At 69.3% G+C, this 115,343-nt stretch carries 84 protein-coding genes and 4 pseudogenes; 31 read left to right on the top strand and 57 right to left on the bottom strand.

Going from position 1 to position 115,343, the window contains the following annotated elements:
* Positions 1 to 4: 4 nt before the first annotated feature.
* The 9 genes and pseudogenes from G3I71_RS23400 to G3I71_RS23355 form a co-directional block, all read right to left on the bottom strand.
* Positions 5 to 349: a GNAT family N-acetyltransferase gene (locus G3I71_RS23400; protein ID WP_164316876.1), complete on the bottom strand. Its 345-nt coding sequence runs from the start codon at positions 347 to 349 to the stop codon at positions 5 to 7.
* A gap of 61 nt (positions 350 to 410) precedes the next feature.
* The gene (gene panD, locus G3I71_RS23395; protein ID WP_164316875.1) at positions 411 to 830 is read right to left on the bottom strand and encodes an aspartate 1-decarboxylase; all 420 of its coding nucleotides are present in this window, start codon (positions 828 to 830) and stop codon (positions 411 to 413) included.
* 458 nt (positions 831 to 1,288) lie between these two features.
* Positions 1,289 to 1,366, bottom strand: a pseudogene (locus G3I71_RS52960) (transposase); the annotation flags it as partial.
* A gap of 133 nt (positions 1,367 to 1,499) precedes the next feature.
* The gene (locus G3I71_RS23385; RefSeq protein ID WP_203731104.1) at positions 1,500 to 2,525 is read right to left on the bottom strand and encodes an NmrA family NAD(P)-binding protein; all 1,026 of its coding nucleotides are present in this window, start codon (positions 2,523 to 2,525) and stop codon (positions 1,500 to 1,502) included.
* Between the two features lie 621 nt (positions 2,526 to 3,146).
* Positions 3,147 to 3,848 (bottom strand): SDR family oxidoreductase, encoded by a 702-nt coding sequence (locus tag G3I71_RS23375; RefSeq protein ID WP_164316874.1) that lies wholly within the window; start codon positions 3,846 to 3,848, stop codon positions 3,147 to 3,149.
* Positions 3,849 to 4,570: 722 nt separating this feature from the next.
* A complete protein-coding gene (locus G3I71_RS23370) occupies positions 4,571 to 6,265 on the bottom strand; it encodes a CocE/NonD family hydrolase (RefSeq protein WP_239149323.1) in 1,695 nt (564 codons plus the stop codon).
* Positions 6,266 to 6,378: 113 nt separating this feature from the next.
* Positions 6,379 to 7,257 (bottom strand): alpha/beta fold hydrolase, encoded by an 879-nt coding sequence (locus G3I71_RS23365; RefSeq protein ID WP_164316872.1) that lies wholly within the window; start codon positions 7,255 to 7,257, stop codon positions 6,379 to 6,381.
* A 554-nt stretch (positions 7,258 to 7,811) separates the two neighbouring features.
* On the bottom strand, positions 7,812 to 8,381 hold the full coding sequence (locus G3I71_RS23360) for a TetR/AcrR family transcriptional regulator (protein ID WP_164316871.1): 570 nt from the start codon (positions 8,379 to 8,381) through the stop codon (positions 7,812 to 7,814).
* A 240-nt stretch (positions 8,382 to 8,621) separates the two neighbouring features.
* Positions 8,622 to 9,920, bottom strand: a complete 1,299-nt coding sequence (locus tag G3I71_RS23355) for an SNG1 family protein (RefSeq protein ID WP_164316870.1) — start codon at positions 9,918 to 9,920, stop codon at positions 8,622 to 8,624.
* Between the two features lie 109 nt (positions 9,921 to 10,029).
* Here G3I71_RS23355 and G3I71_RS23350 point away from each other — a divergent pair, with 109 nt between their 5' ends.
* On the top strand, positions 10,030 to 10,872 hold the full coding sequence (locus tag G3I71_RS23350; protein WP_164316868.1) for an IS5 family transposase: 843 nt from the start codon (positions 10,030 to 10,032) through the stop codon (positions 10,870 to 10,872).
* Positions 10,873 to 11,268: 396 nt separating this feature from the next.
* Here the strand turns inward: G3I71_RS23350 and G3I71_RS23345 are convergent, their stop codons facing one another.
* Positions 11,269 to 11,646, bottom strand: a complete 378-nt coding sequence (locus G3I71_RS23345) for a hypothetical protein (RefSeq protein ID WP_164316754.1) — start codon at positions 11,644 to 11,646, stop codon at positions 11,269 to 11,271.
* 12 nt (positions 11,647 to 11,658) lie between these two features.
* On the opposite strand from G3I71_RS23345, the gene G3I71_RS23340 reads away from it, so the two are divergent.
* Positions 11,659 to 12,189, top strand: a complete 531-nt coding sequence (locus G3I71_RS23340; protein ID WP_164316866.1) for an acyl-CoA dehydrogenase family protein — start codon at positions 11,659 to 11,661, stop codon at positions 12,187 to 12,189.
* Positions 12,190 to 12,414: 225 nt separating this feature from the next.
* Here the strand turns inward: G3I71_RS23340 and G3I71_RS23335 are convergent, their stop codons facing one another.
* Positions 12,415 to 13,062, bottom strand: coding sequence for a TetR/AcrR family transcriptional regulator (locus tag G3I71_RS23335; RefSeq protein WP_164316865.1), 648 nt, complete (start codon positions 13,060 to 13,062; stop codon positions 12,415 to 12,417).
* 155 nt (positions 13,063 to 13,217) lie between these two features.
* Between G3I71_RS23335 and G3I71_RS23330 the strand changes: the two genes are divergently transcribed.
* Together G3I71_RS23330 and G3I71_RS23325 are read left to right on the top strand one after the other, a co-directional pair.
* Positions 13,218 to 15,560, top strand: a complete 2,343-nt coding sequence (locus tag G3I71_RS23330) for an MMPL family transporter (RefSeq protein WP_164316863.1) — start codon at positions 13,218 to 13,220, stop codon at positions 15,558 to 15,560.
* Between the two features lie 73 nt (positions 15,561 to 15,633).
* A pseudogene (locus G3I71_RS23325) lies at positions 15,634 to 16,005 on the top strand (PIG-L deacetylase family protein); the annotation flags it as partial.
* 96 nt (positions 16,006 to 16,101) lie between these two features.
* Here the strand turns inward: G3I71_RS23325 and G3I71_RS23320 are convergent.
* The 5 genes from G3I71_RS23320 to G3I71_RS23300 all read right to left on the bottom strand — a co-directional run bounded on the left by G3I71_RS23320 (position 16,102) and on the right by G3I71_RS23300 (position 20,654).
* On the bottom strand, positions 16,102 to 17,253 hold the full coding sequence (locus tag G3I71_RS23320; protein ID WP_164316862.1) for an L-dopachrome tautomerase-related protein: 1,152 nt from the start codon (positions 17,251 to 17,253) through the stop codon (positions 16,102 to 16,104).
* Positions 17,254 to 17,546: 293 nt separating this feature from the next.
* Positions 17,547 to 18,065 carry a nuclear transport factor 2 family protein gene (locus tag G3I71_RS23315; protein WP_164316860.1) on the bottom strand — a complete coding sequence of 173 codons (519 nt, stop codon included), beginning with the start codon at positions 18,063 to 18,065 and terminating at the stop codon, positions 17,547 to 17,549.
* Between the two features lie 81 nt (positions 18,066 to 18,146).
* Positions 18,147 to 18,959, bottom strand: coding sequence for an oxidoreductase (locus G3I71_RS23310; RefSeq protein WP_164317021.1), 813 nt, complete (start codon positions 18,957 to 18,959; stop codon positions 18,147 to 18,149).
* 440 nt (positions 18,960 to 19,399) lie between these two features.
* Complete coding sequence (locus G3I71_RS52310) at positions 19,400 to 19,588, bottom strand: hypothetical protein (RefSeq protein WP_275409256.1); 189 nt, start codon at positions 19,586 to 19,588, stop codon at positions 19,400 to 19,402.
* A 424-nt stretch (positions 19,589 to 20,012) separates the two neighbouring features.
* A complete protein-coding gene (locus tag G3I71_RS23300) occupies positions 20,013 to 20,654 on the bottom strand; it encodes a TetR/AcrR family transcriptional regulator (protein ID WP_164316859.1) in 642 nt (213 codons plus the stop codon).
* A gap of 152 nt (positions 20,655 to 20,806) precedes the next feature.
* On the opposite strand from G3I71_RS23300, the gene G3I71_RS23295 reads away from it, so the two are divergent.
* The 5 genes from G3I71_RS23295 (at position 20,807) to G3I71_RS23275 (ending at position 25,931) form a co-directional block, all read left to right on the top strand.
* Positions 20,807 to 21,718 (top strand): SDR family oxidoreductase, encoded by a 912-nt coding sequence (locus G3I71_RS23295; RefSeq protein ID WP_343243052.1) that lies wholly within the window; start codon positions 20,807 to 20,809, stop codon positions 21,716 to 21,718.
* A 4-nt stretch (positions 21,719 to 21,722) separates the two neighbouring features.
* Positions 21,723 to 22,868, top strand: coding sequence for a hypothetical protein (locus G3I71_RS23290; RefSeq protein WP_164316857.1), 1,146 nt, complete (start codon positions 21,723 to 21,725; stop codon positions 22,866 to 22,868).
* Positions 22,865 to 23,797 (top strand): alpha/beta fold hydrolase, encoded by a 933-nt coding sequence (locus G3I71_RS23285; RefSeq protein ID WP_164316855.1) that lies wholly within the window; start codon positions 22,865 to 22,867, stop codon positions 23,795 to 23,797. The genes G3I71_RS23290 and G3I71_RS23285 overlap by 4 nt, the downstream gene beginning before the upstream one ends.
* Before the next feature lie 74 nt (positions 23,798 to 23,871).
* Positions 23,872 to 24,783, top strand: a complete 912-nt coding sequence (locus tag G3I71_RS23280) for a metal-dependent hydrolase (RefSeq protein ID WP_164316853.1) — start codon at positions 23,872 to 23,874, stop codon at positions 24,781 to 24,783.
* A gap of 23 nt (positions 24,784 to 24,806) precedes the next feature.
* On the top strand, positions 24,807 to 25,931 hold the full coding sequence (locus tag G3I71_RS23275; RefSeq protein WP_164316851.1) for a PDR/VanB family oxidoreductase: 1,125 nt from the start codon (positions 24,807 to 24,809) through the stop codon (positions 25,929 to 25,931).
* Positions 25,932 to 26,179: 248 nt separating this feature from the next.
* On the opposite strand, the gene G3I71_RS23270 is transcribed toward G3I71_RS23275, so the two are convergent.
* The 5 genes from G3I71_RS23270 to G3I71_RS23250 form a co-directional block, all read right to left on the bottom strand.
* Positions 26,180 to 26,920, bottom strand: coding sequence for an NADPH-dependent F420 reductase (locus G3I71_RS23270; RefSeq protein WP_164316849.1), 741 nt, complete (start codon positions 26,918 to 26,920; stop codon positions 26,180 to 26,182).
* A gap of 108 nt (positions 26,921 to 27,028) precedes the next feature.
* On the bottom strand, positions 27,029 to 27,622 hold the full coding sequence (locus G3I71_RS23265; RefSeq protein WP_164316847.1) for a TetR/AcrR family transcriptional regulator: 594 nt from the start codon (positions 27,620 to 27,622) through the stop codon (positions 27,029 to 27,031).
* A 254-nt stretch (positions 27,623 to 27,876) separates the two neighbouring features.
* The gene (locus G3I71_RS23260; protein ID WP_164316845.1) at positions 27,877 to 28,716 is read right to left on the bottom strand and encodes a helix-turn-helix transcriptional regulator; all 840 of its coding nucleotides are present in this window, start codon (positions 28,714 to 28,716) and stop codon (positions 27,877 to 27,879) included.
* A gap of 370 nt (positions 28,717 to 29,086) precedes the next feature.
* Complete coding sequence (locus G3I71_RS23255) at positions 29,087 to 29,836, bottom strand: SDR family oxidoreductase (RefSeq protein WP_164316843.1); 750 nt, start codon at positions 29,834 to 29,836, stop codon at positions 29,087 to 29,089.
* Between the two features lie 435 nt (positions 29,837 to 30,271).
* Positions 30,272 to 30,628 carry a hypothetical protein gene (locus G3I71_RS23250; protein WP_239149313.1) on the bottom strand — a complete coding sequence of 119 codons (357 nt, stop codon included), beginning with the start codon at positions 30,626 to 30,628 and terminating at the stop codon, positions 30,272 to 30,274.
* 133 nt (positions 30,629 to 30,761) lie between these two features.
* Between G3I71_RS23250 and G3I71_RS23245 the strand changes: the two are divergent.
* Together G3I71_RS23245 and G3I71_RS23240 are read left to right on the top strand one after the other, a co-directional pair.
* Positions 30,762 to 30,983 (top strand): annotated as a pseudogene (locus G3I71_RS23245) (class I SAM-dependent methyltransferase); the annotation flags it as partial.
* Positions 30,984 to 31,130: 147 nt separating this feature from the next.
* Positions 31,131 to 32,216, top strand: a complete 1,086-nt coding sequence (locus tag G3I71_RS23240; protein WP_164316841.1) for a MerR family transcriptional regulator — start codon at positions 31,131 to 31,133, stop codon at positions 32,214 to 32,216.
* Between the two features lie 43 nt (positions 32,217 to 32,259).
* Here G3I71_RS23240 and G3I71_RS23235 read toward each other — a convergent pair whose 3' ends face one another.
* The 9 genes from G3I71_RS23235 to drmA all read right to left on the bottom strand — a co-directional run bounded on the left by G3I71_RS23235 (position 32,260) and on the right by drmA (position 48,511).
* Positions 32,260 to 32,607 carry a deoxyxylulose-5-phosphate synthase gene (locus G3I71_RS23235; protein ID WP_164316839.1) on the bottom strand — a complete coding sequence of 116 codons (348 nt, stop codon included), beginning with the start codon at positions 32,605 to 32,607 and terminating at the stop codon, positions 32,260 to 32,262.
* A 161-nt stretch (positions 32,608 to 32,768) separates the two neighbouring features.
* Positions 32,769 to 33,053, bottom strand: a complete 285-nt coding sequence (locus tag G3I71_RS23230) for a hypothetical protein (RefSeq protein ID WP_164316752.1) — start codon at positions 33,051 to 33,053, stop codon at positions 32,769 to 32,771.
* Positions 33,054 to 33,169: 116 nt separating this feature from the next.
* Complete coding sequence (locus G3I71_RS23225; protein WP_164316837.1) at positions 33,170 to 34,468, bottom strand: TIGR02679 family protein; 1,299 nt, start codon at positions 34,466 to 34,468, stop codon at positions 33,170 to 33,172.
* Positions 34,465 to 38,682 carry a TIGR02680 family protein gene (locus G3I71_RS23220; protein ID WP_164316835.1) on the bottom strand — a complete coding sequence of 1,406 codons (4,218 nt, stop codon included), beginning with the start codon at positions 38,680 to 38,682 and terminating at the stop codon, positions 34,465 to 34,467. The genes G3I71_RS23225 and G3I71_RS23220 overlap by 4 nt, the downstream gene beginning before the upstream one ends.
* Entirely contained in the window at positions 38,679 to 40,016 is a 1,338-nt protein-coding gene (locus G3I71_RS23215) for a TIGR02678 family protein (protein WP_164316834.1), read from the bottom strand. Before G3I71_RS23215 ends, G3I71_RS23220 begins: the two co-directional genes overlap by 4 nt.
* Positions 40,016 to 41,620 carry a TIGR02677 family protein gene (locus tag G3I71_RS23210; RefSeq protein ID WP_203731098.1) on the bottom strand — a complete coding sequence of 535 codons (1,605 nt, stop codon included), beginning with the start codon at positions 41,618 to 41,620 and terminating at the stop codon, positions 40,016 to 40,018. Before G3I71_RS23210 ends, G3I71_RS23215 begins: the two co-directional genes overlap by 1 nt.
* A 392-nt stretch (positions 41,621 to 42,012) precedes the next feature.
* Positions 42,013 to 42,792, bottom strand: a complete 780-nt coding sequence (gene drmC / locus G3I71_RS23205) for a DISARM system phospholipase D-like protein DrmC (protein ID WP_164316829.1) — start codon at positions 42,790 to 42,792, stop codon at positions 42,013 to 42,015.
* Positions 42,789 to 44,684 (bottom strand): DUF1998 domain-containing protein, encoded by a 1,896-nt coding sequence (gene drmB / locus G3I71_RS23200; protein ID WP_164316827.1) that lies wholly within the window; start codon positions 44,682 to 44,684, stop codon positions 42,789 to 42,791. Before drmB ends, drmC begins: the two co-directional genes overlap by 4 nt.
* The gene (gene drmA / locus G3I71_RS23195; protein WP_203731096.1) at positions 44,681 to 48,511 is read right to left on the bottom strand and encodes a DISARM system helicase DrmA; all 3,831 of its coding nucleotides are present in this window, start codon (positions 48,509 to 48,511) and stop codon (positions 44,681 to 44,683) included. The genes drmB and drmA overlap by 4 nt, the downstream gene beginning before the upstream one ends.
* Positions 48,512 to 48,702: 191 nt before the next feature.
* Here drmA and G3I71_RS23190 point away from each other — a divergent pair, with 191 nt between their 5' ends.
* Positions 48,703 to 50,874 (top strand): DEAD/DEAH box helicase, encoded by a 2,172-nt coding sequence (locus tag G3I71_RS23190; RefSeq protein ID WP_164316824.1) that lies wholly within the window; start codon positions 48,703 to 48,705, stop codon positions 50,872 to 50,874.
* 80 nt (positions 50,875 to 50,954) lie between these two features.
* Here the strand turns inward: G3I71_RS23190 and G3I71_RS23185 are convergent, their stop codons facing one another.
* A complete protein-coding gene (locus tag G3I71_RS23185) occupies positions 50,955 to 57,068 on the bottom strand; it encodes an AAA domain-containing protein (RefSeq protein ID WP_343243051.1) in 6,114 nt (2,037 codons plus the stop codon).
* Positions 57,069 to 57,649: 581 nt separating this feature from the next.
* On the opposite strand from G3I71_RS23185, the gene G3I71_RS23180 reads away from it, so the two are divergent.
* A complete protein-coding gene (locus tag G3I71_RS23180) occupies positions 57,650 to 58,354 on the top strand; it encodes a hypothetical protein (RefSeq protein WP_164316822.1) in 705 nt (234 codons plus the stop codon).
* A 254-nt stretch (positions 58,355 to 58,608) separates the two neighbouring features.
* Positions 58,609 to 61,155, top strand: a complete 2,547-nt coding sequence (locus G3I71_RS23175) for a DUF262 domain-containing protein (protein WP_164316820.1) — start codon at positions 58,609 to 58,611, stop codon at positions 61,153 to 61,155.
* Between the two features lie 174 nt (positions 61,156 to 61,329).
* Here the strand turns inward: G3I71_RS23175 and G3I71_RS52955 are convergent.
* The 9 genes and pseudogenes from G3I71_RS52955 to G3I71_RS23135 all read right to left on the bottom strand — a co-directional run.
* A pseudogene (locus G3I71_RS52955) lies at positions 61,330 to 61,533 on the bottom strand (hypothetical protein); the annotation flags it as partial.
* Positions 61,497 to 61,883, bottom strand: a complete 387-nt coding sequence (locus G3I71_RS23170) for a hypothetical protein (protein WP_164316818.1) — start codon at positions 61,881 to 61,883, stop codon at positions 61,497 to 61,499. The pseudogene G3I71_RS52955 and the gene G3I71_RS23170, both read right to left, overlap by 37 nt.
* 129 nt (positions 61,884 to 62,012) lie before the next feature.
* Positions 62,013 to 62,669: a hypothetical protein gene (locus G3I71_RS23165; protein ID WP_164316817.1), complete on the bottom strand. Its 657-nt coding sequence runs from the start codon at positions 62,667 to 62,669 to the stop codon at positions 62,013 to 62,015.
* Complete coding sequence (locus tag G3I71_RS23160) at positions 62,666 to 63,343, bottom strand: hypothetical protein (protein WP_203731094.1); 678 nt, start codon at positions 63,341 to 63,343, stop codon at positions 62,666 to 62,668. The genes G3I71_RS23165 and G3I71_RS23160 overlap by 4 nt, the downstream gene beginning before the upstream one ends.
* On the bottom strand, positions 63,336 to 63,683 hold the full coding sequence (locus tag G3I71_RS23155) for a hypothetical protein (RefSeq protein WP_164316815.1): 348 nt from the start codon (positions 63,681 to 63,683) through the stop codon (positions 63,336 to 63,338). Before G3I71_RS23155 ends, G3I71_RS23160 begins: the two co-directional genes overlap by 8 nt.
* 221 nt (positions 63,684 to 63,904) lie before the next feature.
* Positions 63,905 to 65,188, bottom strand: a complete 1,284-nt coding sequence (locus tag G3I71_RS23150) for a hypothetical protein (protein ID WP_203731092.1) — start codon at positions 65,186 to 65,188, stop codon at positions 63,905 to 63,907.
* A 47-nt stretch (positions 65,189 to 65,235) separates the two neighbouring features.
* Positions 65,236 to 65,532, bottom strand: coding sequence for a hypothetical protein (locus G3I71_RS23145; protein ID WP_164316813.1), 297 nt, complete (start codon positions 65,530 to 65,532; stop codon positions 65,236 to 65,238).
* A gap of 26 nt (positions 65,533 to 65,558) precedes the next feature.
* Positions 65,559 to 66,629 (bottom strand): hypothetical protein, encoded by a 1,071-nt coding sequence (locus G3I71_RS23140; protein WP_164316811.1) that lies wholly within the window; start codon positions 66,627 to 66,629, stop codon positions 65,559 to 65,561.
* Positions 66,626 to 67,273, bottom strand: coding sequence for a hypothetical protein (locus G3I71_RS23135; protein ID WP_164316810.1), 648 nt, complete (start codon positions 67,271 to 67,273; stop codon positions 66,626 to 66,628). The genes G3I71_RS23140 and G3I71_RS23135 overlap by 4 nt, the downstream gene beginning before the upstream one ends.
* 923 nt (positions 67,274 to 68,196) lie before the next feature.
* On the opposite strand from G3I71_RS23135, the gene G3I71_RS23125 reads away from it, so the two are divergent.
* Both G3I71_RS23125 and G3I71_RS50385 read left to right on the top strand, forming a co-directional pair.
* Entirely contained in the window at positions 68,197 to 69,501 is a 1,305-nt protein-coding gene (locus tag G3I71_RS23125; RefSeq protein WP_164316808.1) for a hypothetical protein, read from the top strand.
* A 193-nt stretch (positions 69,502 to 69,694) separates the two neighbouring features.
* Positions 69,695 to 72,997 (top strand): type ISP restriction/modification enzyme, encoded by a 3,303-nt coding sequence (locus G3I71_RS50385; RefSeq protein ID WP_203731090.1) that lies wholly within the window; start codon positions 69,695 to 69,697, stop codon positions 72,995 to 72,997.
* On the opposite strand, the gene G3I71_RS23110 is transcribed toward G3I71_RS50385, so the two are convergent.
* From G3I71_RS23110 to G3I71_RS23095, 4 genes are all read right to left on the bottom strand, one after another.
* Complete coding sequence (locus G3I71_RS23110) at positions 72,992 to 73,486, bottom strand: hypothetical protein (protein ID WP_239149312.1); 495 nt, start codon at positions 73,484 to 73,486, stop codon at positions 72,992 to 72,994. The genes G3I71_RS50385 and G3I71_RS23110 overlap by 6 nt on opposite strands.
* A 187-nt stretch (positions 73,487 to 73,673) precedes the next feature.
* Positions 73,674 to 74,021: a deoxyxylulose-5-phosphate synthase gene (locus G3I71_RS23105; protein ID WP_164316807.1), complete on the bottom strand. Its 348-nt coding sequence runs from the start codon at positions 74,019 to 74,021 to the stop codon at positions 73,674 to 73,676.
* Between the two features lie 57 nt (positions 74,022 to 74,078).
* On the bottom strand, positions 74,079 to 75,161 hold the full coding sequence (locus G3I71_RS23100; RefSeq protein WP_164316805.1) for a hypothetical protein: 1,083 nt from the start codon (positions 75,159 to 75,161) through the stop codon (positions 74,079 to 74,081).
* Positions 75,162 to 75,276: 115 nt separating this feature from the next.
* Positions 75,277 to 76,923, bottom strand: a complete 1,647-nt coding sequence (locus G3I71_RS23095; protein ID WP_164316803.1) for a hypothetical protein — start codon at positions 76,921 to 76,923, stop codon at positions 75,277 to 75,279.
* 176 nt (positions 76,924 to 77,099) lie between these two features.
* Between G3I71_RS23095 and G3I71_RS23090 the strand changes: the two genes are divergently transcribed.
* Positions 77,100 to 77,468, top strand: coding sequence for a hypothetical protein (locus G3I71_RS23090; RefSeq protein WP_164316801.1), 369 nt, complete (start codon positions 77,100 to 77,102; stop codon positions 77,466 to 77,468).
* Positions 77,469 to 77,530: 62 nt separating this feature from the next.
* Here G3I71_RS23090 and G3I71_RS23085 read toward each other — a convergent pair whose 3' ends face one another.
* A complete protein-coding gene (locus G3I71_RS23085) occupies positions 77,531 to 77,992 on the bottom strand; it encodes an ATP-binding protein (protein ID WP_343243050.1) in 462 nt (153 codons plus the stop codon).
* A gap of 227 nt (positions 77,993 to 78,219) precedes the next feature.
* On the opposite strand from G3I71_RS23085, the gene G3I71_RS23080 reads away from it, so the two are divergent.
* The gene (locus tag G3I71_RS23080; RefSeq protein WP_343243049.1) at positions 78,220 to 79,086 is read left to right on the top strand and encodes a helix-turn-helix transcriptional regulator; all 867 of its coding nucleotides are present in this window, start codon (positions 78,220 to 78,222) and stop codon (positions 79,084 to 79,086) included.
* Positions 79,083 to 79,289 (top strand): DUF397 domain-containing protein, encoded by a 207-nt coding sequence (locus G3I71_RS23075; protein WP_164316797.1) that lies wholly within the window; start codon positions 79,083 to 79,085, stop codon positions 79,287 to 79,289. Before G3I71_RS23080 ends, G3I71_RS23075 begins: the two co-directional genes overlap by 4 nt.
* An 85-nt stretch (positions 79,290 to 79,374) precedes the next feature.
* Here G3I71_RS23075 and G3I71_RS23070 read toward each other — a convergent pair whose 3' ends face one another.
* The 4 genes from G3I71_RS23070 to G3I71_RS23055 form a co-directional block, all read right to left on the bottom strand.
* On the bottom strand, positions 79,375 to 83,685 hold the full coding sequence (locus tag G3I71_RS23070) for a BREX-1 system adenine-specific DNA-methyltransferase PglX (RefSeq protein ID WP_239149324.1): 4,311 nt from the start codon (positions 83,683 to 83,685) through the stop codon (positions 79,375 to 79,377).
* A gap of 14 nt (positions 83,686 to 83,699) precedes the next feature.
* Entirely contained in the window at positions 83,700 to 86,945 is a 3,246-nt protein-coding gene (gene drmD, locus G3I71_RS23065; protein WP_164316793.1) for a DISARM system SNF2-like helicase DrmD, read from the bottom strand.
* 164 nt (positions 86,946 to 87,109) lie between these two features.
* Positions 87,110 to 88,372 carry a serine/threonine-protein kinase gene (locus G3I71_RS23060; protein ID WP_164316791.1) on the bottom strand — a complete coding sequence of 421 codons (1,263 nt, stop codon included), beginning with the start codon at positions 88,370 to 88,372 and terminating at the stop codon, positions 87,110 to 87,112.
* 181 nt (positions 88,373 to 88,553) lie between these two features.
* Entirely contained in the window at positions 88,554 to 89,495 is a 942-nt protein-coding gene (locus G3I71_RS23055; protein ID WP_164316789.1) for a serine/threonine-protein kinase, read from the bottom strand.
* A gap of 143 nt (positions 89,496 to 89,638) precedes the next feature.
* On the opposite strand from G3I71_RS23055, the gene G3I71_RS23050 reads away from it, so the two are divergent.
* The gene (locus tag G3I71_RS23050) at positions 89,639 to 91,624 is read left to right on the top strand and encodes an N-6 DNA methylase (protein ID WP_164316787.1); all 1,986 of its coding nucleotides are present in this window, start codon (positions 89,639 to 89,641) and stop codon (positions 91,622 to 91,624) included.
* An 827-nt stretch (positions 91,625 to 92,451) separates the two neighbouring features.
* On the opposite strand, the gene G3I71_RS23045 is transcribed toward G3I71_RS23050, so the two are convergent.
* The 3 genes from G3I71_RS23045 to G3I71_RS23035 all read right to left on the bottom strand — a co-directional run bounded on the left by G3I71_RS23045 (position 92,452) and on the right by G3I71_RS23035 (position 95,496).
* Positions 92,452 to 92,934 (bottom strand): SRPBCC family protein, encoded by a 483-nt coding sequence (locus tag G3I71_RS23045; RefSeq protein ID WP_164316785.1) that lies wholly within the window; start codon positions 92,932 to 92,934, stop codon positions 92,452 to 92,454.
* Between the two features lie 26 nt (positions 92,935 to 92,960).
* The gene (locus G3I71_RS23040) at positions 92,961 to 93,422 is read right to left on the bottom strand and encodes a hypothetical protein (protein WP_164316783.1); all 462 of its coding nucleotides are present in this window, start codon (positions 93,420 to 93,422) and stop codon (positions 92,961 to 92,963) included.
* 184 nt (positions 93,423 to 93,606) lie between these two features.
* A complete protein-coding gene (locus tag G3I71_RS23035) occupies positions 93,607 to 95,496 on the bottom strand; it encodes an ABC transporter ATP-binding protein (protein WP_203731124.1) in 1,890 nt (629 codons plus the stop codon).
* A gap of 167 nt (positions 95,497 to 95,663) precedes the next feature.
* On the opposite strand from G3I71_RS23035, the gene G3I71_RS23030 reads away from it, so the two are divergent.
* The 3 genes from G3I71_RS23030 to G3I71_RS23020 all read left to right on the top strand — a co-directional run bounded on the left by G3I71_RS23030 (position 95,664) and on the right by G3I71_RS23020 (position 99,257).
* Positions 95,664 to 96,626 (top strand): lysylphosphatidylglycerol synthase transmembrane domain-containing protein, encoded by a 963-nt coding sequence (locus G3I71_RS23030; RefSeq protein ID WP_164316780.1) that lies wholly within the window; start codon positions 95,664 to 95,666, stop codon positions 96,624 to 96,626.
* Positions 96,627 to 96,696: 70 nt separating this feature from the next.
* On the top strand, positions 96,697 to 97,896 hold the full coding sequence (locus tag G3I71_RS23025; protein ID WP_164316778.1) for a GTP-binding protein: 1,200 nt from the start codon (positions 96,697 to 96,699) through the stop codon (positions 97,894 to 97,896).
* A 209-nt stretch (positions 97,897 to 98,105) separates the two neighbouring features.
* The gene (locus G3I71_RS23020; RefSeq protein ID WP_164316776.1) at positions 98,106 to 99,257 is read left to right on the top strand and encodes a mechanosensitive ion channel family protein; all 1,152 of its coding nucleotides are present in this window, start codon (positions 98,106 to 98,108) and stop codon (positions 99,255 to 99,257) included.
* Positions 99,258 to 99,280: 23 nt separating this feature from the next.
* Here G3I71_RS23020 and G3I71_RS23015 read toward each other — a convergent pair whose 3' ends face one another.
* Positions 99,281 to 100,846 carry a M1 family metallopeptidase gene (locus G3I71_RS23015; protein ID WP_164316774.1) on the bottom strand — a complete coding sequence of 522 codons (1,566 nt, stop codon included), beginning with the start codon at positions 100,844 to 100,846 and terminating at the stop codon, positions 99,281 to 99,283.
* Between the two features lie 274 nt (positions 100,847 to 101,120).
* Here G3I71_RS23015 and G3I71_RS23010 point away from each other — a divergent pair, with 274 nt between their 5' ends.
* Positions 101,121 to 103,340, top strand: a complete 2,220-nt coding sequence (locus G3I71_RS23010; RefSeq protein ID WP_164316772.1) for an NADP-dependent isocitrate dehydrogenase — start codon at positions 101,121 to 101,123, stop codon at positions 103,338 to 103,340.
* A 167-nt stretch (positions 103,341 to 103,507) separates the two neighbouring features.
* Here the strand turns inward: G3I71_RS23010 and G3I71_RS23005 are convergent, their stop codons facing one another.
* The gene (locus tag G3I71_RS23005) at positions 103,508 to 104,278 is read right to left on the bottom strand and encodes an FCD domain-containing protein (protein ID WP_343243048.1); all 771 of its coding nucleotides are present in this window, start codon (positions 104,276 to 104,278) and stop codon (positions 103,508 to 103,510) included.
* Between the two features lie 265 nt (positions 104,279 to 104,543).
* Between G3I71_RS23005 and G3I71_RS23000 the strand changes: the two genes are divergently transcribed.
* The 6 genes from G3I71_RS23000 to G3I71_RS22975 all read left to right on the top strand — a co-directional run bounded on the left by G3I71_RS23000 (position 104,544) and on the right by G3I71_RS22975 (position 111,320).
* Positions 104,544 to 105,440, top strand: a complete 897-nt coding sequence (locus tag G3I71_RS23000; protein ID WP_164316770.1) for a proline iminopeptidase-family hydrolase — start codon at positions 104,544 to 104,546, stop codon at positions 105,438 to 105,440.
* A 96-nt stretch (positions 105,441 to 105,536) separates the two neighbouring features.
* On the top strand, positions 105,537 to 107,264 hold the full coding sequence (locus G3I71_RS22995) for an ABC transporter substrate-binding protein (RefSeq protein WP_164316768.1): 1,728 nt from the start codon (positions 105,537 to 105,539) through the stop codon (positions 107,262 to 107,264).
* Positions 107,261 to 108,292, top strand: coding sequence for an ABC transporter permease (locus G3I71_RS22990; protein ID WP_164316766.1), 1,032 nt, complete (start codon positions 107,261 to 107,263; stop codon positions 108,290 to 108,292). The genes G3I71_RS22995 and G3I71_RS22990 overlap by 4 nt, the downstream gene beginning before the upstream one ends.
* A gap of 4 nt (positions 108,293 to 108,296) precedes the next feature.
* Positions 108,297 to 109,265 carry an ABC transporter permease gene (locus G3I71_RS22985; protein WP_164316764.1) on the top strand — a complete coding sequence of 323 codons (969 nt, stop codon included), beginning with the start codon at positions 108,297 to 108,299 and terminating at the stop codon, positions 109,263 to 109,265.
* The gene (locus G3I71_RS22980) at positions 109,258 to 110,295 is read left to right on the top strand and encodes an ABC transporter ATP-binding protein (protein WP_164316762.1); all 1,038 of its coding nucleotides are present in this window, start codon (positions 109,258 to 109,260) and stop codon (positions 110,293 to 110,295) included. The genes G3I71_RS22985 and G3I71_RS22980 overlap by 8 nt, the downstream gene beginning before the upstream one ends.
* Positions 110,292 to 111,320 (top strand): oligopeptide/dipeptide ABC transporter ATP-binding protein, encoded by a 1,029-nt coding sequence (locus G3I71_RS22975; RefSeq protein WP_343243047.1) that lies wholly within the window; start codon positions 110,292 to 110,294, stop codon positions 111,318 to 111,320. The genes G3I71_RS22980 and G3I71_RS22975 overlap by 4 nt, the downstream gene beginning before the upstream one ends.
* 57 nt (positions 111,321 to 111,377) lie before the next feature.
* On the opposite strand, the gene G3I71_RS22970 is transcribed toward G3I71_RS22975, so the two are convergent.
* The 3 genes from G3I71_RS22970 to G3I71_RS22960 are packed head-to-tail and all read right to left on the bottom strand — an operon-like array spanning position 111,378 to position 114,099.
* Positions 111,378 to 111,974: a hypothetical protein gene (locus tag G3I71_RS22970; RefSeq protein WP_343243046.1), complete on the bottom strand. Its 597-nt coding sequence runs from the start codon at positions 111,972 to 111,974 to the stop codon at positions 111,378 to 111,380.
* Positions 111,971 to 112,615, bottom strand: coding sequence for an RNA polymerase sigma factor (locus G3I71_RS22965; RefSeq protein ID WP_164316760.1), 645 nt, complete (start codon positions 112,613 to 112,615; stop codon positions 111,971 to 111,973). The genes G3I71_RS22970 and G3I71_RS22965 overlap by 4 nt, the downstream gene beginning before the upstream one ends.
* A gap of 41 nt (positions 112,616 to 112,656) precedes the next feature.
* Positions 112,657 to 114,099, bottom strand: coding sequence for a S8/S53 family peptidase (locus G3I71_RS22960; RefSeq protein ID WP_164316758.1), 1,443 nt, complete (start codon positions 114,097 to 114,099; stop codon positions 112,657 to 112,659).
* A gap of 185 nt (positions 114,100 to 114,284) precedes the next feature.
* Here G3I71_RS22960 and G3I71_RS22955 point away from each other — a divergent pair.
* The coding region (locus tag G3I71_RS22955) for a tetratricopeptide repeat protein (RefSeq protein WP_369335573.1) at positions 114,285 to 115,343 on the top strand (1,059 nt) is incomplete at its 3' end.

The raw sequence follows: 115,343 nt of genomic DNA, 5'->3' as shown, positions 1-115,343 counted from the left end.
GACGTCAGAAGCGGTCGGGGTTCGCCACGAGCCACTCCTTGGCGGCACGGAGAAGCTGGGGGTCCGCCGCCGGGGCCTCGGCGGGGTGACGCTCGGCCCACTTCACGACGTACGGGCAGAGGGGGGCCACGACGATGCCCTCGCGGGCGGCCATGAGGTACAGCTCACGGGCCAGTGAGCCCGCGATGCCCTTTCCCTCGTGTGCCGGCTCGACGATCGTGTGGACGGGGACCAGCGCGCGTCCCCGCGCGGCCAGCACGAAGTACGCGATGTGGCCCACAACCTCCCCCGCCGCCACCGCCTCCAGGCGGCCTGCCGTCCGGTCGTCGCGGATCTCGATGTCACTCATGGACACTCCTCGTCGGGTCGTCGCATCATCGGACGCCCCGGCTGGCCGGCTCGCCGGACGGTCAGACCGTGAGCGCCTGCGGGCTGCGCTCCTGGTCCGACCCCGGCACCGGCTCGGCCGGGTCGGCGCCCAGCGCCACGACGCGGTTGCCGTGGTCCACGTGGACCACCTTCGGCCGCAGCGCCCGCGCCTCGGCGTCGGTCACCTGAGCGTAACTGATGATGATCACCAGATCTCCGGGGTGGACGAGATGGGCCGCCGCCCCGTTGATCCCGACGACACCGGACCCCCGCTCGCCCTCGATGACGTATGTCTCCAGCCGGGCGCCGTTGGTGATGTCGACGATGTGCACGAGCTCGCCGGGCAGCAGGTCGGCGGCGTCGAGGAGGTCGGCGTCGATGGTCACGGAGCCGACGTAGTGCAGGTCGGCCTGGGTGACGGTGGCGCGGTGGATCTTGGACTTGAACAGAGTACGCAGCACTTTGGACTCCTGGAAGACGGCTCCCTGCCTGCTTTCTGCAGGTCAAGGGCGTCATTCACTGTACATCGGCATGCCTTGGACTCGAAGACCTTTCATGACATCGTGCGCCGCGCGAGCAGGAGCACGTACAGAAGGCTGTCTCGGACCTCATGCTCATCGGAGGCTGACTTGCGTGATGGATCGTCAGGCAAGCGAGGGCCTCCAGTTACTGGGACTGCTTGTGCAGCGAGCGCCGCGCGAGGAGCATCCTCTCGGCCCGGGATTCCACTGAGAACTTTTCCCGAAGCCGGTAACGGCGCGGTCGCAGTAACTGCAGATGCCCACGCACTCTTCACCGCAGGTCAGGCACAGAAGGACGGCGGTTTGTTCGCCATCGACAGTCCTTCCGCCGGGCACGCTCGTGACGGCGCCACCGGAACAGAGGAACTCGTTGTGCTCGTGCACCGGTGCCGGTCCATCCACGCCGTGATCACCGGCTCGATCAACGACCACTGCTCGTCCGACAGGTCACTCGGATACGGCTTGCGTTCACCCACCCGAACACATCACCAGATCAACAACCGCGGACCGGCAGACTCCGCCTCGCTGCCACACCGTCAGGCGACAGTAGACCCCCTTAAGGACTCACGAACCGCCCCCTCAGAAGGTGCTTTCGGCCACCTCCACGCGTCAAAGTGCGGGATCCGACGAATTGGAGAGGTGGGCCGGATCGCTCAGCGGTTCAGCAGACGCCAGCTTCCGGATGCGCGGGTGGTTCTCCAGCGCCCACCGCACGGTCTTCGGCGGGCGTCCGAGCAGGGTTTCCAGTTGGTCGGTGGTGCCGCGGTAGCCGCCGCCACCCTTCAGCCGGGTCAGGGTCTTGAGGTGCTCCGCGGTGTGCGGGAGCGCGGACAGGGCGGTGTCGACGTAGGTCTCGTTCCAGGTTTCGATGTCTTCGGGAACGTACGTGACCTCGCGTCCCAGAACGGCCGCGTAGTCCTCCGCGAACCCGTGCATGTCCTTCAGCTCCGGGCCGTTGAGGTCGTAGGACTTCGAGATGTGCGGCTCCGGGTCGGCCAGGATCTTCACGCAAACCTCCGCCACGTCGTAGCCCGCGATGGGCGCGAGCCGGTGGTCACCGAAGGGCAGGCGCAGTTCGCCCCTGCTCAGCGGCTCCAGTGCCAGCCAGGTCATCAGGGGGTTCTCGATGAACATGGCCGCCCGGATGTTGACGGTCGGGAGGCCGGACCAGTCCAGCACCTGCTCGGCGACCCAGTGGGCGCGTTGCTGCGGCGACCAGTTGGCGACGAGTCCGCCGAGCCACGCACGCCGCTCTTCCTCCGGCGCGGTCATCTTGTCGAACGTCATGAACGACTGCTCGTACTCGGAGATGTTGACGAACACCTCGATGTCGCCCTGGGCCCGTGCCGCGGCGGCCATCAGGCTGACGGCGTCGGTGCAGTACGGCGACAGGCTCATGCTGAAGTAGATGCGGCGGACACCCTTCAGCGCGGCGCTCACGTCGGCGATGGTGAGCAGGTCACCGACGAAGACCTCGGCCCCGGCCTGGCGGAGCACATCCGCGCGTTCGTCGTCCTGGCGCACGAACGCGCGCACCGGGTGCCCTTGTTCGAGCAGCATGTCGACCATCGTCCGGCTCACACCACCGACTTCGCCGGCGGCACCGGTGATCAGGATGGGGTTGCGCTCTGGCATCAATGTGTCCTCTGTCTGGTGGTGGGGGGATTCAGTTGTTGAGAAAGCCACATGACGGATGCCGCGTAGCGTCATCGGGACGCGGGGTCGTCGATGCGGGTGAGGGAAGTCGAGGAGTGCGGCATTGGCCTTGGCGGGACGCTCCTGCTGTGTCCAGTGCCCGCAACCCGGCTGCACCGAAGGCAGTGCAGTTGAGGCGCGGCAACGGTCAGCGGTCAGCGGTTGTCCGACCCGCCCTGGCCACGGAAGATCTCGCCCAGCGAGCTGCCCCCGCCGGGGGACGCAGCGCGGTGACCATGTCGCGGTCTCCCACCACGCCCGCTCGCCGTGCAGGACGAAGTCCTCCGCGTACGCCCGAATGTCGTCCTCCGTCGGCCATGCCGGGAGAGCGGGTGAGTCCCGGCGTAGCCGCGCTGGTCGGGAGCGACGAACGGGTACCGGGCCGACCCCAGCGACCCGAACCGGTGACGCCAGGAGCACCAGCTCTCCGGCCGGCCGTGCAGCAGCAGGACCAGCGGCCCTGCCCCTGTTCGGCGATGTGCAGCCGGAACCCCCTCACATCGGCGAAGCGGTGGGTGGGCGAGCTGTCCACACGGGGCTGCCTGGAAAACGCGGGTGGTGTCAGTTCTTCAGCTGGGCGTACATGGCTTCCAGGTCGGAGGACAGCTGGGACTTGACCCAGCGGGTGGTGTCGTCGGCCAGCACCTCGTGTGCTCCCGCCTCGATGCCGTCGAGTGCGGCCACGGCGATGTCGCGGGGGTCGGCCTTGGGCGCGTCGAGACCCGAGGTCATTTCCGTGTCCACGTAGGCCATGTGGAGCCCGGTCACCGCGATGCCGCGCGGCTGCAGCTCCAGGCGCAGGGAGTTGGTCTGCGACCACAGGGCGGCCTTGGAGGCGCCGTAGGGCGTGCCGTCGGCCAGCCAGGACAGGGCGGAGTGGGCGTTGAGGATGTGGCCCCCGCCGTTGCGCTCGATGACCGGCACGAAGGCCCGGGTGACCAGCAGCGGCCCGTAGAAGTTGGTCTCCAGATCCCGGCGCACGTCCTCCATCGGGGAGTTGAGGTACGAAGCGCGGACGGAGGCCCCGGCGTTGTTGATCAGGATGGTGACGTCCTGAGCCTGCTCGGCTGCGGCTGCCACGGATGCCGGATCGGTGGCCTCGAGCGCCAGCGGAACGGCATCGGGGTGGGTCACCGTGCGCGGGTCACGGGCCGTGGCGTAGACCTTGCCGGCGCCGCGCGCGTAGAGCTCCTCGACCAGCATCCTGCCGATGCCACGGCTGCCTCCGGTGACGAAGACGCTGGCGCCCTTGATTGCTGTCATTACTACCTCCATAAAGATGAAACCGATCGGTTTCACCAACCGTAAACCGTTCGGTTTCATCATGCAAGTCGGGTTGAGCTGAGCACCGGGTGACTACGGCACGCGGGGTCGGGGTGGAGCCGGGCGGAGCTCAGGCTTCAGGGGCCGGCTGGCCTCGTGTCCATCGACGAAGTCCGTACTCGCCGGGCGCAGGCCGGTGAAAGCCGCGAGTCCGCCAACAGTGATCGACTGGGCCTGGCTGGGCCTAAGGCGGAGTTCAGCGGAGTGACGTGAGGAGTGGCGTGCCGTACGGCTCGGTGTCGCCGACGTGCTCGGCCGGCGCGCCCTTGTGGGCCGGCCTGGGGTCGGCGACCAAGGGCGGTCGGCTGCCGACGGCGCAAGGACAGCTCGAGTACGGCGTGCAGGTCGGCGAGGCGCGCGACGCCAGGAAAGACAGGCCCGACGACCCCGACGACGTTTATGGCGACGCGACCTCGCGACGAGAGGCCCAGTCCGCGGGGGCCGGCGCGTGGCCCCGTACAGACGGGTCACGCACCCGGCGTGAGCTGGAGCCCACGTACCAGAGTCGCGGGATGATCCGGCCTCCGTTGGGAGGGAAACGGATGAGGCCGGTGGGTGGCGATCAATCCCAGCACTGTGGTGGCTCGACGGACGTAGTTCTGAGGAGCACCCTGTGCGAGATGGCGTCCCTCATGTCCGCCGCATCGTCCTGCCGGTGCTTCCTATGGGACCGGAACCACCGGCAGGACGATGCGGGAGGGCCGGGCGGGGTCGTGGAAGACGCGCTGGCGGGCCACTCGGGCCGTGGTCGCGCTCTCCTCGGGCTCGCCCGTGTTGAGGTTGCGGTCCCAGCGGGGGAAGTTGCTGGAGGTGACCTGGACCCGTATCCGGTGCCCCGCCCGGAAGACGATGCTGGTCGACCACAGGTCCACGACATGCTCGGCCGCCTCCCCCGGCGTCGCCGCGCGGACGCGCACGATGCCGTCGGCCACATTGCGGGAGACACCTGTCTCATCGACGTCGCACAGGCGTGCTACCCAGTCGGTCGAGGGTCCGTCCGTGGCGGCGAAGAGCACCGCCCGGACCCTGCCGGTCACCTCGACGTCCTCGGTGAGCGGTTCGGTGGTGAAGACCAGGACGTCCTCGCGCGCCTCGACAGCCGCCTGGTCGAGCGGTCCGGGACGGAACTCGTCGGCGGTCAGGAGCCCGCCGCCCATGAGGAGCGCTCCGCCGGTGGTCGGCACCGGGTCCATGGGGTCGTAGGTGAACTCCTCGGCCTGCTCGGCGGTGGACGGCGGCTCAGGGGTCAGGCGTCCGTCCACGCGCAGGTGGAAGTCCGTGTCCACGGCCCGCGACAGGGGCCATTCGGTCTCCTCGCGCCACTGGTTGACGCCCATGACGAACAGCAGCACCGTGCCCGTGTCCGGCTCCGCAGCTCCACCATCGCCGCCTTCGCCGAGAGTCCGGTGGAACCAGTCGAACTGCATGTCGTGCAGGCGTCCGCGCATGCCCATGTAGTCGGAGTGCGCGCCGAACCCGAAGTTGACGTCACCGACCACGTGCCGCCAGTTGGTGTGGGTCCACGGGCCCATGACCAGCGTGGCGGACCGGCCGGCGCGGCGCATGGCGGTGAAGTTGTCGAGCGTGCCCTGGCCGAAGATGTCGAACCAGCCGCCGACCTGGAAGGTGGGCAGATCGACCTCGCCGTGCCGGCCCGCGACAGTGCAGGACGCCGCCCACTCGGGCTCGCGCCGGGACCGCTCGTAGCCCAGCTCGGGCAGGTCGTGCCGGGCGAACGCGGGAAACCGCCCGGCGGGCAGCTCCCCGTAACCGCCGCTCGCCAGGCCGTCGAAATCCTGCACGAGCCCGGTGATGCCGTTCACGAGCCCGTCGAGGTCGGTGGAGTGTCGGCGCATCAGGGTGTCGGCACCCTGCAGGAGCGACCAGGGCACGCTGAGGCCGAGCTCGATCGCACCGCCCCGCGTCCACAGCCCGTCGTCCGGGTCGGACCAGGTGATCATCGGCGCGATGGCCTTCAGCTCTGGTGGCTTCGACAGCGCCGCCATCCACTGGGTGTTGCCGAAGTAGCTGCCGCCGATCATGCCGACGGAGCCGTTCGAGCCGGTCAGCGCGGCGGCCCACCGTACGGTGTCGTAACCGTCGCTCTCCTCATACGTGAACGGCTCCCACTCCCCCTCGGAGGCGAACCGGCCACGGGCGTCCTGAAGGACCACCAGGAAACCGTGCCTGGCCGCCGCCAGCGGATCGAGTACGGCGCCCATCATGGGCGTCTGCTTGCCGTACGGCAGCCGGCTCAGCAGCACCGGCCACGGCCCCGTACCGCCGGGCCGGTAGACATCCGCGCGCAGCACCGTGCCGTCACGCATCTCCGCCGGAACGTCGAACTCGATCTGCATCTCCGCCACGCGCTGCTCCTTTGCATGCCACGACGCCGTCAGGCACATGGACGAACTCGGTCCCCGTCCCGCACTACACCCGAACGGGGGTGACCACGGCGCTCTCGGGGCCGTCACGCCACCGCGTTCAGCAGGTCGGCCAGCAGGTCGGGCCGTTCCAGGGCGATGAAGTGGCCTGCTCCCGGCACCTGCGTGAAATCGGCGGCCGACAGCAGCTCCTTGTCGGCCTGCCGGTCCGAGGGCCGCGACCAGTCCTTCTCCCCGTAGACGAGGTGGACGGGTGCCTTGACCTCGGCGTAGCGCGAGCGGGCGGCGATGAGGCTGGGCAGGCTCTGGTACACGGCTCGGGCGACGGTCGAGTAGCCGGGGCGGCCGCCCACCTGGAGGAGTTCGTCGAGGTAGTCCTCCCGCAGCGCGGTCTTGTCGACCAGCCCGCCCTGCAGGATCCGGCGGATGGCGGCCTTGGGCTCCACCCCGGCGACCACCGGGCCCACCCCCGGAGTGAGGACACCGCTGACCACCACACGGGCGAGAAGACTGGAGCGGGCGATCCCGCCGGGGAAGTCGTAGGTGTTCACCGCGACGACGCGCCGGACCCGCTCGGGCAGGTCGGCCGCGGTGGTCAGGGCGAGCACCGCTCCCATGGACTCCCCGACCAGGGTCACGTCATGGAGGTCGAGTTCGGTCAGGAGCCGCTCGACGCCCGCGCGCATGGCCGGCTCGTCGTACGACGCGCCGGGCACGATCTCGGAGTAGCCCATCCCCGGCAGGTCCAGGGCATACACGGTGTACTGGTCCGCGATCAGCGGGATGAGGGAGCGGAAGTGCTCGGCCTGGGTGCGCACGGTGTGCAGCAGGACCACGGGAGCGCCGGTGCCCGCTCTGAGGTAGCGCAGGGTCCCCTCGTCGCTGCGGTGTCCTGCGCGCGGGGCGATGGTGTGGCTGGTGGTTCCCGGGATGTGAATCGTGGGACGTGGCTCTGAGCTGGGCATCTCGCTGGCTTCCCTTTGTGTGAACTGCTGCGGACGGGTGATTCGGACAGGGCCCGCCCAAAGGGGGCGTGACCACGGACCAGCCCTTGGATTCATTGAGAAACCGACCGGTTTCCATCATCGTAAACCGATCGGTTTCCAAGCGCAAGGCGGCTGAGGCCGCCACCCGCAGCGACAGGGTCAGCGCACAGGGGGGACGCGAGAGTGTCACCCGCACCGCGGTCGCCGATTCCGCACTCAAGGACTACTGCGGCACGTCCAAACGCTCCAGCCAGGGGTGTAGGGCTACGCCGCCGAGGCCAAGGGTGACGAGGCCAAGGGCGACGGGGCCAAGGGCGACGGGGCCAATCGGTCCGGGCCGACCGGACGAGGCCCCAGGAACCGCGTACCTGCTGTTGGGCGCTGATGTCGACAAGACGACGGCCTTCCTGGCGCGCGGCACGCCCGTCAACACCCTTACGGCCACCGGACTCCCCTCGATTGCGGGGAATCAGGGGCGGGAGCAACCGACCTGGGGAGGGCACGGTCACGACGCCTGCTCGAAAGGGGATGCGTCAGTGCATGCCTGCCGCATCGAGCAGGGTGGTCAAAGTGGGCGCGATGAGTCCGGTCAGATTGTCGGCGCCGATCCCCGCGCGGGCGCTGGCGCCGTCGAAGACCAGGATGAGTTGCCGGGCCAGCAGGTCGGGGTCGCTCGCCCCGCCCCGTTCGGCCTCGGAACGGAAAAAGCCCGTCAGGTCTGCTTTGATCTGGTGGGCCACCTGGCTCGCGGGGTGGGCCTGATCCTTGAGCTCGATCTGCACAGCCAGGTACCGGCAGCCTTGGAAGTCGGGCGCACCCGCCTGCGACTCCACCCGCTCGAAGACGTACAGGATGCGCTCGCGGGGTGAACGGTCGTCGTCCGTCGGTGGCAGGGCCCTCGCCACGAAGGCAGCGGAACGCTCCTTCAGGCTCGCCGCCAGCAGTTCGTCCTTGCTCTCGAACAGCTGGTACATGGAGCGCTTCGACACCCCCGCCGCCTTGCACAGCGCCTCGACGCCGATGCCGACGCCGTCGCGGTAGGTAAGCGTGGCCGCGGCCTCCAGCAGCCGCTCCCGGGGACTTTGCTTCACTTCGGTAGTCATACCGCGAGGTTAACTCGAATCGGACGAAATAGAAACCGATCGGTTTCCGTGGGGTGTCGGGGGACACACCCGCCGCCGGTCGGACGCTCGCAGGCTGTTCAGAGGCTCAGGCTCGGCGACGGTCTTGGGGGAGAGACCGTCGCCGAGCCCTGATGGTGCGCGCGCCTCCCGTCCCCACGAGGGCGACGCACACCGAGGCCACTCCGAGCAATGGCCCCGTCCTGGGTGAGCCGCCTTCCGCTATGCCGGGGCAGCGGCCTTCTCGGGCTCCGCCTCGGCGGGGATGCGGTGGAGCCCCTTGCGGTCGTACCAGTTGGTCATGCCGAAACCGAAGAGAGCGGCTGCCGCGAGGCCGACGGCCATCATGATCCAGCCCCGGGTCAGGCCGGCGTCGGCCTGGGCGTCGTAGTAGATGATCGAGCGGATGCCGCCGGTGATCTGCCGCAGCGGCTCGAACTCCGCCAGAAAGCGGTAGAAGCCGGGCAGCGCCTGCAGCGGCGTGGTGGCGTTGGCCGTCGGCACCGCCATCCCGATGAAGACCAGCGTGACCACCAGCATGCCGGGCGTCCCGAAGACGGCGAGCAGGGCGAGCGCACCGATCCCGGAGACCGCGATGGCGCACACCGAGAACAGCCACAGCAGCGGCAGATGGGCGGCGTGCATCCCCATGATGCCGACCGCGGCCACCATGACCAGGCTCCCCATCAGCAGCGACAGCCCGGCCATGAGAGTGCTGCTGATCGCGAGGCTCTGCACCCGGGTCGCCCGGATCAACGGGCGGTGCAGGCGCAGCGGGCCCATGTCGTTGTGCGTGTAGCCGAGGGCGTGGTCCACCTGGCCGCTGATGACGTTGGCGGAGAGCATGCCGCAGACCACCAGGACGAGCGCGTAGTAGAACGCCGTCAGGCCCAGACCGCTGTGCGAGTCGAGCGGATGGCCGTCCCGGACCGTGACGGCCGCCGGGTCGGCCAGGAGGACGCGTGCCGCGACGGGCAGTTTCGCCTGCCCGGTTCCACCCTGGGACGTGAGTTCCTTGCCCACCTGGAGCGAGGCGCTTTCGGCCGCACGCGTCGTCACAGTCCGGGCCAGACTGGAGCCCACGCCGCCGGCGGACTGGTTGGTCAGCACCGTCAGCGTCGGACGGGTCGGGACCCCGGTGGTCGCGGCGCCGGTGAGTGCGGTGGTGGCGGAGGTGAAGTCGGCGGGGACGACGAGCGCGCCGTACAGCTTGCCCTTGCCGAGTTCCTCCTTCATCTCCTTCTCGTCCATCACCTTCCAGTCGATCTTGCCCCCGCTCGCGGTGGACTTCTTGATCGACTCGGTGATCCGAGCCCCCAGGTTGACCTGCTCGCCGCCGACAGCGGCTCCCTTGTCGGCGTTGACCAGGCCGACGGGCAGATTCTTCATGTGATCGACGGGATCGATGTTGGCCCCGACGTAGAACACGGTGAACAGCAGCGCGAGGACGCCCGTGATGACGCCGTTGGCGATCCACAGGGGTTTGGCACGCAGGACGCGGAACGGGTGAATCCCACTCATGACTTAGAGGTCGCGCGGATAGGCGCGGTGGTGGAACCCCCGGCAGCAAGACAGGCACAGGTCTTGGCGATCATGGAGTTGCGACGCTCTGTGATCACCGGGGAGACCTGTGCCTGTACTGCCATCATGGCTGACCGAACCGCTCTGGGGCCAATTCGCCGCCCTGCTGCCCGAGCGGCCCGGGTATCACCCGGGTCATCCACTGGGCTGCCACCGCCCGCGGATCAGCGATCGGATCGTCTTCGACAAGCTGCTGCAGCTCCTGCGCTTCGGCTGCTCGTACCAGGCGATCGCCGACACGACCTGTTCGGCCACCACGATCCGCAACCGCCGTGACGAGTGGATCCGACTCGGCGTCTTCGCCCGGCTCAAACAGATCGCGCTGGAGTCCTACGACCGCATTGTCGGCCTCGTCCTGGACCACATCGCCGTCGACGGCTCCATCACCAAAGCCCCCGGCGGCGGCGAGGCCGCCGGGCGCTCACCGGTCGACCGGGGCAAACAGGGCCTGAAACGCTCCGGCATGACGGACGGTTACGGCATTCCACTGGGCCGCGTGCTGGCCGGAGCGAACCGTCACGACTCCCCGCTGCTCGCCCCGACCCTGGACCGCCTGGACGACCTGGGACCGCTGCCGGACATCGTCACCGTGCGCCTGGACGCCGGCTACGACTCGGACAAGACCCGCGCTGTTCTCGGCGAACGCGGCCTGCACGGCCGGATCGCGCACAAGGGCGAGAAGGCACCGATCCAGGCAAGCCGGCGCTGGCATGTCGAACGGACCCACGCCTGGCAGAACGCCTTCCACCGCATCGCCCGCTGCTACGAGCGCCGGACCACAGTCATCGACGCCTTCTTCGACCTCGCCGACACCATCATCACCGTGCGCAGCCTGATCCGTCAGTCATGGACGACCCACCGCTGGGACGAACGCCCCAACCGCCGCCCATGACCACACACCTATCCGCGCGACCTCTTACTCCGGTCTCGGGCTACACACTCATATCCGGAGAAGGGCGGACAGCTTCTTTGCGGTCCGGTGACCCTCGGAACGTTCAATCTCGGCACACACGGCCGTCGACGCGGAACCGGGGACGCAGCACCCCACCGGGACTCCGACTGATGAAACCGGTCGGTTTCAGAGCCATCGTAAACCGATCAGTTTACAAATTCCAAGTCGAGGCGCCGGCCCATATCCCAGCAACGCCAGGAAGCCGCGTGCCCGCGCCACCCCTGTCGTCAGGTCGCTTCGAGCCGCGAGTGGAGCGGTTCGCTTCAGGTCGCGCAAGCGGTCCAGGTCCGTCGCGTCCAACACGGCCATCGGAGCCGCCCCGCCCAGCAGTCGCCGTTACCGGCTCCCGGTGACCTGCCGGCTCCAGAGATGGCCTCGAAACTGGGCGTCGGCCACCGCGCAAGCGCCTGCCCCGGCCCAGGAGGGTGCGCGCGTTGGCGCCAGTTCGGCCGATACGGCGTCGGCTGCAGCGTCCCTCACCTGTTCCTCCGTGGGCGTGGGCAAGCCGAGTTCGGCAGCGAGTTGAGCCAACGAGGTCATCCGGACACCGGGCAGGGCGCAAGCCGTGAACGTGGTGCAGAGGTCGAGGTCCGGGTCGACGTTGAGCGCGAATCCGATGGACTGCAGCCCGGTCGCCACGGCTTCCGTGCTGTCGCCCTGCCGGTCGCACCGCTCCCGCATCCGGGACACCAGGAACACACGGTTCTGCTGCACCGCACTCCGGCCATGCCGATCGCCTCCGGCCCTGGGCACGCCGTGATCCGGTCACGCCTGGCACTGCTGCGGTCGGCCGCCGTGACCGGCGTGGCGCGCGGGGCGTACCGGCTGACGAAGGCCTACGTCTCCGAGCGCCACCAGTTCGGCGCCCCCTTCCTGCGGATTCCGGCGGTCTCCTCGGGGCCGGCACTGATGAAGGTCCAACTGCTCCAGGCCGAGGCGGCCCTGGCACTGGCTCGGCACGCTGTGACGACTGATGCCGACCCTGCTGGCATCCAGGCCGCAACCGGCACCAACTCCGCCGGACCGTGTGAAACGAGCGCGGCCGTGGCCGTGGCCCGCATCACCACCGCCCAGGCGGCAACCGAAGTCGCGCCCCCGGCACACCAGTTGCAGGGTGCCAGGGGCATCACCCAGGAGTACCCACTGCACCACGTCACCCGGCGGCTGTGGGCGTGGCGCGACGCCGTGGCCGGCGAACGCGACTGGAGCGACGAACTCGGCAGACGGGCAGCGGACCTCGGCGAGACGGGCGTCTGAACCCAACTGACCCCCGCCGGCTCGCAAGACGGTCCGTGACCCGCGGATTCCACCGACAGACGCCGACCGGGGCAGTCCCCCGCTGGTCCGGCACCGCCGGGCACCTGGCTGGCCGGACCCTCATCCCGCACCCACCCGACCTCCGGCAGCCCGGGCTCTGCCATGGAGAGGCTCCTCGGCCTCGCGGCGATCAGGCTCCCTTGGGGTCAGCTTCGGCTCCGGGAGTCAGTCCCGGACGACGCCGCTGATCGCGGCGCGGAGGTCGCCATCTTCCGCTTCCTCGCGTGCCGGTGGGAGAGGGGACGCGCCGACGGGGTTGAGCGAGTCGAAGAGCAGGGCCATGAAGCGTGCGCGCATGGACGGTGCGGTGCCCGGGAGCGCGAGGCCTGCGATGCCCATGACGAGGAAGTGCGGAATGTCGTCCGCAGTGAGGTCGGTACGGATCTCACCCTGCTCCTGTGCGTGCTCGAGGAGGGGGCGGAGGGACTCGCTGAACCGCTGGAGGGCGTCCACGGCGACGTCGGCGAAGTTGGCGGCGAAGGTGACCAGTCCCCGCTCCTCGGTGATCAGGTCGAGTAGCCGGGTGGCGATGTCCAGGAGGGTCTGGCGCGGGTGTCGGGAGGCCGTGGCGTCGTTGATCAGTGGGAGGAGGTCGGTCTCGAGGATGTCGTCGAGGACGGCCCGGACGATGGCCTCCCGGTTGGGGAAGTGCCGGTAGAGCGTGGCGATGCCCACGCCCGCCTCTGCGGCGATCTGCTCCAAGGAGCCCTCACCCGCGCCGAGGACATCACGTCCGGCCGCGATGATGCGCTCCACGCTGGAGCGGGCGTCGACCCTGCGGAGCCGACGTGTGCGCGGTGCGCCGTTCGGCATCTCCGATCCTCCCGTTCCGCACCGCAAAACTACTCGTTCACCTGCGCGATGATAGCACCCTATCGCTTTGATAGTTCACTATCGTTTTGGTAGTACCCTCTCACTTCGTTCGGATGTGCGTGCCCAGCAGGGTGCGCCGGAGAAGGGAGAAGGCTGTGTCTGTGCTGCTGTACCGGCTGGGGCATTTCGCCTACGCCAGGCCCTGGTATGTGATCGCCGGCTGGCTGGCGGTGGTGGCCGCCGTGGTGGCGCTGCTCGCGGTCAACCCCGTCAAGCTGAGCAACGAGGTACGTATCGACGGCACCTCCGCCCAGGAGGTCATCGACGATCTGGCGAAGTCCCTTCCCGAGGCGTCCGGCGGGCAGGGCATGCTGGTGTTCCGCGCGCAGAACGGGACGCGGGTCGACAGCGAGGAAGGCCGCGCCGCCCTCATCGCCTCGGTGGACGCGGTCTATCTCCACGACCACGTCATCGACGCCCGCAAGGTCCTCGCGGACGAGCTGTCCAAGGGGGAGAAGAGTCCGCTGCTGCGGGCCCAGGCGGCGGTGGCCGAAGCCGCCGGGCAGCCGACGGGGGACAAGGTGCCGACCCCGCTGCTGCAGGACGGCCGACCGGTGCCCGGGGTCATCGTCTCGGCCGACGGCTCCACCGCCCTGATGCAGTTCCAGTTCGACGAGCAGACCTATGAGCTGCCCTCCGGCACGATCGACAGCACCGTCGAGGCCGCAGAGCAGCAGGCCGAACGAGCCCACCTCGACGTCCTGCCGTCGGCGGCCATGCTGGAGATACCCGAGATCGTGGGCGCCGGTGAGATCGTCGGCGTCGTGGTGGCGGCCATCGTCCTGCTGGTCACCCTGGGATCGGTCGTTGCTGCGGGCCTGCCCCTGATCATCGCGTTGATCGGTGTCACGGTGGGCGTCGGCGGCGCCTTCACTCTCTCCACCGTCTTCGAGATCCACTCGCTCACCGCCGTACTGGCCCTGATGCTGGGGCTCGCCGTCGGCATCGACTACGCCCTGTTCATCGTCAACCGGCAACGGCGGCTCATCCTGGACACCGGCCTGGAGGCGCACGAGGCGACCGGCCGCGCCATCGGCACCGCCGGCAGCGCGGTCTTCTTCGCCGGCAGCACCGTCATCATCGCCCTGGCAGGACTGCTGGTCGTCGGTATCACGCTGCTCAGCACCATGGCCATCGCCGCCGCGGCCACGATCGCCATCACCGTCCTGCTCGCCCTGACCCTGCTGCCGGCGCTCCTGGGCCTGGTCAAGGAGCGCATCTGCTCGGCCGGAACCCGACGCACGGCGCAGCAGCGGGCCTCCGCCGCCGCACGGACACGGGCCACCCGCTGGGGATCACGCCTGGTCCGCCACAAGTACCCCGCTCTCGCGGCGGCGTTCCTGATTCCCCTGGTTCTGGCGCTGCCCGCCCTCGACATGAGGATGGGCCTGCCGTCCGGCGCCAGTTACAACCCCGACACCGCACAGCGCCAGAGCTATGAGGAGGTCAGCGACACCTTCGGCCCCGGCTACAACGGACCCCTCATGCTCGTCGCCCGCTCCTCCGACAGCGGGCGGCCGCTCACCCCCACGGCCCTCGCCGCGGTCGTCTCCGAGCTGAAGGACACCGAGGGCGCCACTTCGATCTCTCTGGCAGGTGTGAACACCACCGGCACCGTGGTCGTCCTCAGCCTCGTTCCCGGCGACGGTCCGAACGACGACGGCACCAAGGACCTCGTCACCTCCATTCGGGACAAGAGCCGGGAGATCCGCGAAACCCATGGCGTCACCATCGGCATCACCGGCTTCACCGCCCTCGCGATCGACGTGTCGGACCGCCTCGGGGACGTCCTGCCCCTCTACGTGGCCACCGTTCTCGGACTCTCACTGATCGTCCTGCTCCTGGTCTTCCGCTCGGTCGTCGTCCCGGTGATGGCCACTCTCGGCTTCCTGCTCAGCATCGCCGCCACCTTCGGCGTCACCACGGCCGTCTTCCAATGGGGCTGGCTGCAGGCGCTGTTCGGACTCGACGCGAGCGCACCTGTGGTGAGCCTGCTGCCCATCATCGTCACCGGCGTGCTCTATGGACTGGCCATGGACTACCAGGTGTTCCTGGTCACCTCGATGCGCGAGGCCCGCATGCACGGTGCCGACCCGCTCGACGCGACCGTCTCCGGCTTCGTCCGGGCGAGCGCTGTCGTGGTCGCCGCGGCCACGATCATGGTCTCGGTCTTCGCCGGATTCATCTTCAACGCGCAGCCCATGATCAAACAGGCGGGATTCGCGCTGGCGGTGGGCATCCTCATCGACGCGTTCGTCATCCGCATGACGTTCATCCCGGCCACCATGACACTCGCGCGGGAGAAGGCCTGGTGGATTCCCGTGTGGCTGGACCGGCTCCTACCCGACCTGGACGTCGAAGGCGAGAAACTCGCGCAGAAGATCCCGCTCCCCCATCCTGCCGCTCCCCGGCAGCACGCCACAGCGCAGCAGACCTGACACTCCGCCGGCGAACGCGTGCCTGCCGGCAACGCCGAGCCCGCGGTCGCCGGCCGCGGTGCCGGTGCCACCCTCGCCGGGCATCCGCACGGCGCTTGTCACGTGTACCGACGGTGGCTGCGATGACGGTCCGGGGAGGGCGAAGCCGGGCGACCCCGGGCATGATCCGGCTGCCGTTGCCGCGATGCGTCGAGGCGAGCTCGAAGCGAGCTGTGACGTCCTGGGGGTCGGTCATCTTGAGCTGCTCGGGTACGCCGACTCCGGGATGATGGGCCGGCCGGCCGACACTGCGCTCGGATCGTTCTGGAGTGCGCCCGTGGATGAGGCAGCTGCTCGGCCGGCCGAACGGATGCCGCGTCACCAGCCTGATGTCGTCGTGACCTACGACGAGAACGGGTTCTACGGCCGCCCCGATCACATACTTCGCCGGCCTACGCTGAGCTCCGGGCGGCGGCCGTCCCTGGCCCGGGGCCGTCCGCTGCACCGCGGGGGTACGCACCGGGACAGTCGCCAGGCGGACGCCTGACGCGGGCCGGAGAGGTCAAACGAGCCTGACCGGCCCGGCGTCGATCGGCAGGCGGACCAGGAGATAGGGCTTACGGCTCAGGTCCTTGCCCTCGTGGAAGGGCGACAGCCGGTTGAGCTGGCTGGCGATGGCGTACAGGTGCCGGTCCGAGGCGACGGACAGGGTGTCGGCCCAGAGCAGATCGCGTCCCTGGGCGAGGGTCCGGTAGGTGCCGTTCGGACTCCTGCGCCAGATCACGTTGTGTTCCAGGTCGCCGCCGTAGACCCGCCCCTTGTCGTCGCTCTCCAGGCCATCGGCCATCGGCTTGAACCCGAGGTCCTCGACCGTCGCCGCCACCTCGGCATCCGTGGCGTCCGGGTCGGCGAGGGCGTCGGTGGACACGCTGTGCAGTCGGCGGCTGGAGAGCGGGCAGTAGTAGAGACGCGTGCCGTCGGCGCTGAGAGCGATGCCGTCGGAGCCGGTCTCGTAGTACGTCGGCGCGGCGTCCGCAGGGCGGACCATGAAGGGCTCGCCCGCGATGACCGGAGGGAACCGCTCGTCCGGGAACGCCGAGGGATGCCCGGCCAGTCGCCGCCGGGAGCGGCCCGTGGCGAGGTCGACCACGATCACCCCGTTGGAGCCGCCCGAGTCGGTGATGAAGGCCATGCCCTCGGCGCCGCGCCGCAGGTCGAAGCGCACGTCGTCGGGGCAGCTGTTCGCCGGCGCCACCTCGGGCGGGAAGAGGATTTTCCGTACGATCCGGTCGGTGCGCAGGTCGACCGCCACGAGCTTGGGACCGCCGTAGGAGGACCCGGCGAACAGCGGGCTTCCGGTGTCGAGGATCCACAGCCGGTCGACCGGGTCGACGACGACGCTCTGCACCGACTGGAAGTGTCCGGCCAGGTCGGAGGAGTCCTCGCGGTTCACCTCGGCGTCGGGGTAGGCCACCGGCTTCCCTCCGCGCAGTTCGGCGACGGTGAACGGGACGTCGTCGCCCCAGCGGGGAAAGTTGACGAAGACCCGGCCTCGGCGCGAGACGGTGACACCCGTCGGCATCGGGCCCCAGAAGCGGGCAACGGCCTCGTAGTGGCCGACTGTCGAACCGGAAGGGGAGGCGGAGGCGGGTCCGGCGAGTTGGGTGGCGGCCGGCGACGCGGTGGTCGCCGTAAGGTGCGTACGTCGTGTCACGGAGGCGTCTCCTGTGGGATCAAGCTGCTGGAAGACGCGGCGAGTTGCCTCATCGCCTCGGCGCGTGGGGGGATTGGCCGGACGTTGCCGTGGCCTGTGGGGGACGGTGCCTCCAGCAGCCGCTCTCGGGGAGTCGGCTTCGCCCGTGTGGTCAGGGCGAGCCGGAGCCCACCTGGACGGCAGGTACCTCGTACGTTCCTGTGACCAGAAGCTGTCCGCCGGGGACATCGTCTGCGGCTGCCGCCAACTCCTGGGAGGGGAACGGGGCCAAGCGGCCGGCGGATCCGGTGCTCTCAGGTCTGCCGGGCTGCCGGCCGGGTCTTGGCGACCATGCCGCGGTCCCCGAGGGTGACCATCGCGTGCACGGGTATGGTGCTGGCGCGCATGAGCGCGCCGAGGCCCCGGCGGCCCTGTTGGCGGGCGAGCTTGGGCCCCAGGGTGGTCATCAGGGCGGTGAGGGCCGGCATCGGACGCCCGAAGAGCGTGATCTCGTTGATCTTTGCCTCGTCGTCGAGCCGCAGCAACTGCACCTCCTCGAACGACTGGGACGCCACCCGCGCCCGGTAGACCAGCGCGTACGTGTCGCCCTCGCCGGTCTGGGTGTGGTAACGGACGTCCTTGACCGCTGTGAACGCCGAGGTCAGGAAGTCACGCAGCTGGTCAGATCCCTCGTAGCGGAACTGCTCGGTGAGCGGCGAGCTGAGCACGACGTCCCGGCTCAGACACGCGACCGCGGCGTCGACGTCACCGCGTTCCTCTGCGGAGCGCCAGTTCGCGACGGTGGCGGCGGCGGAATTCAGGGGCTCGGACATGGATCTCTCCCGGGATCAGCGGCGCGATGGGATGTGCGGGTGCCGGCGTGCTTGGTGGACGGGGTGTGCGGGTGGCGGCTGTCAGCCGGTGAGCTTGTTCATCGTGCGGATCTGCTTGTCCAGGACCCAGGCGGGAACGAAGCGGAGCATGCGTGCGCGTCCGGCCATGGGGCCGGCGGCGTAGCGCAGTTTCGGCTTGGTGTCGGTGGCGGCTGTGACGATCGCCTTGGCGACCACGGCGGGGTCGTCACCGCTCTTGATCGCCTCCGTCATCAGGCGGTCGAAGACGCGCCGCTGGCCGGCGTAGGTCTGCAGGGGGGTGTCGGGCTTGGCGCTGTTGGCCTCGAATCCGGTGTTGGTGTAGGCGGGTTCGACGAGGAGCGAGCGGACGCCGTACTGGCGGACCTCGTGGTCCAGGGACTGGGAGTAGCCCTCGATCGCGTGCTTGGACGCGCCGTAGACGGCCATGTAGGGGGCGGGGATGAAGCCCTGTACGGACGAGAGGTTGATGATGCGCCCGCGTCCCTGGGAACGCATGTGCGGCAGGACCTCCTTCACCATGCGCATGACCCCGAAGACGTTGATGTCGAAGACGCCCTGGGCCTGCGTGAGTGAGGTTTCCTCCGCCGCACCGATCGAGCCGATGCCTGCGTTGTTGACCAGGACGTCGATCCGCCCGAACCAGTCGATCACCTGCTGGACCACGGCGGTGACCGACTTGTCACTGACCACGTCGAGGTCGAAGAACGTCACACCCTGGAGCGGGGTGACGCGTGAGGTGTCGCGGCCCGTGCCGGCCACCTCGAAACCCGCCGCGACCAACGCGAGGGCGGTCTGCTTGCCGATGCCGGAGGACGCGCCCGTCACGAGGGCCACCGGCCGATTTGTCGTCATCATGCACTCCCGAAACCACCTGGGAAACCGGTCAGTTTCCTCTTGGCCTCACTGTAAACCGATCGGTTTCCAATGCGCAAGCTCAAGCACGGAACTGATCCCGGGCCACGTCGCCGGCCGGCTTCAGGTTGGGCTGACCGGCGCCCGCCGGCATGGCGGCGCGCGCCGGATGCGCAGGCAGGAGAGGCGCGACAGCGCCATCCGCGCGCCGCGATCGCGAGTTCGCGCTCAAGGGCTGCTACGGCACCTCCGCCAAGCGATTGGCAGCGTGTCGGTGTCACGCAGCCGCGCATCTTCCGACTCTTCCCGGGCGAGAAGGCGATCGGCGCCGCCTGGCTGCGGAGCAGGGAAGACGCCCGCCCGGCGTTCGAGAGCGTGGCCAAGGACGAGGGGCACGAGCGGGCCTCCCGTGCCATGAACAGCAGCTCAATGGCGATCAGTTACACGCGGCCGATCTCGGCACACCCCGAAACGCTCCAGATACAGATACAGATGCAGGGATACGCCGTCGCGGCAGACACCAGGCGGTAGAAGCCCTCGGTGGCGTCCGGTGAGTCGGGCACGAGCCCGATGTCGCCGACGATGATCACTGGCGGGGCGCAGTACTCGATACCGGCGAATGCGTCCACCGTGCGAATACGGACAGTGACCGCGGTCGAGAGACGCAAGCACTTAGCGGGCCTGGGCATTTGCGGGCACCCGGCGATAGCGGCAGGGCCGGTCCCGCGCGGACTGGACCCCAGGGCAGGCGAGCCAGCGGGGGCGCCGGCGGCGGGTGATCCCCCGCCGTTCAGCAGCTCCCCCGACGCGACGGGCCCGTCATGGTTCGCGGCCGCTCAGCCCGATCACATCGCGTCGCTTCCGGATGGATGATCTATACGCAACCCGTCCGACAGTCGATGGCCGGCAGGTGCGCCGCGCTTGCGTTCATCGCGCACTGCTTCTCGCCGCCCCCTGATCGAAACAGGGCCGCCGAGTGCGCCGGGCCGGTGAGCAGGGGGCGTGGAGTGCCGTCCGGCGCGGAAGGCTCCCGAGGAATCCGGGCCTGCGCGATCAGGGCTGATCGCTGATGGCTCGGTAGGCCGCGATGAACAGGGTGCAGCACAGGTCGATCAGTTCTTCGACGGTGGCGTTCTGGTGACCGAGGGTCCAGTCCACGAGGAGTTCGTTGACTCCGCCGACCAGACTCATCGCGGTCATGGTGAGCCGGCTGGAGGAGGCTTCCGGGTCAGGGAGCGGTCCGACGACGGCGGCGACCATCGCGGCGAATTCGTGGAGCACCTCACGGCGCCGTACTTCGAGGCGGGGGCTGGCGCCCACGACCTCGATGAGCACCAGGCGGGCCATGCGGGCGTCGCCGGCCAGTGTGCGGATGAACACTTCGAGGCCGGCGCGCAGTTGGGCGTCGACATCAGGTGCGGCAGCGGCTGCGGCCTGCGCGGTTTCGGCGCTGATCGTTGCGATCAGCTCGTTGTAGACCCCGGCGAGAAGGTCTTCGCGGTCGCGGAACGACTCGTAGAAGTAGCGCTCGGTCAGTCCGGCACGGGAGCACACCTGCTTGACGGAGGCTGACGCGTATCCGGCCGTGCCGAACAGGTCGAGGCCCGCCTGGACGAGGCGGGTGCGGCGCTCCTGCTGTCGTTGCGCCGCATCGCGTCCGCCGTAGCGCCGCCCGGCGGTCTGTGTGCCGGTCATTTCTCCCCTTCGCAGAGGTGTTGACACCGGTGTACTCCGAACTGACACTCTAGCTTGTCAGTTCATCTGACATGGCACCGTGTCAGACATGCGCGGGGGCCGCTTGCCGCTCGGCGTTCCGCTCATGCTCAGGGCAGGAAAGGGGCTCGACCGTGGCAGCACCGCGCAAATACCCGTACACGTCCAGCCGAAGAGACCGCGACAAGCTCCCCCGCACACAACCGCTGACCGGCCGAGTGATCGCGGTCACCGGGGCGGGCCGCGGAATCGGGCGTGCCGTCGCGGCCCGGCTCGCCGCGGCCGGAGCGGCCGTGGCGATCGGCGATCTCGACGCGGAGCTCGCCATGGAGGCGGCTGGTGCCATAGGCGCACATCCCGGTGGCCGGCTGCTCGGGCTCTCTCTCGACGTCACCGACACGCCTTCCTTCGAAGACTTCCTGCGCACCGTCGAGACCCGGCTGGGGCCGATCGACGTACTGGTCAACAACGCCGGAATCATGTGGGTGGGCCCCTTCGCGGAGGAATCGGAGGAAGCCGCCCTGCGCCAGTTCGACGTCAACGTCCACGGCGTACTGCGGGGGATGAAACTCGTGCTCCCGGGGATGCGGAAACGCGGTCGCGGCCACGTGGTGAACATCGCCTCCGCCGCCAGCAAGGTCGCCCCGGCCGGCGAGGCGACCTACGCGGCGACGAAGCACGCCGTCCACGGCTACAGCACAGCCGTACGCGCCGAACTGCGCGGCACCGGCGTGCACGTGTCCCTGGTGATGCCCGGCGTCGTGGACACCGAGCTGGCCGTGGGTACCGCGACCGGACCCACCCGACGCCTGACGACGGATCAGGTGGCCGACGCGGTGCTCGACGTCGTGCTGCGCCCTCGGTTCGAGGTCTTCGTTCCCCGCCAGGTGGCCGCCCTGACCCGGTTGGCCGCGGTGCTGCCGGGCCGTGCCCGCGACGCCCTGCATCACCTCCTCGTCCCCGACCAGCTCGCCGCCCTGTCCGACCGGTCGGTCCGCGCTGCCTACGAGCAGCGCACCCGGACCGCCCGCCATCCCGAAAGTTGAGCCCGTGACCACCACACCCAAGCCGGCGCCCAGCACGCAGAAGGTCAAGAAGGCCCAGGACGCCGCCGCTCCGCGTCCCATCCCCGAATTCGAGGGCGTCCACGACGTATGGCCCCGCGGTGACCGGCTGCGCGCCGTTCGCAGTGCCGCGGCCACCTACCGTGAGCGGTTCGTCCAGCAGGGCCGCATCCACGCCGTCCGCAGTTTCGACATCGCCGCCGCCCCGTACCCGACCCGGTTCGGTTTCCACGGCGCCGCGCTCGCCGTCAACCCGTTCGTGAGCATCGTCAACCGGATGCTCGTCGTACAGTTCGACGGCTTCGACGGTGAGCCGAAAACACTGGTGTGGGAGCCGACCGTCGCCGCCGGAACGGCTCAAGCACCGTTCTACGCCCAGCTCAAGCGGCTGGCGGGGGACTTTCTCACCGAGCACGTCTTCGCCCGCTTCTACCAGGACCCGAACACCGTCCTGCCCTCCTGCGGTCTGCGACCCGAGGACGTGGACTTCGTCAGCTTCGACCACCTGCACGTCCAGGACGTGCGCATGATCATGGGAAGTACCAGCACGATTCCCGGCGAACGGGCACCCCGCGAAGCGCTGTTCCCGCGCGCCCGGTTGTTGGTGCACCGCAGGGAGCTCGGCACCTTCGAAGCGATGCATCCGATGCAGTGGGCCTGGTACGTCGACGGAGGCATGGACGGGGTACCGCCCGAGCGCGTCACCGCCTTCGACGGCGATGTCGAACTCGGTGTCGGCGTCAGCCTGTTGTGGACTCCCGGCCATACGGACGGCAACCACTCCCTGGTACTGAACACCCCCGACGGGGTGTGGGTCTCCTCCGAGAACGGCATCTCGGCCGACAACTGGCAGCCCGAGCTCTCCCGCATCCCCGGGGTGCGCCGACACGCCGCGTTCTACGGCCATGAGGTGGTGCCCAACGCCAACACGCTGGAGGACTCCCTCGACCAGTACGACTCCATGGTCAAGGAGAAGACCCTCGCCGACCCCAGCCGGCGCGATCCGCGCTGGCTGCAGATCCTGCCCTCCTCGGAGCTGGCCCCCTTCAAGCGGCACTGGCCGGTGGTGCCCAGCTTCCTCCACGGCGGTCTGAACTACGGCGAGTTGGCCCCTGCCGGTGGTGGCCGGTGACCGGCCCGACCGCCCGCCGGATCGCCGTGGACGGCGCGGACGGCGTGGAGTTGGCCGCCTACCAATGGGGAGCGTCCACGGCTCCTCCGGTGGTGCTGGTCCACGGCTATCCGGACACCAGTGCCGTGTGGCGACCGGTCGCCGAGCGCCTGGCCGACCACTTCCACATCACCGCCTTCGACGTGCGGGGAGCCGGTGCCTCCCATCGGCCCAGGGGTCTGCGCGCCTACCGGATGTCCCGACTGGAAGCCGACCTGGAGGCGGTCCTCGACGCCGTGAGCCCCGACCGCCCGGTGCACCTGGTCGGACACGACTGGGGATCGATCCACTCCTGGGAGTCGGTCACCGGCACCCGCCTGGCCGGGCGGATCGCCTCGTTCACCTCCATCTCCGGACCCTGCCTGGACCACGTCGGCCACCTGATCCGGGCCCGCCTCCGGCCGCGGCATCCGGATCTGCCGAAGATGCTGCGGCAGGCCGCACGGTCCTGGTACATCGCCTACTTCCATTTCCCGCTCCTGCCCACCCTGACCTGGAGAGCACTGGGACACCGCTGGCGCGCCTTCCTCACCGGCTCCCAAGGTGTGCCCACGCACACCCCCTACCCCGCGCCGACGCTGGCCCGCGACGCCGTGTCCGGCACCGCGCTGTACCGCGCCAACATGCTGCCCCGCCTGCTGCGTCCGCGGGACCGGCCGACCACCGTCCCGGTCCAACTCATCATCCCCACGCGCGACTTCTGCGTCACCCCGGTGCTCTCGTACGGAGTGGAACACTGGACGCGCCAGATACAACGGCGCCCGATCGACGCCGGACACTGGGTACAGCTCAGCCACCCCGAGGAGGTCGCGTCCCGGATCGCGGAATTCGCCCACCGCATCGAAGACGGCTCCCGCCGCACTCCGGACCACGCCGCACACCCGATCTGACGGACCAGCAGTAACAGACCGGCAGTACTCGCCCCTTCCGCACACACCGATCGCCGACGGATGAGGAACCTGTCATGTTCCGAGCCGCACATGCCCACCCGGAGAGTCCCTCCGAGCCCATCGACCACCACGACCTGGTGCTGCAACCCCGGGACGTCACCTTCGACTGGGGCGCCACCCCGCTGCACTGGCTGCCGGGTGAGCCCTTCGCGACCCACACCTTCGATGTGCTCCACCTCATGCTCCCCGAGCTCGAACGCTGGTTCGTGCGCACCTTCGAGCAGGCACTGCCACTGATCACCGACGACCGGCTGCGCGAGGACGTACGCGGCTTCATCGGCCAGGAAGCGATGCACGCCGAGGCGCACCAGAGGGTCCTGGAGCACCTGCTCGCCAAGGGGCTGGACCCGGCTCCGTACACCGTGCAGTCCGAATGGATCTTCCGAAGGGTGCTCGGAGACCGGCCGGAGCTGACGCCGGCCGCCGCACACGCGCATCTCCTCCAACGGCTCGCCCTCATAGCGGCCTTCGAGCACTTCACCGCGTACCTGGGTGACTGGATTCTCAGCAACGGGCACCTGGACCAGGCCGGCGCGGACCCCGCGATGCTCGATCTGTTCCGCTGGCACGGCGCGGAGGAGGTCGAACACCGCTCGGTCGCGTTCGACCTGCTGGTGCACCTCGATCCCCGGTACCGGCGCCGAGTGACCGGCATGCTCGTCACCGCTCCGGTGCTGACCCGACTGTGGATCCGCGGAGTCCGCTTCCTGATGAGCGCCGACCCCGAACTCGACGACCGGGTCAAGGTCCGCTTCCGCGACTACCTGGCCGCCGCCCGCAAGGACCTGTTGCCGCCACCGGGCGCGTTCGCCCGCTCGGTGCTGCGCTACTTCCGCCCCGGCTACCACCCGACCCACGAGGGCTCGACCCAGCAGGCGGTCGCCTACCTGGCGGCGTCACCCGCTGCCCGAGCGGCCGCCCGATGACCCGGCAACCAGCAAGGTCTCCCATGGACACCAGCACACCCCTCACCCAGCCGCCGGACCTGTACGGCAGACCGCGCAGCGACTCCTTCATGCGGAAACTGGCGGCTTTCAGCGACAACGCGGTCACTCGCCTCGCGCGGCGCGGCACTTCTCCTGGGCGCCCGCCGGCCACCGAGATGCCCGTGACCCGGGAACTGGTCGTCGCCACCAGGCACCAAGAGGCCGAGGACGTCGTCTCCCTGCGGCTGGCAGCACCCGACGGGGGAACACTCCCGCCCTGGCAACCCGGCGCCCACATCGAACTGCACCTGCCCTCCGGCCGCAAGCGGCGGTACTCCCTGTGCGGCGACCCTGCCGACCGGTACCGGTACCGCATCGCGGTGCGCCGCATCGCCAACGGCGGAGGCGGTTCGGCCGAGGTGCACGACTTCCTCGGAGACGGTGTGCGGGTCGCCGTCACCGGGCGGCCCCGAAACGCCTTCCCCTTCGCCGCCGAAGCAGCCGTCCTGCTCATCGCGGGCGGCATCGGAATCACCCCGATCCTGCCGATGGCCCGGGAAGCCGCCCGACGCGGGCTGGACTGGAGGCTCGTGCATACCGGCCGCAGCCGCGGCTCCATGCCCTTCGCGGCAGAGCTGGCCGACCTCGCGGCCACAGCCCCCGGCCGGGTCTCCATCCGTCCTGACGACGAATCCGGCGCGCCCGAAGCGGCCGATCTGTTGAGCTTGAGCCCGGCGACGGGCGCGGTGTACTGCTGCGGGCCCGCGCCCATGATCGACGGCGTTCGGCGCGCGTTCGGTGGCAGCCGCGCGTCAGCCCTGCACTTCGAGCGCTTCGCCCCGCCCCCGATCACGGACGGCCGTCCCTTCGAACTTCAGCTGGGCGACACCGGAAGAGTTCTGCCAGTGCCGTACGACCGCTCCGCCCTGGATGTTCTCCACGAGGCCCTGCCCGACCTGCCGTTCTCCTGCCGCCAGGGGTTCTGCGGCACCTGCCAGGTACGGGTGGCCCATGGCCACGTCGATCATCGCGACCGTCGGCTCACGGCTACCGAACGTGCGGAGGGCGCCATGCTGCCCTGCGTCTCGCGTGCACCGGAAGGAGAGCGGTTGGTGCTGGAGGTGGGAGCGCTGGCCGAGCGCCCGTAGAGCGCGGCTGGCTATGACGGTGAGTAAAAAAGGGCCCCACTCTGACGGCTTACTGCAAATCATCGACGCTACAACGACCGATTGAGTCCAAGTTCGCTGCCGCGGTCCGTGTGAAAGATGACGCCGCGCACGTTTCCGCCACGGGTCGTCGCGGCCATGTACAGGGCAGCGACGGCCAGTTCGGCATCGTGGCGTGCCGGCGCTGCCGCCCTCGTGCCGTTGCGTGCACGAGAGCCGCGTCGGGTGACTCAGCGGTGGGCGGCGCGGTTCATCTCGACGACGTCGTCGACGGTGGGGTTGGCACCGAGGGTGGCGAAGCGTTCCGGGAGGCTGTCGCGGATGGCCGCGTCCTTGACGCGGTCGGCCGCGGCCAGGGCCGCCGGCAGCTCGTCGAGGGTCAGCTCGGTGCAGTAGGCGGGGCTGTTCGGCTGCTGGCGCCAGGAGTCGGCCAGTGTGCCGGTGTCGTAGGGGTCGAAGCCGGTGTCGTCCACCAAGCTCATGGCCACCTTCCGCGCCTCCTCGGAGTCGCCGGCGACGGGGATGGCGAGGCGGCCGGGCGTTCCGGCCGGGACGCCCTTGGTCCGCTGGGTTTCGGCCAGCGCGGCGTTCCACGCCTTGACCACGGGGCGGCCGAGCAGCTCGGCGGTGTACACGCTCTCCACCTGGCCGTTGTCCACCGCCTCGATCGGCTCGCTGAGCATGCCGGGGTAGTAGTTCGCGGTGTCGATGACCACCGTCTCGTCGGGCACCGACGCGAACAGGTCCGCCAGCCGGCCCGCCACCCCGAACGGGATCGACAGGACGATGACGTCCCGGCCCTGGACGGCGGCGTCGGAGAGGTCCGCCGCACGGGCCCCGGACTCCAGCACCTCCGCCCGGACGGCCTCGGGGCCGCGGGCGTCGGCCACCTGGACGTCGTGACCGGCCGTGCTGAGCTTGGCAGCGAGGTTCCCGCCGATGGCGCCAGCGCCTATGACAGTAATTTTCATGATTTGTTCCTTAGGAGGTTGTGCCGCCCCCGGGGGCAGCACGATGTGATGGATGGATGGACGGTGGTGCCGCCTGGCGTTGGGGGGCGGAGCGGGGTTCCTGACGATTTACGCCTGGGTGTCCCGCTCGCGGTAGCCGCTCGCGATGAGCGTGCGGAGGCGGTCGAGCGATTCCTCTTCGGTACCGGTGCCCTTGATCCAGGCAATGGAACAGGCCGCGAGGAACAGGTCGTGCCCCCGCACCGACGCGCGCACGCGCCCCACGAGCTGCGCGGCTCGCACGTACTGATCGGTGGCGGAGATGAGGATGTCGCAGGGGATCGTGAGCGGGTTGTCCGGCTCCTGCGCCCGGGCTGCGGCCATGAGCGGGTCGGGCAGCCCGCTGAAGGCGCTGAAGTACTCCTCCATCGCGCGCAGCCACTGTTCCAGCGCCTCGGCGGCGTCGTCGAGTTGCTCGATGTCCGCCTGGCGGGCCACCAGTTCCTCGGAGCGCGTCTGCAGCACGGCCGCCAGCAGTGCCTCCCTGGTGGGGAAGTGCCGGTACAGGGTGCCGGGCCCGACGCCCGCCTCCTTGGCCACCGCCTCGAGGGAGGTGCCGACCCCGTGCTGCAGGAAGTGACGCTGCGCGGTCTCCAGAAGGGCAGCGCGGTTGCGCTGAACGTCCGCGCGGGGCTTGCGTCCCCGCTGTTCACCGGCGCTCATGCGCCCTCCTGCCTGCCGTGATCCTGCGGCCGCATCAAAACGGATGCTGCCTCCGTACTTGGTCGAGAGTAAAACGGAGGCAGCGTCCGGTCAAATCGGCAGCCTGAGCGCGGAGCCCGGACATCGCAGGGGGCCGACATGTTCGGCCGTGGAGCGCGGGGCGAAAGCCGTGCGGGCTGCACCATGCCAGGGTGCCCATGTCCGGCCCCTCCCCCGCCGAGCCCAGCCCGGTCCTCGGTCCCCGGTCCAGGACGTCAGGAAGTGAGCTGCTGGCGCCCTATGACGGAGAGCAGTTCGAGTTTGCTGTCGCTCTCCGTGCCGGGGCGCGTGGTCAGCACCACCAGGGTCTGGGCGCGGTTCTCGGTGAACAGGAGCTGGGCGTCGACCTCGATGCGGCCGAGTTCGGGATGGAGGATGGTCTTGCAGTCGTCGTAGCTTTGGGCGACTTCCTGAAGTTCCCACATGCGGACGAACTCGGTGCTGTGTTCCTGGAGTTCGGCGAGGATCCGGGCGGCTCGGGGGGTGTCGCTGCCGGCTGTCAGCGCGGCCCGCAGGCGCGCCGCATGGGCGCGGCCGTGGTGTTCGCGGACCTCCTCCGGATACGCCAGCCGCTCGGCCGGGTCCATGAACCAGCGGTAGTAGCCGCTACTGGCCAGACCGCTGTGGCGGGTCTGGTCGCCGAGCAGCGCGATGGCCAGCGGGTTCATCGCGAGGGTGTCGAGCAGGTCGGTCTGCACCAAAGCCGGGGAGTCGTCCAGGCGGTCCAGGACCCGCATCAGCGTCGGGCTGACATGCTCCGAGCGGTGGAAGCGGGCCGGGGCGTTGTGGCCGATGAGGACGAAGAGATGGTCGCGTTCGTCCAGGGTCAGCCGCAGCGCCCGGGCGAGGGCGGTGGTGATCTGGACGGAGGGCTGCGGGGCACGCTGCTGTTCCAGCCGGGCGTAGTAGTCGGTGGACATGCCTGCGAGCTGGGCGACCTCCTCGCGGCGCAGCCCTTGTGTACGCCTGCGCGTCCCCTCGACCAGCCCGACGTCGCGGGGCCGCAGCGCCTCACGTCGGTGGCGCAGGAATTCCGCCAGTTCCTTCTTGTCCATGCCGTCCATACTCGCCGCATCCCGCCCGGCTATCCAGAGACCGCCGATCCATGGCTGAACCCTCCCCCACCCTCCCACCCGCGCGACGCCGCTCACTCGGCCGACGCGAGGGCGCGCGCAGCGAGACGACCCAGCCGGTCACCTGCCCCCGCGTGACCCGCCGGGAAATTCACCTGCTATCGGCGGTACGCCGCAGGCCTCGGCGTGGAGGGCGGCCTGCGGCGACGGTCTCCGTCGAGAACGCCTGACGCTTTGGACGGGCCCCGGGCCCCGGGCGACGAGCCCCGTCGCCCGGCCTGGCCGATACGACGAGGTTCGTCGTGTGACGGCGCTCGCGTGCTGTTGTTTCCCGTCGGGAACAACAGCTCGGTCAGCTGCCGGCGATCATGGCGAGGACGTCGTCGTAGGAGCCGTTGGCCTGCGCGTCGCGGATGAACCTGGCGCGCTCGACGACAACCTCCTTCGCGTCGGGCTTCTCACGCAGCAGGCCGACAGCCTCGGTGAGGAAGTCGTCCAGCGGCATGGCGTGTTCGCTGTCCTGCTGGCCCAGCAGGGTCGTGCGCACGCCCGGCGGGACCACCTCGATCACCTGGACGCCGGCGTCAGCACCGGCGAGCTGGATGCGGAGGCTCTCGGAGAAGGAGTGCAGCGCGGCCTTGGTCGCGCTGTAGGTCGGGGTGCTCTGATACGGGACGAACGCCAGCGCCGAGGTGACGTTCATGACGACCGCGTCGTCCTTGCCCACCAGCAGCGGCAGGAAAGCGTACGTCATCCGGATCGTGCCGAGCAGGTTGACGGTGACGTGGTCCTCGGCGACCGGGAGTTCGGCCGGGTCGAGGAGGTTCTCCCGGAGCATGATGCCGGCGTTGTTGATCAGGACGTTCAGCTCTGGGTGGCTCGCCGCCACGGTCTCCCGGGCCCGGGCGATCGAGTCGGGGTCCGCGACGTCGAGGACGAGCGCGTCGATACCCGGGTGCTCGACGGTGATCTCGTCGAGGAGTTCCTTGCGCCGGCCGGCGACGATCACCTTGTTGCCGGCCTCGTGCAGACGCAGGGCCAGACCGAGGCCGATGCCCGAGGTGCCGCCGGTGATCAGGATCGTGTTGCCGGTGATCTTCATGGGGGTCCTGCTCCTTCGGTACGGCGGGCCGGTGAGCGCCCGCAGCCCCGACCGTAGAGGCGCCCGCGCAGGGGCGGGAGAGGACGGTTCATCCATGGATCGGCGGTCTCTGCCTGGTGGAGTGGCCCCATCCAGCGGATCCGGTGTCGCTTCGGCGTCGCGGCATCCGGGGCCGGCCCTGGACGCGCCCACACCGGCTTCCCCTTCCGACACAGGGAACTGAACGGTCCAGCCGCTCCGGGGCCCAAGCCCGTCGGACAACCCGCACAGGCGCACATCCGCCAGGCCGATCCTGGTCGGACGTCGGTACGTCGCGTTGCCTGCTCACATGACATGGCGGAGGGCTTCGCACCATGTCTGACCAGCGGGCGCCTTCGGGGGGGGTGGGGGGTGCCTGGTCAGGGACGATCCGCGAGGCGCGCCCCTTCCCCGGCGTTACCTCGGCGCCGAGACCTGGCCCCCTGGCGAACGCACAGCCATGGAAGGAGGCTCAGATGTGCCCTGCCCCGCACTGAGCCCATCCAGCAGGAGGTCGCCGAGCTCGGAGAAGGCGTCGCCGGCGGTCAGGCCGGTCCTCTCCAGGAGGATCCCCGACTGGACCGCGTCGATGGTGACCGCTACGACATGGGCGGCGAAATGGCCGTTGAGCGCGCGGAAAGCGCCGGTCTGCACGCCCTCCTCGATCAGTTCGTGGACCCGACGCGCCGCGGCGGCGGAGTTCGTGCGGTAGATCTGTGCGGTCGGTTCGTAACCGACAATGTCGTCGTAGAAGGCGTGGGAATGCCGGCGCATGGCCGTGCCGACACCGGTGAGAGAGACCCGGATGCGCTGCCGGGGGTCGGGCTCGGCCTGGACAGTCTGTTCGATCTCGGCTGTCGCGTCCCGGAAGAAGGCGCGGGTGACCGCCAGGACCAGCTGTTCCTTCGACTCGGACCCGTACCGCGAACGCGAGTTGCAGGGCGGCCTCGCCTCCACACCCGAATCGCTGGGCTGGATCTTCTCCGACCTGGTAGAGGTCGAACTGCGCCGCATGCGTGAAGAACCGCCCGAGTCGGCACTGTTCGGCGTGACGTACCTGTGGACAGCCCTGTTCCGGCGGGATGCGACGGCATCGGACGACGTTCGCCCTGTTCACGCCCGCGCGTAGGCGCTCGTCCTGGGCATGCGTGTCCCGCGGATGGTGTGGCGACGGGTCGCGCTTCCCCCTGTCCGGCCTGAGTGACGGATCCGGACCATGGCCGGGTTTGACCCTCGACCTTGTCGAGGGCTCAGAGTTCCTGGTGTGGAGAACGAGATGCGCAGCATCGGGGAGATGGCCCGGGACAGCGGACTGAGCGTGAGTGCGCTGCGGTTCTACGACCGTGCCGGTGTGCTGGTACCCGCCCGGGTGGACCCGATCAGCGGCTACCGCTGGTACGGACCCGAGCAGTTGGACGAGGCCGGGCTGCTGGCCCGACTACGCCGGGCGGGCATGCCGTTGGCCGACATCCGGCTCGTCCTGGCCGGCTGGGCGGGGACGGACACGGATCTGGTGCGCGGTCTCCTTCAGGCGCATCTGCGCCGCCTCGAGCTGGGGTTGTCCGATGCCCGCAGCGAGTTCTCCACGCTCCGAGTCCTACTCGACCACAGGGAGACAGACCCCATGACCTCGCTCCACACCGCCACCGTCCGGTTCTCCGTGCCCGCGCCGGAGGTGGCTGCCGCGCTGGACGCGGTCCGTTTCGCCGCAGGTACCGACGCGGAGCTGCCGATGCTCGGTGGGATCCTGTTCGACGTCGAGGGAGAGCAACTCCGCCTCGTGGCCACCGACCGCTACCGGATGGCGGTCGCGGGGGCACGCGCGACCGGGCACGACGGGCCTCGGACGCAGGTGGTCGTGCCTCTTCCGCTCGCCGACGCGATGCGGTCGCTGCTGACCGGCGAGGAGCCCGCCCAGCTCACGATGGACAGTGACCGCGTGACGCTGGAGACCGGCGACCGGCAGACATCCGGCCAGAGTCTCGGCCATGAGTTCCCCGACTACCGTCGCCTCGTTCAGCTCCCGACCGGTCACCGGGCCCACGTTGACACGGCGGCCTTCTGCCAGGCTCTGGAAACCGGTCCGGTCCGCGCGAGCGAGTCGCGGGAGCACAACAGCGAGCCTCACGACCTCAGTGTGCTCAGGGTGACGGAGAACGGATCCGTGACCGTGTGCGACGACGGTGACGGCGACCAGAACAACGTGGCCGTCAACCGCGAGTTCCTGCTGCACGCCCTCACCGCCGGAGCCCGGGACGAGCTGATCCTGGAACTGGGCGCGCCCACGGCACCGCTCGCGATCCGCCGACCCGACGATGAGGGCACCTTCTCATTCCTGATGCCGGTCCGCTTGGAGGACTAGCCTCCGTGCGCACCGGATTGGCCCTTGTCCGCGACCGCCCGTCTCAACCGAGCGGTGGGGAAAAGGGCACGGCGTACCGTACGAGTGACTTCGCGAAGGGCTCTCCGCTGCGCCGGGCGTACGTCATCCGTTCGCGGACCTCCCTCAGGGTCCGGGGGCGGTAACCGGGCCCGCCGCAGCAGCTCTTGTTGAAGCGGACGCCCGCGTGCAGCAGCACGGTCAGTGTCCGCCAGGCCGCGGTGTCCCGGCGGCGGGGTGCGGCGAAGGCTGAGCCCACGTGGATCAGCGACTGCGTGCAGCGGGGGCAGATCCGCTCCCTGTCCCTGTCGTAGGGCTGCTTGTAGGACGCCCGGTAAGGCAGGCAGACGTAGGAAGTCTTTCCGTGGGCCATGTCGTCAGGGTAGGCGGCGCGGGTGGAGATCGCGAGGGGATTGCGGGGCGCCGGGTGTCAGCAGGTCAAGGCATCTGCCGCGCCAGGGATCCGCCGCCCTGAGACGCACGCTCCGTACCGCGCCATGAGTCTCGGCGATCCATGCGCTCAGTTCACAAGGGTCAAGTGACCACTTCGAGCGATCGAGTTACGGTCGGGGCCGATGGCACAGGTTCGGCCGTCGTCGGATTCCGAGGTCGGGAGGGCACATGCAGAAGAGCACGCTGGAGTACGAGCAGGCTCTGGACGCCGTGATCGAGATTCTGCGTGCACGCCGGGTCGGCGGTGACGAGGGCGACGGCACGGGCCGGGTCGGGACGGCTTGGGTCGGAGTCGTACGGCAGGTCCGTCCACTCGGTGAACTGCTGGACGGCGAGTTGGCGGGCGAGGAGATCATCGGCCAGCACACGGATGCGCGGCTCGGTCGGCAGAAGCTACTGACGCGAGTACCGCTCGCAGAGAGCTTGCACCCGTTCGCACTCACCTCCCACGTCCCGAACCAGGCCGCCGTGCCCTCGTACCTTCACCCGAGGTCCTCCAGAAGCAGATCCAGCGCGGCCTCCTCGTGCAGGGCGATCCCCAGGGCGTCCATGGCGGGGGCCAGCTCCGCGTCCCACACCGCCTCGGCCGGCGTTCCGACGAGGGGCACCTGCGGTGTGCCCTGCACCTGTGTGCGCGTCGCGAGGTACTCGTAATCGGCCGCTCGCATACGCCACGACGTGGCTCCGTACCGATGCATGATCCGGTTGGCCAGCGCGATGCCGGGCCAGTCGAAGTCACCGTGATAGGCGAAGGCGCAACCGGACGCCGCGAGCGCGTCCAGGAGGGTCAGAACGACCGTCGTGGCGCTCCCCGAGGTGCAGACCAGGGGAGCCGTACAGCCGGTGTCGGCCGCGGCCTCGACCACGCGTGGGTTCTCGCAGACGTGGACGTGGGTGCCGGGCGGCAACTCCAGGCTCAGTGTGCGTAGTTCGCGCAAGGTCAGGTGAGTCTCCATGTGGTGGTCGGCACGCTCGGACAGGGCCGCCTCCCGCCAAGTGCCGCCGGTGGGGCGGAGGCCGTACGTGAGCACCGTGCTGGACACCTCGTCCGGAGTGACCGAGGCCATGCGCCACAGGGCCCGGCGCGCGGGCGCATCCGCGGGGAGCTCGACACCGTGTGCCAGCGCGATGCCGCGGAGGGCCAGCCGGGACAGCAGCGTGCCGTCGTCCAGGCCGTGGGCCGAGCCGGTGGCGAGGGTGGCCAGTTCGCCGCGGCCCCACGTGGTCGGGGCGGAGCGTGGGGTCGTGCCGGGGAAGAGCATCGCCAGGATCTGGACGGCCTGGGTGATGACGGTCGCCGCGGTCTTCGGATCCTGGCGGGCGAGAGTGCCGCCGCGTCGGATCTCCTCCAGCCACGGTGCTGTCCAGGGCTGGGCCGACAGCGACGTGGCTTCCACCTCGGACCGAGCCGCTGACCACAGGCGGGCTCGTTCGGCCGCCGCCGCGTCGCGGACCGCCCGGCGGTCGGTCAGGGACGGCCCCAGTTCCTCCAGTGTCGAGGCCAGGCCCCGTCCGACCGCGCTGGTGCGCAGGCGGGTGTCCAGGTCCGGCAGGCGGATCGTGGTGGTGGGGCCGGTGACCGGTCGAGCCAACAGGAGGGACAGTGCCTCGCGCTCCTGCGCGTCCAGATGCTCGAGCCTGACGGTTCCGGTCGGTTGGAGGCCGTTGCGTTCGAGCCGGGTCCGTGCCGCCGTCCAGAGACGGGTGAGGCCCGGCCGGGTGAGAAACACGAGGGCTTCGGCGGTCGGAGGATGTTCGTCGGCTCTTTCACGTCCTGTCATACCGACATCAGCCTCCGCTGCCGACCGTTCCACCTGTAGTGGAGCGTGGCCACGCCCCGCACATGCGGGTCCCGCAGACACTCGTAGATGTGCAGGGACGGTACGTCGGGCCAGTTGCCGATCAGCCGCTCGCTGGTGAGGACGAAGTCGAGGTCGAGGTCGACCAGGATGCGGCCGAGGCGGGCGTGCGTGGGCTCGTCCACCTTGGCGAACGCGTCGTCGAGGAGGATCAGGCGGGGTGTGTGCGGGGCGGTGTCGGCCAGGCTGGTGAAGTGCGCCGCCGCCGCGGCGAAGAGGACCAGGTAGGAGAGGACCCGCTGTTCACCTTGGCTCAGGCCCGTGCGGCCGGAGAGCTTACGGCGGCTGCCTGGTGCCGCGTCGTTGACCACCCAGGGGGTGAAGGCGAACCAGCCGCGATAGTCCAGGGCGGTGCGCAGGTGGGCCGCGTAGCCGGCGGCCGGGTCGGCGCGGCGGGCGTCCTCGATACGGCGCTGGAGGACGTCGCGGAGTTGTTCGGACTGCTCACGGGTGCGTAGCCCGGAGGGGCTGCGCAGGAGGTCGACGGCCGCCTTGACGTCGGCTTCGACACCGTCCGCCAGCTTCCAGTCCAGGGTGACGCCCAGGCCGTGCGAGGTACGAACCGTGGCGAGGGTGCTGTTGAGGGCGGCGATCAGGGCGCCTGCGGCCAGCACCTGCGAGGACAGGTGGTCACCCAGTTCTCCCGTCAGGAAGCGCTGGAAGACCTCGCGTTCGCGCTCCGTCAGCCGGTCACGTGCCTCTGCGGCCTCGGCCGCGATGCGCTCGCCGACCACGGCGATGTCGTGCGGGCCGTGGTCGTCGACGAGCCGGCACAGCTTGATGCCGCTGTGCTCCTCGATCGTCGCGTCGTAGCCGCCGGAGAGCTGGTCGCGCAGGTCCGTGTGGCGGTTGAGGAGGGTGGTGTCCGAGACGTCGTGGCGCTCGGCGGCCAGTCCGCGCCGCACGGCGTCTCCCAGCAGGCGCAGCGCTGCGACGCGTTCCCGCGTGTCGTGGTGAACGGGGTCCGGGGACTTCAGGGCTCCGTCGTCCGCGTCGGGGTCGAGACCCGCTCCTCTCAGCACGCCCGGCAGCGAGAGGGCCGTACGCAGTCTCCTGCCGCAGGCCAGCGCCTCGGCTTCCTGGCCGGCGAGTGCCTCGCGCCGCACCCTCTCATCCTCTTCCGCCCTTACGCGCAGGTCGTGTACCTCGGCCAGGTCCCTTCGCGTGTGCGGGAGTTGGCGTCCCAACGCTTCCAGACGGCGCGTCGCCGCGGCTTCCCGGGCGAGGATCTCCTGCTCTGTGGCTCCGAGGGCCTCTTCCATGGCCTGGACGGTTCGGCGAGCGGTCTCCAGGCGGCCGAGCGGCTCGGCATAGTCCGACTCGGCCTCCCGGCGGGCAGACTCGGCGCGCTCGTAGTCCGTCCGGCCGCCCCGGTGGCCGTCGGCCGCGGACAGGACCGTGCGCACGCGCCGACGAAGCCGCTGCGTACCCTGCCCGAGGCGATCCAGGGCCAGACGGACCGTTTCCAGTGCGGCCGGGTCCGCCGGAAGGTCCTGGGCACTCGCCGTCGCCTCGGTCTCGCGCCGGGCGGAGACCGCGCGGGCACGCGCCTGCTCCGCTTCGCGGGCTGCCGCGGACGCCTGCGAGGCGAGGGATTCGGCGGTGCGCTCGGCCTCGGTCGTACGAGCCCACGCATCCGTCAGCCCACGTGCCGAGGGCGGCCGGCGCAGCGTGTCGGCGATCCGGTCGCGGTGCTCGGTGAGGATCCGCAGGCCCTGCCGGCGTTCCGTCAACTCGTCTTCCAGGTCGGCCAGTCCTCGGTCGAGTTCCGCCAGCGCCCGGCGGCGTGTCTCCGCACGCACCTCCGCACCGACGTACTCGGCGGCCTCCTTGGTGTGGCGTCCGTGGGCGACACCGAGCCTCCAGGAGCCATCGGTACCGATCACGGTGTGCGGCCCCGCCTCCGCCGCCTCGTCCACCGGACCGGCATCGCCGAAGCCGACCCCGGCCCCGGCCCCGGCCAGAGCCACCGCCCCGAGCACGCGCTCGACCTGCTCCGCCGTCACTCCACTGTCGGGGGCGGCAACCGCCCGCAACACCCGGGCCAGCGTCGGCCCGGCCACAGGGACTCCCGGGATCAGGAGGGTGTCATGGGTGGTCGGGTCGAGGACCGCGCCGTCCGCACGCACCCAGGCGTCGAGCAGACCGCTCGCTTCCAGCGCGGCCTCCAGGCCTGCCCGCGCGTCCGGCGCCAGCTCGTGGGCGAAGTCCACCAGGCGGTACAGGGGCGCTCCGGTGCCGGATGTGCGGGGAGCCGTGCGGTGGGACGGAGGCGGAGGCTCGGGATCGGTGCGGCGTTCCCATTCCTCGCGCCGCCGCCGGAGGCGGACCTGTTCGGCCTCCAGTTCACGGACGGCCAGGGCGACGTCGTCGCGCTCCGCACCCAGCCCCGCCAGCCACGGGTCGACGGCCGACCTCGCTGCCTCGGCCACCTCTTCGGGGGTCTGCGCGGGCAGCGGACCGTCGGCGAGGTCATGCGCGACAAGGGCCAGCACGGCGTCGAGGGACACCCCGGTGGATGTTCGCAGCCGCTCGCTCCAGTCTCTGGCCTCGATGGCGTACGCCATCGACTCACGCGCGGTTTCCTGTCGGCGACCGTCGGCCCGGGTCCGCGCGTCGTCCGCCTGTTCCTCCAGACGTTCACGGGCGGTGTCGGCCTCGCCCGCCTGCCTCTGAGCCTCACTGGACCGCTCGATGAGAGCGGCCAGTTCCGTGACGAACCTGACGCGGTTCCTGATCACCGGCTGCGCGGCGTCGAGTCGGGTGTCCCAGGCCTGCAGCGCGGTCGTGCAGGCCTCTGTGTCGACCGCCAGCACCTCGCTCTGTCGTACCAGGTGGAAGTCGCCCTCGGGTGCGGTCAGTTCGGCTGTGGTGGCGGGCGTGACCGGTGCGACGGGCGTCGCCACGGGCTCCCCCAGGTGCACGGGGTCGATCCTGGACCGCTCGGCCTCCCGTACCAACTCGCCGTGCGAGGTGCTCAGTTCGACCAGATCTTCACCGAGTCGTCGAGCCTCGGCGGTCAGACGCCGCCCCGCCTCCTCCTGGTTGCCGTGCGCCTGGCGGACTGCCTTGAAGGCGGTGGCCGCCGCACTGTGCAGGGCGGTGACCGTGGTGCGTCTCTCCCCGAGTTCCTGCAGGCTGCGGTAGCCGCCACTGGCGCGCAGAGCGGCCAGGTCCGTCTCAGCGGCACCCGACTCGCTCGTGAGGGTTTCGACGCGGGCGTCGAGTTCCTGCTCGCGCTCGCGGAGCCCCTCCGCCCTGCGCGCCGCGTCACCCGCGGACCTGCGGTGCTCCATCAGTTGCTCCAGCTCACCGGTCACCTGGTCCGTGCGGCGGCGCAGCGCGCCGTGCAGGTAGCCGCGGTAGTCGGTGAGGAAGGTGCGCAGCGCCCGGTCGGTGCGTTCGAGGCGTCCGAGGTAGGCCCGCACGGAGTCCAGGTCGTCCAGACTGCGGGCCACCTTCTCCACGACCTCGTCGTCGAGGGCGGGCAGGGTTTCGGCGAGGACCGAGACCAGTCCGCCGGAGTCGATGCGGTCTCCGATGGTGGGGCGGCGCAGTCGGTGCAGCAGGTGGAGCAGGTTGCGGTAGCGCGCCGGGTCGGTGAGGCCGAACAGTTCGCGGGCGACCCCGGCCCGATGCTCGACGGCGCGGTCGGTGACGTTCTCCGGGCCGACGAGCGACTTGAGCTGGTCGATGGGGAGGAGGTGCCCGGCGGGGGCCAGGTCGAGATCCTCACCGACTCGCAGTCGAGTGGTGAAGAAGAAGGGCTTCGCCATCTTGGTCGACCGGGACGCGCGGATGGCCGCGCCGATGGTCAGATGCCGGTCGTTCCCGTGCTCGTCCGTCCGCGCGAACTCCAGCCACAGATAGCCCAGCCGGTTGGTCTGCTCGAAGCCGTCGAGCATCAGCCAGGCCAGCGTGGTGCGTCCGGTTCCCGTGGCGTCCAGCGCACGGGCGTCGCCGTCGAGGAGGTAGGGAAGCAGCATCTCCAGTGCCTTGGACTTGCCGGCACCGTTCTTGCCGCGCAGCAGCAGGCGGCCCTCGCCGAAGACGAACTCCTGCTCGTCGTACTGCCAGACGTTCCGGATGCCCGCGCGGTGCAGTCGGTAGCGGTGCGGGGTCGGTGGGCGGTTCATCGGGGCGGCTCCTCGAAGACGTCGTCCGCCGGGGACCGGTCGATACGGGGCCTGACCGCCACCGTGGTGGCGTACCGGGCGGCTGCGGCAAGCAGGATCCAGCCTCCGTCCACCCGGTCCTGGCCCCGCGCCTGAGAGACATCGGTGACGGAGCGCCCCTCTGTCACCGTCTGCCCGTATCCCTCGGGCAGGCCGTGGCCGTCCGCGCGCACGGGCCCGGCGGAAGCCATCAGACGCATCCGGCCGAGGAGGTCGAGTACGGCCGCGAGGAATCCGTCCCGGTCCTCCAGGTGGCCGCGCTGCCAGTTGGCGCGCCTGCCGTACTCCTCGATCAGGTCGTCGAGCAATCCGGGGAGCAGGCCGTCCGGGACGGGCACACCGATGACCAGCTGTCCGCCGATCGCCGGGTGGCCGGGGTCTTCGGGACGCAGCCGGTCGACCAGCCGCTCCACGAGGAGCAGCGCGGCCTGGGCGACAGTCCCTGTTCCCGGCAGGCGCAGGTCGGTGAGTTCGTCGTCCGTGTCGATCAGAGCGACGCCCTCGGCGCGGATCTCGGCTTCCAGGCCGAGCAGTTCGGAGAACGCCTGCGCCTCGCGTCGCTGCCGGGTGCGCAGCCATTCACGCTCGGCGTCCGTAAGGTCGTCGAGGTGGACGACAGGAGTTTCGACAAGACGCCTGCGCACGTATGTACGTGGCCCGCCGAATCCGGGGTCGGCCGCCCGGCGCACGAGGTCCGCGCCGTCGCGGCTGCGCGCGAGCGGGCCGGCGACGACGGCTCGCGCGATCTCGCGGTCCACGGTCAGCAACGCCTCACCGGACCGCTCCTCGGCGACGGCCCCGACGTGGCCCTCGGTCTCGACCAGGACGCCCCAGTCGACGAGTTGCCGCAGGGCGGCCGCGAGGGTCCGCCGCTCGGCCTGGCGCCCGGTGTCGGCGATCTCGACGCCGGCGTCGACGGCCGCGGCCCGCAGGTCGGCGACGAGTTGGGAGAGCAGGAGCTGCTCCGGTGCGGTGACGAGGACCGACAGGGCGAGGGCCAGGTAGGCGTAGGTCCTCGGGCTGAACGGCGTTCCGGTCGACGGTCGTTCCAGACGGTGACCCGAGCCCGGGCCGAGGCCCGCCTTGAACAGCCGGGCGTAGGAGGCCTCCACCAGCAGGCGGTATCCGAACACCTGCTGGAAGCGCTGGGCCAGCCAGTCGGCGTGGCGCCGGATCAGTGGAAAAGTGTCGCTGTGCGGTCCGGAGCTGGTGACCAGGGGATGGGCCAGCAGGAGCCGGGCGGCGGCGCGGCGCTCGGCCGCGAGAGCGACATCGTGGGCGGAGGGCAGGGGCATCAGGCGCTCGCCTCCCCCATGGCCGGTGCGGATGCGCTCCCGACGGCAAGGCTCTCGACGGCCAGCGAGAGATCGTCCGCCGTCAGGTCGCCGTCCACCGACCGCAGGACGGTGGACCGACCGGGGGTGCGCCACGCGGTCAGCCTGATGTCGAGGTCCACGTCGTCCGCCTGCGCGCCGTCGAGCGAGAAGTCGCGGGCGTCCTTACTCAGTCGGGCGTTGCCGAGCGCGGTCGCCAGGAGCTCCAGGAGCAGTCGCATGGCCGGGGCACCGAGGCGCACAGAATCGAACCTGCCCGAGGCGCTGCGCAGTTCGTCGGCGGCCGCCTGCCTGGCCTCGGCCTGCTGCCGCGCCTGCTCCATGAGGTGGCGCTTCTGCTCGGAGTGGTCCTCGGCGGCCGCGGCCCGTCCGCGCTGAGCTCTGCTGCCGCGCTCGCGCAGCGCCACCGGCACGTCCACCACGGGTCCCGTCCACCAGCTCACGTACGCCGGCACGGACCGGTCCGGGTCCGGTGCCACCCCCAGGTGGCGCGCGCCGTAGAGCCCGAAGGCGGCGACCGCCAGGTCGTGGGCCTCTTCCGGTTCCGCCGCGTCGAACCAGGCCGCGAGCCGCAGCAGGTCCTTGCGACGGGACATCTCACCGGACGCCGAACGCAGCATCCGCTTGGCGTTGGCGAGCAGCGACTGCAGGGCCCGCAGGGTGGCGTCCCGGAGCTGGTCCACCTGGCTGGAGTGCCCTCCGGTGTCGGTGAACCACTCTCGCAGCCCCTCCCAGTCCGCGATGTCCCGTCCGCGGCTGCGCTGCACCCGCGTCTCGGTCAGCCCGTCGGCGAGTGCTCCCATGCCCGCCGCGTGTGCGTCGATCCGGGCGAGGAGCCCGGGCAGGTGGGGCCGGACGGCGTCCAGGTGGGCCGCGATGCGCGGGGCCCGGAAGGAGACGTCCTCGGTAATGGCCTCCACGTAGTCGAGCAGCAGTTCCTTGAACCCCTGGTACTCGGCCGAGTCGAGGTCGTAGCGCGCCAGTACCTGGCCCAGATAGGCGTAGAAGTCCCGGACGGACTCGGCGAATTCGGCGAACTGCACGAAGAGCGTACTGATCCGCTCCAGTGCCTGCTGCGGATCGGCACCACCCGGCGCCGCGGCCATGGCGGCTATCTCGCGCAGTCCCCGGTCGACGAGGACCAGCAACTCGCTGCTCACCTCGCGTGCCGCGTCCGCCCCGACCAGTACCTCGTCCGCGCCCCGTTGCACGCGCTCCCCCAGCTTCGACAGCTGGTAGCGCGACCGCGAGCGCTGGTACTCGGTGATGCTGGTCGCTTTGACGGTGTGCGTGCTGCGCAGCAGATTGCCCCAGCGTACGAGCTCTTCGAGCCTGCGGGTGAGCGTTTCCGCGTCCAGCGCCACACGCGGGACGTCCTTCTCGGCCAGCTTGGCGAGGAGGTCGGGTACGGACAGATCGGCGAGCAGTGTGCCGCAGAACACCCGCATCACCGCGACGTACTCCAGGCGCTCGGGCGCGCTGAGGTACGCGTACGCGCTCAACCGCTGCCAGGCCTCGGCGTCGGCTTCCTCACCGTGCGGGACTTTCCGCTCGTTCCCCTCCATGCCGTCGAGGGTACGGACCTCCACTGACACTCCGAAGGAGTGTTGCGGAAAACCGGCCGTTCACGTATCGGATCCCCTGCACCGTCGCGTCGGCGAAGCGCACGGCTCCCGGGGACTGGGGAGCCCACCGCTCCGATGCCACCCACCAATTGCCGACCGAATAGCGACTGTCACACGTCTGATTGGGCAGACAGTCAAGAAGTAGATCTTGGACTCGAACATGGTGCGCAGCATGGAAATACTCCTGGATTGTCTGCTCCCTGCCCGCTTTTCTCAGGTCAAGGGCGACGTTCGGAGCGTACAGCGATTCGCGAGTTCGGTCAGCTGTCGCCAAGAGTTCCAGGGCTCACACCGACCCGTTGCTGATTTCCCTCGCGAGCAAGGTTCCGTGGTCAATCAGAAGTTCGGTGCGGCGGGAAAGGCCTGAGTATTCCGAGGCGCTGCAGTTCGACGATGTGCTCTGCCGTGCGCCGCGGTGCTTCGCCCCCGGTCACCAGCACACCCGCCTCGATGTTGCGCCGAGCAGCGGACTCGGTCAGGTTGGCACTGCCGAGCAGAAGGGTGCGTCGGTCGGCGACCGCCAGCTTGGCGTGCTGGCGTGAGCGGCCCTGTTCGGCCGGGTCCCGTGACCAGACCCACAGCAGCAGGCCGGGCACGGACGCGAACGCGTCGGCCGGTTCCTTCCCCGATAGCAGGCCGCCCGCGCCGGCCAGGGTTTCGACCACGACGTGCGTCTGGACACCTCTGGCTGCAGCCGCGGTCAGGGCCTTCGTCAGGGCGGGATAGGGGCGAGCCGCGTACGTCATTGCCAGCAGTTCATGCTGTGCCTCGTTGATGACCTCGACCAGCACCTGGGCTGTGGCACGCACCGGTACGGCCGGTGTCGAAGGGCCGCTCCACACGGTGCGGACCCGGACCCTTTCCCGGGCACGCCGCCGGGCGGCGACGTAGCCGCGCACGTAGGCAGCCGCCTCGGAGGCGGGCACCGACTCCGACGCCATGGCGTCGTGGAGCGCCGCGACAGCCGCGCTGACTCCTGGTGTCGCCAATTCGGTCAGTATCCGTTCCCTGGTACGTCCCTGGGCGAGCAGGCTGGCGAGGTCCTTGCTGCGCGAGAGGCCGAGGGCCAAGACGGCGGCCTCGGCAGCGCCCTCGAAGGCGGGTCGGCTCACGGCAGCAGGCCGACCGGGGTCAGCACCGGATCCTTGTCCCCGGTCAGCGGAACGAGGAACCGACGGTCCAGGAACCGGTTGCCGCGTTCGCACGTGGTTTCCGACACGAACAGACAGACATGGCACGCGGCTCCGTGCAGGAAGTCGGCCGGGTCCTGTGGCAGGCGCTCGGCGCAGAGTGGGTCAGCCGAACAGCGGCGGGCGTCGGTCAGGGCTCGGCGCACGATCCGGTCGAACTCCCGCTCCTCGGCGAGGGACACCAGTCCTCCCAAGGTGCCCTCGGAGTCCGGCACGGCGGTGTAGATGAGGATGCCCGTCCTCGGATTCTGTTCGTCCCCCGCGTAGATCCGCTCGGCGAGCGAGGCCGAGTTGTAGCCGCACTCCAGGGCGATGGTGCGGATCAGCAGGTGGGAGAGGGTGTGCAGGGCCAGGTACCGCGCTCCGGGCCAACCGTAGTAGGGGTCGAAGTCGCTGGTCTTGCGGTCCGACTTCCGGTTGGCGCGGAACCGTGCGTACGCCTGTCTGTGCGCCTCCATCTGCGGTGACTTCTCCATACGACCGGTCCACTCGGCCATCAGACCGTCCTGCACGCGCAGGAAGATTCCCTCGCCACGCACTTCGCTGGCCGGTACCCAGTTCCGGATTCCGCGGGACAGCTCGACACGCGTGGCGATCTCCGGCGATTCGGGGTCGGGCGCGTCGAGCCGGGTGAACCCGATCAGCGCCCGTGCTTCACGCAGCCGCTCGACCTGCCTGATGTCGGCGAAAAACTCGCTCAGACGGGCCGGCACGGGCATCTGCCGAAGGGCGAAATCGTCGCTGGGGGTGGGAACAGGACCGGAGAGCGCGTCCCATTCGGGTCCGAAGAGGTCGGCCTGGACGTCGGGGGCGGACAGAGCCGTCCCGGCGTTTCCCTGCTTTCGGGCCGTGATCGCCACAACCACCGCGTCGGCGTCGAACTCCTTCAGGAAGGTGAACTTGGGCATGCGCGCCATGAAGTCGAACTGCCCCCGGTCCTCGATCAGTTCGAGGTCGGGCCAGTGGTCGTCGAGGAGCTTGCCGACGTCTCCACCCTGTGCCTTGGGCAGTGCCAGGGCGCTGAGGGTGAGCGGGAACCACTGGTTGGACGCGCCCGCCACCATGAGAACCGGCTCTTGCTCACAGCCGTCCGTCTCGTAGGTGCCGAGGTGCGGATGCCGTCCACGGCACCCCGGCAGATTGCGGCGGCCTCGCTCGCCCATGGCTTCACGGATGTTGCGTTTCACGCCGCAGGCGACGCATTCGATGGTGACGTTGGCGGCCTGGTTTCCGCCGTGGTCCTTCATACGCAGTTTCGGGCGCGGTGTCTGGCCGCAGGCCTGCCCGCGGTGCACGTACGTGGTGTACGGGAACTCGTCGAGATGGCCGGCAGTGCACACGAGGGTGAAACGGGCCGCTACCGCGAGCGGCTTCCCCCGCTTGCAGTCGTGCACGAACTTCGCCTCGTGCGGCGTCCGTGGGTTGGCGTTGACGAAGGCGAACTCGCCTGAGTCGATCGCGGCCAGTACATTGCACGCGGTGCAGCGCAGCCACTGCGGGAACGGCGTGACGGGCACGCCGATCCCCTGTGCCGCCCAGCTCTTCGGGTCCGTGTCGGCGCCCTCCAGCCAGGGAGCGGCACGCAACTGCTCGACCTGGCCGCGTCCATAGCGCTGGAGCGACCGGTTGACGGCGGCGCGCAGCCGGGGTTCGTCGATGTCGTAGTCGGTGACACCGGAGTGACTCCAGAAGTCGATTCCCCGGATCAGGACGGAGAAGTTGGGCAGGTCGACGAGGGCGCCGACGCCAGCGGTGAACATGAGGTGACTGGGCCGTACGGCGCCGACCCTGCGGTTGCTGCCCTGACTGCTCATCGCTGTGTCTTCCTGACCGTGCCGGCCGTGACGGGCCCGTACTCGTCGCTGTCCACGGTGCTCGCCGTGTCCGGGTCGGTGTCGGAGTCGGCCTCGGAGGCACCGAACGTCCAATCGGGGCCGTCGCCCGAGGGTTCTTCCAGGAAGGCGCCACCGCCGGGGAGGAGCAGGTTGATCTCGTTCTCCGTCTCGCGCATCGACATGCCGACGGTCAGTTCGGTCCACCGGGATCCGTCCGCCCGTCGCAGCAAGCCGTTCACGACAGTCGTCTTGTGCTTCTCCTTGCGGTAGGCGAGGGCCGAACTGCTCTCGTCGCGTTTGCGGCGCCATTCGTCCTTGAGCCGGTCCAGGCGTTCGCTCAGGTACTCACGGGCGCGGTCGCCTCCCACCCGTTCGGCGCGTTCGAGAAACCGCCCTTCGACCTTCTGGGCGAGCGGCCCGTCGAGGTCGACATGGTGGGCGTCGAGGTTGCGGGAGGAGTCGTAGGTTGCGTGGCGCAGTGCGGCGACGTAGGTGGCAGCGACACCGCGGTCGAGTGCGCGGCGCGTGTACGGGGTGACTGACAGAGCTTCCACCTGACGGTAGAACGTCGCGTGATAGTGCTCGAAGTCCTCGTAGTGGGCCAGGTCACGGGGGCGCGACCAGTTGTAGAGCGTCACCACCAGGCCCGGTCGGGCGGCGTCGCGGCCGACCCGTGAGGACGCCTGGATGTACTCGGCGGTGTTCTTGGGTTGGCCCACGACAAGCATCAGGCCGAAGCGGGAGACGTCGACACCGACCTGCAGCATGGAGGTCGCGAGGACAACGTCGGCGGCCTGTCGAAGGAACGGCGTCATGGACGCGCGGGGTTCTCGCTTGTTTTTCATGGCGGCGGCGTACTCGCTCAGGAAAGCCCGTCTGCGCACCGAGGTGTCCCGCTCGGGATCGAACTCGATCTCCAGCCGCTTCAGGGCCGCGCCGATGTCCGACGAGGAGATGCGTGAGGTCAGCTCCTGGATGCTGAGCATCCCGGCTCTGCTGACGATGCGGTCCGACAGCGTGTCCTGGCCTTTGCGACTACCGTTGGATCGCACACGGGTGGTGATGTCGTCGTCCATGTACCGCCGCATGCCGGCAAGCTCACGGGTCGCGTTGAAGTAGCCGACGAGGGTCATGTACGGGTCAGCCGGCCTGCCGTAGTCGTCGAAGAGCTGCTGCGCCGCGAGCAGCAGGATCTCCGCGACGCGGATCTCGGCGGCCTTGAGGCGGGTGCCGTGCGCACATACGCCGAGATAGCGGCGGCCGGGATTCTCCCGGCTCAGTTCCACCTGCCGGGAGAAGAAGGTGTCGCCGACGTCCAGCACCTGGGGAGGGAAGACGGCGACCTTGCGGCCGAAGACACCCAGCACCTGGTCGGCGGCCCGCTTGGTGGTCGCGGTGGAGGCGACGATCTTGGGGCCGACTTCGTGACGTCCTCCGTGAGCGTCGGTGAAGCTCCACGTGCACAACTGGTCGACAGCCGCCTCGAAAAGGCCCACGGTGGTGCCGAGGGCCCCGGAGATCAGGTGAAGCTCGTCCTGGATGATCAGGTCTGGAGGCCGCAGGCGAGTGACGGGCTGGGCGGTGACGCCGGGCAGGTCGCCCCTGGCGTTGTGGCGGCCACCGCAGCCGATCTTGGCGTCCAGGTCGTCGTGACGATAGCCGTGGCGTGGGCACAGCTCGGTGACCCTGCCGAACAGCAGGCCGGAGTAGCCGTTCCATGGGAGCTGGGCGAACTTGTCGACCGTGGCGATCACCATCGAGGGCGCCAACCGGTAGATCTCCTCGTCGACGGTGAGTACGGGGATGCCTTCGCCGAGCGCTTCGCGACGGGAGAAAGGGCACCGCTCCTCCCCCTCGGCGCGAGGACAGTACAGCAGGACCCTGCGGCGGCCTTCGTCGTACTCCATGTTCGAGCGGGCGGTCAGCTCGCTGCCGCACCAGGGGCAGGTCAGGACCTGCAGGACCCGGGCGTGCTTGTCGCTGGCGTTCTCCTTGGCTTCGGCAATCTGTTCCTTGGCCTCGTCGAACCAGTTCGGTGAGACGGCTGTGCCCACCCACAGCCCGATCCGGAACGGGGTGGGTCCCCAGCGCCGGTCTTCTGCGAACTCCTCACGGCGCAGGACTTCGCAGGCACTCACCAGGGCGGCGGCGCGCTGGAACTGCTGAGCGGTCAGCAGCCGCAGGGTGTAGCGCATGAGCACGCCCACACCCGCCTCACCGCTACGGGCTTCCGAACCGGAGCCCATGGTGCCCTGTAGGCGCCTGAGCGCGAAGGTGTAGGCGGCGAGTCCGAGATATGCCTCGGTCTTGCCACCACCGGTCGGGAAGAACAGCAGGTCGACGAGGGCTTCACGGCCGGTACCACGGTGCGGGTGTCCTGGCTGGGTGAGGGAGTCGAAGTTCAGCAGGACGAACGCGAGTTGGAAGGGACGCCAGCTTGCTGCCGCCTTGCCTTCGCCATGTACCTCGTCGTAGGCCTCCCGGTAGGAGCGGGAATCGTTCTCGCGGCCGGCGCGGGCTGCCGCGATGGCCGTGTTGCGGCGCTGATGGGCCATCGCTCTGTTGGCGAACCGGAAAGCCAGCAGGGCCGTTTCGTCGGCCACGAGCCGGTCGATGCCGAGGGTGATGCGGTCGCAGACCTCCAGCGCCTGCTCGATCGCCGTCTCGGCCGCTTCTCTCAGGTCCTCGGGGAGTGAAGCGGCACTTCGACGCTGCTGCTCCAGCCACAAGCCGTACCCGTCGGCCAACGGGGCGAGAGCGGCGCTGAGTTCGGACCGGCGGTCGGGCACCGAGAGTGCCGCGAGCTCGTCCATGCCCAGCTCCAGCCCCTGGAGGAGGTCCTGCTCCTCGAGTGCCGGTGCCGTGGTCGCCCTGACGTCGTACTCGGGAAGCCAGACGGTGGTCAGGCGATGGGCGTTGCGCTCTCCGTCGCGGACGTGCGCGTGAACGGCGACGTTGCGGCCCTTGGCGTGACCGAGACTGTCCCGGTAGAGGAGGCGCAGTCGCCGCTCCTCGGCATCCTCGGGCGCGTTGTCGTGGCTCGCCGGGTCGAGGGGGTCGTCGACCGGCAGGAAAACGGCCGCCTGGGCGTTGGGAAAGGCGAAGACGTCGATCTCCGTCTGGAAGAGCCAGTGCGCGTCGCGGGCGTCCGCGCTGTCCGGTTGCCGGTTCACCAGGGCCAGCTCGACCACGCGCAGGTCCTCGGCACCCGTGCGGCCTGTGTGCCGGCGTACCCGCACGTCGAGGACGACGGTGTCCCCGTCGAGTGGAACGACGCGGTCCGCCCCGTCGGTCACGTCGATGTCCACCAGGTGCTCGACGGGTTCACGTGACCAGACCCTGCGCGTCGTCCCCCGCTCGGTGGCCTCCGCCGACTGGGTGTAGCGACCCCAGCGGACGGTGGCGCTGAGTGTGCCGACTGAGGCCGGAGCGGTGAAGGACAGCCCCATGGAGGATGCCCAGATGTGCCCAGCGGCCTGCGGACTCAACCGGTCCTGAAGGTCGCTGTCGTCACCTTCCTGCTCGTCACCGGACTCACCGTCCGCGCCCTGGGCGGCCACCCGGGCGATCCGGTCCGCGGTCACGGCCTGGGAGCGCGGACCGAGCATGCCGACCAGATACCGGTCACGGGGACCGGAGGAGGCGCTCGGCAGCGCCTCCGTCTCACCGTCCCAGGGACCCAGCAGATCCCGGCGGATGTAGTGCACGAGTGCGTCCCGCACCGCGTAGGAGTCCCCGGCACGGAAGGTCTGGGGAACTTCGTCGAGCGGATGCGGAACAGCGGCCTGGGCAGGCTGGGCCGGCATGCGGTGGGTCCTTTCGGACAGGGCCGTTGGAGCACGGATGTGCGCCGATGGTGAGACAGCATCAGAAATATAGACCCGTTGACTCAGTTCACACAACGAATACGGTGGGTCCGTCGCTCTGTATTCCGTCAGTCTCTAGGCTGGCACCGCTCACCGCGCGCCCACCGCCCGCCCGCGACCCGAGGACTCCCATGCCCCGCCTCGCCCTGTCCGACGACTTCGTCGCGGATCTGATCTCCCTGCAGAGACCTGTCCAGAAGGAAGTCAGCGACACGATCCAGATGTTCCGGAGCTTGACGGTGCCTCAGCTCCACGCCAGCAAGGGAATGCATCTGGAGAAGCTGGAGCGGGCGCGCGACCCCCGGATCCGTACGATCCGGGTCACCAGGTTCTACCGGGCCGTACTCCTCGCCCCGGACGACGGCAGCGAGCTGTTCACTCTCCTCCGGGTGGCACCCCACGACGAGGCGATCAACTGGGCCTGCAAACGCGCCTATTCGGTCAACGGTGCCACCGGCGGCCTGGAGGTTCGCAATGTCGAGGCACTCGAACAGATGGAGACCTACTTCGAGACGAAGGCGGTCCAGACCCCGGCCCGGCTCTTCGCGCACCACTCCGACACCGTGCTCCGTGACCTCGGCATCGACGACCAGGTGATGCGGCTGGCGCGTGTGTGTGTCACCGCCGACGATCTGACGGTCATGGCGCCCCCCATGATGCCTGCCGATCAGTACGAGGTACTGGAGTTCCTGGCGGCCGACTACTCACCCCAGGACGTCTGGGAGCAGCTGATCGCCTCGCGCGGGCAGACGGTGCGCACGGCGCAGGACCGGCCTGCCGTCACCCTCAGCGAGGCGATCCTCAATACGCCCGACCGCATGGTGGAGGTCACCGGCCCCGGTGAGCTGGAGCGGATCCTCACGGAGGACTTCACCCGCTGGCGCGTCTTTCTGCACCCCACTCAACGCCGGTACGCCTACCACCCGGGATTCAACGGACCGGCTCAGGTGACGGGCGGTCCCGGCACCGGCAAGACGGTCGTAGCGCTGCACCGGGTACGGCACCTGCTGCGCACCGGACGTGAGGACGACCGTATCCTCCTCACCACCTTCACCAACGCCATGGCAGCCGCCCTGCGGGACAGCCTGGCCCTCCTGCTCGGCGACGCGGACGCGCGTCTGCTCGACCGTGTCGACGTCACGACGGTGGACTCGCTGGCCGCCCGGGTCGTCCGGGAGGCCAGGGGCGGCTCGCCGAAACCGCTGTCGGCCGCGGCGGAGAAGAGCGCGTGGACCCGTGCCGCCGCGCGCGAGGACCTCCCCTGGTCGGAGCGCTTCCTGTCCCAGGAGTTCCGCAACGTCGTCCTGGCGCAGGGACTGCGCACGCCGGAGGAGTACCTGCGATGTGTGCGCAGGGGACGCGGCACACAGGTGGGACGAGTCCAACGGGCCCGGCTGTGGCGGGTCATGGAGCGGTTCACGGGAGACCTGAGCTCCCGCGACTGCGCGACGTACACCATGGTGTGCGACCAGGCCGCCCGGATTCTGGCCGAGCAGGGGCCGCGCTACCGCCACGTCGTGGTGGACGAGGCGCAGGACCTGCACCCGGCCCAGTGGCGGGTGCTGCGTGCCTGCGTGGCCGAGCAGGCCGATGACATGTTCCTCGTCGGTGATCCCCATCAGCGCATCTACGACTCCCGGGTCTCGCTGCGGTCCCTGGGCGTCAGCGTGCGCGGGCGGACGTCCCGGCTGCGCCTCAACTACCGCAGCACGGAGGAGATTCTGCGCTGGTCCGTGTCCCTCCTGGACGGTCAGCCGGTGGGCCGACTCGGTGAGGACGACGAGGACGACGGCGGCCGGGACTCTCTGCGGGGCTACCGTTCCGAGCTGCACGGCCGCCTACCGGTGGCTCGCGGCCATGGCAGCCAGGACGACGAACTGCGCGCGCTCGTGGAGCAGATCCGCACCTGGATCGACCAGGACGGTGTGAAGCCGTCCGAAGTAGCGGTGTGCGCCCGGTTCAACACCCTGGTCGACGCGGTCATCGCGCGCCTGCGTCGGGAAGGCGTCCCCGCCGTCGCGGTCAAGGACGATCCGGGGCCGAAGGTGTCGGGTGTGCGTGTGGCGACGATGCACGCCATGAAAGGGCTGGAGTTCCGCTGTGTGGCCGTCGTCGGCGTGACGTCCAACGTGCTGCCGTTCGCCCCGCAGGTGACTCCGGCCGACGAGGACGCAGTGCAGCACCGTTCGGATCTTCTGGCCGAACACTGTCTGCTCTTCGTGGCCTGTACGCGGGCACGCGACGCTCTGGCGATCTCCTGGAGCGGTGAGCGGAGCCGCATGCTCGACCCGGTCACCGACTGAGCCGCGCCGGGCCCTGTCCCGCGGACCGCAAGGCTGCTTCTCGGGACAGGGCCCGTCCTCTCACGGCGCCATGGCCTCGATCAGACGCGGATCTCCCGCACTACGACCGCGCGCGACCTGCCCTGGGACGCGTCGTACGAGATCTCGCGTCCTGTCGGCTGCCAGGCCAGCGCGCAACCGAGAGGGGAGGACGGAGAAACGATGTCCGCCTCCTCGGTGGGCAGTTCGGCGATCGTGTACAGGGTGTCCTCGTCCACCTGACCGTCGAACTCCAGGCGGAGCAGCGCGCCCGGAATCACCACGTCGGGAACAGCTCCTTCCCGCCCGACGCCGACGGAGTCGAGGAAGGTCCGCAGGAAGGCGAGACGCCTGGTGCGCCGGTCCCGCTGGTCGGCCTGGGTCCTCCTGAGGAAGACCAGTTGGGCCGCGTCCGCTCCTTCGGGGGTCTCGTAGGGAGCGTCGGCTGCCACCTGCAACTGCTGCACTTCGCGCACCAGTCGCTGGAAGGCCGCGGCGGGAATCTCCCGGACCGGCAGAGAACCCGGCGCGGTCGGGTTGGGCATCGCCGACCGCATCGAGCCCTCGGAAGGTACGACGTGCCCTGCCGAGCGGGCCGGGCCCGTAGTCTCCCGAGCGGTGGCTGCTGCCTCAGGGGGCGTCACCCCAGCTGCCCGCGTAGGAACGGCCTCGCTGTCCGCGGTCATGGCACGTAGCCAGGTCGGAGCAGGCGTCGCCTGTCGGGCCGGATCACTCAGGGACTCGCGCGGGTCCGTGGCTCTGGGCACGGGCACAGCCCCCAGAGCAGCCGCAGTTGCGGTCGGCGCTTGCGCTCGCGCCGTGCCTCGGCTCCCCTCCTCATGGCCCGATGCGGCCCGCGACTCGAACGGCCCGCGATCATCGGCCACGGCAGCGTCACCTGCCCCTGCCCAGGCCACATCGCCGGTCTCGGTCACGTGCCCCGTCACGACTGCATCGCCGTCGGCCGCCACCTCAGCGCTGGTCGCCGCCCGACCGTTCGGCTCCGCGCCGTCGACGGCAGCACCGTCGGCGGCACCGGAGTCCTCCGGCTCCGGCCCGACCGGTTCGATGCCCAGCCGTTCCAGCTCGGCCCACAGCGGGGCCAGCGCCTGCTCGCGGTCCAGGTGGAAGCGACTTCCCCGGATCCGGACGAACGTCCAGTCGACGCGTTCCAGGTCACGCTGTCTGGCGGCCGCGGTGGAGGCATCCTCGCCCTCGGCGAAAGCGTCACCGTCGCAGGCGACCGCGAGTCTGCGCGTTCCGCCCTCCACGACGAGGTCGATCGTGTGGCGGCCCACCTTGTATCCCGGACGGACCCGGTGGCCCCGTGCCGTCAGTTGCAGGTACACCTGCTGCTGGAACAGGCTGTCGAACACTTCGTGCCGGACGTCGGGCAGAACCTCGCCCTGGACCGCGACGACATCCTCCTCCGCGGGACGGGTGAGGTGATCGAGCCACCGCCGACGCAGGTCGTTCTCGTGGAACTGTTCGGCCCGCGCGCTGTGGAACACCCACACCTGGTCCTGGGCACGTGAGGCCGCCACATTGATGCGCTGCTCGTAGGTCTTGCCGTTGAAGCCGCCCGGTACCGCTCCGGCGGCCGTGGTCGCCGAGTTGACGAACGAGATGAACATGATGTGCCGCTCGTCGCCCTGGAAGTCCTCGGCGTCCCCGACCCGGATACGCCGCTCCTCGCGCTGCTCGTAGTCGAGGCGCTCGGCGAGCAGGTTCTCCAGCTCCGTCAGGTGTCCCTTGCTCGCCCGGAGGCTGACGACCCCCATGGTCTTCCCGTCATAGGCAGGGTCGGCACAGCAGCGCACGATCGTCTCGACGAGGGCCTCGGCCTCGGCGGCGTTGGTCAGCCGGGTGTTGGCTCCGACGGCTTCGCCGGTCTCGACGTACACCGTGCGGACCGGGGGCAGCCGGTCGGCGCCGTACTGTCGCAGGGGCAGCAGAGCACGGTTGTAGCAGAGGTCGTTGGAGAAGGAGATGATCTCCGGCATGCACCGGAAGTGCTCCTTGAGCATGAGTGTTCCGCGGCCCGCCGAGAGCGCTTCCGTGAGGTCGAAGAAGCTGGACTCTGGGCCGAACAGGCTGCGGACGTCCGGTTCGAGCGAGGTGAGCAGACGATCCCTGAGGTGAAAGTACTCGTCCTGCTTGAGGCCGACGTTGGACGGACTGACCTGCTTGCTGTCGCCGACGACGACCATCCGGTCGGCGAGCCAGCTCAGCAGCATGGCCTCGAGGCCGGATTGGCTGGCCTCGTCGACGATGACGACGTCGAACAGACCCGGTCGGTCCATGGGTACGGTCTCGGCGACCTGGTGGAGGGGCATGATCCAGGCCGGCACCGCCGTCTGCGCCTTGCGCAGGGCGGCCTGTGCGTCGCGTCGGTAGCGGTGCTGGTACTTCCCCTTGATGCGGCGTGCGGCCTGCTGGTAGGCGCTGAGTGCCCGGGACTGATCGCCGGTGAGCAGGCCGAGGCAGCGGTGCCAGGCGCGGGCGGCGGCGAGTCGAGCGAGCATGATGCGGGCCTCGTCGTCGGCCTCCGTCAGCCGTCGGCGCAAGGCACGCTCGGCCTCGGGGTCGGTCAGCCGCTCCATGCGGTCGCGCCACGCGGACCAGGCCCAGGCCTCGGCGAGCGAGGGCAGCCGAGTGCCCCAGGCGCTGTCCTCATGTGTGGCGGTGATCCGGTCGGCCAAGGCCGGGAACTCCTCGCGGACGCGAGCGAGCGCCGCGTCCTGTTCGGCCCGCAGCCGGGCGGCCTCGCGCACCTCGGTCATCTCGTCGCTGAACACGCGGTAGCCGACAGGGTCACGGTCGCGGACGGTACCGAGTGCGCGCACCACGGCGGGCGACACACCGGGCCGGTCGCCCCAGGTCCGCAGCAGTTCTTCGGCGTCCGCGATGACCTTTCGCGACTGTTCGGCCGCGCGCAGGGTGGTCGACGCGCGCACCAGGGTACGCACGGCGTTCTCTACGGACGGATCGTGCCAGGGCGCGACCGCGAGGGCCGGGGAAGTGGCCGCGGCGGTCAGGACGTCGGTGCGGGCGCCGACGACAGCGAGCAGCGCGTCCAGCACCTCCGCGTCCTGTCGCAGCCGCGCGAGGCGCGGTCCGTGTCCCTGCCAGGCGACGAGGGACGTGCCCCACTCGGACTCCACCTGGGCCAGGCGCAGTTCCAGCTGAACGCGGGCCAGAACGACGGCTGACGTCGGAACGTCCTCCGGCGCCCGGCCGTCGACCCGTACGTTCTCCGCGAACGCGCCGACCGTCTTCGCCAGTTTGGAGCGCATACCGAGGGCGCCGCGCAGCTTCTGTCCCTGACCGAGACCGTCGTGCAGTGCGGTGACCTGCGCGAGCGCCGTAGCCGGGTCGTACTGCTCCAGGCCGCTGACCATGGCGGTGCCCAGGACGGCGAGCGAGCTGTCGACGGCCGCCAGGGTCTCGGCGACGGCGGCCCGCCGGCTGCGTGCCTGCCAGTCCTGTCCCTCGGTCACCTGTCTCAGGAGCGTTGCGGCCCAGTCACCGGCCGCGGCGGCGAGAGCCCCGGCACGGGCGCGGGTGGTGGAGAAGGCGTCGAGCGCCGAGGACAGCCGCTGCTGTTCACCTTCACCGAGGCTCCTCACCGCCGTGTCGTACTCCGCGCACAGCGGGTCCTGGCGCGCGGCCACGTGCGCCTCCTCGGCCGACCGTACGATCCGTATGGCCTCCTCGAAGTCGCCGGGGCCCGGCAGTTCGGAGGGGCCCGGCACCTCGGCCGCGAGGGCCTGGTGGTGCGGGGTGTACGCGCGGGTGGTGTGCAGCAGGCGCAGTGCCTCGTCCGCGCTCAGGGCGGGCTGTTCCTGTGGGACCGGGCCCAGCCAGTCGTACCGTCCCGCCTCCGCGGTGAGGCGCTCGGCGATCTCCTGCAGGCTGCCGCGGTAGTCGCCGATCTCCGCCTCGAAGCGGTGGGTCTCCTGTTCGCGCAGTAAGGCGAGGTCGCGCAGCATGGCCTGCTGAGCGGTACGGGCCTGCGCGAGGCGCGTCTGAAGGGTTCTGATGCCCGTGCGGGAGGCCTTCTCGTCGTAGCCCGCGTACTCGCCGAGAATCCGCTGCACGGACGCCTCCAGCTCCCGCTGGGCGGCCGCACCGTCCTCGGTGCGGCTCACGCACAGGTCGCGGATGGACTCCGGCAGCTTGTCCCGCAGCACGCGCAGGGCGCGCGGAGTGTGGCTGGTGATGAGGACTCGCTTGCCCTGGGCGAGCAGGTCGGTGACCAGGTTGGCGATGGTGTGCGTCTTGCCGGTACCGGGCGGTCCCTGGACGACGACGAGCCGGTTGGCGCGCAGGCGTTCGGCGATCGTGCGCTGCTCCTCGTTGGCGGGCAGTGCGAAGTACATCTCGTCACCGCCCTGCGCGGTTCCGTCGTCCTCCGCCGCCGCGAGGTCCGCCGCGGTCAGCGCGCCGTCACGGCCCGCGATGTAGCCGAGCAGTGCGGTGGGCGGCGTGCCCGCGTCGATCTGGCGTGCGATGGCCTTGAGCGCGTCCATGGTGGAGCGGCGGCTGCGCTCACGCAGGACGAGTGCTGGGGTGAGTCCCACCTGCGGGACCTCGAGGCTGCGCGGCTTGGCGCGCTCGACGGTCGGCGCGTAACTTCCGGCGCTGTGGGCGGCGTTGACCCAGCTGCGCAGGGCGGTGTGAACGGCGCCGAGGTGTTCGGGGTCGGTCACGTCCAAGGCGCCTTCCAGTACCTCGACGATCGTCTCGCGCACGGCGCCCGGCACATGCTGAGCCCCTTCGAGCATGCCCTCTTCGAGTTCCAGGCCCACGCCGGTGGGGTCGGGGGCAGCGGTGAGCGTGCCGGTGGACGGGTCGAGCTGGATGGTGGCGCGGTGCGTGACGAGGTGCCGCTCAACCCGCTGCCCGGAGGTCGTCTGCCAGGTGAGCCGGCCCAGCCCGAGCACGAGTTCGTACGCCTCACCGAGGCCCGCGGCGTCCTCGTGCATCTTGTGCAGCCGGTCGTACAACCTGACCAGTGGGTCGATCGCGCGGCGCCGCTCCGCCCAGGCGAGCCATTCCTGCTCCCAGGCGGCGTACAGCTTCTCGATCCTCTCCCGCTGAGGGTGTTCGTCCAGCTCGTGATAGGTCTTGTCGAGCGGGATACCCCGGGACCAGTCGGGGAAATCGGGTTCGATACGCCGGCGCAGGTGCGGGGCGCGAGGCTCCTTGAAGTCACGGATACGGGTCTCGTCCACCCAGGGCGCGAGCAGAGCCTTGGGGTGTGGCGCGTCCTCACGTTCGGGGCGGGCGACGGTCAGCCACGCCGGGTCGTCCCCCGCGAGAGCGCCGTCGATCATCACCTCCACGCCGTCGTCGTCCGGTAACTCGTCGAACCACACCGCGCCGGCCGCCCCGTCCAGCGTGCGCACCGGGCGCGTCTTCGACTCCTCGGCCTCGGCGAGAAACCGGAAGATCTGCCGGACGCGAGCGGCATCCAAACCGTTGGCGGAGACCTCCGCGACCAGTGATCGGGTGGTCCGAGGCGCGGGGCCGGTCGGCTGGGCCGGGACGACATCGAGCCCGGCCGGTGCGGTGGCGCGCCGGTCACCCCTGGTCGGGGCCGGGCGCACGGCCCTGGTCACGGGCTCCGAGGCGTCATCCGGCTCCGCGAACAACGACTGCTGCCGCTCACCGAACAGTACGGACTGGTCGAACGCCATCGGTACAGGGCGCTCGCCGACCACCGTGGCGGCTGCGGGCGCCGTGCTGAACGTGACGCTCCCCCGGTCACGCGCCGGGAAGCGGACCTCGATGTCCAGGTCACCGGCGGTACCGGCGGGAATGCTGTAGGCCCACGTGACGGAGACCCTGCGCCCCGCACGCAGGGTGCCCTCAAGCTCATCGTCGAGCAAGTCGCCGCGGTGGTCCCGCACCTGACGGGCCGTCTTGCCGTACAGCCCTCCCCGGACCAGCAGGGTGACACCGCCGAGGTCGAGTGGCCGCCCGGTGCCGTTGCTCAGGGACAGGGTGCACCGCACCATGTCGTCACCCTGCCGGTAACCGTGACTGCCCTCGGTGTCTGTCAGCGCGTACGGCACGACGTCGCCCACCCGCACATACAGGCCGTCGTCGTACTGATAGACGAAACCGACCGGCCGCAGACCACCGCTCAGCCCACGCTCATCCTGACTCACACGCCCACCCCACCACTGCTCCTGAGGGCCATCCGGTGACCCGTCCGGTCATCTCGCCCCGACCACAACGAGCCCGATAGCAAGGCGCCCCCCGGCGCACGGACTTTAGTGTGAACTGAGCACACATCACGAGCGTATCAGCAAACTTGGACACCCAACCGGCCATTGGCGTTCATCCGGCACAGATCACCACCAACGAGTGATCACCGACGACGCCGACGACACCGGTAACACCTTCGAGGCACCCCCCCTCCCGCAACATTGACTTAGTTCACATTGCACGCCAAGGTGTACTCGATGCTGGCCGAGAGGCAAGCGAAGGCGCCATGCACATGCAAGTGGTCGACGTTTCAACCCGGTTGACGGCTCAGCGACGCACCCACAACACCAGTAACCGGCCGCTCGACAAGAGCGCGGTGCAGCCACTGATGGATCCTCACGCTGCCCCATCGCCTGGTCGAGGAGGCGGCGGATTCTTATTCCAAGATCGACTCACCCACCCGCACCGTCAAAGCAACACCAGACTTGGCCATATCCCAACGCCCTCGATGCACCCGCTATCCGAGAGGACCAGAACCCCGATGAGCAAGGCCGATGACGCTAAGAACGTGATCCAGCAGGGTCTCGAGAAGGCGTTGGTCGCCCAGCAGCCGCTGGCGAGGAAGAACGTCGAGCGCCTGCGGCGAGTCCACCCCGAGGACACTCCACAGGAGCTGATCCGGCGGCTGGATCGTTACTTCCTCACCGGCATCACCGCATCCGGAGGAGCATCCGGTGCGGCAGGGATCGTGCCCGGCGCGGGGATCCCGACGGCTCTGGCTGACGTCATGCTCTTCACGGAAGCGTCAGTGCTCTACACGCTGTCGCTGGCCGAGGTTCATGGCCTGCATCCTGAGGACATCGAGCGACGCAAGCTCCTTGTCCTGACCGTCCTCCTCGGCGACGGAGCGGTGAAGGCTCTGGACAAAGCCGTCGGGCGCACTGGCCCCTATTGGGCACGGCGCATCGTCAGTGCGATCCCCATGGCGGCGATCAACCGGGCCAACAAGGTGCTGGGTCCGCGGTTCATCACCAAGTACGGGACCAAGCAAGGGGTCCTGGTGCTGAGCAAACAGGTGCCGCTTGGTATCGGTGCCGCGTTCGGCGCCGGCGGCAACCATGTCTTCGGGCGACTGACGATCAAATCCGCACGGAACATCTTCGGAGAGCCCCCGCCGAGCTGGGCCGGCGATGAGGGTGGGGACGAGATGCCCCTCGGCCCTGACTCCGGGGATTCGACTCCGTAACGTCGGTTTTCGGATGGATGGTTCAGGACGACTCCAGATGCGCCGCGCCGAATGAACTGTCAGCTCTTTCCTCGGCACGTCTGTGCTGCACATGTCGTCCTCTCCATCTCAAGCCGTTCGTCCTTGGCATCGGCGGACAGCAACGTCTGAAAAGGCATAGATTCAGCGGGCAACTGCCCCTGGGCCGCGAGGCATCGGACCTGAACGGGCTCGGCCTATGCACCCGTCACGGATGCCGTAGGGAAAGGAAGCGCATGCGCGCCCAGGAGATCACCTTCCTCAAGCTCGTCCAAGGGGAGAAGCAGTTCCAGGTGCCGCTCTATCAGCGTACTTACAGCTGGGGCGGGGACCAGCTTCGGCGACTGTGGGAGGACATAGGGGAACTTGTCGACCAGCACCTGGCCGGCGAGCCGACCTCGCCGCACTTCCTCGGGTCCGTGGTGCTCGCACCCGGTCAGATCCAGGCCGGCGGGGTGCAGAAATGGCTGGTGGTCGACGGGCAGCAGCGGTTGACCACGCTGATGCTGGCCTTCACTGCCCTGCGCGACCACCTGAAAGAGACGGGTGACGCGCGCGGGGTGGACCGCGTGCACCGCCAGATACTGGTCAACGAGTTCCACGAAGGCGCGGACCACTATCGGTTGCTGCCCACGCAGGCGGACCGAAACGCGTACACCGCCTGTGTGCAGTCCCGGGCGGACGCCGGGGGAAGCGACAACATCGGGGCTGCCTACCGGTTCTTCCGCGGTGCGCTCGCCCAGCGCCACGAGGCGGGCGACGAAAAGTGGGCCGCCACGGTCGAGACCGTACTCAAGGACCTGCTCTCCATCGTGGAGATCACCGCCGAGCCGGGCGACAACGTGTACCGGATCTTCGAGTCGATCAACAACACAGGTGTCGGGCTCAGCCAGAGCGACCTGTTGCGCAACTACTTGTTCATGCTGCTGCCCAAACGAGGCGAGCGGATCTACCAGGAACTGTGGCTGCCCATGCAGCAGAGTCTCGGTCCGAAGAACCTCGAACTCCTGGTCTGGCTCGACCTGGTGGTACGCGGCCACTACAAGACCAAGCAGAGTGAGATCTACCGCGAGCAGCAGAAGCGGCTCCATTCGCTGGCCGGCGACGAGGACGCGCTGCAGCGCGAGATCGAGCAACTCGCCCAGCGAGCCAGCCGATTCCTGCGGATCATCGACCCCGCGCGTGAGTCGTCCCCCGCCCTTCGAACGGTCCTGGAACGTCTGACCGCCTGGGGTGGCCAGACCCACTACCCGCTCACGCTGCACCTGCTGGACCTTCTCGACACTGGCAGGACGACGCCGGACGACGCGGCCCAGGCACTGGGTTACGTCGAGTCCTATCTGGTGCGACGCCTGATCTGTCAGACACCGACCACCAACCTCAACCGTATCTTCATGGAAGCGCCGAAGGAGCTCGAGACAGACCGATCTGCCGCCGAGGCGGTGAGGCGGTTTCTGTCCGGCCGACGCCGGCGTTGGCCGAGCGACGAAGAACTGCGCGAGGCGGTCCGCACCAAACCGTTCTACTGGTCCGGGCGCCCCCCACAGCGCAGTTACATCCTGCGCCGCCTGGAGGAGAGCTACCGCGCCTCCGAGCCTGTGGACTTCGCCAAGGCGTCGCTCAGCGTGGAGCACGTCCTGCCGCAACGCCCCGCTCCCGCGTGGTTCGACCTGCTCGCCGAGGAGACGGAGCCGAACCAGACTCCGCAGGAGCTGCACGACCTGCTGGTGCACACGCTCGGCAACCTGACGCTGACCGGCGACAACGCCAAGCTTTCCAATCACCCCTTCGAGCGCAAACAGCAGATCCTCGACTCCAGCGCCCTGCGCATGAACCTCGAGATCTCCTCGGCACAGCGCTGGGGCAAGGCACAGATCCTGGAACGCGCCGACCGCCTGGCCGACCGCGCCGTGGAACTGTGGCCCTGTCCGATCGGCGGGGTCAAGCCGGCCGGTGAGGAATCGCCGGGCTGGGTCGAGCTGCGTGCCGCCCTGGTGGCAATGCCGAGCGGCACCTGGACGACGTACGGCGATGTCGCCGAACTGATCGGCAGCCACCCGGTGCCTGTCGGGGCTTACCTGAGCGCCAACACGAGCGTGATCGGCGCTTACCGGGTGCTCACCGTGGAGGGCAGGATCTCCCCGCAGTTCCGCTGGGCGGACGGCAGTGACCGGCCGCCGCCGCAGGAGCTGCTGACGAGCGAGGGAGTGCGCTTCGACTCCCTCGGGCGGGCCCACCCTCCCCAGCGCCTGTCCGCCGCCGAGCTGGCCACCCTGCTGGGCAGAGACGTGGCACAGCCCGCCGTGCACGACCTGCTCCCCCAGAGGGAGGATGCAGAGGCGGCCGAGCGGTTCCGTGCGCAGCTGCAGGAGAACTGGCCTGACGCGTACTCCGGAGTCGTGGCGGTCCTCGATTTCTGGCGCCGCCAGGGCGGCCACGTGACATACGGCCGGTACGAGGAGACGAGTTGCTTCCCCACGCTGGACCTCGGGGCCAGCCGTCGGCCGCATCTGATGTGGCCGGTCGGGATCTACCCCGTCAGCGGAACGGTCGAGGTGGTCTTCCAGTACCTGAAGACCCGCAGTCCCTTCGACGACACGGAGCAGCGCCGGGAACTCCTGAACCGCCTGAACAAGATCGACGGCATCGATCTGCCCGAGGCGAAGCTGGAGCTGCGCCCGTCCTTCCCGGTCACGGTCTTCGCGGAGCACAGTGACGAGATCTGCGAAGTGCTGGACTGGTTCGTCGGGGTGGCGGCGCTGGATCTGGCACGGCGGGACTGAACGCGTGTCGCGTTCTGCTCCACATCGACTGGCTGTCGCAGGACGACAACCGAGAGAGACAGTACCTGTGCCGGGTCGACCCTGCCAACGAAGCAGTTTGGAGGAAGGACCATGACGGAAGCGACGCCCGACGAGCTGGGCATCCCGGGTCGAACTGCGGACCGCGATCACGTCATCGTTTCGCGTCTCCGGAGCGTCGAGGGGCAGAAGGGCCTGATACGCGGTGGCTGCCGGAAGCACGGCAACCGAACCGTCCAGCGGGGCTGTGATCGCGGGCTGTCCGAGGGGCGCGATGGCACCGGGCCCCGCCCATGCGAGAGCGCTGTCCACCTCGGCAGCCTTCAGCTCGCCCGTGTCCTCGTCGAGCACATCGTCCATACGTCCACCAGCGTCCCGCCACGGGCGCACTCCGCCAACTGCCGCAGCACTGCGGCCGTCCCACCACCCGGTACATTCTCCAGGTCCGCCCGCGTGAGCGCGGCACGCTCCACCTCCAGCGGGTCCAACGCGTCGAGGAACGCGGCAACAGCCGCGCCCGGCTCGGCGGGCACACCGACCTCCACCCGTGCCAGCACGTCCAGTTCAGTCGGCCAGGTCCCAGGCGGCCAGAGGTGCAGCACGACGCGTGGCAGTTCATGCGGGTCGGCACGCACATCGACGGCGGCGACCTGGTCACTCACATCTCGTCCGTCCACGGCGACGGCGTAGGCCCAGCCGTCGAAGGTCATCTCAAAACGGTTCGGTGTCGACACCGGCGGAGCCCAACCCAGCCATGCCCATGTCGACTGAATTCATCGCTGGAGCGCGGGCGAGCTGCTCCCTCTCCACGGAAGCCCGAGAGAGCTCCACGGGTGCCTCTACGACTTCGTATCCGGCGATTCCTCGTCGTCCGGTTCGAGGTTCCAGACCGCCACGCTCACTTTGTGCGCCAGCTCTTCGATGTCCTGGGCGGCCCGGATGACCCGTGCGGTGTCGTCGGTGGCGGTCCACAGGACCACGTCGGCGCCGACTTCCTCGTCGCGCCAGGCGTAGCGGAGTGCGGCGATCACTTCGGGGGTGTCGTCCTGCCTGAGATAGCGGAATGTCCGCAGCCCCTCCCCGAGTTCTGTGTGGAAGGACTCGACGACCGGGGGCTCGACAGCGTCTAGGTCCTCGGCTCCGACGAGGAAGCGCAGCGTCTCCTCGCGGTCACCTTGCGCGGGCTTGACCATGCTGAAGACCTGGAGAGGCATGGTCGCCGGTTCCCACATGCGCAGCAGTACCCGCGTATCGAAGGGCTCCGGCGCGAAGGCTTCCGCGAAGCGCCGCAGCACACCCGCGAGGAAGGAGATACCTGACTCGCCTGGATCCTGCCCGTACGACCGCCAGAGCAGCTCGGCGCACGTACGCGCCCAGGCGTCGATGTCCTGCCACTCCTCGGTGTCCCAGCGCGGAGGAAGCTCCAGCCACCGACTCGGGTCGTAGTCGATGTCGAGGCTGAACTCGTGCTCCAGCTCGACCAGGGGCTCAGTCATGTCCAGCTCCACCGGAAGGTCGTCATCAGCGCGTCGAACCACTCGACCATCGCATCAGCCAGGTCGTCTCGGGGGTTCCCGGCGCCGATCGTGGAGAAAGCGGCCACGAGCCACTGGCCGGGGTCACCGGGTATCGCCACGAGATACTCCACCCTTCGGCTGCCAAGCTCCGCACCGCGCTCCGGGGCCGCAGGCACGACACGCTCTCGGCGAACCGCAAGGGCTCCGTCGACCTCGCCGCTGCTCAGGTCCATCTCCGAGGCACTCCCCGTGCCGTCGGCGGAGAGCAGTTGCACGGCGATCTCCGCAGGGTCGGACACCTCACTCGAAGCTCCGTCAGGCCCGGAGCGCGTGGGAAGACGCGCGTTGGAGACGGTGAACGACGCCCCGAGGTTCACGGCGCCCGTCAGCTTCACCGGCAGATACATCTCCAGCGCATCGGCCCTGCGCGCCTCGGCAACGGCGGCCCGCAGTCTGCGCTCCAGCTCCAGCCGCAGAGGCGTCAGCTTGTCGCGCGGCACGTCCGCCGGCACGCGTGCAAAGGCGGAGGCGACGAGGGAACGTACGGCGACCTCCGCGTCTGCCTGCCGGAGTGGGATCTGCACCCAGTCCTCGGGCAGGAGAAACCCGTAGCCAGTAGGTGGCGAGGCAGGTTCGGTCACGGGATCAGCCATGACTGCGTGTCCGCCTGTTCGTGTACCAGATGCCCACGTGCACCGCGGCGCTGATCGCGACCCCGGGCCACAGCTGCCAGTATCCGCCGAGTGCGGCTCCTAGGAGAGCCATGAGGAAGTAGAGACCGCTGATGACCCGCAGGTCGAATTCCAGGGTGTCGCTCTTCCTCCTGGTCTCCGGGCTCCGGAACTGGATCAGCACCAGCAGAGGGCTGAGCGCGGCGATGTCCAACGCCCAGGTGGGCATGGGCAGTTCCAGTCCCCATGTCCTGTGGTTCTGCATCGCGACGATGAACCACAGCAGCATGACGAGGGCGATGGCGAGCAGCACGTAGCGCACTTGGGCCGCCCACTTGAGGAACCTCTCGTCTCCTGGCCCGGACGCAGGTGTTCCGGAGCCGACGGCATCGGTTCCGGCATGGTCTCCCGCTGGACGAGGAGTCCGCGCGGACGCGTGAAGGTCCTGATCCGCTGCGGCACGGACGCGCTCCTGAGCCTGGCGAGCCTGCCGGGTTCGAGCACTCTCCGTGAGGCCGGTTCTCCGCTTCTCCGGTTCGGGCCTCACCATTGCGACCCGAACCCTGCTGTTGGCGCTGTCATGTCTCCCTTGGCATTCACATAGGTAGGGGACCATGCGTCTCCGGCCCGTCCGCCGAGGTCGAGTACTGTACTCGTCCCCCAGTAGGCTTGGGATACGCCCTTCTGACGGGCTGCTTCCGAGGCGATTTCACTCAGTCGCAGACTGTCCGGATACCTGCCGCTCATGCGCTCGACGTCCTTCACCTGCTCCGCCATGCGCTTGTCCCCGAGGGCCTTGTAGGTCTCCTTCCGCGTCGCCGCCGGCATTGCCTCGTCCCGGGTCTTCACGCCCGCCGCTCGACCCTGCTGGTTGTCCGCGGTTCTGCGGAGTCGGCCCAGGCGTCCACTGCCGCCTCGTCCGCCGGCGGCACGGTTCATTCTGGCCACTCGCTTCGCCTGCTGCTCCGCGAGGTCCTTCGAGATGCCTCGCCCTTCCTTCTGCAGTGCCTTGACCGCCTTGGCCGCCTTGACGCCGTTCTTGGCCATCTTGAATGCCGCGATGTCGGTGACCACATCGAACCACGAGCCGTTGCCGGTCAGGGCCATGAGGAGGTGGATACCGAAGACGATTCCGGTGAGGATTGCGGCCAGCACGCCGAGGGCGGGGAAGAAGATCGCAGCGAAGGTGAGCAGGGTGGTGATGTTGCTCAGGACTTCGGCCAGTGTCCCCAACCAGTCAGCGTCGCCCACCCACGCCTTGAAGTCGTTCCACCAGCTGTCCTCCATGTCGTCGTCGATCGACGACCGGATCTTGCCGGCGTAGTGGTCCGCGCGCTCACCGTAGAAGGTGACAGCCGACTGCAGCTTCGTGCGGGCGGCCTCAAGATCTTCCCGGGCCCGCTTCACTGCGGGGTCCTCGTCCGGCTTGTCCTTGCCGGTGTCCTTGTCCGAGCCCTTACTGGCACTGTCCGGCTTGTGCTGGTCGATGGTCCGCTGGGCGTCCTTGGCATCGTCGAGGGCATGGCCCGCCCTCTTCTGGGCGTCCTCCATGTCGTCTGCCCAGCCGTTGAGGTGCCCCTTCACCTTGCGGTAGCGGTCCTCAGCAAGGTCCAGCCTCCGGCCGAGCCCGCGCGCGTTGTCGCCCAGCTTGTCGGCGTACTCGCCCTTCAGACCGTCGCACTCGGCGATCGCCTGCATGGCGGCGGCCTGCGTACGCAGCTTCTCGGCGATCCTCTTCATGTGCGTGACCTCGCGCCGGATCCCGTCCGGATCCCCCGGAACGGGGTCGGTCTCTGTGAGCGGCGCCCAGTCAGCCGGCCGAGCCATGGATGTTCCCCCTGCGAAGAGCCGTCGGTCCGTCTGCGCCCAAGGCGCTACTTCTTCCCCTTGTTGGCGTTGGCCAGCTGGTCGTCGAGTCCCTTGAAGGCGTCGCTGGTCGTCTTGACCTGCTTCCCAACCTCCTCGATCTCCTTGACCAGGCGCCCCCGGTTCTTGTCCCAGTTGTCCACGAAGTCGCCCATGGCGGCCTGGACACGGCTGTCGCCGAGCAGCGACTCGATGTCCTGCTTCCAGTCCTCCAAGCCCTTGAACTCGCGGCGGATCTGGGCGAGTTGCCTGGCACTCGTCGACAGCAGGTCGTAGTCGACCTGGAGATCGGATCCCTTCGACATGTCTCTGGCCCTTCACGTGTCGACTGTCAGCGGTTGACGGACTGGATCTCCTGAACGGTCATGTCCTGGGTGGTCTCGAAGGTGCCGTCCGGCAGGTCGCCCTGCGCACCGCCGGAGCCCTCCCACGAGATCGCCCAGGTGATCGACGCCTTCAGCTCATACGGCTGACCGCTGCTCGCGCGTAGATACGTGATGCCGCAGGGCGGCGGGGTCTTGCTCGCGTCGCCTTCGGTGTACGGGGTGCCGATCGAGCCGTCGTCGTTGATCTCGCAGTCGCCGGAGGCCGGGTAAGTCTCGGCGTCTACCGTGCCGGGCTCCAGGTGCAGGGCCACCGGTTTGGCCGTCGTCTCCGCCCACAGACCGGTGTTCGGCAGCGTGGCGCGGACCTTGACCTCATTGAAGGTGCCCTTGTCCAGCCACACCCAAGTGGGCAGATTCACCGTGGAGTTGGCCGCAGGCTTCACCTCGATCTCGGTCTGCGGGACCTCGATCCTGTCGTAGGCGTACGCGGCCAGGACTTTCGGTGTGGGCGCGTTGGGATCGTCAGGGACGGTGCCGGCACCCTGCCAGAACATGATCTCGCTGCAGTCCCACGCGGCGAGGTCGTCCTCGTGCCCGGCACGGACCACGTCGCGCCAGAACATCCCGTCCTTGCCGAGGTTGTAGTCCTTGTAGCCGCCCTCCTGGCCCTTGTCGTAGTAGTTGACGAGCAGCTCGTGGGCCCAGAAGAGGTGCGAATTGACGGGGGCGAGCATGTCGGTGCCCTCCAACTCCTCCACTCCGGCCTTGAGTTGCGCAGGCGTCAGAACGGGCTCGTACCAGCAGGCCGGAGGCTCCCAGTTGGGGTCGACGGAGGCGAGGGTCCCGGCGGAGGACTTCGCGGTTCCACTTCCGCCCGACCGCGTGATGACAATGCTGGACTGGCTGACCTTGGCCGTGAGCTGCCGACCGGAGGTGCCCCCACCCTGGGAGCCGCTCGGCTTGGACGGGTTCCAGCCGTCGTCCCCGCCGATCGCCAGGGCCGAAGAGGGAGTGAGAACGGTGACGACCAACGCTGCTGCCGTCAGTCCGAGAACGGAGCGAGCACCTGTTCTCACTTGCAGCCGCCCTGCGTAGTGCTGACCGAGGTGGTCTGCCACACACCGTCGTCGTTCTTGCTGAGCTTGGTCTGATACAGGACCTGAGCCGTGTCGGCCGGGGTTTCGGTGATCTCACCGGTCTTGCGGTTCTTCGTGGAAGCCGTGCTCTCGTCCACGCAGTAGAAAAGGGTTCCTGAGCCGTCCGCGCTGATGCGTGTCTGCGGGTTGTACGCCCGGGTCTTGCCGACCAGGGTGATGTCCTTCGTCACGAACCCGTTGACCCATTCCTTGCCAGTGGTCAGGGCGGTGCCCGTGTTGTAGAAGGTCATGGCGTCCGATTCCGGATCGGCTTCGATGATCGCGGAGTAGGAACCGAGGAGCTGCTGCTTGCCGTCGTCCAGGATCGTCTGGAGCTTCACGTCGCTGTTCGTCCAGCTCTCGAAGTTCGCCTGGAACTCACTGGGAAGCGTGATCTCGGGGCGCTTGACTCCGTCCTGCGAGGCCGACGCGGAGGGGCTCGCCGACGCATTCCCAGCGCCGACGTCCGCCCCATTGATCTTGTCCGAGGACGCATCGTCGCCCCCTCCGGAGCCGCAGGCGGTCAGCAGCAGAGCCGCGGATGCGGTGAGCACGGCTGTCACCAGCCGGGCGGGGCGGTTCACTCTGGACTCCTGGTGAGGTGGGGGTAACTCAAGCGAACCAACGCTATCTGTAGGGCACGTGAGGACACCAATGGGGTTTCCGCCAAGCAGGAAGGGCTCCAAGTCCAGTTCGTTCGAAAATATGCGACAGCGTCCGTCACTTTACGTAATAATCTGTCGCGGATCTGGCGACCATGAAGTCCCGAGCAGGAAGTCGTCAGCCCTTCAACGCGAATCGCTCGTTTGCCAACGCGCGCTTCAGCGCCGAGGCAGGCTCCGGACGCCGTGATCGAGAATTCTGCGTGCACGGGCATGCCAGGGCGCGGCGCCCATTCAGTACGGCGATCTGAGCAGCGAACTGGCACTGCTCGGTCATCACGTCCCCGCCCACGAGGGCCCCATGCCCTACCTGTTGGAAGACGCCTCGGTCCGAGAAAACCCGGACGGATCACTACCCCTGCTGTCGGCACTCGTAGTGCTGAAGGACAGCGGCCGGCCGTCCGGCGGCTTCTTCAAACAGGCCCGGCGCACACCGTACAAGCGGCCGGGCGACAACATTCAGCTGCGAACCCGCTGCTGCCTGTCCCTGTCGTAGGGCTGCTTGTACGAGGCCCGGCAGGGCAGGCAGACGTACGACGTCTTCGCGGGTGCCATGTCGCCAGGGTAGGCGTCGCCCGGGCGGAGTTCGAAGGGGTTCCGGGTCGGGTGCGGACGACACCCCCTGTAGGCCGGCGTATCCGTTCAGCGCCATCCGCGTGGGACACGCGTGCGCGTGCCCAACGAGGTGCTTCTCGTCAGCCCAGACCATGAGCCACCGGTCCCACTCACTACCCTTCGTCTTCCGGACGCTCCCGTTTCGTGACGTTCTTGATCTAGTCATGCCGTTCTTGTCGTACGTCGGCCATAGGCTGCCGTGTTGGAGAGCAAGGGGAGACGGGGAGACGATGATTGACTACCGCAAGACAACCGTTCCGGTGTGGACGCTGGCGACCGGTGACGTCCGGGTGCCCGCACTTGGCGGAGACGAGCCGATGACGGCTGAGCGCCTGGCTGAACTGCGCGGTGTGCTGGCCTGCCTGGCCGACGCACCGATCGCCACACTTGAGGTACATCCGCTACCCGACGAGCTCGACCGCAGCCGAGGTATCCCGCTCGATGCCGTGAGTCCCCTGGCACAGCACCTGTCGCAGCTCATCACGCAGTCAGCGCGAAGTTCCCCTGTGGCGGCTACGGCGACCGCTGCCGGTGAAGGCCTGTATCGCATGGTGGTTCCGGCGAAGGTCGCCGCCCAGTTCGGTCAGGGCATCGTTCGCCCGATGGCGGCGAAGGGGGCGGGCGGTGGCATTTACGGTGCGCTCGTGAACTCAAGGGGCATCACCGCCCAGGCGAAGTTCGTGCCGGTCGGTAAAGCGGCAGCAGCAGGCGGAGCCGGTGCGACAGCCAGCGTCGCGGTCGCCGGCAGCGCGGCGCTCACCGTGGCCGCGCCGCTCGTGCTCATGGCCGTCGCGGTGGGGGTGAGCGCGAACGCCGACTCCAAGCGCCAGCAGGCCATCGAACACATCACAGAACTGCTGGAGCAACTGCACGAACAGAAGCTCGATGACGAGCACAGCGAACTCGACGGTTGCCGCGATGCCATCGACAAAGCCACCGCCATTCTGCTCGACCAGGGCAAGCTCGGGTTTTCGCTGGGACTGGACTCGGCAGTACATGCCATCAACACGGCGCTGGGCGCCGCTGACCGCCGCCTTGCCCGGTGGCAGAGCGCACTCGACAAGCTGCCCGACGACAAGGCGGTCGAGATCGACACGCTGACCAAGGCGTTCCCCGGCGTCGACGACCACGGCGGCAGGTTCCGCGCCCACCTCGAACTCGCCGCCCTGGCCCTTGCGTTGAAGCGGCGGGTCGTCGTCCTGCAGGCCGTCGAGCATGCCCAGAGCGACCCTGACAACCTGTTCGAGAACTTCGCCCGCGCGCTCAAGTCCGACCAGCAGCGCCTCGACAAACTGGAGTCGGGCATCGCCGGTGTCCTGGTGCGCCTGTCGGTGCTGGAGCTGGCACGCCCGAACGGTTTGCGGCCCGTCTTCACGACCGGTGAAGTCGATCGCCTGATGCGCGTGGCACACCGGATTCACAGGCTGGGTGACGGCGTCATGGTCAACAACCCTGCGACAGACGTGGCGATTGAGATTGCCCGCGACAAGGACGGCTCGGTGGTCGTGTTCCCCGCACTGCCCGCACAGGCATAGGCGCGCTCGCACTCGTTCGTCCCACCGCTCGCGGGCAGAGGCGGACCCGCTACGTCCCGTAAGTCTGCGAGGCGTACCGTCACCTCATCTGAACTCCCGACGCCCTCTGCCAATTTGACCCAAGTAGTTGCATACTCCACCAGAGGGACCGGTCCTGTATCCCCATCAGGACCGAGGGGGTGGGGGACGATCCATGGCTGACGCACGTCTTCAGTGGCTCCAGGAAGCTGTTTCCGTCTTCGGCGCCGAATGCAAGCGGAACCTGTTGGGCCCAGGTGACCGCGAGGCGTCCATCCGCAGCCCTCTGGAGCAACTGTTCCGCACGATCGCCGCGCACCATTCCCGCCCCGACATCGGCTGGTACCCGGAGACCCGTATCCCGCACCTGGGAGTACGACCGGACTACGCCGTACGCGTCGACAAGGACGTGACCGGCTACATCGAGGTGAAGCGGCCCGGCAAGAGCATCGATCCGGACTCCTTCACCGGTCACGACAAGAAACAATGGGAACGCCTGCGCGACCTCCCCAACCTGCTCTACACCAACGGCAACCACTGGCGTGTCTTCCAGTACGGCGTGCAGATCGGTGAGGAGGTAGTGCTGTCGGGGGCATTGAAGAGCGCCGGGGAGAAGCTGGCTGCCGTCGACCTCGGCGCCTTCGACGCACTGGCGCAGGCCGTGCTCTGCTGGAAGCCGCCGGAGATCCGTCGGGTCTCGGTACTCGTCCAGCACATCGCTCCACTGTGCCGCCTGCTTCGCGAGGCCGTACGGGAACAACTCCGCGCCGAGGCCGGGCTGGACGCAGTCGACTCACCCGCCGACCGCCCGTTCACCGGCCTCAGAAGCGACTGGCGCCGGTACCTCTTCCCCACCGCCGACGACGCGACCTTCGCCGACGGTTACGCCCAGACCGTCACCTTCGCGCTGCTCCTCGCCCGCACTGAAGGCATTCCGGTCACCGACACGAGCTTCCACGAGATCGGCCGCCGCCTCCACGCGGGCCACGCTCTAATGGGCAAAGCCCTCCAACTGCTCACCGACAACGTCAACGAGCGGTTCGAAGTGACGTTGAACCTCCTCGCACGTACCGTCGCGGCCGTCGACTGGGAGACCATCCGGCAGGGCAACCGGGACGCCTACCTCCACCTCTATGAGTCGTTCCTCTCCGTCTACGACGACCGCCTCCGCCAGCGCAGCGGCTCGTACTACACCCCTCACCAGGTCGTCGAGGAGATGGTCCGGCTCGCCGAGGAGGTGCTGCGCACCCGCCTGGGCAAGCCGCGCGGCTACGGCGACGAGAGCGTGCACATCGTCGACCCCGCGATGGGCACCGGAACTTACCTGCACACCGTCATCGAGCGGGTGGCGCGCCAGGCGGCCGAGCGGCACGGCGACGCCATGGCACCCGACGCGATCGGCCGGCTGGCCAAGCGGCTGTACGGCTTCGAGCTCCAGATGGGCCCGTTCGCCGTCGCGGAACTCCGCGCGGCCGACCTGCTGAAGAAGCACGGCGCCCCACTCCCTCCGGGCGGACTCAACCTCCACGTCACAGACACCCTGGACGACCCCTACGTCCAGGAGGAGCAGCTCGCCTCGACGTACGCGGCCCTATCCGTGTCACGCGCCCGCGCCAACCATGTCAAGGCCAACGTCCCCGTCACCGTGGTCATCTCCAATCCGCCGTACGACGACAAGGCGGAGAACCGCGGCGGTTGGATCGAGAAGCGGGTGAAAGGTCAGGGCCGTCCTCCCCTGGACGACTTCCGGTATCCGGGCAACGGCCGTTACGAGCACGCGCTGAAGAACCTGTACGTCTACTTCTGGCGCTGGGCCACGTGGAAGGTCTTCGACGCCCACGGGGACGACCGGCACGGCGTCGTCTGCTTCATCACCCCGTCGGCGTTCGCCACCGGTCCCGCCGGGCGGGGCATGCGCGACTATCTGCGCAGGACGTGCGACGAGGGGTGGATCATCAATCTGTCGCCGGAGGGGCAGCGGTCGGACGTGGCCACCCGTGTGTTCCCCCATGTCGCCCAGCCGTTGTCGATCTGCGTGTTCGTGCGGCGGGCGGATCACGACCCGGCCCGCCCGGCGCGCGTCCACTACCGGGCTCTTCAGGGAAGGCGGGCGGAGAAGTTCACCCAACTCCGGGCAGTGAGTCTGGATGACGGGGGCTGGCGGGACGCGCATGCGCGAGGGGCGCGGCCGTTCACTCCGGTTTCGTCATCGGGTTGGGAAGAATACCCAGCGCTGGACGCGCTCTTCCCATGGGGCAGCCCCGGCAGCAAGGCAAACCGATCATGGGTTGTCTCGCCCTCGGCAACAGTTCTCGCTCGTCGCTGGACGCGTGTCAGCGCAGAGGCGGATCCCGAGGTCAAATCCGTCCTGTTCAAGGAGACACGAGACCGCCAGCTCAGCACACGGCCGGCAGTTCTACCAGGCTTCCCCCACCCCGACCGAAGCATGGAAGAGGAGAAAAGCACGCAGCCACGTCTCCTGCGCATCGCCATGCGCAGTTTCGACCGTCAGTGGCTCATCGCCGACAACCGGGCACTCGACTTCCCTCGGCCCGACCTGTGGGAGTCGTTACAGCCGGGGCAGGTGTTCCTCAATCAGCAGAGCAGCCATGAGATTGGCAGCGGTCCCGCGCTGGTGGCGACCGCGCTGTTACCGGACACCCATCACTTCAACGGCCGGGGCGGGCGGGTGCACCCCGTTCTCCATCCCGACGGCAGCGCCAATGTACCCACCGGACTGCTCCGGTACCTGGCCGGTGCCCTCGGCCTGGCCGAGCTGACCGTGCACGACCTCAGTGCCTACGCCGTGGCCGTCGCCGGACACAGTGCCTTCACGGAACACTTCGCCGAGGAACTGCTCACCCCTGGCGTCCGGTTACCTCTCACCCGTGACCCGGTTCTGTGGAGCGAGGCGGTCCGTGTCGGCCGTGAGTTCCTTTGGGCGGCGGCCTACGGCGACGCCGGCGCCCCTCCGGCCGGGCAGGAGCCGGGCCAACCGAGTGTCACCTTCCCGGCGGGAGACCCACGGCAGGTGAGATACAAGACCGGGATCGGCACCACCGTGCCCGACACGCTCGACTACGACGCGGAGACCGGAACCCTGAGTGTGGGTCCGGGGGCCTTCACCGGTGTCCCGCCCGAGGTCTGGAACTACGAAGTCGGCGGGATGAACGTCGTCAAGAAATGGTTCGGTTACCGGAAGGCCTCCCCCACCAGCCGGAAGACCAGCCCGCTCGACGACCTCCACGTCACGTCCTGGCCGAGCAAGTGGACGGAGGAGCTGATCGACCTGCTGTCCGTCCTGCGGCGGCTTGTCGAACTCGCACCCGCACAGCAGGCGCTCACCACGAAGATCGTGGGTTCGCCGGTCGTCACCGTCACCGACCTCACATCGGCGGGCGTACTCCCGCCGCAGCCGGGGGCAACTCGCGCACGGCGCCGCGTCGTCCTGGACTTCGGCCAGTCGGACGAGTCATGAGCGGTCGGCGCCCGTCTCACCCGTGCGAACGTAGGACTTCGCCTGTTCCAGGGTCCATGTCCCGTCCGCCAGTCGCCTCAGGGCAAGCCCGGCGGGGCGGGGCGCCGCGCCCATGGCCACGGTGTCGGCGAACGACGCCACCGCGCTCAGGCGAGTCGCCAACTCGTCGCACTCCGCCGCACGCAGGGTCGCCGCTCCGAGCGGGGTGAGTGCGAGGCTGCCCAGGTCGCCATCGCACCGCTCCACCAGTCCGGCCCACAACAGGGTGGGCAAGGCGTCCCGGATCTCGTCCGTGTCGAGGTCACGAGCCAGGTAGGACTCCGGTGCCCGTTCGGGAGCCGGAAGGTCACACAGATCCAGTTCCTGCAACAGGTGTTGTTGGAGCGGCGAGAGCTGACCGCTGGGAACGAGCATGCCTCCAGTATGACCCGTGCCGTGCGCGACGACTGTGCCGACGGTGAAGGCGGCCAGAACAACGCGACTGTCCATCGACAGGTCCTGCTGTACGCGCCAGTCGCCGGAGCCCGGGACGAGCTGACCCTTGAGTTGGGCGTGCCCACGGCGCCGCTCGCGATCCGCCGGCCCAACGAGGAGGGCGCCTTCTCGCTCTCGATGCCGATCCGGTTGGGGAACTGGCCTCCGTATGGGCCGGGTTGGCCCTCGTCTGCGGCCCGCCTCAACTGCGCGGTGGGGAAAAGGGCACCGCATACCGTACGAGTGACTTGGCGAAGGGCTCGCCGCTGCGCCGGGCGTACGTCATCCGTTCGCGGACCTCCCTCAGGGTCCGGGGGCGGTAACCGGGCCCACCGCAGCAGCTCTTGTTGAAGCGGATGCCGGCGTGCAGCAGCACGGTCAGCGTCCGCCAAGCTGCGGTGTCCCGGCGGCGGGGTGCGGCGAAGGCTGAGCCCACGTGGATCAGCGGCTGCGTGCAGCGGGGGCAGATCCGCTCCCTGTCCCTGTCGTAGGGCTGCTTGTACGAAGCCCGGCAAGGCAGGCAGACGTAGGAAGTCTTTCCATGGGCCATGTCGTCAGGGTAGGGGGCGCGGGTGGAGATCGCGAGGGGATTGCGAGGCGCCGGGTGTCAGCAGGTCAAGTCACCTGTCACGCCGGGTTCGTTGGCGCCCGTGGAGAGCGAGATCTGCTTGACCTCGCCGGTGTAGTCACCCATGGCTCCGTCCTCGGTCGCTCTGTCGGAGTAGTAGAGGGCGGACGCCGAGGGCTCGGCGTCCTTCTCCAGCCCGTCCATCAGTCCTTCCATCGTCGCCGTACTGAAGTTGGTGTTCAGGCAGCCGCCTTCCATGTACGACCAGTCGGGATTGGTGCCCTCCGTCGGCTCCGTCGCCGACGCGTCGGACGGCAGCAGGGCGAGCGCCGCCTTCCGCGCCCGGTCCTCGTCGACCAGGGACGAGAAGACGACGTCCACGCTGATGAGGTGTTCCTCCAGGGATGTGGCGGACGGGACGGTGGCGCAGGCGACCTCGTCCTTCGCCAGGCGGTAGGCCACGGGGTCGCCGATGGGCATTCCCGTCTGTGCCGCGCACGCCTTGGACCACGAGACACGCGGATAGCGTGCGTCCCACCAGGTCAGCGGCGAGGCGAGGCCCCGGCCGCCGAGGTCGTCCTCAGACGGTCCGCCGAGGGTCTGCTCGGGAAGAGGGGCTCCCTTCAACGGTGCGATATGCGGGCAGAACTCCGTCCGCAGGAAGTCGGCCATCGCGGCGGCCTGGTCCTCGGTCGCACCGTTCGCCTCGTCCGAATACTGAACGCCTTCCCATGTCCGGTATCCGACCGTCACGTTGCGGCAGGTTGTGACCTGAACGGTCGCGAGTCCACGGCGGTCCTCCAGGCTGGTTTCGATGCCCTCGCCGAGGCCGTAGTTGTTGGCGTCACCGATCTCGCCGAGCTGGTTGACCAGCGTGTCGTCGATACCGGCGGCGGCGAGGAAGTCCTCGATCGAGGTGTCGTCCCCGGTCGCCGCCTCCGCCGGCTCGGGGTGCGTGTCCGCCTCGTCGGCCGGTGCGGTCGACTCCATCCCGGTCACGTCCTCCGGGACGGTGGAGGTGGTGTCCGCGGCGGAGGGTTCGGTGTCACTCCCGCAGCCGCCGGCGGCGAGAGCGGCGGCGACGAGCAGGGCGGTGCCGACGGCGCGGCGGAATCGGGACATGGGGCAACTCCATACACGATGAACAGGCTTGGCTGGTTGCTTGGTTACTCGAAGTGGCACCGCACTCCGCGTGCACGGACGCGGAGGACTGCACTCGTGGCGGCGGGAACAACGCTCACTTCGGCCTCTTCGTCGGTTGAGTGTCGCCGACTCCGGGCAGGGGGCGCGCACCGTCCAACGGATTCTTCGCCTTCTTCCCCTGCTTCGTCTTCTTCGCTCGCGCCGACTGCTTCGCGGACGCGGTCTGCTGCGCGTCCGCCGCCCTCTTGGCGCGTCGGCTCTGCCTCGGCGTCCGCCCCGGTGTGTCCGGTCGGCTGTCCAGCCAGCGGCGGGTGGTCGCCATCTCCGCGACCAGCTCGGTTCGTTGCGGCTCCGGCAACCTCGTCAGTGCCTCCTCCGCCCGCGTCATGAGAGCCGCGGCATACCTGGGCCTGGGTCCGCGTCTCTGCCGTGCGCTGCGCAGAGAGTGCCGAATCTCCGTGTCACGGAGCAGAGGAACACCGGCGAGGCCCTCCGGGTTCGGCTTCGGCCGCGTCGCGGACTGTCGAACCAGGCCACCCTTGACGTGGACGATGGTCTCGCGCTGAGCAGGCTCCGCACTCTGCTGGGCGTCGATCTGACCATCCACGGTGAGCGGCAGCCGCGGCGGAGCCGTGCGGGACTGCACTCCGTGCACGGCGAACGCCCGGTCCGCCTCGCGCTGACACCATCGCTTGAGTACCGCCGCCGTCGCGGGAGCCCCACAACCGACAGCGGTGACCACACTCCCCACGTAAGAGGGCGGGTCGCCCTCCCCGGTCCTGATCAGCGCCGACAGCAGCGGGCTCCCCTCACCGCCACCGCTCTGCTCCACGGCGAGCAACAAACCGAAACGGTTTGGGACGGACAGCCCGAGCAGGTCGTCTCCGGCGGTTCGCGCCAACGCCTCCCAGGTGGGCCGGGTCCGGAACCTCGCGGCGCTCACCAGCGCCTCCCTCAACGCGAGCACCTGCTCCTCACGGGACCTCCGCACCGGCGCTGCCCCGCGCCCGGCTCCCGCCTCGGCGGCCGGGCCGGTGCCCGAACGCCGGCGCGGCTCCACTCCCGGGACCCGGAGCCCGGCCGGGGTCATCGCGCAGTCGTCGAGGGGCACCCAGTCGGTGCTGCGTCGGGGGTCCTCAGCCCTGAGACGGATACGCCGTACCGCACCGTGCGTCTCGAAGCGGAAGCGCAACAGGTATCCGTACTCGTCGTACAGCTCCTCCATGGTCTCCGGCTGGGCCGCGCCCGGACCGAAGACCCAGTCGAGGGTGGCCGATTCACCGGAGAGCCTCTGGCGGGCCTGGTGCCATTCGGCGTGCGCGAGCCTGCTGAACTGGAAACGCACATGCTGTCTGGCCGCGCCCACCCGGAAGTCGACGGCGTCTCCGGGGCCGGATCCGAGGTCGCGTGAAGTGGCCCGCCCCTTCAGCCTGTTGCGTCCGGCCCATGCGGCGAGGTCCTCCTTGATGAAGAGGTGGTCCGCGCTGGTCGCGCCGGTGGCCGTGCGATGGCAGGAGGTGTGGGCTCGGTGAGCGAAGTGGCAGACCTTGTCGCGGTACAGACGGTCCGACAACTCGTTGCCGCAACCGCCGAGCTGGGTGCCGCACCAGTAGGTGTAGGCGGGGTGGCGCCGTCGCCAACGGGTCAGTTCGTCCGCGTCCGTCGGCAGGATGATCGCCCGTCCGGAGTTCCGGCTCCCGATCACCGCGGTCTGCACGAGTCTGCCGTCCGCACCGTTCATGAATTCCCCCCGACCACGCACCTGCCGGGAGGGCGGGCAACGGTTGATCGCCATCAGTATGTAATCCATGTACTCAGTTCACAAGAGGTGCGCGACCACTTCGAGCATTCGCGCCACGGTCGGGTGGCCGGTGGCATAGGTTCAGCCGTCGTCGGATTTCGAGGCCGGGAGGGCACATGCAGAAGGGCACGCTGGAGTACGAGCAGGCTCTGGACGCCTTGATCGAGATTCTGCGTTCACGGGCACGCCAGGGCGCGGCGCCTATTCAGTACGGCGATCTGAGCAGCGAACTGGCACGGCTCGGTCATCACGTTCCCGCCCACGAAGGCCCCATGCCCTACCTGTTGGAAGACGCCTCGGTCCGGGAAAGCCCGGACGGATCACTGCCCCTGCTGTCGGCACTCGTGGTGCTGAAGGACAGCGGCTGGCCGTCCGGCGGCTTCTTCAAGCTGGCCCGGCGCGCACCGTACAAGCGGCCGGGGGACAACATTCTGCTGTGGACCCGGGAGATCGAGAAGCTGGCGGAGTACTACGCCGATCACTGACCGTCTCCTTCGTCGGCGTTGCGGCGACTTCCAACAGGCTTGGACCTGACGAGGGTTGAGCGTCACGCGCCCGTGGTGCGCAGCGGCACCTCCGCCCAGACCGTCTTCGTGTACGCGTCACGGCCCGTGCATCCCCAACGGTCGGCATAGGCCTGGACGAGGAGCAGTCCGCGGCCCGAGGTCTCGTCGGCGGGCTGTGGCGTCACGGGCGGTGGGAGGCGTTCGGGGCGGGTGTCGGTCACGTCTACGCGGAATCGGTCGGGCAGGAGGAGCAACCTCAGCCGGAAGTCCCTGCCGGGGAGGCTGCCGTGGCGGAACGCGTTCGACGCCAGCTCGGCGGTGACGAGGGCGACGGCTCGGGCGGGGTCGGAGTCGTACGGGATGCCTGTCCACTCGGTGAACTGCTGGACGGCGAGTTGGCGGGCGAGGCGCGCGCCGCGTCTCGTACTGCTGAAGCGCAGGGTGAGTTGGCGGACGGGAGTGAGAGGCGGCTTCGCCTCGTCGGTGAGCTGATGGTGGGTCACGGTGTCAGCGTGGCGGGGTGCATGGCCCACTGACCAGGTACGACGGCCGTACGTCGCCCTCGTCGTACGGGGTGGGCGACCGGCTGTGGGCTTGATTGTACGGGGCTTGTACGGGCGTTGTACGGGTCCGGCGCGTGTCCCGGTTCCCGCACGTCGCGTTGGACATGAACCGGTGGCGAGCGCGGCCGAGTGCGGGGCGTGGAGCGCGATGGGAAGGGCGTGGGGCTGTGAGGACGGTACGGGACGTACGGGACACGAGGACGGGTCGGGGCGCGAAGACCAAGGACGAGGGGCCCGATCTGCCGGGCGTGTGGTCGGCGTACGGGGTGCTGTTGCAGTACCTGCGCAAGCGGGCCGGGTTGAACCAGCAGCAGTTCGGGGACGCGATCGGCTACTCACTGGAGCAGGTCGCCTCGGTCGAGCAGGGCCGACGGCCGGCGAAGGCGGCGTTCACGGTGGCGGCGGAACGGGTGTTGGAGGCGGGCGGGGTTCTGGAGGCGTTGCAGGGGGAGGTGGATCGGGCGAAGTTGCCGAGGTTCTTCCGGAACTTCGCGCTGATCGAGGCGGAGGTCGTGAGCCGGTTCTCGTACGATCCGCTGCTGGTGCCGGGGCTGTTGCAGACGGAGGGGTATGCCCGGGCAGTGTTCGCCGGGCACTGTCCGCCACTGAGCGAGGAAATCATCGACCAGCACACGGAAGCGCGGCTGAGTCGGCAGAGGCTACTGACGCGCGTGCCGCTCGTCGAGTTGTCCTTCATCATCAGCGAGGAGGCGTTGCGCGATCCGGTGGCTGGCCTGGAGGTGATGCGCGCACAGTGGCAACGACTGCTGGAAGTAAGCGCGTTGCGTAACGTGGAGGTCCAGATCATGCCCGCTCGACGGGGCTTCCACCCGGGCAAGAACGGTCCGTTCGTGGTGGTGGAGACACAGGAGCACAATCAACTCGGGTACTTCGAGTCCCAAGGCGTCGGGTGCGTCGTCTCAGAGCCCACCGACGTCAGTGCCTTCGCCTTGCGATATGGCAAGCTGCGATCGCAGGCCTTGAACGTCGAAGAGTCTTCACGGCTCATCGAACGGATGGTTGGAGAGACATGAGCGTGGAGCAGGTATCCGAGAACGTGAGCGAGCTGCGCTGGTTCAAGAGCAGCTATAGCGGATCGGACGGCGGCGACTGTGTAGAGGTGGCCGTCGGCCTGGACGCCATGTACGTGCGGGACTCGAAGGCCGTGGATGGCGGGCCGGCACTGCGGGTCGACCGGGGCGAGTGGGCGGCGTTCGTGGCGCTCACGGTGGAGTAGAGCCGAGCGAGGCTTCTGAGCGTAACAACGGGCTCGCTCACGTCACTTGGAATGACGTGAGCGAGCCCGTTGTCATGCTGTTGGCTCAGAACAGGGCGCCCTCAGCGCCCTCACCGAAATCCGACCCACCTCGCGCGGCAAGCTGCTCCTTGCGCTTCCGGATGGCCTCGGGCGACGGCGCGGGCAGGTCGGGGTGCTTATCCCTCGCTTTCTTCTCCGTCACACCCTTGTGCAGACCGAGGTGAACCTCGTCAGCGTATGCCTGGTGATTCAGCTGACGGAGGCGGTCAATAATCTCGGTTCGGGCGAGGAGGCCGATGGTGTAGCGGGTGCCTAGGTCAGTCTCGTGGAAGCCGTAATCGAGTCGAAAGGCTTCATGATCCAGATCGGATGACTCGATATGCGCACCCTCTCCCAACAGGTCACGCCACCCATACATCTCGATGAACGACCGATCAATTCCTTCCTGGAGATGACGCAGGGAAATAATATCTGCCGACTGGCAAGATTCGTCATGAATCAGACCGTAAACGTCGGACAGTCCGATATTCCGCGCCTTCATCACATTACTGCGCGCAGCATCGAGCTTGGCGCCAAGTTCCGCATGTACGACAGAAACGGACGGGCGGACAAGGCTTTCAAAAATGTCCGTGGGGCTATAGTTAGGGACCTTGGGCTGCGCCAGCCCATGATCAATCGCCCACCAATAGTGAATACCGCTACACAACAGGGCGAGCAACCCGTAGTCACCGGACGGGAATACCACGGTCTTTTCTGAATACACCTGACCGGTAGGAACCATGGCGGCCATTGCCAGATCACTAGAGCGGGAAAGGACGACACACGTTTCCTTGCCTGCAAGAGCTGCATTCAATTCACCCCGCGGACGCCAGTAGATCCACCATCGATCCATCAGGCCGGGATAGGATTTCGGATCCTTATTCGCCCTCTCCGGGAGAACTTCACTGCGAATCCTGTCATATGCCTTGGGGTAACTCATGGCCATCTTCTCCGACCATTCATGGAAATTAATTACCCAGCGCCCGGAGGTAAAAGTCGGGCTCGAATTGACATCCTTTCCATTTAGATAGGGGAAAAGAACTTCAGAGTACCTGGGGTCATCCGAGATCCATTCCATCGCTTCCTCTTGCGACAGCGTGAATCCCATCCCAAGGACGTATGCCCCGCTGTACGAGCGATCTCTATTGCCTGAGAGCGACTCGGTCCAACGGCCTACTCTGGAGATCGGGTCAAGGGACGAGGAGATACCCAAGGGCACCTGGCGATCATCAATGAAATGCGCCGCATTGGCAGCGACCGGCGCATTAGTGAACCAGGTGGCACAATACTTCAGGGATGCAGATTTCGTAGGCCAGTACTTGTTCTTCTTGGCCCTCCGGATCTCGACGCCCTCGTGAACAAGTCGATCGAACCCAATCTCACGCGTATCTCCCTGCGCAAGCGTGTTTGTGCCGATAACCCCCGCCTGTCCGCCAACGTTGAGAAGATTCGAGGTCCGCAGTACAAAATACGCTACGAGGTCAGCCCTGTCGCCTGGCTTTGCTGCTAGATATTCACCGAGATACTGTTGATATGTCTTACCCAAGGAGCCGCTAATCTTGGTTCCCCCCAGGAACGGCGGATTGCCAATAATGGCGTCGAACCCACCGCCCAGCGTGGACACCTCAGGGAAGACGAGTGGCCAATGCACCGGCCGCCGTTCCAACGCCCCCTCCGGCAGCTCCGCCCCCAGCCACTCCTCCGCCGTAGCCCGAGCCTCCCGCACCACCTCGGAGTCATCCTCGACCCCGTCCTCCATGATCCGCTGCACGATCCACGCAGCCCGAGGGAACAGATCCCGAACCCGATCCCCGCCCTCCTCCTCGTACCAAGGCACCCGCCCCGAAGCACAAGTGGCAATCGCCGCCCCCGCGATCAGGTCCCCCACCAGCCGCAGTCGCCGCGAATGGCGGTTGACCTCCTCCAGCCGCTCCCGCTTCTCCTGGAGCGCGGGCAGGTCAACCCCCTTGATGGCCGTGATGGCCAACCGCTCCCGCGTCAGCTGGTCCACCAACTCCCGTGCCTGCTCGGCCAGGACGTCGGCCTGCTGCCCCGGCTTCATGTGGACGGACTGAATCTGCTCCATGTTGTGCACGCCCAGCAGCGAGTCCCCCGCCACCAACCTGTCGTCCAGGAACGTGAACGGCCGCCCGGGGTCCATGGAGACCAACCACAGCGACAGCTTGGCCATCTCCACGGCCATCGGGTTGATGTCGACGCCGTACAGGCAGTGCTCGATGATCTGGCGTCGCGCCTCGACGACCACCGGATCCTGCTCCGCGTCCACCGCCGTCACCGCGTCCACGGCACGGCCCGCCCGGTACGCCATCGCGTCCGCGCGGCCCTCGGACTCCCAGGCCTCGATGAGGCGGTCGCCCAGGTAACGGCAGGCCGCGACCAGGAACGCCGCCGAGCCCATCGCGATGTCCGCGACCTTGAGGTCGAGGATCTGGTCCGCCGACTTCAGGCGCCACTCCCCCGTGTCCGCTGTCTGGAGCGGGCCGGGCTCGTACACCAGCGGCTCCAACGCGTGCAGTACGACCTCCTCCGCGAGGAAGCGGGGCGTGTAGTGCGTGCCCGTGTTCTTCCTCAGGGACGACTCCGTGACGTACAGCGCGCCGTTCGGGATGACCGTCGGCAGGCCGCGCAGGTCGTCGCGGAGGATGCCGACGAAGGGCAGCAGCCGCTCCGTCAGGGCCGGGTCCTTTGTGACCGCGTTCAGCCGGCGGCGTGCCTCCGTCGCGTCCTCTGTGCCGAGCGGAGCGAGCTTCTTTTCCAACTGGCCTGTCGTTGCCGGGGGCTTGGGGTCCTTCCACTTCTCGTGGATGGATGCGGCGAGCGTCTTCAGGGAGCCGCCGGCCTTCGCCGCCAGCGTCTCCAACTCCCGTAGGCCGACCTCGTGTTCCAGGCCCTCGGGGCCGATCAGGCCAGCCATGTGCTCAGTTGCCCTGCGCCCGTCGAATGACAGCAGGCCCTCGTACACGTAACCGATCTGCTCGACGTCCAGCGCGCGGAAACTGAGCGTGCGGACCTCGCGGTCCTTGCCCCTGCCGACGCGGACCTCCTGGACCGCCTGGAGCATGTGCAGGACCGTGCGGTCGTCGATGGGCAGGAGCGGGGTGGTGCGCTCCAGCCACGGGTACTTGTCGGGGTCGAAGATCGAGCCGTCGTACGCGGGGAGGTGGAAGCCCGAGCCCGGGTGGTCCACTCCCCCGTGCACGGCGTGGAAGAGGGCGATGAGGCGGTGCCACGCGGACGTCGTGTGCTCCAGTGACGTCTCGCCCTCCTCGTCGGCCCGAGCCTTCAACTCGTCGCGCAGGAAGCGGGCGGAGTAGGAGCGGGCGTACACCTCGTTGTCCGCCGGGAGCAGGCCCCGTTCCTCCGCGAACAGCAGGAAGACGACTCGCATCATGACCGCGACCGCGCCGCGGTAGACCTCGCCCGCGCTCACGCCCGACGCGTGCAGGCCGGGTGCCCCGCGCTCGACCGCCCGTACGTCCGCGCGCCCGATGGCGTCCACGAGGAGTTCGACGGCCTGGCGGACCTGGACGCCCAGTGCCTCGGTGACGTCCTCGCCCGCCGCGAGGCTCGCCTTCAGCAGGCCGACCAGCGTCTCGGCGTCGTCGTACTCGAAGAAGCGGCGGCGGCGCAGGAGCGATACGAACGCGCGGACTACGTTGCGTTCGGCCCGTTCGTTCCAGCCGATGGAGTCGACGACGGCTGTCGTCGTGACGCCGCCGAGTGGGGCCCAGACCAGGCACCACCAGCGGCCGTCGGTGACCAGGCCGAGCGGTACGCCGTGGTGGCGCAGGAGGCGGGCCAGACGGTCGGCGGGCGCTGCGGACCAGTCGCCGCCACCGCCTACGCGGGAAGTGGGCGCCGTACCGGCCGGGACCGTCATTCCGAGCAGGCGTACGCGCTTGGTGGCGGACTCCGCGTCCGGTTCGACCGCGAGGTCCGTGCCCGGTTCGATGAGCGCGAAGTCGGGGCGCACCTCGGTGTTGTGCTCCGCGACGCGCAGGGTGAGGCGGTCCAGACCGTGGTGCTCGGAGTCGCCCTGGCGGAACGTCAACGCGTCGTCCCAGCCGAGGAGGCGGCCGAGGACGTAGGCCACCCACTCGTCGCGGCCCGCCGTGGTGTCCGTCTGCCAGTCGGCGTGGCGGGCGCGGAGGCGGGCGCGCTCGTCCTTCTCCAGGGCGTCGAGCTGGGGCCAGGCGCGCAGCAGGACGGGCATGGTCAGGAAGGGGCCGGAGACCTCGGTGAGGTCGAGCCACTCCTGGTGCTGCCGACGGCCGTCGACGGCCTGGGCCTTGGCGGCGGCTACTCCGGCGCTCATGGGGCGGCGGGGGCTCATCGGCGGGCTTCCTTTGCGGGGATCACGAAGACGACTGCGGCGGGGAAGAGGTGGGAGCGGGGCTCGCGGTAGCGGGCGGCGATGGCGGCGAGTTCTCGCATCCGTTCGGCGGGGAGGCCTTCGAGGCGTTCCTGCCAGCGGCGGCGGTCGTCCTCGAACTGGCGGCGCTCGTGGCCGGTCAGTTCATGGGTGGACAGGAGCGCGAGCTGTTCGCCCTCTCCCTCGCCCTCCTCCTTGAGCTTGGCCCGCAGTATGGCCTCGAAGCGGTCGAGGGTCCCGGTGATGCGGCGCTCCTCCTCCGCCCGGCGGTCGGCGAGCCTGCTCTCCAGCTGGCGGCCGAGTTCGCCGGCGCGGGCCTTCACGGACTGGTAGAGGGGGTCGCGGAGCCTCGGCCAGGCCTCAGTGAGTTCCCTGCGCAGGTGCGGGGCCGCCTCGATGCCCTCGGTGAGTGCCCCGGAGAGGACCCTGCCCTGTTCGTTGACCGACTCCCAGCGGCGGAAGCGGCCGGTTTCGCCGAACCAGCCGCCCGCGTACAGCACTTCCTCGTGCAGGCGGGTGCCGTCGGCGCCGACGAGGACGTATCGCGCGTACGCGGAGACGAGGGTCGCTGTCACGGCCGGGTCGTCGGTGACGACGGCGGTGACGCGGTTGAGGTCGATCACGTCGGCGTTCCAGACGGCCGCGGTCAGCAGGCGTGTGGAGAGCGCGACGAGCGGGTGCTTGAGGTGGGCGAGGACCACGTCGTCCCTGCCCTGCGCGGCCACCGCCGGGGAGAAGGTGAGCGGGCGCTGCTCGCCCTCGCGGAGCTTGTGGGCGAGGCCGCGGGTGGCCCGCTCCCAACTGCCGGACAGGGGCTGCACGTCGAAGAGGTCGCCCGGCTCGAAGTCCTCCGCCCGCAGTGTGGACGGCAGCAGCGGGGGCTGGTTGTCGAGTGCCAGCGCGGTGTCGACGACGCGCTTGACGTTGCCCGGGGTGAGGCCGAGCGCGCTGACCGTCTCGTCGTACTGGTCGGCGAGCCGCTTCGTCTGCGCGGTGACGTTCTGCTCCGGGGCGACCTCGCCGCCCGTACGGCGGCCCTTGATCGGCCTGGGCTTGGCGTTCTCGATGTCGACCGGCGCCGTGTCGCCGGTCATCCGGCGCTGTACGGCGTCGGCCAGGACGGCGTTGACGGAGCCGAGGTCGTGTTCCATGCGCGCGACCTTCTTGGCGACCCGGGAGAGGAACTCCAGGTCGGCCTCGTAGGAGCCGGCCTGGGCCTGCTGCCAGCCGGAGCCGATGAAGTGGGTGATCTCCGGGTCGTGCTTCTGGCCCCAGCGGTCGATACGGCCGATGCGCTGTTCGAGCTTGTTGGGGTTGAAGGGGATGTCGTAGTTGATCAGGCGGTGACAGTGGTTCTGGAGGTCGATGCCCTCGCCGGCGGCGTCGGTGGCCAGGAGGATGCGGACCCTGCCCTCCGCGCGGGACGGCTCGGTCTGGAAGCCGAGACGGATGCGCTCGCGCTCCTCGGCCGTCAGGCCGCCGTGCAGGCGCTCGACGCGGCCCCCGTCGGTGAGTTCCTCCTGCTGGAGGAGGTCGTGGAGCCACTTCTGGGTGTCGCGGTACTCGGTGAAGACCACGACCCGTTCGTTGGTCCACTTCTTGCCGTCGGGGCGGCAGACGGCCTTGAGTTGGGCGATCAGCGCCTCGGCCTTGGAGTCGGGCGCGGCCTCGTGGGTGAGGGCCCAGCGTTCCATCTCCTGGAGCAGGTCCAGTTCCTGGCCGTCCTCCGCCGGGGTGAGCGAGGTGGAGCGGGTCAGGGCGTCGTCCTCGGCGTCGACCAGACCCGTGTCGTCGAGATCGGCGACAAGGTCGGCGAACTCCTCAAGCCACTCGGGGACTTCGGCGGCGGCCGTACGGCCGCGCGCGGGGCCGGTGTCCTCCAGATGGGAGAGATAGACCTGGACGGTGTGGAGGAAGGCCGCCGGGGAGGAGAACAGCCGCTTCTTCAGCAACAGGGTCACCAGGTCGGCGGCGCGACGGCCGCCCCGGGCCTTCGGGGTCAGCTTCCCCCGCCGCAACTCGGCGAAAGAGCCGAGCAGTTGGTGGATCTCGCGTTCCTGCGGGGTGTAGTCGACGGAGAGTTCGAGGGTCTTCCGGGTGCGGAAGCGGGGCGTGCCGTCCGTGTTGGTGATCGTCGACTTCAGGCGTCGTACGACGGTGTCCTTGAGGGCTTCCTTGTCAGGACCCTGAGGCCCGCGAATGAAGCGTTGGGGGTCGAGGAGTTCCAGGAGCGCCGTGTACGACTCGGGGTAGCCGTTGTGCGGGGTGGCGGAGAGGAACAGGCGGTGCTCGAAGTGCGGGACCATGCGCCGGATCAGCTTGGTCTGCTGGGAGTCGACGGCGTACACCTGCTTGGGCGCGGCGGGGGCGACGTGGTGCGCCTCGTCGAGGACGAGCAGGTCGAAGAAGCGCTTGTGCTCGCCGTCGGAGCTCTCCTCGGGGGCGCCGATGACCTCGTCGAGGAGGCGCTGGGCCTTGTGGCCGCGAAGCCAGGGCAGGGAGACGATGGTCAGCGGGTGAACGCGGAAGGGGTTGGCGGCAGTGCCGTGGGTGCGGCGCAGGCGGGCGCAGTGCTCGGAGTCGACGATGGTGAACTCCAGGCCGAACTTCTCGGCCATCTCGTCACGCCACTTGAGGGTGAGGCCTGCCGGGCAGACGACCATGGTGCGGCGGGCCCGGCCACGCAGCATGAGTTCCTGCACGACAAGGCCGGCCTCGATGGTCTTGCCGAGGCCGACGTCGTCGGCGAGGAGGAGGTTGACGCGGGGCGCGCCGACCGCCCGGGAGACCGGCTCCAGTTGGTACGGCTCGACGGCGACGCCGGAGCGGAACGGGGCCTGGAGGGTTTTGCCGTCGGCGGAGGCGACGGCGGACCAGCGGACGGCGTCGAGGAACGCGGCGAGGCGGTTCGGGGAGTCGTAGGAGCCCGTGGAGGCGTCGGGCAGGGATCCGGCGGGCAGGACGCGGCGGGCGGGCTCGACCTCCCAAATCACGGAGAGGGTGTCGCCGAAGCGGCCGTCGGCGACGGACTGGAGGTGGACCAGGGTCGCGGGGCGCCGGTTCTCCTCGCCGTCGGACGCGGCCGGAGACGGCTCGACGCGGGCGACCACCCATGACTGGCCGCGTACCTCGACCAGATTCCCCTCTTCGGGGAGCGGCTGCGCCCCCGTCCGCTCGGTCTCGCGCTGAGCTGCTGGCGTCATGGGCGCTGTTCCCCTCGGTGTTCACCTGCCGTCGTCCGTAGACAGTGTCCCGTGTCCTGTCTCCCCTCCGGAACGACGTGACGGCAGGTTAGCACGGGCGATTGCCTGTGAACAGAGATTACAAACCAGCGGTCGGCGGTTCGGGTTCGGATCACCGGTGGTCCTCAGCCCATGCGGCGCAGCCGTTCCAGCAGCTTCCGGCTTCGCCCGTACTCGGCGTCCGACTCGGGCAGAACCGTGTCCTCCTCGTCCGCGAGGCGGCGCAGCAACTCCTCGGCGGCATGCCGCTCCCCGGTGCGGATCAGCAGGACGGCTATCTCGTAGCGGGTGTCCAGCACGGCGGGGTGGCCCGGCCCGAGCAGGCTGCGCTGTTCGGCGAGGACGGACTTCAGCTCGTCCAGGGCTTCGCGGGTGCGGCCGAGCGTCCCCGCGCACAGGGCGGCTCCCGCTCGGGCGGCAAGCATGCCTGCGCGGTCGAGGCCGGGAGCGGCCATCAGCTCGTGGTACTCCTCCAGGGCATGGGCCGGCCGCCCCGCCCGGCGCAGGGCTGCCAGCTCGGCCAGACGCGGGTGAGCGGGCGTGGTCCCGGTGGCGGGAGCCGGTCGGGGCGCCCAGGCGCCGAGCAGGGCGGCCACCTCATCGGCGGAGGCCGGCCGGTCCTCGGGCTTTTTCTCCAGCAGTCGCTCGACCAGCGCGCGCAGGCCGTCCGGTACGCCGGGGCGGCGGTCCGCGAGCGGCGGGACGGGGTCGTTGGCGTGCCGGTGGTACAGCATGAACGGGCTGGGGTCCGTGAACGGAGGCGCGCCGGTGAGCAGTTCGTACAGGACGCAGCCCAGCGAATAGAGGTCGCTCGCGGGCACGGTCCGGCCGACTGCCTGTTCGGGCGCCATATAGACCACCGTGCCAGGAGTGGCGTTGGCAGCGGTGAAACGGGTTTCCCCCGGCTGGGGCTCCAGAGCCGCGGCCACACCGAAGTCCAGGACCTTGACCTCCCCGGCGGGGGTCAGCATCAGGTTGGACGGCTTCAGGTCGCGATGCACGACCCCCTGGCCGTGGGCGTAGGAGAGCACCTCGGACACGCGGCGGGCCACGTCCGCCGCCTGCTCGACGCCCAGCGGGCCGTCGTTCTTGAGGACGGCGTCCAGGGCGCGGCCCGGGACGAGATCCATGACCAGATACAGCTCGCCCTCATGGTTGCCGTGATCGTGGACGGCGGGGACGCCCGGGTGCCGCAGACGGCCGGTCAGGCGGATCTCGCGCAGGAACCGGCGCTCCAGCATGCTGAGATCGACACCGTGTCCGCGCGTCGCGAGGAGCTTGACGGCGACCTCGCGACCATGGTCGGGGTCGTGGGCCGCCCAGACGACGCCCATCCCGCCCCGGCCCAGCTCGTGCGTCAGCTCGTACCGTCCAAGGCTCCGCCGCATCGCGCCCCGCCCTCAGTCCCGGCGCCTGCCGCGCCTGCCGCCTCCCGCGAACGGGAGCGTCACGGCTCCCGGCCGACGGAAACATTCTGTCAGTGGTCGCGACACTCCCGTGCCGTGTGTGGCCGGGAAAGCGCGGGCCACCACGATCGGAGCCCTCCCCGGAACGCTGTCCCCCTGGCGTTCACAGGGGCATCGGGCCCTGGGGAACCAGGAAAGGGCGGCGCGGATCCTCGGGCGGAGTCCGTCTGACGGCCAGAACGGGGTCCGGCGCCGGCAGGTGGGGCGCAAGGCCGGCGTAGACCTCGGCCGCCGACGCGGGACGGTCGTCCGGCCGCTTGGCCAGAAGTGCCGTGATCAGGTCCTGGAGATCCCCGGGGACCCGTATCCCCGCGTCGGCGACGAGGGGCGCGGGCGAGGCGAGATGGTGGGAGGCCAGGAGCGCCGGCTGATCCGTGGGGAAGGGCGTCTGCCCGGTGAGCATGTGGTGCAGGAGGCAGCCCACGGCGTACAGGTCGCTGCGGCCGTCGAGCCGGTCCCGGCCGGCCAGCAGTTCGGGAGAGGCGCAGACGAGATTGCCGACCCCCTCGCCGGTCCTCGTCAGCCGCGGGTCGGTGTCGCCAAGCAGCTTGACCAGGCCGAAGTCGAGGATCTTCACGACGCCGTCGCGGCGGACCATGACGTTCTGCGTCTTGAGGTCGCGATGTACCAGGTCGGCCGCGTGGACCGCGGACAGCCCCGCGCACAGCTGGGCGGCGACGGCGACCGCGACGCGGACGTCGAACCGACCGTCCTCCTGCTGGTCGAAGAGGTACTCGAGCGTGGTGCCGTCGATCAGTTCCATCACCAGACAGCACGTGTCGTCCGTCATCGACGCGTCGAAGACCGTGGCGACGTTCGCATGGTCGAGGCGCGCGGCCGCCCGCGTCTCCCTGCCGAACCGTGCGAGTGCGGCGTCGCGGCTACTCGCCACGGCAAGCAGTTCCGTGGCGACGGTCTTCACCGCGACGGGCCGGTCAAGAGGCAGGTCGCGACCCTGCCACACCTGCCCCATCACTCCGCGGCCCAGCACGGACTCCAGCCGATAGCGGTCATGGATCACCGTTCCCGGCGACAGACTCCACATGTTTACCGACCTCCGCATTCCCCGCACAGCAAGATGGAACGTACATGCTGTGAACAAAGTCAATGAGGGTAGTAGCCTTCCATCCTGAACGACCGCTGGGAACGCCGACCGGCCCAGCCGCCAAGTACCTCGGAGACTGAACCATGAGTGCCCATGACGCCGTCCCCGTCAGCCTGGCCGAGATCGCCCGGATCGCCGGTGTCGGGCGAGCGGCTGTGAGCAACTGGCGCCGCCGCCACGACTCCTTTCCCACCCGGATCGGGGGCACCGACGTCAGTCCGCAGTTCTCGCTGGCGGAGGTCGAGCAGTGGCTACGGGACAACGGCAAGCTTGGGGACATCGGCGGCAGGGAACTCCTCTGGCCGCGCTTCGAGACACTCGGCAGCCGGAACGAGTCGGGGCTGGCCATCGCCGAGGCGGCCCGCCGGATGCGTTCCTCCAAGGCACGGATCGCCCGTCCCGAGCTCTCCGCGCAAGCCCGTGACCTGGTGGCCCAGGCGGCGAAGGTGGGACGGGAAGAGGGGCCGCGCGAGACTTTCGAGTTCCTGCTGCAACGGTGGCTGGAAACCCATGTCCGGCAGCTCAGTACCACGCCGCCGCAACTCGCCGCGCTGATGGCCCGGATCGCCGACGCCGTCCGCCTCGGTCCGGCGCAGGATGGACTGACCTTCCTCGATCCGGCCTGCGGGACCGGGCACCTGGCCGCCGCCGCCGTACAGGAGTACGACAGCCCGGGGCTTGAGGTACTCGCGTGTGAAAGGGACCCGGCGCTGGCCGCGCTGGCGGCCGGCCGGCTCGAGTTCCTCGGGGAGGGCCGCGACATCCGGACGCGCATCGCCACCGCCGACACACTACGAGACGACCCCTTTGCCGGAGCGAAAGCTGACATCGCACTCTGCAACCCCCCCTTCAACGAACGCGACTGGGGCTACGAGGAGCTCGCCACTGATCAGCGGTGGACACACGGCCTGCCTCCTCGCACCGAGCCCGAACTGGCCTGGGTACAGCACCTGCTCTCCCACCTCAAGCCGGGTGGGGCCGCCGTGATCGTTCTTCCACCGGCCGTCGCGTCACGCAAGGCGGGCCGCCGGATCCGCGGCTCGCTGCTGCGCACCGGAGCGCTCCGCGCGGTCGTCTCCCTGCCCCCTGGCAGCGCACAACCGCACAGCGTGTCACTGCAGTTGTGGATCCTCCGCGCGGCGTCGGACGATCCTGCGGCCGCTCCCCCGAGCCAGAACGCCCTCTTGGTGGACGCCACACGTTTCGCGAGGCCGGGAACGCGCGAGCCGAGCCCCGACTGGGACAGCCTCGGTTCGTTCGTCCTCACCGCGATGTCGACCCTCGACCAGGTGGACCAGGAGCCGCCACAGGGCTCCGTCCACGTCCCCCTGCTCGACCTTCTCGACGACGAGGTGGACGTCACTCCGGGGCGCTACACCGCGGCGACGGCCGAACCGTCCCGTAAGGAACTCGCCGGCAAGTGGGACGAGTTCGGGTCGTTGCTGACCGACCTGGCCGATCATGCGCGGCAGCTGTCCGCACTCGACTTCGAAGCCGGGACGCCACAGACCACGACGACGGTAGGAGACCTCGCCAAAGCCGGGGCACTGACACTGCGCGCCGGCCAGCAGCCGCCGGAGTCGGCCGCAACGGCTCGCGGAGCCATCGTTCCGCTCCTCAGCATCGCCGACCTTCTGCACGACGGTGTCCCCAGTGGGGCTGTCCATACCGGCTCGGCCCCGGCCGTCGCCGAGGAGGGCGACATCGTGGTCGCCGGAGTGGCTCGAGCCTTCAAGGCGTGGGTACACGAAGGCCCGCCGATGGCCGTGGGTCCTCAGCTGTACATCCTGCGGGTGGACGCGGAGAAGCTGGACGCCCACTTCCTCGCCGGTTGCCTTTACGCGCCGGCCAACGGGCGCCAGGCAGGCACCCACGCCTCCAGTTCGTCGAGGGTCGACATCCGGCGTCTCCAGGTGCTCCAGCTTCCCCTGGAGAAGCAGACGGCGTATGCCGAGACGTTCCGTCGTCTTCGGGCCTTCGAAGAACTACTCAGCGCGGCTGGCACTTCGGGCAAAGGGTTGGTGAGCGACATGAGTGACCGGATCGCGGCAGGCGGGCTGACCACCTGACCTCCTGAAGTCATGGTCGTTGCCTCTGTGGTACGGCCCGTGGCCCGGAGAGCGAGCGCGAGAACGCCCATCGTCTCCGCCAGCTCGGCCATGTGCGTTCCGGGGACATTGGCAACCATGCAGCGCACGACACCAAAGACCCCGGTGAGCTGGCCTTCTTCCAACGCCTGGTACGCCGCTCCTTGACGGCGCAGGCAGCCAAAGCGGAGCCCCTGCGCGGGTCGGGTCGTGTCCCGCGTCATGTTGTAGGGGGTCAAGCGTTACGCGTTCCGGTACGAGACCCCTGACGATCTCCGGAAAGGCCGCAGTCAACGAGGCGCCCTGCTGAGGCGAGTTGAGCACTCGGTCTGGCGGAGTCACCGTCCCCGACCTGGGGACTACGGCGCCTTGATCGGCTACACCACACGGCGGGACGCCATCTGGCGGTTCGGCTGTCCCCATCCACCGGGGGAGTCGGGACGTTCCTCTCTCCCACGTAGGGTCCGCACAGTTCGGGGATGCCCACGACTTCAACGGAGATCTCGCGCCTCTCACTTGCGGCGGCCCGGAGTGACGAGTGGCCAGCCAGGTGTCCGCGGCCCAGCAATCGGTGGTCCTGCGCCACGGCTGCGTACATGTTGACCTCGCCGCGTACCAGGTGTTCTGTCTCGGGAGGTTGTGGACGGGTGAGCACCCGGTAATGACGGGGCACGCGGTGGCGGCTGCCGTAGTGCGAACGCTGGGGCGTCTGCCCGCAAAGCGACGAAGGGGTAGACCAGTTCGCCGCAGATCGCCTCCGGCGGGGAACTGGCCTGCCCCTTCACCTTTGCCCTCCACTTTTTACATCCTCACTGCTCCAGCGCCGCCTTCAAGCGCCCCAGGGTCGCCCGCATCCCCGCGGTGTTCGCCTTGTGCCGTACCGCCGGCTTGGTGCCCGTGAAGAATCCGAGCAGTTCGGCCGGCCGGCCCTTGCGTCCCGTACGCAGGTCCTCCCAGTACTCGGTGACCCGGGTGCCGTCCTCCTCGGCCGCGAAGCGGTATCCCCAGAGCGCGATCGGCAGGCCGAAGCTGGTGACGCGGAAGGCGAAGTCGCGGCCCTCCTCGGCGCGGACGACACGGCAGTCGGTGAACCAGAGCCAGAGGCCCTTGCGGTTGAAGCCGGTGAACCTGGTGCCCCGGGTGACCGGACCACGGCCGTGCACCCAGACCCCGATGCACTCCGGGGAGAACGTGGCCATCTTCCGTACATCGCTGATCGTGCGGTAGGTCCACTCGGGAGTGGCGTGCACCAGCACGCTCTCCTCGACCTGCCATCTGCGTTCCTCGGACACGTCCCACGACTCCCGTTCGCTCGCTGTCAGGCCTTGCTGAACACGAGTACGGCGTTCTGGCCGCCGAACCCGAAGGAGTCGCTGACCGCGACCTCGACCGGCAGCTCGCGGCCCGCCTTGGCCACCACGTCCAGGTCGGCCTCCGGATCGAGGTTCTCCGGTTTCGCGGTGGGCGGGACGAAACCGTTCTCGATCGTGAGCACCGTGGCCACGGCCTCGATCACGCCTGCGGCGCCGAGCGCGTGACCGACCACCCCCTTGCTGGATGTTACCGCCGGGTGCTGTCCGACGACCCTGCGGATCATGCGCGCCTCGGACACGTCGTTGAGCGGCGTGGAGGTGCGGTGCGCGTTGACGTGAGTGACGTCCGTGCCGGCGACTCCGGCGTCCGACAGAGCGCTGCGGACGGCGAGTTCGGCACCGGCGCTCAGTGGGTCGGGCGCCGTGGCGTGGTGGGCGGCGGCCGAGGCTCCGTATCCGCTGACCATGGCCCGTTTCCGGGCGCCGGAGGGGATCACGAAGAGAGCCGGTTCAGGGTTACCTGCCAAGGCTGTCCCGGGGAGGGCCTCCCCGTCGTCGTCCCCCTGGTGGCGATCCGCCCTACCGAAACGGGAGGAGCACCTACAGGAACCGCAGTATGTCCGTGCCGTTTTCGCGGGCCGTCCCCCATGTCTAAACGGCCTCCGTCACCTCTGCCCGCTCGCCGGGCCGGTGCGCGAACTGCGTCCGGTACAGCTCCGCGTACCGCCCGTCCAGGGCCAGCAGTTCGTCGTGCGTGCCGCGTTCCTGGATCTGTCCGGCCTCGATCACGAGGATCAGGTCGGCCGCCCGGATCGTGGACAGACGGTGGGCGATCACCACGGCCGTGCGGTCCGCGAGGGCCTCCGCCAGGGCCTCCTGGACCGCCGCCTCCGAGGTGTTGTCCAGGTGCGCCGTCGCCTCGTCGAGGATGACGACGCGCTGGCGGGCCAGCAGCAGCCGGGCGATGGTCATGCGCTGTCGTTCGCCGCCGGAGAGGCGGTAGCCGCGTTCACCGACCACCGTTTCCAGGCCGTCGGGCAGGGAGCGGACCAGGTCGTCGAGGCGGGCCCGGGTCAGCGCCGCCCACAGTTCGTCGTCCGTCGCCGTGGGGCGGGCCAGCACCAGGTTGGCACGCACGGAGTCGTGGAAGAGGTGGCCGTCCTGGGTGACCATGCCGAGGGTCGCACGCAGGGAGGCGGCGCTCAGATCACGGACGTCGACGCCACCGATGCGTACGGCGCCCTCGTCGGTGTCGTACAGGCGGGGCAGGAGTTGTCCGATGGTCGACTTTCCGGCGCCGGAGGTACCGACCAGGGCGATCGTCTGGCCGGGTTCGGCACGGAAGCTGACTCCGTGGAGGACCTCCGTGCCGCCCCTGGTGTCCAGGGCGGCCACCTCCTCGAGGGAGGCGAGGGAGACGCGGTCGGCGGCGGGGTAGGCGAAGCGGACGTTGTCGAACTCCACCGCGACCGGACCCTCGGGGACCTCGCGGGCATCCGGTTTCTCCTCGATGAGGGGCTTCAGGTCGAGCACCTCGAAGACGCGCTCGAAGCTCACCAGGGCGCTCATCACCTCGACGCGCGCCCCCGCGAGCGACGTGAGCGGCGCGTACATGCGGGTCAGGAGCAGGGCGAGTGAGACGACCGCGCCCGGTTCCAGGGTGCCGCGCAGCGCGAACCAGCCGCCGAGCCCGTACACCAGGGCGAGCGCCAGGGCCGACACCAGGGTGAGGGCGGTGATGAAGACCGACTGCGCCAGGGCCGTCCGTACGCCGATGTCACGTACCCGGCGGGCGCGGGCCGCGAACTGGGCGGACTCCTCGTCGGGCCGTCCGAAGAGCTTGACGAGGGTGGCGCCGGGGGCCGAGAAACGCTCGGTCATCCGGGTGCCCATCGACGCGTTGAGGTCGGCGGCCTCACGCTGGAGCCTGGCCATGCGGCTGCCCATCCGCCGGGCGGGGATCACGAACACCGGCAGCAGCATCAGGGCGAGCAGGGTGATCTGCCAGGACAGGGTGAGCATCACGGCGAGCGTGAGCACCAGGGTGACCAGGTTGCTCACCACACCGGACAGGGTGTTGCTGAACGCGCGCTGCGCGCCGATGACGTCGTTGTTGAGCCGGGACACCAGCGCTCCCGTGCGGGTGCGGGTGAAGAACGCGACCGGCATGCGCTGCACATGATCGAACACAGCCGTCCTCAGATCGAGGATCAGCCCCTCCCCGAGCGTCGACGAGAGCCAGCGGCCGAGGATCCCGAGGACCGCCTCGGCGACCGCGATGACCGCGATGAGCAGCGCGAGCCGAATGACAGTGCTCTCGTCGCCCCCCGACACGATCGTGTCGACAACGCGGCCCGCGAGGACGGGGGTGGCGACGGCGAGCAGCGCGGTGAGCACGCTCAGGACGACGAAGCGGATGATGCGGCGGCGGTGCGGACGTGCGAACTCCGCGATGCGGCGCAGGGTCGCGCGGGCGAAGGGGCGCTTGTCCTCCTGGGAGTTCATGACGCTGTGCAACTGCATCCAGGCGGTGGTCTCCATACTCATGGCTGTGACCGTACGACCTCAAGCGGCCTTGAGGTCAACGACGACAGAAAGGACGACAGAAGGGGGGATCCTGTGTCTCCTCGTGCCGTTGCCCGGCGCGTCGGCCGGTGGCCGTGCGCCCGCAACCCGGTGTTGGTGCGGTACGGAGAACCTGTCCCGTTGTGACAGCGGTTCTCTCTCCCCCGGCCCGGCGCCGACGCATACCGGTGCGGCAGGTCCTGTGCCTGCTCCCGCTCCTCCTGGTCGGCGTGGTCGCGGTGCGCCACCGGCAGGTGCTCGTCGAGGGCTTCGGGTATCTGGCGTCGGCCAAGTGGCCCTGGCTGCTGGCGGCGGCCGGGGCGACCTGTCTGACCTGGGTGGCCGCCGCCGTCAGCCGGCAGGGAGCCGTCGTCGAGCGGCTGCCTCGGCTGCGGCTGCTCGCCACGCAGTTCGCGGCCGGCTCGGCCAACCACCTGTTGCCGACGGGGCTCGGCGCGGGCGCGGTCAATCTGCGGTTCATGACCGTGTGCGGTCTGCCGCCGGCCCGTTCCTCGGCGGCGCTCGCCCTGTATCTGCTCGCGGAGGTCGTCGGCCGGCTGGGCCTGCTGGCCGCGCTGCTGATCGCGTTCCCGCACGCCCTGCGGTTCGGAAGTCTCGTTCCCGGCACGGCACTCGGCCCGTTGCTCGTCGGCATCTGCGTGGTGCTGTCGGCGGCGGTCGGCGCGCTGGTGTGCGTACGGCGGCTGCGCACGGCCGCCCTCTCCTTCCTCCGCACGGCGCTCGGCGAGGCCCGTTCCGTGCACACGCGGCCATCCCGGGCACTGGCGCTGTGGGGCGGCTCGCTGGCGTTCCCGGCACTGCAGGCCGCCGGACTGGCCGCGGTGGCAACGGCGTTGGGACTGCCGGTGCCGGCCTGGCACGTGGCGCTCGCGTACCTCGCCGCGACGGTCGCCGTCGCGCTGATCCCCACTCCCGGCGGTATCGGCTCCGTCGAGGCGGCGCTGATCGTGGCTCTGGTCGCGGTGGGCGGGCCGGTGGCCGTCGCGACGGCGGTGGTGCTGGCGTTCCGGATCATCACCGTCTGGGTGCCGCTGCTGCCGGGGGCGTTGACTCTGGGGGCGCTGGTGCGGCTGAAGGTGATCTGACGGTCGTCTCGGGACGGCATCTCGCCAGTCGCTTGTGAAAATGGTTTCCAATAAGCTAGCGTCCGGAGACATGTCCACCACTTCCAGTGACCCTCGCCTGCCCGTGACCGTGCTCTCCGGTTTCCTCGGCGCCGGAAAGACGACACTGCTCAACCACGTGCTCGGCAACCGTCAGGGCCTGCGGGTCGCGGTCATCGTGAACGACATGAGCGAGATCAACATCGACGCGTCCCTCGTCCGGGACGGCGGCGCCCTCTCCCGCACGGAGGAACGACTGGTCGAGATGACCAACGGCTGCATCTGCTGCACCCTCCGGGACGACCTCCTGGAGGAGGTCGAGAAACTGGCCCGCGCGGGCCGATTCGACTACCTGCTCATCGAATCGTCCGGGATCTCGGAACCCATGCCCGTCGCCGCCACCTTCGCCTTCGCCCGCGACGACGGCGCGAGCCTGCTGGACGTCTCGCGCCTGGACACCATGGTCACGGTCGCGGACGCCGTGAACTTCCTGCCCGAGCTGGACCGCGGCGACGACCTGCTGGAGCGCGGGATCACCCCGGTCGAGGGCGACGAGCGCACGGTGAGCGATCTCCTCATCGACCAGATCGAGTTCGCCGACGTCATCCTCCTCAACAAGACGGACCTGGTCCCCGAGGAGACGGCCGACCGTCTGGAGGCGACCCTGCGGCGCCTCAACCCGGCCGCCCGCGTCCACCGCACCGTCCACGGCACGATCGACCCTGCCGAACTCCTCGGTACGGGTCTGTTCGACCTGGAGAAGGCCGAGCAGGCGCCGGGCTGGGTGGCCGAGTTGAACGGGGACCACGTGCCGGAGACCGAGGAGTACGGCATCTCCTCGCTCGTACTGCGCGACCCGCGCCCCTTCCATCCGGGCCGCCTCTGGGACCTGCTCACCGGTCCGCTCGACGCGGGCCACTTCGGCCAGGTCCTGCGCTCCAAGGGCTTCTTCACCCTCGCCTCCCGCCCCGGCACCACGGGCCTGTGGTCACAGGCGGGCTCGGTGGCCCGCTTCGAGCCGATCGCCTCGGGTGATGCCATGGGTACCGAATCCCCTGTACAGGGACAGGAGTTGGTGTTCATCGGCACCGATCTGCGCCGCCAGTCGCTGCGACTGGCGCTGTCGTGCTGCCTGTTGACGGAGGAGGAACTGGCCACATACGCAGCGGACTTGGCGCACACGGCGTACGAGGACCCCTTCCCCGCGTGGGAGGTGCACCCGGCGGACGTCTGCGATGCGCTCCCCGTCTGAGCTGCTCAATGGCGGGTTTGCCACTGCTCGGTGACGATCGGTCGGCCGGATGCGGCAGGATGAGCGGTCGCCGGATGTCGTACAGACGTCCGGTCGTTGATCGCGTATCCAAGACTTTTCGCACATTCGAACAGGTGGCAAGTGACGAGACTTCACATCCGGCCGTCGGTGGCGCGGGGCGCCGCGGAACCACTCCTCGGAGGTGAGCGATGAAGCGAGACCTCACCGTGGACGATCTGGTCGTCGCGGGCATCGCCCTCGCCGTGGGCCTGCTGGCGGCCTTCCTGCTGCGTATGCTCCTGCGCTGGCTGGGCAGGCACGCGGACCGCACCCGCTGGAGCGGGGACGACGTCATCGTGGACGCGGTGCGCACGGTGGTGCCGTGGTCGGCGTTCACCGGTGGCGTGGCGGTCGCCGCCGCGGCGCTGCCGCTGACGAAAACCGTCGGGCACAACGTCAACCAGACACTGACCGTGCTCCTGATCGGCGTCACGACGCTCACGGTGGCCAGAGTGGTCGGCCGGCTGATGAGTGCCGTCACCCAGTCCCGGTCGGCGGTCGCCGGCTCGGCGACGATCTTCGTCAACATCATCAGGGTCGTCATCCTGGCCCTGGGCTTCCTCGTCATGCTCCAGACGTTCGGCGTCTCCATAGCGCCGATGCTCACCGCCCTGGGCGTCGGCGGTCTGGCCGTCGCGCTCGCCCTCCAGGACACCCTCGCCAACCTCTTCGCGGGTATCCACATCCTCGCCTCGAAGACCGTCCAGCCCGGTGACTACATCAAGCTGAGCAGCGGCGAGGAAGGGTACGTCGTCGACATCAACTGGCGGCAGACGACGGTCCGCCAGCTCTCCAACAACCTGGTCATCATCCCGAACGGGCAGCTCGCCGGGACCAACATGACCAACTTCAACCGCCCCGAGGAGATGCTGACGATCCTGGTCCAGGTCGGCGTCGCCTACGACAGCGACCTGGAGCAGGTCGAGCGGGTCACCTGCGAGGTCGTGACCGAGGTGATGACGGAGATCACCGGCGCCGTCCCGGAGCACGAGGCGCTGGTGCGCTTCCACACCTTCGGCGACTCACGGATCGGCTTCACGGTGATCCTGGGGGTCGGCGAGTTCAGCGACCAGTTCCGGATCAAGCACGAGTTCATCAAGCGCCTGCACAGGCGCTACCGGGCGGAGGGCATCAGCATCCCGGCGCCCGCACGCACGGTCGCCCTGCAGCATGGCGCCGTCGTCATTCCGCAGCAGCGGGGCGGCCACACGGAACCCGACCTGGGGCTCGGCGCGGAGCAGGGCGGACCGGCGTCCACCCTGCTCGGCGAACTCGACAAACTCAACAAGACCGACAGATGAGACTCACGTCTCGGCGGACAGGCTCAGAGGGTCGCGGAGTTGTCGTGATGGCCGGCCGTGCGGTTCTGCGGCGCGATCAGTGACGTGGTCACCGGGGTGACCGTCCAGTCCGGGTGACCGGGCATCCGCGGTGTCGTCGTGCCGTACAGCCAGTCCCGCAGGAAGCCGGAGAGGTCCTGGCCGGCGATCTCGGAGGCGACCGAGATGTAGTTCTCGGTCGTCGCCGAGGCGTTGCGGTAGCGGTCGAGGAAGGTGCGCTCGATCGTGCTGAAGGTGGCCTCGCCGACGAACTGGCGCAGCGCGTAGAGGACGAGGACGCCGCCCAGATAGCGCTGGCTGTCGAACAGGTTGGCCTCGTTGGGGGCCGCGACCGGTCCGGAGGTGCGGCGCCACTGGTCGCCGCGCGCGTACGTGTTCTTCATACGCGCTTCCATGGTGGTCAGGCCGAGGGAGTCGGTCCAGCCGCGCTCGTAGCGGTAGAGCAGTCCGTAGAAGTCGGCGTGCCCCTCGTTGAGCCACAGGTCGGCCCAGGTGCCGGGGCTGACGCTGTTGCCGAAGTAGGAGTGGACCAGCTCGTGCATCATGTGCGAGCCGATGAACCTCTCCGCCTGGAGAAGGTAGTTCGGCTTGTAGAGCGTGAGGGTCTGCGTCTCCAGGCCGGTGAAGTCGAAGGCGGCCGGGTCGTCGGAGTTGCACGGCAGCAGGCCGTACGTCTCGAACGGGTAGGCGCCGAGCCGCTGTTCGAGCCACGCCACCAGGCCCGGGGTGAGCGCCAGCGCCGGCTCGAGGGCCTCGGCGCGCGCGACCGGGACGACGTCCCGCAGCGGCAGCCCGTTCGGGCCCTGCCGGTCCTTCACCACGTAGTCGCCGACGGTTATCTGCACGAGCTCGGTGGCGATCGGCGAGCGCGAGCGGTAGGAGTACGCGGTCCGGTCACCGTCCAGGGTCTCCGTGCGCACGAGGATGCCGCTCGCGACTCCGCGCAGGCTGCTCGGCACGGTGATCCGGAACGTGAAATCGGCCTTGTCGACCGGGTGGTCGTTGCACGGGAAGACGGTGTGCGCGGAGTTGGGCTGCGGGCACACCGCGAAGCCGTCGACGGTGGGGACCCAGGCGGTGTGGGTCAGGGCGCGGCGCGGGTCGGCGCCGTACTCGACGCAGATGGTCGTCCGGGTCTGCGCCGGCAGCGCCCGGGAGGGCGTGATCCGCAGTTTCTCGTCGACCTGCTCGTACGTGGCCGCACGGCCGCCGACGCGGACGGAGCGGATGTCCAGGCCGAGGGCGTCGAGGGAGAGGCGGCTCAGGTCCTGGGTGGTGCGGATGCGCAGGGTCGCCTCGCCCTCGACCAGCTTGGTCGTGGCGTCGTACGCGAGGTCGAGGTGGTAGGCGTCGACGCGGTAGCCGTCGTTGCCGAGACTCGGGTAGACGGGGTCACCGAGGGTCTCGGGGCCCGGGGCTGCGGCGTCTTTCACGCCGGCCGTTCTGGACGTCCCCCCGGACGCCGCGTGGGCGGAGGGGGCCAGGGTGGTGGCCGCCGCCGTACCGAGCAGGGCTGCCGCAGGGGCCGTCAGTCTGGTGCGATATCTCATGGGTCGCTTTCACTCGGGCGCCCGGGTGGTCAGGTCCGGCCGTCGATCAGGTGTGCGGGTCTACCCCCTAGACCACAAGATCGGCGGAGTCGGTTGCCTGAATCCGCACGGAATTTCGATCGGGTTCCGAACCGGATCCGATCGGTTCCATACCGGTCCGTGTCGAGTTCCGTACCGATCCGTGTCGAGTTCCGTGCGGACCCCTGTCGAGTGAGAGCCGGGCAGGAGATATCTTGATGTCGAGCAATGTTGCAGACGTGGAGCGGAGCACCCGGTGACTGACTCGACCATCATCTACACGCACACTGACGAGGCGCCCGCACTGGCGACCCACTCGTTCCTGCCCGTGATCCAGGCGTACGCCTCGCAGGCCGGGGTGAACGTCGAGACCCGGGACATCTCGCTGGCCGGCCGCATCATCGCCGTCTTCCCCGAGTTCCTGGAGGAGGGCCAGCGCATCGCGGACGCCCTCGCCGAGCTCGGCGAGCTGGCGAAGACGCCCGGGGCGAACATCATCAAGCTGCCGAACGTGTCGGCCTCGATCCCGCAGCTCAAGGCGGCGGTCGCCGAGCTGCAGAGCCAGGGCTACGCGCTGCCCGACTACCCGGACGACCCGAAGTCGGACGAGGAGCGCGACATCCGCGCCCGCTACGACAAGATCAAGGGTTCCGCCGTGAACCCGGTGCTGCGCGAGGGCAACTCCGACCGCCGCGCCCCCGCCTCGGTGAAGAACTACGCCAAGAACCACCCGCACCGCATGGGCGCCTGGACCCCCGAGTCCAGGACGAACGTGGCGACGATGGGCGAGAACGACTTCCGCTCCACCGAGAAGTCCGCGGTGATCTCCGAGGCCGGTTCGCTGCGCATCGAGCTGGTGGGCGAGGACGGCTCGACCAGCGTCCTGCGTGAGTCCGTACCCGTCCTCGCGGACGAGGTCGTCGACGCCTCCGTCCTGCACGTCGCCGCGCTGCGCGAGTTCCTCACCGCGCAGATCGCCCGCGCCAAGGCCGAGGGTGTGCTGTTCTCCGTGCACCTCAAGGCCACGATGATGAAGGTCTCGGACCCGATCATCTTCGGCCACGTCGTACGCGCGTTCTTCCCGAAGACGTTCGCGCAGTACGGCGAGACGTTCGCGGCGGCCGGTCTGTCCCCGAACGACGGTCTCGGCGGCATCTACAAGGGTCTGGAGGCGCTGCCCGAGGGCGCCGCGATCAAGGCGTCCTTCGACGCCGAACTGGCCGAGGGCCCCGCGCTGGCCATGGTCGACTCCGACAAGGGCATCACCAACCTGCACGTCCCGTCCGACGTCATCGTCGACGCCTCGATGCCGGCCATGATCCGCACCTCCGGCCACATGTGGGGCCCGGACGGCCAGGAGGCCGACACTCTCGCGGTCCTCCCGGACTCCTCCTACGCCGGCGTCTACCAGGTCGCGATCGACGACTGCCGCGCCAACGGCGCCTACGACCCGTCGACCATGGGCTCGGTCCCGAACGTCGGTCTGATGGCGCAGAAGGCCGAGGAGTACGGCAGCCACGACAAGACCTTCGAGATCCCGGCCGCCGGTACGGTCCGGCTCGTCGACCAGGCCGGCAACGTGGTGATCGAGCAGCCGGTCGCCGCCGGTGACATCTTCCGCGCCTGCCAGACCAAGGACGCCCCGATCAGGGACTGGGTGAAGCTGGCCGTCACCCGTGCCCGCGCGACCGGCTCACCGGCCGTGTTCTGGCTCGACGAGACCCGCGCGCACGACGCCAACCTGATCGCCAAGGTCAACGCCTACCTGCCGGAGCACGACACCGAGGGCCTGGACATCCGCGTCCTGAACCCGGTCGAGGCGACCAAGCTGTCGGTGGAGCGCATCCGGCGCGGCGAGGACACCATCTCCGTCACCGGCAACGTGCTGCGCGACTACCTGACCGACCTGTTCCCGATCCTGGAGCTGGGCACCAGCGCCAAGATGCTGTCGGTCGTCCCGCTGATGGCGGGCGGCGGCCTGTTCGAGACGGGCGCCGGCGGCTCCGCCCCGAAGCACGTCCAGCAGCTCGTCAAGGAGAACTACCTGCGCTGGGACAGCCTGGGCGAGTTCTTCGCACTTGCGGCCAGCTTCGAGCACCTCGCCACGACCACGGGCAACGCGCGCGCCCAGGTCCTCGCCGACACCCTCGACCGGGCGACGGCGACCTTCCTCAACGAGGACAAGTCGCCGACCCGCCGCGTCGGCGGGATCGACAACCGGGGCAGCCACTTCTTCCTGTCGCTGTACTGGGCGCAGGAGCTGGCGGCGCAGAGCGATGACGCGGAGCTGGCGAAGTCGTTCGCCTCGTTCGCCGAGGCGCTCAGCGCCAACGCGGACGCCATTGTCGGTGAGCTGATCGCCGTTCAGGGGAAGCCTGTTGACATCGGTGGGTACTACCAGCCGGACGTTGAAAAGGCCAAGACGGTCATGCGTCCTTCGGCGACTTGGAACGAGACGCTGGCGACACTGAGCTAGTGCCTGCGGCGCCTAAGCGGTTCGGGTAGGCGGTTCGTCAGCTGCGGGCCGGTGGGGGCTTGTCGCGCAGTTCCCCGCGCCCCTTCAGGGGCGCGGTTCCGCACCCGAGTTCACAGGGCTCACCGATCGGCCCCCGGCACGCGCACCTGCGTCCCGGGGGCCGATCGTCATGCCTGGCCGGCGTTCCTGACCCTGGCCAGTACGTCGCGGATCATGTCCGCGCTGATCGTGAAGTGCTCGCGGGCGATCTCTTCCGCCCGCTCCGGTTCACCGGCCGCGACCGCCTCGTAGAGGTCCTTGTGGTCCTCGCCGCCCCTGTGGAAGTGGGTGCGCTCTCCCTTGCCCCAGGGTTCGACCGGGAAGCCGAGGCTGGCCCGGGCCAGCAGGTCGCGGCTGAGCATGGAGATCTGGGGGTTGTGCGTGGCGTCGCAGATGCTGCGGTGGAAGGCGCTGTCGGCGGCGTGTTCCTCGCGCGGGTCGCGCGCGGACAGATAGGCGGTCAGGGCGTCACTCATGGGTACGAGGTCCTCGGGGCGTCGGCGCCGGGCCGCCGTCGCCGCCACCATTCCCTCCACCAGCCCACGCAGGTCGAAGAGTTGCTCGAACTCCGCCCAGCGCGGCACGAGAGTGCGCCGGACGGCGGCACCGGAGGACTCGCTCCAGCTGTCGCGCACGTAGGCACCGCCGTTGCGGCCCCGGCGGATCTCGATGACGCCGACCGCCTGGAGCCGGCCGACCGCCTCACGCACCGTGGGACGGCTCACCCCCAGCAGCGTGATCAGCTCGCGCTCGACCGGCAGCCGCTCCCCCGGCAGGAAGTCGCCCACGGCGATGGCGGTGAGCAGCCGGTCGGAGACCTCGTCGACCGCCGAGGCCACCCGCACCGGGCGCAGTTCGGGCGAGGGGGCGCCACCGCCGGACAGGACACGGTCGAACACCCGCGAGAACTCGTCCCCGGCACCTGATCGTTCTGGCGGCGCAGGCGGTTGTGGTGACTCCGATGCGACGGTCAGCGGTCCTCCCCGGTCGGTCGCGGGTTCCGGGCGCGTGAACGCGCAGTTACTTCTGCCGGGTCACCGCTAAAAGGTCTTAAAAGGTCTTGTGGACTGAGCATTTACCCAAAGAGTATGTCAGCCATCCCCGGACACCAATCCTTTTCAGACACTGACTGGCTTGATTCTGCCTGCCCTCGGAGGCTCCTCAGTGGCGATTCCCGAACCGAACCACACCGGGACCATCGACTTCAACGGCTGGTCCACCTGGTACCGCATCACCGGCGAACCCGGCAGGACACCGCTGGTGGTCCTGCACGGCGGCCCCGGTGCCGGTCACGACTACACGCTGCGCATCACCGGCATCGCCCAGCAGGGCCGCCCGGTCGTGCACTACGACCAGCTCGGCATCGGACGGTCCACCCATCTGCCCGACAAGGGCGCCGACTTCTGGACCGTCCAGCTCTTCCTCGACGAACTCGACAACCTGCTACGGAAGTTGGACATCGCCGACGCCTACCATCTGCTCGGCCAGTCGTGGGGCGGCATCCTCGCCGCCGAGCACGCCGTGCGCCGTCCGGCCGGGCTGCGCGGTCTGGTCATCGCCAACTCCCCCGCCTCCATGGAGCTCTGGCTGGCGGGCGCCGCCGAACTCCGCTCCGCGCTCCCGCCCGAGGTCCAGGAGACCCTGCTCGTCCACGAGGCGGCCGGGACCACCGACCACCCCGACTACCACGCCGCCGAGCAGGTCTTCTACGAGCGCCATGTGTGCCGTACGGTCCCGGCGCCCGCCGAGGTCCAGGCGACCTGGGACAACATCGCGGCCGACCCGACCGTCTACCACACGATGAACGGGCCGAACGAGTTCCATGTCATCGGGACCATGAAGGAGTGGTCGGTCGTCGACCGGCTGCATTTGATCGACGCGCCGACCCTGCTGGTGTCCGGCCGCTACGACGAGGCGACACCCGACACACTCCGGCCCTTCGCCGACCTCATCCCCGATGTGCGCTGGCACATGTTCGAGCACTCCAGCCATATGCCGCACGTCGAGGAGGAGGAGCTGTACCTCCGGATCGTCGGCGACTTCCTCGACTCCACCGACTGAGTCCCCGGCCCCAGTCCCCCTCAGCCCTCAGCCCTCAGCCCTCAGCCCTCAGCCCTCAGCAGCTTCAGCACCCGCTCCACCGACGGGAGTTCCCCGATGACCCGGATCACCAGACGCACCGCCCTCGCCGCCGTGACCGCCGCCCTCGCCCTCACCGCGACCGCCTGTTCGTCCTCCGACGACGGCGGCTCGTCCGACCCGACCTCCACCGCCAGCGGCGGCACCCAGTCGGCCGCGTTCCAGCCCGCGCACAAGGGCGGCACGCTGAAGCTGGTCGCCCACGCAGCCGCCGGGACCTTCGATCCGCAGGTCAACTACACGCTCCAGTACTGGCAGTTGTACCAGTCGATGTACGACGGTCTGCTGGCGTTCAAGAAGACCGACGGCCAGCAGTCGTTCACCGTGGTCCCGGATCTGGCAGCGGCCATGCCGGTGGTCAGCAACGGCGGGAAGACGTACACCTTCACCCTCCGCAAGGGGATCAGGTTCTCCACCGGGAAGGCGGTGACCACCGACGACGTGGTGGCGTCCTTCCAGCGGATCTTCAAGGTGTCCAGCCCGACCGCGGGCACCTTCTACAACGGGATCGTCGGCGCGGACGCCTGCCTGAAGACGCCGGCGTCCTGCACGCTCACCAAGGGCGTCGTCGGTGACGCGGCGGCCGGCACGGTCACCGTCAACCTGACGGCGCCGGACCCGGAGTTCCCGTACAAGCTGGCCGTTCCGCACGCCAGCATCGTGCCGAAGGACTCGCCGACGAAGGACGCGGGCACCGAGCCGCTCCCCACAACCGGCCCGTACATGGCGGCCTCGTACGACCCGAACCGGGCGCTGAAGCTGGTGCGCAACCCGTACTTCAAGGAGTGGTCGCGCGAGGCGCAGCCCCAGGCATACGCCGACAACGTCGACTACACCTTCGGGCAGACCGTCGAGTCCGAGGTGACCGCCGTCCAGAACGGCTCGGCGGACTGGATGTTCGACCCGCCGCCCGCCGACCGTCTGAACGAGATCGGCACGCAGTACGCCTCCCAGGCGCACGTCAATCCGCTGACCGCGTTCTGGTACGTCACTCTGAACGTCAACTCTGCCCCGTTCAACAACAAGTTGGCGCGCCAGGCCATCAACTGGGCGGTCGACCGGGACGCGGTGGTCGGGCTGTACGGCGGCAAGAACCTCGCCTCGCCCGCGTGCACGATCCTGCCGCCGGGCTTCCCCGGGCACGTCGACAAGTGCCAGTACACCAAGGGCGGCGGGACAACCTGGTCGGCGCCGGACCTCGCCAAGGCGAAGGCGCTGGTCAAGGAGTCGGGGACGGCCGGTCAGGAGGTCGGCATCGTTGTCAGCGACGACGAGGTCAACAAGTCGATCGGGCAGTACCTGCAGAGCCTGCTGACCCAGCTCGGCTACAAGGCGACGCTCAAGCCGCTGTCCGCGAACATCCAGTTCACGTACATCCAGAACACCAAGAACAAGGTGCAGTTGGCGCTGACGTCCTGGTACCAGGACTATCCGGCCGCCTCCGACTTCCTCAACGTGCTGCTGTCCTGCGCCTCGTTCCACCCGGGCAGTGACTCCAGCATCAACATCGCCGGGTTCTGCGACAAGGGGATCGACGCCCGGATGCAGACCGCGCTGAAGACCGGGCAGACCGACCAGAAGGCCGCCGACCAGCAGTGGGGCACGATCGACCAGGACATCATGGCGCAGTCGCCGGTGGTCCCGGTGATCAACCCGAAGATCATCGACTTCACGTCGAAGCGGGTCGGCAACTACCGGTTCAGCAAGCAGTTCTACATGCTCGTCGGGCAGCTGTGGGTCAAGTGAGCAGCGCAGCAACCCAGTTGGCATCCCCCACGACCCGGCGACGTTCGCCGGGCCCCTGGCGGACCGCCGCCGCCGACCTGTTGCGCAACAGGTCGGCGGTGGCCGCGGCCCTCGTTCTGCTCGCCGTCGTCGCGGTGACGCTGTGCGCCCCGCTGTACGCCGACCACATCGCGCACACCGACCCGTTCCAGTCCCATGTCTCCGGGACGACCGTCGTGAACGGGAAGACCGTGCCGGTACTCACCCCGAGCAGCACCGGGCTCGGCCTCGGCGTCACACCCATCGGCCCCACCTGGGACTTCGGCCACTACTTCCTCGGCGCCGACAACCAGGGCCGGGACGTCATGGCCCGGCTGCTGTACGGCGGCCGTACCAGCCTGTTCATCGGGGTCACGGCGGCGCTGCTGTGCTGTGTCCTCGGTACGGCCGTCGGGGTCCTCGCCGGGTACGCGGGCGGGGTCGTCGACGCGGTCATCTCCCGTGTCCTGGACGTCATCTGGGCCTTCCCGGTGTATCTGCTGGCCATCTGTCTGTCCGTCGTCCTGCTCACCGACGGGCTCAGCCTCGGACCGGTCACCGTCGAGGCCGGGAGCCTGTGGCTGCCGGTCGTGATCATCGCGGCGATCTATGTCCCGTACGTGGCCCGGCCGATGCGCGGGCAGGTGCTGGTGCTGCGGAACAAGGAGTTCATCCAGGCGTCCATCGGGTCGGGCGCGCCCGCCCTGCGGGTGATGCGCCGGGAGGTGCTGCCGAACGTGCTGCCCACGGCGATCGTGTTCCTGCCGCTGATGACCGCGCTGGCGATGCTCACGGAGTCGGCGCTGTCCTTCCTGTCCGTCGGAGTCCAGCCGCCCGACGCCAGTTGGGGCACGATCATCGAGGACGGCCTCGGACTGCTGTACACCCGCCCGACCGTGACCATCGCCCCCGGGCTGCTCATCGCGCTGACGACAGCCGCCCTCAACGTCCTCGGCGACGGGGTTCGCGACGCCCTCGACCCGAACGCCCGACTGCGCGGAGGGGTGTGATCCGATGCTGTACTTCGCGCTCCGGCGCTTCCTGTCCGCCCTGCTGGTGATGTTCGCGATCAGTGTGCTGGTGTTCCTGATCTTCTTCGCCACCCCGGGAGTCGACCCCGCCGCCCGTATCGCGGGCCGCAACGCCGACCCGGCCACCCTCGCCCAGGTACGTCACTCCTTCGGCCTCGACCGGCCGCTGCCCGTCCGCTATGTGCTGATGATGCGGCACCTGTTGATCGACCGGGACCTGGAGTCGTTCGTCAACCGCGGCTCGAAGGTCATCCCGCAGATCGTGCAGGCCATGCCGGTGACGCTGTCGCTGGTGATCGGCGCGGCGGTCATCTGGATGACGGTCGGCATCCTCATGGGCACGGCGGCGGCCGCGCTGCGCGGCACGGCCGCCGACCCGCTGATCATGCTGGTGGGCGTCGTCGGCGTCTCACTGCCCGCCTACTGGCTCGGCGAGGTCGTCAACCTCCTCACCCAGAAACGTCTGCACGACTCGGTGTTCTCCTGGGTGCCACCGCCCGGGTACGTGGAGCTGGGCAAGGACCCCGGCCAGTGGGCGCTGCACCTGCTCTTCCCGTGGCTGACCCTGGCGCTGCTGTACGCCGGCATCTACGCCCGGCTGCTGCGCGGCGAGATCGTCAGCGCACTCGGCGAGGACTACGTACGCACCGCTCGGGCCAAAGGCCTCTCGGAGCGGCGGATCCTCGTCCGGCACGCGCTGCGCTGCTCGCTCATCCCGATCGTGTCGCTGTTCGGCCTGGACTTCGGCGCGCTGGTGGGCGGGGCGGCCCTGCTCACCGAGGTCGTCTTCGGCCTGCCCGGCGTCGGCAAGCTCACCTTCGACGCGCTGCAGAACCTGGACCTGCCCGTGATCATGGGGACGGTCATGTACGCGGCGTTCTTCGTGGTCCTCGCCAACGCGCTGGTCGACATCCTGTACGCGCGACTCGATCCGAGGGCCCGCCATGCCTGAGCCACTGCAGACGCCGCAGCCCCTGCTGGACGTACGGGATCTGCGGATCTCCTTCCGCACGCGCACCGGCACGGTGACGGTCGTCGACGGGCTCTCCTTCTCGGTCGACCCCGGCGAGATCCTGGGCGTGGTCGGCGAGTCAGGCTCGGGCAAGAGCGTCTCGATGCTGGCCGTGCTGCGGCTGCTGACCAGCCCCAACGTCACCGTCACGGGCGAAGTCCTCTTCCGTGGGCGGGACTTGCTGACTCTCCCCGACAAGGAGATGCGGTCGGTGCGCGGCCGGGAGATCTCGATGGTCTTCCAGGACCCGATGACCGCGCTGACGCCGGTCTACACGGTCGGCCGGCAGATCGCCGAGCAGATCCGGGCGCACGAGAAGGTGTCCAGGAAGGAGGCTCTCGCCCGGGCGGTCGGGCTGCTGTCGGACGTGGGCATCCCGGACGCCGGTTCGCGGGTCCACGCCTACCCGCACGAGTTCTCGGGCGGTATGCGGCAGCGGGCGGTCATCGCGATGGCCCTCGCCTGCGGTCCGGCGCTGCTGATCGCCGACGAGCCGACGACCGCGCTCGATGTGACGATCCAGGCCCAGATCCTCGACCTGATGCGGGAGTTGAACGCGCGCGGTTCGGCGGTGGTGCTCATCACGCACGACATGGGGGTGGTGTCCGAGATCGCCGACCGGGTGCTGGTCATGTACGGCGGGCGGGCGGCCGAGGAGGGTCCGCGCCAGGCCGTGTTCCACGGCCCCCGGCATCCGTACACCTGGGGGCTGCTCGACTCGGTGCCCCGGGTCGGCGGGCCGAGGCTGCGCCGGCTGCCCACCATCGCGGGCGTGCCCGTGTCGCCGGACAGTGTGCCGGCGGGGTGCGCGTTCGCGCCGCGCTGCCCGGCGCGGCACGACCTGTGCGACGAACGCCCGGTGCTGCGGGGGGAGTCGGGGCACCTCGACGCCTGCTGGCTGCCGGACGGGGAGCGCGCGTCCGCCCGTACGGCGCACTCGACAGCGGACGACAGAAAGGCGGCGCCGTGACAGCGGACCCCCAGACCGGAATCGGCGACGCCGACGTGCTGCTGCGCGCCACTGACGTCACCAAGCACTACCCCCTGCGCGGCGACTCCCTCACCCGGCGCCGCAAGGTGCTGCGGGCCGTGGACGGGGTCTCGCTGGAGGTGCGCGGGGGTGAGACCCTCGGCATCGTCGGCGAGTCCGGCTGCGGCAAGTCGACACTCGGGCGCTGTCTGGTCCGGCTCACCGACATCACCGGCGGGCGGGTCGAGTTCGACGGGCAGGACATCACCAAGCTGTCCGCGCGCTGGCTGCGCCCCGTACGACCGGGGATACAGCTCGTCTTCCAGGACCCGCAGGCCTCCCTGAACCCACGCCGTCGCGCCGGGGACATCGTCGCCGAGCCACTGCTCATCCACCGTTACGGGGATGGCGCCGCCGTCCGGCGCCGGGTGGCCGAACTGTTCGACGTGGTGGGGCTGGCGGCGGCCCATCTGGACCGGTATCCGCACGAGTTCTCCGGCGGTCAGCGTCAACGCATCGGTATCGCGCGGGCGTTGGCAACTTCTCCGAAGCTGATCGTCGCGGACGAACCGGTGTCAGCGCTCGATGTGTCGATCCAGGCGCAGGTGCTGAACCTGTTCGCCGACCTCCAGGACGAGTTCGGGCTGACGTACGTCTTCATCGCGCACGACCTGGGTGTGGTCCGTCACGTCTCGGACCGGATCGCGGTCATGTATCTCGGCGAGATCGTCGAACTCGCCGACACGGAGACGCTGTACGGGGCTCCCGCGCACCCCTACACCGAGGCGCTGATGTCGGCGGTGCCGGAGATCGACGACGGGACCGGCGCCCCGGACGCGCCGCGCCGGGAGCGGATCGTCCTCACCGGGGACGTGCCCAACCCCGTGGCAAAACCGGCCGGTTGCACCTTCCACACGCGGTGTCCGTACGCGCGGGAGGTGTGCGCGGTGGAGCGGCCCCGGCTGGTCACGACGGCAGCGGGGAGCGCGGTCGCCTGCCACTACCCGCTGGTCGCGGTGGGTTGACGGCGGAGTTCGGGGGCGGGTCCGCAGCGGATCCGCCCCCGGCAGTCGTGCGTCGTGTCAGACGCGCAGCCACTCCGTCATGACGACCTCCGCGTCCGTGCGCAGCCGGAGCGCGAAGGGGCCGGTGACGTGCAGGTCGCCGGTGAAGCGGCCCATGTCGTCGGCGGTGAGGGTGGGCGGTGAGGCGAGCTGCGGACCGCTCAGCACCTCGATCCTGACCTCCTGCGGCGGCAGCACCTGCCCCATCAGCCCGTGCGCGGTCACCTCGATGTCGACCGTCAGTTCATCCGTGTGGAAGGTCAGCATGCGGGGTGGGTCCTCAGCGCCTCTGACGGGGATGCCGTGGACGAGCGAGTCGAAGGTCAGCTCGGCAAGTCGGGTGTCGAGCGAGTACAGGGCGTAGGCCTCCACGGCGGTCTGCTGGAGCTGTGCCGGGACCGGATCCATGATCGCGGCGGCCTGGCGCAGCGTTTCTTCCAGGAGGTCGTTGTCCAGCGAGTCGTCGCCCTCGAACTCCCCCAAGTCGTCAGTCTCGCCGTCCAGTTCGTCATCGGCGTCGAAGCCGTTCATATCGTCGGTGGCGTTCATGTCGGCCGTGCCGTCCATATCGTCGGAGTCGTGGGGTAATCCGTCGTTGTCGTGCGCGTCGTTCACAGCACCCCCCGGGCGGCGAGCCGTACCCGCAGCCGGCGCAGGCAGCGCTGGCGCAGGGGGCCGATGCTGCCGACCGCGATGCCGAGGCCGGCGGAGATCTCCTGGTAGCTCGGTGGCGGCGTGGACATCAGGATGCGCAGCAACTGCCTGCAACGGGCGCCGAGTTCCTCGAACTCCTGCCATAACTGCCGGATGCGATCCGCCTCGGCGGAGGCCTCCTCGGACTGGATCACCCGCTGCTCGGGCGTACGGTCGTCGCTGATCCGGTCGAGCAGTTGGGCGTCGTCCGTCGGTGTCATCCGGTGGCTGCTCTTGATGACCTTGAGGCACTCGTGCCGTGCGGTGCTCGCGAGCCACGAACCGGCCTTCTCCGGTTCACGGATACGGCCCAGGTGCTGGGCGAAGCGGAACCAGACGGTCGAGTACACCTCGTGCGCGTCCGCGTCGGACAGCCGGTGGGCGCGCGCCACCGACCACACCAGTGGGCTCAACCCCTCCACCAGCGCCTTCCAGCCCGCCGCGTCACCGTCGACGGCGGACTGGACCAACGCGCCGACCGCAGCTCGGTCCACGTCCCCACCCCTCGTGTACGGCCAGTCATCGTACGCCGTGGAAGGGGGTGCTCCACTCGTCCTGCGCATGGTCCTCACTCGATTTGTCCTTGTACGGAGGCCTGTTGACCTCATATGGCGGGCGGGATGCTCGCGACCGGCACCGGGCTCCACGTGGGCGGGATCAGCGCGGGTACCACTGCGCCCCGGACCTCCGCGAACTCGGTGTTCGCCGCGAGGAGTTGCTGCCGGGCGACGCGCGGGTCGGCCTCCTTGTGCGCGGTCATGTGGGCGGCGATCAGCGCGGCGACCACCGGGGTGGCGAACGAGGTACCGCTCCACTGTACGAACCCCTCGAACACCACCTGGTCCGGGGTGCCCGAGGTCGTCTCGTGGTCCCCCGAGAGCACGCCGAGGTGCTGGGGGTCCTGGCAGGTGCAGGCGTAGGTGAAGTGGTGGCGGCAGGTGCCGTACGTGCTGTGCTGGTAGATGTACGGCACCGGCGCCTGGAAGCCGGTGAGCGCGCCGGTGAGCCGCTCGCCGGGGGCGTAGACCTTCACCCAAGCGCCGTGGTTGGTGAAGCAGGCGCCGAACTCGCCGTCGCTGCGCAGGGCGCCGACGGAGATCACGGACTGGGCGTACTCGGGCTTGTCGGCGTAGGCGGCGGGCCAGAAGGGGGTGGCGCTGGCGTTGTTCCCTGCCGCGGCGACCAGCAGGGTGCGCGGCTGCTCGCGCAGGGCCTCCATGAACGCGGCGAGGCCGAGCAGGCCTTCCGTACTGCCGTTCGACGTGCCCGCGGAGAGGCTGATGATGGCCGGCCAGCCGTCGCGTTCGACGGCCTCGAAGAGCTTGTCGCCGAACTCGGACTCCAGGATCGCGCCGGCGTCGTTGAGGGTGTTGCGGGAGACGATGTCCGTGTTGGGGGCGACGGCCGCGACGAGCCCCGAGATGAACGTGCCGTGCCCGGCGTACTGCTGGAGCACTCCGTTCGCGTCGCACTCGTCCGTCTGGGGGTCGCCCTGGACGTGGGCCATCGCCGGGTAGGACGCGTAGTCGTGCATCAGGCCGGTGTCGATGACCAGGACGCCGACGGCGCTGTCCGCGTCGTAGCCGCTCTCCGCCACCGCCGGGTTGGGCCCCGCGGTGTACGGGACGGGCACGGGCTCGTCGCCGGGGCAGGCGTTGACGCCGGCGATGTGCACCACGTGGTTGCGGCTGACCAGGCGGCGCCCCGCGTTGCCCTCCGTCTGCCTCAGCGCGTGCAGCGCGCCCGCCACCGCGCGGTCGCCGCGCCTGTCGCCCTGGGCCGGATCGCCGACCTGGATCCGGGTGATGCCCGACCGGTTGGTCTCCGGGCTCGCCCGGCGCACCTCTTCGGCGATCAGACCGGCGGACGCGGTGAAGTGCGCGCGTACGGCGTCCTCGACGATCCGCGCCTCCTCGCCGTCGCGGGCCAGGACGACGCCCTTCTCGTAGATGAACTCGGCTGAGTCGTCCGGCCCCATCGCCAGCTCGACGCCGGGCATGGAGCGCTGGATCTGGTCGAACTGCTCCTGGAAACGCTGAGGTGCCATGGAATGTCCTCCCCCTTGAGCCGATCCCCTGTTGCCGTAATTGAGAGCCGCCGTGCGGCCGCGTGATACAGGGGCCGCGACACGTTCGTCGATTTCGTTGATACAGGGATCGATCAGGGATGGACAGCGAGTTATCCATGGCCAAACCTGTATGACGCGAGGCGCGGAGCACTACCATCCGTTGGGTGACAGCGGGAAGCGACACGGTTCTCGAACTACTGCCGATGGTGTTCGCCCGCCCGAAGGACGCCCTCGCGCGCGCGGAGAACGTCCTCGGCAGCGATCCGACACCGTTTCACGCCTCGGTCGCCCATCAGGTGATCGGTATGTGGCAGCGGGACTTCGGCGACATGCGCGTCGCCCTGCGTCATCTGCGGCGCGCGCGTGATCTCGCGGCGGACGCCGGATCGGCGGAGCGCGAGGCGGACGTTCTCGGCACGCTCGGTGTCGCGCTGGTCCACGCGGGCCGTACCCGGCAGGGCCTGGAGGCGTTCGAGCAGGGCGTCGACCGGGGTACGGGCCATACACGCGCGCGCGTGCTGTACCGGCGGGCGTACGCGTGGTGGGTGCTGGGGCATCACCGCGAGGCGCTGGACGACGTACGTCGGGCCATTCCCGTGCTGCGGCAGGCGGACGACACCATCTGGACGGCGCGGGCGCTGACCCTGCGGGCCACCGTGCATCTGGCGCTCGGCCGCCCCGAGCGGGCCGACGCCGACTTCACCGCCGCCGAACAGCTGTGGGACACCACCGGCCAGGAGCACGACAAGGCCGACGTCGTCGAGAGCCGGGCGCTGGCCGCGTACCGGGCCGGCGACATCCCCGCGGCGCTGCGCCTGTTCGACGAGGCGGCCGAGCGGTACGCCCGGCTGGGCACGCCGATCTTCATGTTCTACATCCGTCGCTGCGAGGTCCTGATGGCCGCCGGGCTGGCCCGCGAGGCGGTCATGGAGGCCGATGCGGCGCTCGGTGTGCTCGACGGCATCGGCGGGCAGAGCACCCGCAAGGCGGAGCTGCTGCTGACCGCCGCGAAGGCCGCCCGGCTCGCGGACGATCCGCAGACCGCGATCGCCCGCGCGGCCGTGGCCGTACGTCTGTTCGCCGGGCAGCGGCGCAGCTGGTGGGAGGCGCACGCCCGGCTGGTGCTGTTGGAGGCGCGGGTCGCGACCGGGCGGACGTCGGGTCGGCTCGTCGCGGACGCGGCGGCGCTGGCCGACCGGCTCGCAGCCTTCGGCTCGCCGGCC

The organism is Streptomyces sp. SID12501 (assembly GCF_010550245.1).
Classification (GTDB): Bacteria; Actinomycetota; Actinomycetes; order Streptomycetales; family Streptomycetaceae; genus Streptomyces.
This window is presented reverse-complemented; position numbering and strand designations above follow the sequence as displayed.

Coding starts and splice junctions, on each gene's coding strand:
- G3I71_RS23400 (WP_164316876.1), bottom strand. CDS start 349: ATGAGTGACATCGAGATCCGCGACGACCGGACGGCAGGCCGCCTGGAG.
- G3I71_RS23385 (WP_203731104.1), bottom strand. CDS start 2,525: ATGCCAGAGCGCAACCCCATCCTGATCACCGGTGCCGCCGGCGAAGTC.
- G3I71_RS23375 (WP_164316874.1), bottom strand. CDS start 3,848: ATGACAGCAATCAAGGGCGCCAGCGTCTTCGTCACCGGAGGCAGCCGT.
- G3I71_RS23370 (WP_239149323.1), bottom strand. CDS start 6,265: ATGCAGATCGAGTTCGACGTTCCGGCGGAGATGCGTGACGGCACGGTG.
- G3I71_RS23365 (WP_164316872.1), bottom strand. CDS start 7,257: ATGCCCAGCTCAGAGCCACGTCCCACGATTCACATCCCGGGAACCACC.
- G3I71_RS23360 (WP_164316871.1), bottom strand. CDS start 8,381: ATGACTACCGAAGTGAAGCAAAGTCCCCGGGAGCGGCTGCTGGAGGCC.
- G3I71_RS23355 (WP_164316870.1), bottom strand. CDS start 9,920: ATGAGTGGGATTCACCCGTTCCGCGTCCTGCGTGCCAAACCCCTGTGG.
- G3I71_RS23340 (WP_164316866.1), top strand. CDS start 11,659: ATGCCGATCGCCTCCGGCCCTGGGCACGCCGTGATCCGGTCACGCCTG.
- G3I71_RS23335 (WP_164316865.1), bottom strand. CDS start 13,062: ATGCCGAACGGCGCACCGCGCACACGTCGGCTCCGCAGGGTCGACGCC.
- G3I71_RS23315 (WP_164316860.1), bottom strand. CDS start 18,065: ATGTCCGAGCCCCTGAATTCCGCCGCCGCCACCGTCGCGAACTGGCGC.
- G3I71_RS23310 (WP_164317021.1), bottom strand. CDS start 18,959: ATGACGACAAATCGGCCGGTGGCCCTCGTGACGGGCGCGTCCTCCGGC.
- G3I71_RS23300 (WP_164316859.1), bottom strand. CDS start 20,654: ATGACCGGCACACAGACCGCCGGGCGGCGCTACGGCGGACGCGATGCG.
- G3I71_RS23280 (WP_164316853.1), top strand. CDS start 23,872: ATGTTCCGAGCCGCACATGCCCACCCGGAGAGTCCCTCCGAGCCCATC.
- G3I71_RS23275 (WP_164316851.1), top strand. CDS start 24,807: ATGGACACCAGCACACCCCTCACCCAGCCGCCGGACCTGTACGGCAGA.
- G3I71_RS23270 (WP_164316849.1), bottom strand. CDS start 26,920: ATGAAAATTACTGTCATAGGCGCTGGCGCCATCGGCGGGAACCTCGCT.
- G3I71_RS23265 (WP_164316847.1), bottom strand. CDS start 27,622: ATGAGCGCCGGTGAACAGCGGGGACGCAAGCCCCGCGCGGACGTTCAG.
- G3I71_RS23260 (WP_164316845.1), bottom strand. CDS start 28,716: ATGGACAAGAAGGAACTGGCGGAATTCCTGCGCCACCGACGTGAGGCG.
- G3I71_RS23255 (WP_164316843.1), bottom strand. CDS start 29,836: ATGAAGATCACCGGCAACACGATCCTGATCACCGGCGGCACCTCGGGC.
- G3I71_RS23250 (WP_239149313.1), bottom strand. CDS start 30,628: ATGCGCCGGCATTCCCACGCCTTCTACGACGACATTGTCGGTTACGAA.
- G3I71_RS23240 (WP_164316841.1), top strand. CDS start 31,131: ATGCGCAGCATCGGGGAGATGGCCCGGGACAGCGGACTGAGCGTGAGT.
- G3I71_RS23235 (WP_164316839.1), bottom strand. CDS start 32,607: ATGGCCCACGGAAAGACTTCCTACGTCTGCCTGCCTTACCGGGCGTCC.
- G3I71_RS23225 (WP_164316837.1), bottom strand. CDS start 34,468: ATGACAGGACGTGAAAGAGCCGACGAACATCCTCCGACCGCCGAAGCC.
- G3I71_RS23220 (WP_164316835.1), bottom strand. CDS start 38,682: ATGAACCGCCCACCGACCCCGCACCGCTACCGACTGCACCGCGCGGGC.
- G3I71_RS23215 (WP_164316834.1), bottom strand. CDS start 40,016: ATGCCCCTGCCCTCCGCCCACGATGTCGCTCTCGCGGCCGAGCGCCGC.
- G3I71_RS23210 (WP_203731098.1), bottom strand. CDS start 41,620: ATGGAGGGGAACGAGCGGAAAGTCCCGCACGGTGAGGAAGCCGACGCC.
- drmB (WP_164316827.1), bottom strand. CDS start 44,684: ATGAGCAGTCAGGGCAGCAACCGCAGGGTCGGCGCCGTACGGCCCAGT.
- drmA (WP_203731096.1), bottom strand. CDS start 48,511: ATGCCGGCCCAGCCTGCCCAGGCCGCTGTTCCGCATCCGCTCGACGAA.
- G3I71_RS23190 (WP_164316824.1), top strand. CDS start 48,703: ATGCCCCGCCTCGCCCTGTCCGACGACTTCGTCGCGGATCTGATCTCC.
- G3I71_RS23180 (WP_164316822.1), top strand. CDS start 57,650: ATGAGCAAGGCCGATGACGCTAAGAACGTGATCCAGCAGGGTCTCGAG.
- G3I71_RS23175 (WP_164316820.1), top strand. CDS start 58,609: ATGCGCGCCCAGGAGATCACCTTCCTCAAGCTCGTCCAAGGGGAGAAG.
- G3I71_RS23170 (WP_164316818.1), bottom strand. CDS start 61,883: ATGACCTTCGACGGCTGGGCCTACGCCGTCGCCGTGGACGGACGAGAT.
- G3I71_RS23165 (WP_164316817.1), bottom strand. CDS start 62,669: ATGACTGAGCCCCTGGTCGAGCTGGAGCACGAGTTCAGCCTCGACATC.
- G3I71_RS23160 (WP_203731094.1), bottom strand. CDS start 63,343: ATGGCTGATCCCGTGACCGAACCTGCCTCGCCACCTACTGGCTACGGG.
- G3I71_RS23150 (WP_203731092.1), bottom strand. CDS start 65,188: ATGGCTCGGCCGGCTGACTGGGCGCCGCTCACAGAGACCGACCCCGTT.
- G3I71_RS23145 (WP_164316813.1), bottom strand. CDS start 65,532: ATGTCGAAGGGATCCGATCTCCAGGTCGACTACGACCTGCTGTCGACG.
- G3I71_RS23125 (WP_164316808.1), top strand. CDS start 68,197: ATGATTGACTACCGCAAGACAACCGTTCCGGTGTGGACGCTGGCGACC.
- G3I71_RS50385 (WP_203731090.1), top strand. CDS start 69,695: ATGGCTGACGCACGTCTTCAGTGGCTCCAGGAAGCTGTTTCCGTCTTC.
- G3I71_RS23110 (WP_239149312.1), bottom strand. CDS start 73,486: ATGGACAGTCGCGTTGTTCTGGCCGCCTTCACCGTCGGCACAGTCGTC.
- G3I71_RS23105 (WP_164316807.1), bottom strand. CDS start 74,021: ATGGCCCATGGAAAGACTTCCTACGTCTGCCTGCCTTGCCGGGCTTCG.
- G3I71_RS23100 (WP_164316805.1), bottom strand. CDS start 75,161: ATGTCCCGATTCCGCCGCGCCGTCGGCACCGCCCTGCTCGTCGCCGCC.
- G3I71_RS23095 (WP_164316803.1), bottom strand. CDS start 76,923: ATGAACGGTGCGGACGGCAGACTCGTGCAGACCGCGGTGATCGGGAGC.
- G3I71_RS23090 (WP_164316801.1), top strand. CDS start 77,100: ATGCAGAAGGGCACGCTGGAGTACGAGCAGGCTCTGGACGCCTTGATC.
- G3I71_RS23075 (WP_164316797.1), top strand. CDS start 79,083: ATGAGCGTGGAGCAGGTATCCGAGAACGTGAGCGAGCTGCGCTGGTTC.
- G3I71_RS23070 (WP_239149324.1), bottom strand. CDS start 83,685: ATGAGCGCCGGAGTAGCCGCCGCCAAGGCCCAGGCCGTCGACGGCCGT.
- drmD (WP_164316793.1), bottom strand. CDS start 86,945: ATGACGCCAGCAGCTCAGCGCGAGACCGAGCGGACGGGGGCGCAGCCG.
- G3I71_RS23060 (WP_164316791.1), bottom strand. CDS start 88,372: ATGCGGCGGAGCCTTGGACGGTACGAGCTGACGCACGAGCTGGGCCGG.
- G3I71_RS23055 (WP_164316789.1), bottom strand. CDS start 89,495: ATGTGGAGTCTGTCGCCGGGAACGGTGATCCATGACCGCTATCGGCTG.
- G3I71_RS23050 (WP_164316787.1), top strand. CDS start 89,639: ATGAGTGCCCATGACGCCGTCCCCGTCAGCCTGGCCGAGATCGCCCGG.
- G3I71_RS23040 (WP_164316783.1), bottom strand. CDS start 93,422: ATGGTCAGCGGATACGGAGCCTCGGCCGCCGCCCACCACGCCACGGCG.
- G3I71_RS23035 (WP_203731124.1), bottom strand. CDS start 95,496: ATGGAGACCACCGCCTGGATGCAGTTGCACAGCGTCATGAACTCCCAG.
- G3I71_RS23025 (WP_164316778.1), top strand. CDS start 96,697: ATGTCCACCACTTCCAGTGACCCTCGCCTGCCCGTGACCGTGCTCTCC.
- G3I71_RS23020 (WP_164316776.1), top strand. CDS start 98,106: ATGAAGCGAGACCTCACCGTGGACGATCTGGTCGTCGCGGGCATCGCC.
- G3I71_RS23015 (WP_164316774.1), bottom strand. CDS start 100,846: ATGAGATATCGCACCAGACTGACGGCCCCTGCGGCAGCCCTGCTCGGT.
- G3I71_RS22995 (WP_164316768.1), top strand. CDS start 105,537: ATGACCCGGATCACCAGACGCACCGCCCTCGCCGCCGTGACCGCCGCC.
- G3I71_RS22985 (WP_164316764.1), top strand. CDS start 108,297: ATGCTGTACTTCGCGCTCCGGCGCTTCCTGTCCGCCCTGCTGGTGATG.
- G3I71_RS22980 (WP_164316762.1), top strand. CDS start 109,258: ATGCCTGAGCCACTGCAGACGCCGCAGCCCCTGCTGGACGTACGGGAT.
- G3I71_RS22965 (WP_164316760.1), bottom strand. CDS start 112,615: ATGCGCAGGACGAGTGGAGCACCCCCTTCCACGGCGTACGATGACTGG.
- G3I71_RS22960 (WP_164316758.1), bottom strand. CDS start 114,099: ATGGCACCTCAGCGTTTCCAGGAGCAGTTCGACCAGATCCAGCGCTCC.